Consider the following 103203-nt stretch of genomic DNA (forward strand, 5'->3'; position numbering starts at 1 on the left):
CGCGCCGCGCAGGACGCCCGCCGCCGCGGCGCCCGCTCCGTGGTCGCCTCCCTGGGCGCCGACGGGCTGCTGGCGACGACCCCCGAGGGCCGCTGGCGCGCCGCCCCGCCCACCCCCGTCCGCGGCAACCCGGCCGGCGCCGGCGACTCGGCGGTCGCGGGCCTGCTGTCGGGCCTGGTGGAACGCCTGCCCTGGCCGGACCGGCTGGTCCGCGCGACCGCCCTGTCGGCGGCGACGGTGCTGGCGCCGGCGGCGGGCGAGTTCGACCGGGCGGCCTACGGGGAGCTGCTGGGACGGGTGGCGGTGACGGCGGAGGACAGCGCGCCTAGCTGCGCTTGACCTGGCCTTCCTTCAGCCAGAACTGGTCCAGCAGGACGTCGCACTTGTCGCCGTCCTGGCAGGACAGCGAGATCGTGTTGGTGCCCTTGCTGAGGGTCGGCCAGGCGTAGGTCTCGGTCCAGCCCTTGGCGAAGTCGCCGTCCTGCGCGTGGGCGAAGTTGCCCAGGTTCAGCTTGCTGCCGAACTCCTTGCCGTTGACCGTCAGCGTCATCGACTGGTCCTCGCCGGCCGCGCTGTAGCGGGCGAAGACGGTGTAGGGGCCGTCCTTCGGGATGCCGCTGACGGTCCAGGTGACCGAGGCGCCCGTCTGGTTGAGGTTGGCCACGTAGATGCCGCCCTCGGACTGGGCGCCCGACACGTCCGACGCCAGGGAGGCGCCGCCGCCCAGCCGCAGCGCCTTGGCGTCGATCGTCGGCAGCTCAACCTGCGGTTCGCCGTCGGCGCTGCTCGTCGGGCTCGGCTCGGAGGTCTGCGACTGCGTCGGCGAGGGAGCGGCCTGGTTGCCGCCCTTGTCGTCGCCCGAGTCGCTGGTGGTCATGGCCACGCCTATGCCGACGACGACCGCGGCGACCACCGCGACCGCGCCGATCAGCAGTCCCTTGGTGTTGGGTCCGCGGCCCCGGCCGCCGTTCTGGCCGCCCGTGCCGTGCGGCGCCGGGCGCTGGGCGCCGCCGGGTCCGCCCGGGCCGCCGGGGAGCGTCTCCGGGGCGGCGTAGTGCGGGTTCGGCCGGCCGTGGGCGCCCCGCTGCTGCGGCGCCTGGCCGTACGGAGCGGTCGGAGCGGCCTGGGCCTGGTGCCCGTACTGCCGGGACCCGACGGCCCGCACGCGGTTGACCGAATTGGGGTAGCCGTAGCCACCGGACGGCGGCTGGGCCCCGTTGGCCTGCCCGTCGGCGTACAGATAGCCGAACGGGTCGTCGTCCTCGGGCGTGCTCGCGCCGTTGTTGCCGGGCGTCATCCCTAGGTCTCCTAACCAGGTGCGGTGCGATTGCGGTACGGGTGGTGAGAGAGCGAGCCTACCCGCTTCTTGTCACCCGAAAGGGTGACCGGAATCGCGTCAAGCCGCCGACCTGGGGTTATCCGGCTCGCCGGTGCTGTTTGGGACGAGATCGTTTCTCGACGTACATCCGTTCGTCAGCGGACTTCAGCACTTCGTCGGCCGTCATGCCGCAGTGCGCCCACCCGATGCCGAAGCTGGCGCCGACCCGCACGGCCCGCCCCTCGGCCCGGATCGGCTGGATGATCTCGTTGCGCAGCCGCACGGCGAGGTCCTGGGCGTCGGCCTGGCCGAGCCCGTCGGCGAGGATCACGAACTCGTCGCCGCCGAGCCGGGCGACGGTGTCGCCGTCCCGCACGCCGTTGCTCAGGCGCCGGGCGACCTCGATGAGGACGGCGTCGCCCGCGTTGTGCCCGAACCGGTCGTTGATCGACTTGAAGCCGTCGAGGTCGCAGAAGAGGACCGCGAGCCCCTTGGTGCCGTCGTCCCGGTCGCCCTCGGGGGCGACGGCGTGGACGTGGTGGTCGTAGGCGTCGTACGGCTCGGAGACGGCCGGGAAGTCGAAGCGGTGGCCGCCGGAGTCCAGGACGTCGCCGTAGGCCGCGTCCATGGCGTCGACCGCGGTGGGCTGCGCGGACCGGGGACGCGTGCACAGCCGGGCGGAGAGGCGCGCCCGCAGCTCGGCGGAGTTCGGCAGGCCGGTGAGGGAGTCGTGGGAGGCGCGGTGGGCGAGCTGGAGCTCGCGGCGCTTGCGCTCCTCGATGTCCTCGACGTGGGTGAGCAGGAAGCGGGGCCCGTCGGCGGCGTCGGCGACGACGCTGTTGCGCAGGGAGACCCAGACGTAGGTGCCGTCGCGGCGGCCGAGGCGGAGCTCGGCCCGGCCGCCCTCGGCGGAGGTGCGCAGCAGGGTGCCTATGTCCTCGGGGTGGACGAGGTCGGAGAAGGAGTAGCGGCGCATCGCGGAGGCGGGCCGGCCCAGCAGGCGGCACAGGGCGTCGTTGGTGCGCAGGATGCGGCCGTGCTGCTCGCCGCCCATCTCGGCGATGGCCATGCCGGAGGGGGCGTACTCGAAGGCCTGCCGGAAGCTCTCCTCGCTGGCCCGCAGGGCCTGCTGCTCCCGCTCCAGCCGGACCAGGGCGCGCTGCATGTTGGCGCGCAGCCGGGCGTTGGATATCGCGATGGCGGCCTGGAAGGCGTACATCTGCAGCGCCTCGCGGCCCCAGGCGCCGGGCCGCCGCCCGTTGCGCGGCCGGTCCACGGAGAGCACGCCGATCAGCTCGCCGCTGGAGCGGCCGCCGTGCGGGCCGGGCGCGAACATGGGGGCGAAGAGGCGGTCGGCGGGGTGCCACTCGTCCTCGAAGCGGGGCGCGGGCCCGTCGGTGTACCACTGCGGGACGTCGTCGTCGTCGAGGACCCAGCCCTCGGTGTGGGGGATGAACACCAGGTCGCCCCACCGCTCGCCCATGGCCAGCCGCCGGTCCCAGGCCTCGCGCGAGCCGACGCGGCCGGTGATGAGGGCCTCGGCGGCCGGGTTGCCGGAGAAGGCGGCGACGACCAGGTCGCCGTCGGGGCGCACCAGGTTGACGCAGGCCAGCTCGTAGCCGAGGGCGTGGACCGCGCCGTCGGCGACGCTCTGCAGTGTGTCCGCCAGGCTGCGGGCCGTGTTCATGTCGGCCATGACCTGGTGCAGTTGACGCAGGGACGCAAGGCGGACGTACGGTTCCGACTCGGTCTCCATGCTCGCCCTCCCCCCGAGACCTCGCAGCGAATCAAGGGTTGTGTTCGGCGCCGTTTCGGGTGGTGCCCTTGCAGCTTCCCGCCACTGAATCACAGCGCGCTGCCCACTCGGTACACAGGGTCAACAATTATCGCCCCTTGTGACTCAAGTCACATGCAAACATGAACAATTGAGTGGTGTTTCCGCTTTCCCCGTGCACTTGCCGAACGCAATGTTTGCGGGCATGTGCGTGACTCCGTCACCCCGGGACCGGGTGCCTCCTGCCGAGGACCTAGGTCCCGGCTGGACCCGGGGCCCGATGCGGGCGCCGGAACCCGCCGGTTAACGTGACGGACGTGCCGAACGCCTCCCCTGTCCCCGCCTCCCCCGCCCCCGCCTCCTCGCCGGCCCCCTCCGCCCCCGGGCATGCTGAAGGGGTGAGCCACGACGAGTTCCGCGCCGCCATGTCCCGGCTGGCCTCGGGCGTCATCCTGGTGACCGCGCAGGAGCCGCCGCTCGACCCGGACGACCCCGGGGCACCGCGCGGCGAGGACGTCGGCATGACCGCGACGGCGTTCCTCTCCGTCTCCCTGGACCCGCCGCTGGTCCTGGTCAGCCTGCGCGAGGGCTCCCGCATGGACGACCTGCTCGCCGAGCAGCCCCTGTGGGCGGTCTCCGTCCTCTCCGAGGGACAGCGGCACATAGCCGGCCGCTTCGCCATGAAGGGCCGCATCAGCGACCGCCTCCTGTTCGCGGACCTCCCCCACGTCCGCGGCGAGGTGTCCGGCGCCCCCCTGGTGGGCGGCGCCCTGGCCACCCTCGAATGCCGCACCGAGCAGCGCGTCCCGGCGGGCGACCACACCCTGGTGATCGGCCGCGTCCTCACCGCCCGCGTCCCGGACGCCGGCGGCGGCCCGCTGACGTACTTCCGGGGGCGGTACCGGCACCTGGGCTGAGCCCCGGGAACCCCCGCGGCGGCCCGGTCCCCGCGTCACGGGCGGGACGGGCGGGACCGGGCGGCCGGCGTCCTCGGCCCCGCCCGGTCCGGCCCGGTCAGGACCAGTTCTTCGGCGACCGGCCCCGCTTGGTCTCCGCGCGCTGCTTCTTCTCGCGCAGGCGGCGCTCGTTGATGCCGCGGGGCACCCGGGTGGGCCTGCGCGGCTTGGGCGGGGGCGCGGTCGCCTCGGCGAGCAGGGCGGCCAGGCGTACGGCGGCGGCCTCGCGGTTGCACCACTGGGAGCGGTGCTCGGAGGCGCGCACGGTGACGATCCCGTCGGTCAGCCGCCCGGCGAGCCGCTGGAGCGCCCGCTGCTTCCACACCTCGGGCAGGGCCTCGGTCCTGGCCAGGTCGAAACGGAGCTCCACCTGCGAGTCGGTGGTGTTGACGTGCTGTCCGCCCGGCCCCGAGGACCGCGAGAAACGCCACATCAGCTCCGCCTCGGGGAGGTGGACCGAGCCGCGGATGACATGGGGAGCCGACATGCCGTCCATGTTCCCGGCCGTGCCCGGTCCACGTCACCCGAATATCCGCGTCCCGCGCCCCGCGCCCCGCCCGCCGGGGGCGGCACGGTGGCGCGGCGGTGAAGGGGAGGTGACGGTAAAGAAAGTAAAGCAACCCGGAACTCCGTGTACCTCTCTCGTCGTTCTCAGGGGTAGCTGTAGCTTCTTGCCGTACGTAAACGAGGAAAGGACTCCCGCAATGGCTGTAAGCCTGTCCAAAGGCGGCAACGTCTCGCTCACCAAGGAAGCTCCGGGCCTGACCGCCGTCACCGTGGGCCTCGGCTGGGACGTCCGCACCACCACCGGCACCGACTTCGACCTCGACGCCTCCGCGATCGCGGTCAACCCCCAGGGCAGGGTCTACTCCGACGCCCACTTCGTCTTCTTCAACAACAAGCAGACCCCGGACAACACCATCGTCCACACCGGTGACAACCGCACCGGCGAGGGCGCCGGCGACGACGAGGCGATCAACGTCAACCTCGCCGCGCTCCCGGCCGACATCGACAAGGTCGTCTTCCCGGTCTCGATCTACGACGCCGAGAACCGCGGCCAGAACTTCGGCCAGGTCCGCAACGCCTACATCCGCATCGTCAACCAGGACGGCGGCACCGAGATCGCCCGCTACGACCTGTCGGAGGACGCGGCCACCGAGACCGCGATGGTCTTCGGCGAGCTGTACCGCAACGGCGCCGAGTGGAAGTTCCGCGCGGTCGGCCAGGGCTACGCCTCGGGCCTGGTCGGCATCGCCCAGGACTTCGGCGTGAACGTCTGACGGACCCCGTCCGCGGCGGCGCGGCCCCCGGCCTCCTCCGGCCGGGGGCCGCGCCGTGTCCGCGGCGGGCCGCCCGCGCGCTCCTCACCCCGCCGCCCGCCGGCTCCGGCACGTGTCCCGGGGCCGGGCCCGCCGCCGGACGACCGGGGCACGGGTCAGGGACGCTCCGGTTTCCCGTCGCCGTACAGCCACTCCTCCCAGACCCCGTCGAAGTCGTGGCCGGGCGCCTTCCTCTCCACGTAGGCCGTGAAGTCCCCGGTGTCCGCGTTGCCGTACCGGCGGGCATCCGCCCAGCCCCGGATCAGGCCGAAGAAGGCGTCGTCGCCGACCTTCTGCCGGATCTTGTGCAGCACCATCGCGCCCCGCAGGTAGACCGGGTCGGCGGAGACGTGCTCGGCACCGGGCGGGTTCGCCGGCGCGAACGCCCACACCGTCTCCTCCTCGTCGCCGGGGTACGAGCCGTCGTAGAGCGCCTCGAACGTCTCCTGCGCGCTGTCGCCGCCGTGGTCCTCCTCCCACAGCCACTCCGCGTACGTGGCGAACCCCTCGTTCAGCCACATGTCCCGCCAGCTCCTGGGCGTGACGGAGTCGCCGTACCACTGGTGGGCGAGTTCGTGGACCAGGAGGAGGACGTCGGGGGCGCCGGGGAAGACCGGCCGGCTCTGCGTCTCCAGCGCGTACCCGGCGTCCCGCGCGTCCTCGACGATCGCGCCGGTGGTGGAGAACGGGTAGGGGCCGAACAGGTCCCGCGCCCACTCCACGACCTCGGGGATCCGCCCGAGCACCGCCCGGCTCGCACCGGCCTGGTCCGGGTCGACGGCCGTGTACACGGGCAGGCCGTCCCCGGTGGCAAAGCGGTCGATGTCGTACTCGCCGATGGCGAGGGTGGCGAGGTAGCTCGCCATCGGCTCGGCGGTGCGCCAGGTGAACGACGTACGGCCCCCGCTGGTCCGCTCGCCCGCCGGCTCGCCGTTGGAGACGGCCCGCAGGCCCTCGGGCACGGTCACCGTGAGGTCGTAGGCCGCCTTGTCGGAGGGGTGGTGGTTGCCGGGGAACCACGCCATCGAACCGGTGGGCTGGCCCAGCGCCAGCGCCCCGTCGTCCGTGCGCAGCCAGCCCTCCCGCGAGCCGTCCGGGTCGGTGATCGTCTCGGGGGTGCCGGAGTAGCGGACCGCGACACGGAACCGCGCGCCGTCGCCGATGTCGTCGGGCGGCCGGACGGTCAGCTCCTGGCCGGTGCGGTTCCACCGGGCGGCCTCGCCGTCGACGGTGACGCGCTCGACGTCCAGGCCCTTGAGGTCCAGGGAGAAGGCGGACAGGTCCTGGGTGGCGCGGGCGGTGAGGGTCGCGGTGCCGGCGAGGTGGGCGGCCTCGGGGTCGTAGGCGAGGTCGAGGGCGTAGTGGGTGACGTCGTAGCCGCCGTTGCCCGCCTTCGGGAAGTACGGGTCGCGCACCCCGGAACCGCCGGGGGTGCCGTGGACACCGCCGCCGCCGCACGCGGTGAGCGCGGTCAGGGCGGCGGCGACGGTGACGGCGGTGGCCGGGACGGGCAGTCGAGGTCTGCGCACCCCGTGATCCTATGGGCGCGCGCGGCCCCGGCAACCGCGACGCCGACCGGGCCCCGCCCCCGCCGCCGCCCCGTCCACCGCCGCCGCCCCGTCCACCGCCGCCCACCGCCGCACGACCGCCGCCGCCGTGACACCATCGGCCCGTGCTCGACATCGGTTACGCCCTCTCCCCCCGCTTCCCCGACCCGCCGCAGACCGACTACCGCCGCGCGGACGTCCACGCCCTGCGGCACGACCTGTTCTGCGGCGACGTGTACCTCGCCGACACCGAGGCGGACCGGGAGATCTCCACGGCCTGGGGATGGGTACCGGTGCTGGACTTCGCGTGGGCGCTGTGCGACATCGCGGAGCTGATCGACCGGGACCCGGCCGGTTCCCGCGCCTCCCGCCCCCAGCACGCCGAGCTGGACTTCACCGAGTCCACCGATCGCCTGCTGTTCGAGCGCCGCTTCGGCTGGGTGGACATCGAGGCGGAGTGGCTGCCGCCGTCCGAACCCCCGCTGTCCTTCTCCCACGCCGAACTGCGCCGGGAGGCACGCGACTTCCTGCACGACCTGATCGCCGACCTCACCGACATGCACGAGGACCTCGCGGACAACCCGGCCGTCTGGACCCTGCAGGCCCGCTTCCCCCGCCTGCCCTGAACCGGACACCGGCGCCGTTCACCCCTCCACCCGGACCCCCGGCCCCACCGCCGGCACCGGCGCCGGGTCCATCGGCCGCGCCGGGCTGATCACCGCCCCCGCCAACCGGTCCGCCCCCCTGGGCTACGTCCAGCGCGGCGACCCGGCGCAGGCCGACATCGCGCAGGACCGCCGCGCTCAGGTCCGCCCCCCTCACCGCGCAGTCGACGGACTCCACCCGCTCCGGGCGGGCGCCGGCGAGGTCCGGCTCCCGCCCTCCGCCGCCGTACGGCACCAGCGGCGACAGGCGCGCCTCCGGCCGCCGTGCCGCCCTCACCGCCGCCCCCCGGCCCACCGCCCGCCGCCGCCCTCGCCATGCCCCCCATGCCGCATGCCACCACTGACCGTCCCCCGGACCCGGGCAGGCGAAAGCTTGACCTCAAGCGGACTCGAGGTCGAAGAGTGGGTCCGCAGCCACAGACCGCACCGGAGCGCCGCCGAACCGGCCGCGCCCCGGCGGACCCGACAGGGGGAACTCATGCACGCCGTCCGACTGCACGCCTTCGGCCCGGCCGAGAACCTCGTTCACGAGCGGGTCGAGGACCCCGTACCGGGCCCGGGCCAGGTCCGCATAGCCGTCCGCGCCGCCGGCGTCCACCTGCTGGACACCGCCCTGCGCGAGGGCGTGCGGGGCCCGCTGCCCGAACTGCCCGCCCTGCCCACCGTCCCCGGCCGCGAGGTCGCCGGGGTCGTCGACGCCCTCGGCGCGGACGCCCCGGACGGCTGGCTCGGCAAACGGGTCGTCGCCCACCTCGGCCACGCGCCCGGAGGCTACGCCGAGCTCGCCGTCACCGACGCCGGCCGCCTCCACGAGATCCCCGGCACCCTCGACTTCGCCCAGGCCGTCGCCATGATCGGCACGGGCCGTACGACGATGGGGATCCTGCAGTTCGCCGAGCTCGGACCCGGCTCGGTCGCCGTGATCCCGGCCGCCGCCGGCGGCATCGGCACCCTCCTCGTGCAGTACGCCAAGAACGCCGGCGCCACGGTGATCGGCCTGGCCGGCGGCCCGGAGAAGACCGCCCGCGTCGAGGTGAACGGCGCCGACCTCGCCGTCGACTACAAGGACCCCGCCTGGCCGCGAAAGGTCCGCGCCCACCTCGGCGGCCGGCACGCCACCGTCGTCTTCGACGGCGTCGGCGGCGACGTGGCCCGCGAAGCCGTCGCCCTGCTCGGCCCCGGCGGCAAGCACCTCGTCTTCGGCTGGTCCGGCGAGGGCCTGCGCGACGGCGGGCCTTACCTCGTCGACGGCGTCTCCGAGCAGGTCCTCGGCCCCGTGATGCTGGGCAGGGCCGGCGGCCCCGACCCGATGCGCACCCTCGAGCTGCGCGCCCTCACCGAGGCCGCCGAGGGCCGCCTCACCCCCGCCGTCCAGCGCTTCCCGCTCGCCGAGGCCGCCGCCGCCCACCGCGCGCTGGAGAGCCGGGGCACGACCGGCAAGGTGGTCCTGGAACCGTGACCGGCGGTGGCCGGGACACGCACCGGGGCGCGACGCGTCCGGGCCCGCGGTGTTCCGGCCGGAGCAACGCCGCCCGGACGCCCCGCACGGACAGGGCGTCCGGCGGCGCGTCCCCGCCCGGTGGCTCACGCACCACCGGAGGACCACCCCCCGCGTACCGGAGGGGAAACGCCACCGTCCGCGACACCGCCGGCCGGGCCCGCACCCCGCCCGGGGTGCGGGTCCGCACCCGCGGCCGCCGTCGCCGCGGATTCCGCCGAAGTCCCTCCCCACCGGGCCCGCCCCCGCTACCGTCCCCACCCGTGATCGACATCCCGGAACCCCTCGCCGCGGCCCAGGCCAGGGACAACGGCGAAGCGGGCCGCGCCTTCATCGCCTCCCTCCCCGCCCTCGCCGTCCGCCTCCTCGACCACTGGGGCCTCCGCCTCGACGGCCCCTCCCTGCACGGCCGGACCGCCCTCGTCCTCCCCGTCGTACGCCGCCACGACGACACCCCCGCCGCCCTCAAGCTCCACCTCCCCGACGACGAGAGCGAAGGCGAACCCCTCGCCCTGCGCACCTGGAACGGCGACGGGGCCGTCCGCCTCCTCGACCACGACCCCGCCACCGGCGCCCTCCTCCTCGAACGCCTCGACCCCGCCCGCACCCTCGCCCGCGTCGAGGACGCCCACGAAGCCGTCCCCGTCATCGCCCGCCTCCTCGCCCGCCTCACCAGTACCCCCGCCCCCACCGGCCTGCGCCGCCTCGCCGACCTCGTCCCCGCCCTCCTCGACCGCGCCCACCGCGTCCTCCCCCGCACCCCCGACCCCGCCACCCGCCGCCTCCTCGCCGACTGCGCCGCCGCCACCCGCGAAGTCGCCGGCACCCCCGGCGACCGCCTCCTCCACTGGGACCTCCACTACGACAACGTCCTCGCCTCCCCGCGCGCCCCCTGGCTCGCCATCGACCCCAAACCCCTCGCCGGCGACCCCGCCTTCGACCTCTTCCCCGCCCTCCACAACCGCTACGACCCACCGACACCCCTTGGCGCTTCGACGCCCTGACCGACATCCTCGGCCTCGACCGCCCCCGCGCCCGCGCCTGGACCCTCGCCCGCGTCCTCCAGACCTGCCTGTGGAACCTCGAAGCCGACGAACCCCCGGAGGAGAGGCACCTCGACATCGCCCGCGGCCTGCTCGGCCGCGCCCACTAACCTGCGCCCATGATCCGCACCGCGACCCCCGACGACGTCCCCGTCCTCCACACCCTCATCCGCGAACTCGCCGACTACGAGAAGTCCCTGTCCGAGGCCAGGGCCACCCCCGAACAGCTCCACGAGGCCCTCTTCGGCCCCCACCCCGCCGCCTACGCCCACATCGCCGAGGACGACACCACCGGCGCCCCCGTCGGCTTCGCCCTGTGGTTCCTCAACTTCTCCACCTGGCGCGGCGTCCACGGCATCTACCTCGAAGACCTCTACGTCCGCCCCGAGGCCCGCGGCGCCGGCCACGGCAAGGCCCTCCTCACGGAACTGGCCCGCATCTGCGTCCAGCGCGGCTACGGACGCCTGGAATGGTCCGTCCTGAACTGGAACACCCCGTCCATCGCCTTCTACGAGTCCCTCGGCGCCCGCCCCCAGGACGAGTGGACGGTGTACCGCCTGACGGACGGGGCCCTGGCGGAGCTGGGCGGCGCACAGGCGTGACGAAAGCCCAGGCCACACAGGTGACCTGGGCTTTCCAGAGCCCCTTTCGGGTTCGAACCGACGACCTTCGCTTCACAAATCCGATCAACGCGGTCGTACGGGCTTCGGATACCCGGGAAGCAAGGTCGGCACGGACCACCCGTAGTCGCCGCCGTCTGCCGCCGTTGATGTCGACTGCGGATGTCAGGCCGGCCGAGGCGCGATGTTCACCGCGGGTGATGATCCGCAGGTGTCCGCGCTTGTCCGCCGTTGTTCGTGGGCGTTGTCAGGCAGGTGGACACGCACGACCGTGGGGCCGGAAGGCGGTGAGCAGCTGGACGGCATCTCGACCTTGGTGACGGGCACTCGGAAATTGCTCGTGCTTGAGGAGGACTGATGCCCACAACCGCCCCGATCGCCTACAAGGGGCTTGACTTACTGCCGGCATGGTTTGTCTTCGTGGTCGCGGTGCTGGCTGCTGTCGGGATCATCCTGACCTGTCGGCGGGGACGTTGACGACCGGACCGGAACGGACGGGTTGCCGTCCATCAACTGCTGGACAAGGGCCCGCCCGGTCCTGATGTGCTGACCAACCTCATCCTCATCAGGTGGATCATGAGGAATTTCCGGGCCCGGGCGACCCGCCCCGCAGCGGTGTGGGACGTTCACGCCGATACTGCTTCAACGCTTGCGTTCGCGCTTGTCGGTGCCGGAAGTCGATGTCGGGGAGCCGGACTCGCCTTGCCGAGTTCGGCTCAGCACGCTGGAGGGCTCACATCCGGAGTGTCAGTGGCTGGTGGCAGACTCCACCGCCATGAGTGATCAGGTGCGTTTACGAGACGTCGAACAGCCCGATCTGGAGGAGTTCTTCGCGCAGGAGCACGACCCTGAGGCCGTACAGCGGTCGAAGTTCCCGCCCCGGGAACGGGAAGCCTTCATGACCCACTGGGCGACGAGGGTTCTCGGGGACCCCACCGTCTTCGTGCAGGCGGTCACCGTCGACGGAGAACTGGCGGGCAACGTGGCGGCGTGGTGGGGCGAGGGTCGTCGGCGCTTCATCGGGTACTGGCTCGGCCGACAGTACTGGGGGCGCGGCATCGGCACGCAGGCACTGGCGCTGTTCCTGGAAAGGGAGAGGGCCCGTCCGCTGTACGCCGATCCCTTCAGCGGGAACACCGGCTCGGTGCGGCTGCTGGAGAAACACGGCTTCCGGCGTACAGGGACAGTCCGGTACGGCGAGCATGAGCACATCATGTTGGTGCTCGACGGGAACCCCGACTGAACCCACCACTCACCCAGCTCCCATCCCGTCCGCCGTCGATCCGCACACCGTGGAGCGGGCGTGGTCCATGGCGCCCGGCGGAGCGGAGCGCAGCCGGGGCCCGACCGTGACCGACCGCCCGGGCCGATGCCACCCGTGGATGTCGAACGCCCCGGACCGATCACCGGCCGGGGCGTTCGCGCTGTTCAGTGGGAGAGCCCCCTGTCGGATTCGAACCGACGACCTTCGCTTTACAAGAGCGGCGCTCTAACCAGCTGAGCTAAGGAGGCACCGCGCGATCGGCACACCGCTCGCGCAGGCTGCTCCACTGTACACAGAGCCCGTTTCCCCGATCCACGAAGTTCCGCCCGCCCGCGGTGCCTCACTCCCGCGCGTACGTGAACTCGTACGCCACCTCCTTCTCCCCGGGCCGGACGGTGAACCCCCCGCTCCCGCGCAGCCCGGTCAGCTCCCCCGTCCCCGACCCGGCCACCACCTCGAACACGCAGCGCACCGTGCCGTCGGCGTCGAAGGTGCCCCGTTCCTCGAGCGCGAAGGCGCCCTCCCGCCCGTCGATCCGTCCCGTCAGCAGTTCCATGCCGGCGAAGGTGCCGGTCCCGTCCGGCAGGTAAACGATCGAGTACTCGCAGAGCGTTCCGGCTGCCTCGACGCCGCCCGTGAAGGTGTTGGTGGCGGAGGCGTGGGCGAGCCGGGCGCCCGTGGTGTCCGGGCCGACGGGGTGCTCCTTCCAGTCGGCGAAGGTGAAGTGGCCGGTGGTCCGTGTGCCGGGCATGGGTCCTGGGTCTCCCTCTCGTCCTGCTCGTCGCGCGGCGCGCGCCTCGGGTGACCACGGTGGACGCCGTACCTGACATCTCCTGTCAGGTACGGCGGACGCGCCGGAACAATGGCCGCATGCGTGCCGACCGCCTCCTCTCCCTCCTCCTGCTGCTGCAGAACCGGGGCCGGATGACCGCCCCCGAGCTCGCCGCCGAGCTGGAGGTGTCGGTGCGGACGGTCTACCGGGACGTCGAGGCGCTCGGCGCGGCGGGCGTGCCGGTCTGTGCCGACCGGGGGCCCGCCGGCGGGTACCGGCTGGTGGACGGCTACCGCACGCGGCTGACCGGGCTGACGGACACCGAGGCCGTTTCGCTCTTCCTGGCGGGGGTGCCGGGGCCCGCGCGGGACCTGGGGCTGGGGGCGGTCCTGTCGACGGCTCAGCGGAAGCTGCGGGCGGCGCTGCCCGCCGGATCGGGCGAGCGGGCGGCGCGGGCGCAGGAGCGGTTTCACCTGGACGCCCCGGCCTGGTTCCGGGATGCCGAGCCGGTGCCGTTCCTGGCGGCGGTGGCGCGCGCGGTCTGGGAGGAACGGGTGGTGCGGGCGCGTTACCGGCGCTGGCGCGGTGAAGTGCGGCGGGAACTGGAGCCGTTGGGGCTCGTGCTCAAGGGCGGGATCTGGTACCTGGTGGCGTCCGCGGGCGGGAGCGGGGCGGCCGGGGAGGCGGCCGGGGCGGAAACGGTGCGCACGTACCGGGTGTCGCGGTTCGTGGAGGTGGAGGTGGCGGACGAGGGCTTCGAGCGACCCGCCGGTTTCGACCTCGCCGCGTACTGGACGCAGTCGTCCCGGCGGCTGGAGGCCGCGCTGCGCGGGGGGACGGCGCGGCTGCGCCTCTCGCCCCGGGGGCGGAAGCTGCTGCCGATGCAGTTCGGGGCGGCGGGTGCGCGGGCGCTGGAGGGGGCGGGCCCGCCGGACGGCGAGGGATGGGTGGAGGTGGAGCTGGCGGTGGAGTCGCAGGCCGTCGCGGTGGGTGATCTGCTGCGGCTCGGTACGGAGGCGGAGGTGCTGGGGCCGGAGGCGCTGCGGCGGGCCGTGGCGGAGGCGGTGGCGGTGCTGGCCCGGCGGTACGCCGGGGAGGGGCCGGAGGCGGACGGGAAGCCGTGAAGGGGAGGCCGTGAACGGCCGGTCGCGAAAATTTCGGTGAAGTTCACATGCCCGCAGGTACTGACAGACCAAGTGAACGCCGGGTACCGTCTCGCTCCAGTTCACCCGTGTGGACCACACCACAAACGGACACCACACACGGACTCCGCCACGGGGTCCGTCGTGGCACCGCCTTCCTACAACGGATCGTCCGGCACGTTCCTGCCGGTAGAAGGGGGCCCATCACCATGGCCACTGTCACGTTCGACAAGGCGACCCGGATCTACCCGGGTTCCGACAAGCCCGCCGTCGACGCCCTCGACATCGAGATCGCGGACGGCGAGTTCCTCGTCCTGGTCGGCCCGTCGGGCTGCGGCAAGTCCACCTCCCTGCGCATGCTCGCGGGTCTGGAGGACGTGAACGGCGGTGCCATCCGCATCGGCGAGCGCGACGTCACGCACCTTCCGCCCAAGGACCGGGACATCGCCATGGTGTTCCAGAACTACGCCCTGTACCCGCACATGACGGTCGCGGACAACATGGGCTTCGCCCTGAAGATCGCGGGTGTCAACAAGGCGGAGATCCGGCAGAAGGTCGAGGAGGCGGCGAAGATCCTCGACCTGACGCAGTACCTGGACCGCAAGCCGAAGGCGCTCTCCGGCGGTCAGCGTCAGCGTGTGGCGATGGGCCGTGCGATCGTGCGCGAGCCGCAGGTCTTCCTCATGGACGAGCCGCTGTCGAACCTGGACGCCAAGCTGCGCGTGTCGACGCGTACGCAGATCGCCTCGCTCCAGCGCCGCCTGGGCATCACCACCGTCTACGTCACCCACGACCAGGTGGAGGCGCTGACCATGGGTGACCGCGTGGCGGTCCTCAAGGACGGTCTGCTCCAGCAGGTCGACACCCCGCGGAACATGTACGACCGGCCCGCGAACCTGTTCGTCGCCGGCTTCATCGGCTCCCCGGCGATGAACCTGGTCGAGGTCCCGATCACCGACGGCGGTGTGAGGTTCGGCAACTCGGTGGTGCCGGTGCAGCGTGACGCGCTGTCCTCCACGACCGACAAGACGGTCACCGTCGGCATCCGCCCCGAGCACTTCGACGTGGCCGGTCCCGACTCCGACCTCGGTGTCGAGGTCACCGTCAACGTCGTCGAGGAACTGGGCTCGGACGCGTACGTCTACGGCACCGCGCGGCTCGGTGGCGAGTCCAAGGACCTGGTGGTCCGCGTGGGCGGCCGCGAGGTGCCGGAGAAGGGCAGCCGGCTGCACGTCGTGCCGCGCTCCGGCGAGACCCACGTGTTCTCCACGTCCACCGGTGAGCGTCTCTCCGACTGAGCCCGCGACACCCGCTCGACCAGGGGTGACGCCCCGGACCGACGGAAATCCACGGAAAGGGCCCCGCAGCCTCCTGCGGGGCCCTTTCCGCTGTCGACAAATACCCCGGCACACCGGACGTTTCGAGCGGTGTGCGTCAACGCCCTACCCACTTCCGGGCCCTTCCCCACCCCCCGAAAGGGTGACTAAATGTCGCCAAATCATTACCAGCCGCTACCCTCACACGCGTGAAGCACTCCACCACCCCACAGACGCGTCGCGGCCGGGGCCCCGCCCGCCGGATCGGCCGCTCCCTCGCCCTCGTCCTGCCCGTCGTCCTGGTGCTCTCCGGGACCCTCGCGGTCACCCGGGTCAACTGGTCGGGGGGTTCCTCGAGTCCGGTGCTCACCGCGTCGGACGCCTCCGCGTCGAAGGCCTCCTCGCGCGTCGTCCGCGCACCGCACGAGGTGCTGCACGACCGGCTGCTGACCGAGTTGCGGGAGGAGGACCCGGGCGTCGCCCTCACCCACCTCCAGCAGGCCGTCGACGAGCGTCCCTCGCTGGCGAGGCACTGCGCTTCGATCGCCCGCTCCCTCGGCCGCGCCGCGGTGCGGGTGTACGGCCCGACACGCGCCCAGTCGTACTCCCGCCCCGTCTGCGACACCTCCTTCGCCTCGGGGGTCCTGGCCGCGCACGGCTGACGCGACGGCCGGCACCGGGCCGGCCGGACGGGGCGGGGCGCCACGTACAGTGCGGGTCATGACCGATCCGAGCGCTGCGTCCCGTCCCGTGCAAGCCGTCGTCCTGGCCGGCGGCCAGGGTTCCCGGTTGCGTCCCTACACCGACGACCGGCCCAAGCCGATGGTCGAGATCCCCGGCACGGGAACCCCGATCATCGGCCATCAGCTCTCCTGGCTCGCCGAGGAGGGCGTGACGGACGTGGTGGTCTCCTGCGGCCACCTCGCCGAGGTTCTGCAGAAGTGGCTGGAGAGCGCGGACCTGCCCCTCTCCGTGACCACCGTCGTCGAGTCGGAACCGCTCGGCCGCGGCGGCGGCCTGAAGTACGCCGCCGCGCACCTTCCCCATCCGGACCGGCCCTGGTACGCCACCAACGGCGACATCTGGACCCGGTTCTCACTGCGTGACATGGCGGACTTCCACACCGGTCGGGACGCCGTCGCGACGCTCGCCCTGGCCCGCCCGCGCCTTCCGTGGGGTGCGGTGAAGACGGACGGCTTCGGGCACATCACCGACTTCATCGAGGCGCCGCCGTCGACCTTCGAGATCAACGCGGGCGTGTACGTCTTCTCCCCCGAGTTCGCCGCGATGCTGCCGGAGCGGGGCGACCACGAGCGGTCCACGTTCCCGCGGCTGGCGCGTGAGCGCCGGCTGGCCGGTTTCCCGATCCCGCAGGGTTCCTACTGGCGGGCGATCGACACCGCGAAGGACCTGACGGAAGCGGCGAGGGAACTGACGGCGCTGGGCCGCTGAGAGCGCCCGCCCACCCCGTACGGCAACGCGTCCGCCCGCCCCGCCGCGTACGAGGGGCACGGCCCGCCTGCCGTGTACGGGAACGGGGCCCCGCACACGTGATGTGCGGGGCCCCGTTCCCGTACGCGGCAGGCGTTGCCGGGCGGGTCAGCCGAGCAGACCGCCGACGAGCCCGGACCGCCCGGAGGAGGACGATCCTCCGCCGCCGCTGTCGGTGCCGCTGTCGCTGACGCCGCCACTGCCGCTGCCGCTGCCGCTACCACCGGTCGGGCCGCTGCCGGCGTCGCCCCCGGTGGGGGTACCGCCGCTGGCGGGGCCCGAGCTGGTGCTGGGGGCCCGGCCGGCCGGGGAGGACTGCTGGGGCGGGACCTGCCCGATGCTGCCCTGGGTCTGGCTGGGCGATCCACCGGTGGTGGTGCCGGCGTCGCGCGTGGCGTCGGGCGTGGAACCGGAGCCGTCGGCCGGGGCGGTCGTGCCGGACGTGGCGCCCTGGGTGGGCGAGGTGGAGGCCTCAGGGGTCTCGTCCGTCTTCCGGTCGCCGGGCTCCACGGGGAGCGGGGACCCGGGCTGTTCGTTGCGCGGGGCCTCGCCGGGGCCGGGGACGACGACACGGTCGGCGTCGCGGACGGCGCCGCCGAGCAGCGAGCCGACGAGGAGGGTGAGACCGGTGACGACGAAGGTGACCAGGGCGCCACGACGCAGGACGAAGCGGCGCAGGTCCCACAGGGGGGCGCGGGGGCCGAGGCGGCGCCAGGCGCTGCCGGCGAGGCGGCCGTCGACGGAGTAGACGGGGGCGCCGGCGATGATCAGCGGGGACCAGGCGGCGAGGTAGATGATGTCGGGCGCGTCGTAGGCGGGGACGCTCTTCCAGCTGACGGTGACCAGCAGCGCGGCGGACAGCGCGGCGCCGATGCCGGCGGCGACGCGCTGCCAGCAGCCCAGCACCGTCAGGACGCCGACGATGACCTGGAGGAAGGCGATGACGAGGCCGGACCCGACGGGGTGGGCGAGGGCGAACTGGCGCAGCGGCTCGGCCACTTCCCAGGGGTGCAGGGTGTTGAGCCACTTCACCATGGAGCCCCGTTCGCCGCCGTCGAAGTAGACGGGGTCGCAGAGCTTGCCCATGCCGGCGTAGATGGAGATGAAGCCGAGGAAGACCCGCAGCGGCAGCAGGACGACGCCCAGGTTCATGCGGCGGCCGGGGTAGTAGGCGTGCCGTGCCGGATCGTCGCCGTGGCGCCTGCCGGAGGGACCGGCTCCGGCCGGGCCGCCGAGGGTGTCGAGGGCGTCGGTGTCGTCGAACCCGTCGCGGGGGTGGGCGGGTTCGTCGTAGGCGCTGCCGGCACTGCGCATGGCGGGCAGCAGCCGGGTGCCCTCGGGGCCGGGCGTGCGCGGGGCGCCGACGACGGGGGTGGGGAGGGTCTGGGTGGTGAGCTCGTCGCGGTGGTCGTCGGGGCCGAGGCCGACGCGGGGGATGACCTGGGTGGCCCCGGCGTCCGCGACGGGTTGCACGACGTGGTGGCCGACGCCGGCCCGCACGGCCTGGAGCAGGCGGTGGGCACCGGTGTCGTCCGGTTCGGTGTGGCCGCTCCACACGACGGGCCGCCGGCGGGCGGGGCCGGCCGCGTACTGGGCGGCGGGGATGCGGGCGGTGTCCTGGGTGGCGCTGACGTGCCGAGCGACCCGGGGGGATCGGGTGCGCCGCGCCGAGGCGCCCAGCTCGACGCGGAAGCTCGCGTGATTGACGATGACCTGCGCCGGATCGCTCGGCACCTTCACCATGCTCAGCGCGGGAGCGTCGTCGATTCCCGACGAGCGGTCCCCCGTGGGTGTGCGGGGTGTTCTGGTGTCCACACTCATCTAACCGAGTGACGTGTCGTTAGGACACTGCTTTGACCCGCCAGATCTGTCCGGACCGCGTCAAACCGGTCCGGACGGATCCGGAACACCCCGTACGGGTGACAACACGGCACATCCGTTCGCGGCCCCCCGCGGGCCGTCGCCCGCGGGGCTCACCACGCCCGTCCCCCCGCCCTGGCCTCAGGAGCGCCTGCGCGCCGCCTCGTACAGGACGATGCCCGCCGCGACACCGGCGTTGAGCGACTCGGCGCCGCCCGGCATCGGGATCCGTACGCGCAGGTCGCACGTCTCGCCGACCAGCCGGGACAGGCCCTTGCCCTCGCTGCCGACGACGATGGCGACGGGCCCGGCCAGGGCGTCCAGCTCGCCCAGTTCGACCTCCCCGTCGGCGGCGAGTCCGACCACCGTGATCCCGGCCTTCTTGTACGCCTCCAGGGCGCGCGTCAGGTTGGTGGCGCGGGCGACGGGCGTACGGGCGGCCGTGCCGGCGGACGTCTTCCAGGCACCGGCGGTCATGCCGGCCGCGCGCCGCTCGGGCACGACGACGCCGTGGCCGCCGAAGGCGGAGGCGGACCGGACGACGGCACCGAGGTTGCGCGGGTCGGTCACCCCGTCGAGGGCGACGATCAGCGGGTCCTCGCCCTCGTCGGCGGCGGCGTCGAGGAGATCCTCGGGGTGCGCGTACTCGTAGGGCGGGACCTGGAGGACCAGGCCCTGGTGGTTGAGTCCGTTGGTCATGCGGTCCAGCTCGGGGCGCGGTGCCTCCATCAGGTTGAGGTTGCCGCGCTCGGCGACGAGCTGGAGCGCCTCGCGCACCCGCTCGTCGTTGTCGATGAACTGCTGGACGTAGAGGGTGGAGGCGGGCACGCCCTCGCGCAGCGCCTCGACGACGGGGTTGCGGCCGACGACCAGCTCGGAGGCCGACCGTCCGCCGCCGCGCCTGCCCTGCGCGCGGCCCTGGGCGCGGCGGGCCTTCGCCTGGGCGGCGCGCTGCTTCGCGTGTCCCTTGCGCATCTCGGCGGGGGGCGTCGGTCCCTTGCCCTCCAGGCCCCGGCGCCGCTTGCCGCCGCTGCCGACCTGCGCGCCCTTCTTGCCGGACATGCGGCGGTTGTTCGCGGCCATGAGTTACCCGTCTCCGTGAAGTGGTCGTACGTGCGTCTTGTGCGTTTTATGCGTCTTGTGCAGTGTGCCGCCCGGGGGGCCGGGCGGCACGGTCGGACTCCGGCCGGGTCAGCGTGAACCGAGGCTCCAGCGCGGCCCCTGGGGGCTGTCCTCGATGACGAGGCCGGAGGCGTTGAGCTGGTCGCGCAGGGCGTCCGCGGTGGCCCAGTCCTTGCGGGCGCGGGCGGCCTCGCGCTGGTCGAGCACCATGCGGACCAGGGTGTCGACGACACCGTGGAGGTCCTCGCCGCGGTCGGACCCCCCGGCCCACTGCTCGTCGAGCGGGTCGAGGCCGAGGACGCCGAGCATGGCCCGCACCTCGGCGAGGCGGGCGATGGCGGCCTCCTTGTCGTCGGCGGCCAGCGCGCTGTTGCCCTGCCGGACGGTGGTGTGGACGACGGCGAGCGCCTGCGGCACGCCGAGGTCGTCGTCCATGGCGTCGGCGAAGGCGGTCGGCACGTCGGCGGCGGGCTCGACGGGTTTGCCGGCGAGCTCCACCACGCGCTGCACGAAGCCCTCGATCCGCGCGAACGCCGCGTCGGCCTCGCGCAGCGCCTCCTCGCTGTACTCGATCGTGGAGCGGTAGTGCGGGGTGCCCAGGTAGTAGCGCAGCACGATGGGGCGCCACTGCCTGACCATCTCGGAGACCAGCACCGAGTTGCCGAGCGACTTCGACATCTTCTCGCCGCTCATGGTAACCCAGGCGTTGTGCACCCAGTACCGGGCGAAGTCGTCGCCGAACGCCTTGGCCTGGGCGATCTCGTTCTCGTGGTGCGGGAAGACCAGGTCGAGTCCGCCGCCGTGGATGTCGAAGGCGGAGCCGAGGTACTTGTGGGCCATGGCCGAGCACTCCAGGTGCCAGCCGGGACGGCCGCGGCCCCAGGGCGTCTCCCAGTCGGGCTCGCCGGGCTTGGCCGCCTTCCACATGGCGAAGTCGCGCGGGTCCCGCTTGCCGGTGATGCCCTCCTCGGCGGGCTGCCGCATCTCGTCGAGGTCCTGCTTGGACAGCTCCAGGTACGCGGGCCAGGAGCGGACGTCGAAGTAGACGCTGCCGTCGGCCTCGTAGGCGTGCCCGCGCTCGATGAGCGCGCGCATCATCTCGACCATCTCGGGGACGTGGCCGGTGGCGCGGGGCTCGTAGGTGGGGGGCAGGCAGCCGAGGGCGGTGTAGGCGTCGCCGAACGCGCGCTCGTTGGCGTAGCCGATGGCCCACCAGGGGCGGTCCTGCTCCGCCGCCTTCTTGATGATCTTGTCGTCGATGTCGGTGACGTTGCGGACGAACGTGACGTCGTAGCCGCGGTGGGTGAACCAGCGGCGCATGATGTCGAAGTTCAGCCCCGACCGGATGTGCCCGATGTGCGGGGGTGCCTGCACGGTGGCGCCACACAGGTAGATCGAGACACACCCGGGCTTGAGGGGGGTGAAGTCACGGATCTGCCGGGCGCTGGTGTCGTACAGGCGAATAGTCACGTGTCCAGGGTAGTGGGCGCCGGGCAGTGCCTTGCGTCCTTCCGCACCGGGACGGCGTATTCGTGAGGTCCGGGGGATCACGCGGGCCCCGGCCCCTGCCCTGTGCCGTCGCCGGACGCCGCCCGCTCGCCGCCCGCTCGCCACTCGAGGCCGCCGGTCGGCGGGCGGGCCGGACGGTGCGGCCGGCCCGGGGGCACCTCTTGGACGGGCCCCGGGGCCGGCCCCGGGTCCGAGCCCGGATCCGGGTGCCTCCGCGCGTGCCGGCTCACCGGTCGTCCGGCCACTCGGTCATACGGCCATCCAGTCGTCCGGCCGTCCGGCCGTCCGGTCAACGGGCCGTCCGGACCACGAGGGCCGTCGCCACCGCCATCAGGCCCTCGTCGCGGCCGGGGAAGCCGAGGCCGTCGGTGGTCGCCCCGGAGACGGACACCGGCGCCCCGGCGGCCTCGGAGAGGAGCTTCTGCGCCTCGTCCCGCCGCTTGCCGATCTTCGGACGGGGCCCGACGACCTGGACGGCGATGTTGCCGATCCGGAAACCGGCCTCGCGCACGATCCGCGCGGCCTCCGTCAGCAGGGTCACGCCCGACGCGCCGGACCACTCGGGGCGCCCGGTGCCGAAGTGCTGCCCGAGGTCACCGAGCCCGGCGGCGGAGAACAGCGCGTTGCAGGCGGCGTGCGCGACGACGTCCGCGTCGGAGTGCCCGGCCAGGCCGGGCCCCTCGCCCTCCCACTTCAGGCCCGCGCACCACAGCTCGCGGCCTTCCTCGAAGGCGTGGATGTCGGTGCCGATGCCCACCTGGGGCAGGGGCGGGAGCGGCTCCGCCGGGAACGTCCGCGCCGCGGGCGTCTCAGAAGCCATCATTGAGCCTCCTGCGGGCCAGGACCGCCTCGGCGAGGACGAGGTCCAGGGGGCGGGTGATCTTGAAGGCCTCCTCGTGGCCGGGGACCGCCACGACCGTCACGCCGAGCTGCTCGACCATGCCGGCGTCGTCGGTGACCGCGCCGGTCACCGTCTCGTGGGCGCGCACCAGCGTGGCCCTTTCGAAGCCCTGGGGGGTCTGCACCGCGCGCAGCCGGGAGCGTTCCGGCGTCGCCACCACCGGCTCCGGCTTACCCGGCGCGGCGGCGGGCTCGACCTGCTTGACGGTGTCGGCCAGCGGCAGCGCCGGGACGACGGCGGGGGCGCCGTCGCGGACCGCCTCGATGACGGCGTCGACGGTGTCGACCGGCACCAGCGGGCGGGCCGCGTCGTGCACGAGGACGATCTCGTACGCGGGCGGCAGCGCGTCGAGGCCGAGCTTCACGGACTCCTGACGGGTCGCGCCGCCGGGCACCACGAGGAAGTCGGTCCTCTCCGGCAGCGCGTGCGCGTCCAGCAGGCTCCTGACCTCGGCGGCGCCGTCGGGCGGGGCCACGACGACGACCAGGGAGACGGCGCGGGAGGCGGCCATCGCGCGGACCGCGTGGATGAGCATGGGGGTTCCGCCCAGCGCGCGGAGCGCTTTCGGGGCGCCCGGACCGAGGCGTACGCCCCGGCCGGCGGCCGGGATCACGGCGGCGGTCGGCGCCGTGCCCGGTGAGGGACGCGAATCGTCAGACATCGGTTCCTGTCAGGTTTGTGTGCTCGGCCTACCTGGGTATGGCCTGGGCGTGCGACCCCGCCACCGTGCGGGGAGGTGCCGGGTGCCTCCGCGTCGACCAGCCCCTTCCGTGACACTGGTCGAGCCGACACGCCCGGGGCGCAGGCTTGCCCGGAGAACGAGCGTACGGACGCCTCCGGGGCGCGGACACCGGGGGTACGAACATGCCGCAGCGCCCGGCGACAGCGAAGGCGTCATCGGGCACCGCGGCATTTCGTGTGCTGAACCGGCGGGTTCCGCCTCGGATCAGGAGGCGAGAACCTCGTCGAGCAGGGCTTCGGCCTTGTCCTCGTTCGTGTTCTCCGCGAGGGCGAGCTCGCTCACCAGGATCTGGCGGGCCTTGGCGAGCATGCGCTTCTCTCCGGCGGAGAGTCCGCGCTCGCGCTCACGGCGCCACAGGTCGCGCACGACTTCCGCGACCTTGATGACGTCGCCGGAGGCGAGCTTCTCCAGATTCGCCTTGTAGCGGCGCGACCAGTTCGTGGGCTCCTCGGCGTACGGCGCGCGCAGCACCTCGAAGACCCGGTCCAGTCCGTCCTGACCGACCACATCACGCACGCCGACGAACTCCGCATTGTCCGCTGGCACACGTACCGTCAGGTCACCCTGGGCGACCTTCAGCACCAAGTAGGTCTTGTCCACGCCTTTGATCTGGCGAGTTTCGATGGCCTCGATCAGCGCGGCCCCGTGATGGGGATAGACCACGGTGTCGCCAACCTTGAACGTCATGTGACAGGTACCCCTTCCGTGGCTATCCAGGGTAACACGGATACGGCGTCTTCTGAATGGCGTTTTCGCAGGTCAGGGCATATCTCGGGGCTTGACAACAGCGACAGGAACGTGCTTCGACCGGGTGCCGGAAGGAGGTATTCGCAGGTCGGAGCGGCTCTTCGGGGCGGACGAAACGCGCGTGCCGCACCACCACGACGACCCGCCCGATCGGCCGAAATACCCCATATGTCCGGTCTCAGATGCTCGACTTCCGCTACTCCGTTCGGTACCCGGAGCACGCTTCCGAACGAATCCGGGAATTGATCACCGAGCCCCGGGGGTGTCCGGCTGGTGATCAATTTCTCGGCCGGGGACGCATTCCTTCACGGAAGATTTGCGTACCGACGGGCACGCACGACACTCCTATCGCGACTATCGGGGGTATCGGGGCGCTATCCGGCCGGGTATCCCCGAGCCACTTATGTGAATGGCGGACAACTGCGTGGCGAATGTGACTCCCGCGTCACCCGTAACCTCTTGGGACGCCCGAGCCACCGCCCGGCTACCGCTCGCCGGGCGAAGCCGGGCCCCCGGGGGAGGGTCGGGTGCGGCGGCCCGGGAACGGCTCGGTAACCTAAGGCCGCTGACAGTCACTTAGGGCGGCTTTGTCACGTGGCCGCCGCCTCATTCGAGTCAAGGAGTTGCCGCCGCCGTGAGCAGCAGCCTTCGACGCGGCGCCCTCGCCGCCGCCGCCATCGCGTTCTCGATCCTCCCGCTCGCCGCGTGCGGCGCCGGCAACAACGCCCAGTCCTTGCAGATCAGGCCGGACAACGCGGCGACGACCGTCGGTGACATCAAGGTCCAGAACGCGATCGTCCTCACGCAGCCCGACCAGGAGTCGACGGGTCCGGCCGCGGTCTCCGCCACCGTGTTCAACATCGGCGACACCGACCAGAAGCTGGAGTCCATCACCGTCGAGGGCGCCCCCGAGCCCGTCGAGCTCAAGCCCGCCAAGGGCCAGAAGGACGTGATCGTCCCGGCCGGCGGTTCGCTGATCATCGGCGGCGAGGACCACGTCTCCGCCCTCCTGCCCGACGGCCGCGCGACCGTTCAGGACGGTGACGCCCACAAGGTCACCTTCGCCTTCAGCGAGACCGGCGACGTGTCCCTGCGCGCCTTCGTCGTCCCCGCCGCGGGCTACTTCTCCGTGTGGGGCCCGAGCGGCGCCCCGGCCGCGCCGGGCGCCTCGGCGAGCGCCTCCGCGGGTGCTTCGCAGGAGCCGTCGCACGGCGCCTCGGCCGACCCGAGCGGCAGCGCGCCCGCGCCCGCCGACTCGGCGGCCCCGAGCGACGCGGCCTCCGCGAGCGCGTCGGCCGGTGCGACGGAGTCGCACGAGGCGGCGGCCGGTCACTGACCGCCGTACGCGCAAGGGCGGGGCCTCCGGGGAGGTCCCGCCCTTGCGCGTGTGCGGCTCCCGCCGCTACGGCCTACGGCTCGAACTTGTAGCCGAGGCCGCGGACCGTCACCAGGTACCGCGGCGCGCCCGGGTCCGGCTCGATCTTGGCGCGCAGACGCTTGACGTGGACGTCGAGGGTCTTGGTGTCGCCGACGTAGTCGGCACCCCAGACCCGGTCGATGAGCTGCATGCGGGTCAGGACGCGGCCGGCGTTGCGCAGCAGCATCTCCAGCAGGTCGAACTCCTTGAGCGGCAGGTCGATCTTGGTGCCGCCGACGGTCACCACGTGCCGGTCGACGTCCATGCGGACCGGGCCGGCCTCCAGCGCGGCCGGGGCGGCCTCCTCCGGCTCGCCGCGGCGGCGCAGCACCGCCCGGATGCGGGCGACCAGCTCGCGCGAGGAGAACGGCTTGGTGACGTAGTCGTCCGCCCCTATCTCCAGGCCGACCACCTTGTCGATCTCGCTGTCCTTGGCGGTCACCATGATCACGGGGACGTTGGAGCGGCCGCGCAGCTGGCGGCACACCTCCGTGCCCGGCAGGCCGGGCAGCATCAGGTCGAGGAGGACGAGGTCGGCGCCGTTGCGCTCGAACTCGTCGAGCCCGTCGGGGCCGGTGGCCGCGACGGCGACCTCGAAGCCCTCCTTGCGGAGCATGTACGACAGGGCGTCGGAGAAGGACTCCTCGTCCTCGACGACGAGCACACGGGTCACGGAAGGACCTCCGGAGCGGGAAGCGTTGCGTACGGGGATGGAGAGGTGTGGGGGGGCGATGAGGGGGTGGACCGCCCGGCCGCGCCACCGGCGCGGGCGGAGTGCGGCCGGGCCCGGTCGCGGGACCGGCCCGCCTCCGGCAGCCGCAGGGTGAAGGTGGAGCCCTGGCCTTCGGCGCTCCACACCGTGACCTCCCCGCCGTGCGAGGCGGCCACGTGCTTGACGATCGCGAGTCCGAGGCCGGTGCCTCCGGTGGCCCGGGACCGGGCCGGGTCGACGCGGTAGAAGCGCTCGAAGATGCGCTCCTTGTCCTTGTCGGAGATGCCGATGCCCTGGTCGGTCACCGCGATCTCGATCATGTCGCCGCCGGGGGCCGCCACCCTGCGGGCGGCGATGCCGACGCGGGTGCGGGCGGGCGAGTAGTTGACGGCGTTCTCGACGAGGTTGCCGAGGGCGGCGGCGAGCTGGCCGCGGTTGCCCCAGACGTGCAGGTCGGCCGTGCCGCCCACCCGGCGCCCGCCGTCCTCCTGGTCGAGCCCTTCGGGCACTCCCACGTTCGTGGCCATCGTGATCTGCTTGGTGCCGGCCGCCTGCCGGCAGCGGTCGATGGCCTCGGCGACCAGTTCCTCCACCCGGACCGGCTCGGCGTCCTCCAGCGGGTCGTCGTTCTGCACCCGGGAGAGGTCGATGAGTTCCTGCACCAGGTTGGTCAGCCGGGTCGCCTCCATCTGCATCCGCCCGGCGAAGCGCCGCACGGCCTCGGGGTCGTCGCAGGCGTCCATGACGGCCTCGGAGAGCAGGGAGAGCGCGCCGACCGGAGTCTTCAGCTCATGGCTGACGTTGGCGACGAAGTCGCGCCGCACCGCCTCGATCCGGCGGGCCTCGGTGAGGTCCTCGACGAGCAGCAGCACCAGGCGCGAGCCGAGCGGGGCCACGCGGGCGGACACCGCCAGGGCGTCGCCGCGTCCGGTCCCCCGCCTGGGCAGGTCCAGCTCGACCTGCCGTATCTCCCCGTCCCGCCGGGTGTCGCGGGCCATCTGGAGCATGGGCTCGACGGCCAGCTTGCCGCCGCGGACCAGGCCGAGGGCGTACGCCGCCGAGCTGGCCTTGACCACGGCGTCCTCCTCGTCCAGGACGACGGCGGAGGAGCGGAGCACCGACAGCACGGTGTCCACGCCGGGCGGGAGCACCGGATCGGTGTGCAGGGAGGTGCGGGTGGGCCGCTTCTGGTCGCGCTCGCTCCACCGGAACGCCAGCATGGCGATGACGCCGGTGAGCACTCCGGCGATCGCTGCCGCTGCGGCGACCGCCGCGTTCACGTCCATGCCACCAGGTTAGGCACGGGGGAGGTCCCGCCCACAGCCATCGGAGTGCGAGCTCGGACACTCGTCGCCCAGAGTTCACCTGGGGGCCAGGGATGGTTCATTCCGGATGCCGGAAACGGACGCGTGCGGGCCGGAACGTGGAAACGTGGGGGTGAAGCGAGGGCCGCGAGGCCCTCTTGGGACGACGTACGTGCACGACGTACGGACGCACGGAGTACGTGCACGCACGACGCACTTGCACGACGCATGACGTACGAGAGGAACCCTGATGCGGGACGCGTACCACGAGGAACTGGACTCGATCGGTGACGGTCTGGTGGAGATGGCCCGGCTGGTCGGGTCGGCGATCGGACGCGCCACGACCGCCATCCTCGACTCCGACCTGAAGCTGGCGGAGAACGTGATCGAGGCCGACGCCAAGGTCGACCAGCTCCACCACGACCTGGAGGCGCGGGCGATAGCCCTGCTGGCCCGGCAGCAGCCGGTGGCGACCGACCTGCGGATCGTCGTCACCTCGCTGCGCATGTCGGCCGACCTGGAGCGCTCCGGCGACCTCGCCCAGCACGTGGCGAAGCTGGCCCGGCTGCGCTACCCCGAGCGCGCGGTCCCGCACGACCTGCACGCCACCATCCTGGAGATGGGCCAGCTCGCGCAGCGCCTGATGGCGAAGGCCGCCGAGGTGATCATCACCAAGGACGTCGACCTGGCGCTCCAGCTGGAGCAGGACGACGACGCGATGGACCTGCTGCACCGCACGCTCTTCCAGCACCTGATGGACGACCGCTGGAAGCACGGCATCGAGACGGCCGTGGACGTGACGCTGCTCGGCCGCTACTACGAGCGGTTCGCCGACCACGCGGTCTCGGTCGCCAAGCGGGTGGTGTACCTGGTGACCGGCGAGCACGCGGACGAACTGCAGGCGGACATCCAGCCGGAGATCCAGCCGGTGCCGGGGAGCGAGGGGGCCTGATCGAGGGCCGGGGGGAAGCGCTCGGCATCCGGCCGGAGCGCGCACGAGCCACAGTGCGCCGTTGATGCGACCGTCCTCGCGGGCGTGCAATGGGCGGCAGGCACCAGCCTTGAGGAGGGACCCATGGCCGAATCCCCCAGCACGACGCCCGACCCGACCCGGGAACGCCCGTCCGAGCAGCCCGCCGAGGTCGGGAACCTGCCCCTGATAGCCGCCTGCGGCTGCGGCTCCGGCTGCGGCTGCGGCTGCCAGTCGGGCAGCCCCTGCCAGTGCGGCTGACGGTACGCCGTCCCCGTACGTCCGTCCTCGAAGGGCCCCGGCGCGAGTGCCGGGGCCCTTCGCCGCGTCCCGGGGCCCGTGGGCCGCGTCCGGTGCACTCGCCCGGGGCGGCGTGCGGGCGCAGCATGGAGGGAGAGACCAGGAGGTACGTCATGGCCCACTTCATGGATGTCCACCACGGAATGCAGGGCATCACCGCCGACCAGCTGCGCGAGGCGCACCAGGCCGACCTGGCCATCGAGAAGGACGAGGGCGTCCACTTCGAGCGGGCGTGGGCGGACCCGGAGTCGGGAACGGTCTACTGCCTCTCCGAAGCCCCCTCCGCCACGGCGGTCCAGCGCGTCCACGAACGCGCGGGGCACCGGGCCGACGAGGTCCACGAGGTGCCGTTGACCGTCTGAACCGGCCGTCCGAGCCGATCCCGTCCGCGCCGGCCGTCCGCGTTCGGCCGGGGCGAGGGCCCGCGGCGCGGCGGCCGTGTCCTCGCCCGGCGTCCCGCGCGGGCGCCGGTCGGTTCCCGGACGCGCCGGTCAGCCGGAGGCGGGGCCGGAGCCCTCGGCGGCGGCCCGGCGGTACTCGGCGTTGATGCGCTGGGCCTCCTCCAGCTGGTCCTCGAGGATGACGATGCGGCAGGCCGCATCGATCGGCGTTCCCTTGTCGACGAGTTCGCGGGCCCGGGCGGCGATCCGCAGCTGATAGCGGGAGTACCGGCGGTGTCCGCCCTCGGAGCGGAGCGGTGTGATCAGACGGGCCTCGCCGATGGCGCGCAGGAAGCCCGGGGTGGTGCCGAGCATCTCGGCGGCCCGGCCGATCGTGTAGGCGGGGTAGTCGTCGTCGTCCAGACGATCGCTGAGCGGACTATCAGCTGTCATGTCACCTCGTGTCGTGCAACGCGTCGAGGGGCCCTGGTGCCGTCCGGCACCAGGGCCCCGAAGGGAATTGAACACCATCGGCCGGCTCTGCCACCGCTGTGCCGGCCTTCTCCTGGCGTCTGCTCCTCCATCCTTCGCGAGTTCTTACCCGGCAGTTCATGTCTGCCGGGTCTCACTTGACCTTCTCTACGGCAAAAATCTTAACCACACCAGAAACTGATGTCTACTCTCGCAAGAGTAGATTTTGAGGAGCCGGAGGTGGAGGTTTCCTCCCGTCCGTGGGTGCGCCCTGCCCGCGTCCCCGCGTGGGCCGGGACGCGGGGGCGCGATGAAGGGCGGTGAACGCGACGAGGGCCCTGCCGACATGTGTCGGCAGGGCCCTCGTCACTGGGTTGTGCTGCTGCGGCGGCTTCTTCGCGCCTATCCGTTCCGCTCGTCCCCGGGAACGGTGTCCCCGGCGTCACCCTCGACGACGTTCCCGTCGGCGCTCCCGGCGACGTTCCCGGCGGTGTCGCCGCTCGCGGCACCGCCCGCGGCGGCACCGTCGCCGCCGAGCAGGGCCGACGCGGTCTGCAGCGACGTGGGCGCGCTCGCGGGTGCGGCGTCGGGGTGGGGGTGGCAGGTGAAGCCGAGCCGGGCCATGGCCCGGACGACCTCGCCGCTGGAGAAGTCGCGGCGGTCCTGCCGGGTGACGACCGCGCCCACCTGCTTGGCGGGGTAGCGGCGGCGGCCGATGGTCACGGACTCACCCGTGATGGGCTCGGGCTTGACGCCCTCCATCGAGGCCAGCACCCCGCTCTTGGTCAGTTCGAACGGGTAGCGGGCGATGACACAGCGCATGTTGCCTCACAGGGAAGACAGGAGAGACAGGGGGAGACGGGGACGACGGGGAAGGAGAGGGGGGCGAGGCCCTACGCGGCCGGGTCGAAGGCGGACTGCCGCTGCGCCCTGCCGCGTCCCGACTGCTCGGCGGTCCGGCCGCCCCGGCCGGTGCGGCCGCGGCGGCCCCTGGACGAGGAGGACGCGGTGCGTCGGGGGCGTTCCACGGCCGGCGCGGCGATGACGACCGGTACACCGGAGGGCGCCTGGGCCCCGGTGATCCGGCTCAGTTCCGCCTCGCCCGAACGCACCGGGGTGACCTGCGGGGTGATGCCGGCCGAGGCCATCAGCCGGGTCATGGCACGGCGCTGGTCGGGGGTGACCAGGGTGACGACGCTGCCGGACTCCCCCGCGCGGGCGGTACGGCCGCCGCGGTGGAGGTAGTCCTTGTGGTCGGTGGGCGGGTCGACGTTGACGACCAGGTCGAGGTTGTCGACGTGGATGCCGCGCGCCGCGACGTTGGTCGCCACCAGGACCGTCACCTGTCCGCTCTTGAACTGGGTGAGGGTACGGGTGCGCTGGGGCTGGGACTTGCCGCCGTGCAGGGCCGCGGCGCGAACGCCGCTGTTCAGCAGGTGCTTGGTCAGCCGGTCCACCGCGTGCTTGGTGTCCAGGAACATGATCACCCGGCCGTCCCGGGCCGCGATCTCGGTGGTCGTGCGCTGCTTGTCCGCGTCGTGCACGTGGAGGACGTGGTGCTCCATCGTGGTGACCGCGCCCGCCGAGGGGTCGACGGAGTGGACCACCGGGTCGTGCAGGTAGCGGCGCACGAGCCGGTCGACGTTGCGGTCCAGGGTCGCCGAGAAGAGCATGCGCTGCCCGTTGGGGCGCACCTGGTCGAGCAGGGCGGTGACCTGCGGCATGAAGCCCATGTCGGTCATCTGGTCGGCCTCGTCGAGGACGGTGATGCCGACGGCGTCCAGCCGGCAGTCGCCGCGGTCTATGAGGTCCTTGAGCCGTCCGGGCGTCGCGACGACCACCTCGGCGCCGGCGCGCAGCGCACCGGCCTGCCTGCCGATCGACATGCCGCCGACCACGGTGGCCAGGCGCAGGCCCACGGCACGGGCGTACGGGGTGAGCGCGTCGGTGACCTGCTGGGCGAGCTCGCGGGTGGGGACGAGGACGAGGGCGAGCGGCTGCCGCGGCTCGGCGCGCTGTCCCGCCGTGCGGGCCAGTACGGCGAGGCCGAAGGCGAGCGTCTTGCCGGAACCGGTGCGGCCGCGGCCGAGGACGTCCCGTCCGGCCAGGGAGTTCGGCAGGGTCGCCGCCTGAATCGGGAACGGCTCGGTCACGCCCTGGCGCCCGAGCGCGGCCAGGATCGGAGCCGGCATGTCCAGGTCGGCGAACGCCTCGACGGCGGGCAGCGCGGGCGTGATCGTCTCGGGCAGGGCGAACTCACCCTGCACGGCCGGCCGGCCGCCGGCGCCCTGGGAGCGGCCGTTCCGGGGACGGCCGCCCTGGGAACGGCGGGAGAAGCCGGAGCGCTTGGCGTCGGCACCTCCGAAACGGTCGGATGTGCGCGGCGTACGAGCGCGATTCATGCGGAACCTTCCTTGTCACGGCACGTAGCAAGGAATTCCCGCAGCACATGAGCGGCGCAGAGAATCGCGAGAACGAGCCGAAGATTGATGGGGGCAGGCCGAGCCGGCCCAAGTGACGGGAGAACGTCACCGTTCGACGAGGTGGAGGGCTTCGCCGGGAGCCCTGGAAAATGCAGCGAGCCGGGGCCCGCACCCCAAGGTGCGGACCCCAGCTGCGAAGTATGCGTCAGCGCCGATGATTAGGCGGGGACGATGTTCTCGGCCGTCGGGCCCTTCTGGCCCTGAGCGATCTCGAAGGAGACCTTCTGGCCTTCCAGCAGCTCACGGAAGCCGGAGGTGGCGATGTTCGAGTAGTGGGCGAAGACGTCGGGGCCGCCGCCGTCCTGCTCGATGAAGCCGAAGCCCTTTTCCGCGTTGAACCACTTCACGGTGCCAGTAGCCATGTTTTTCTCCTTAGGGAAAACGGTGCTCGGGGCCCGCCCTGTGCGGACTCCGCGTCGCCGTGTTGATTACCCCGACGGAAAAACCTTCTGGCAACCACACCTGCAACTGAGATCGACAGTAGCACGGTGCCAACGACCCTGCACGGACGGAAACTTCGCCAGGTCAGGGGGCCTGGGAATACTCGCCGCGCGCCATACTTATTTCTCACTTCACGACCACAGATATTGCCCCCCGGGTGGAGGTCGTTTCCTCCGCTCACCCCGCCTCGCACCGCTCCGACCTCCTCCGATGGACCCGGCACGGCTGCCGCCGCCGCGCGGCGCGGAGAGGTGCGCGAGGACGCCGGGACCCCCCGGACGCGAGGAAGGTCACAGCGCCTCACGGCGGCCGGACGGCGGCCGGCTTCCCGGGCGGTGGCGGCGTCCCCGAACCGACCGCGCCTCCGAGCCGACCGCGCCCCCGAGTCGACGGCACCCCCGGGGACCGCCGCCCGGATGCCGGGCGGATGCCCGGCGGCGGAATCGCACGTTGTGTGTCCGCCCGTTCGCCGAAGGGAAACATCCATGCCGAAAGGGGGGCGCGGTGAGCGAGTGCGCGTGCGGACACGACAAGGCCGCCGAGGTGATCGAACTCCGCATGAAGGAGTACGAGTCCCTCCGGTCCGAGGTGGTGCAGAGGATCGGAGCCAGACAGCAATTGGCCGGGTACGCGGGCGCGGCAACCGCCATCGCGGCCACTCTCGGCAGCGATCTGGGGTACTGGCGGATCCTGGTCGTGGGGCTCGTGCTTCTGGTCGCCTATCTGTACCTGCGGGACAGCAACGACGGCATCCAGAGGCTGGGGAGGCATCTGCGCCTCGTCGAGGAGGATGTGAATTCCCTGGCTCGCAGCACGTACGGGCGCGAGATCCTTTCCTGGGAATCCCGCAGACAGGCCGACAGGAACGGGGAAAAGAGGATCTGGAAGGCGGTGGGACGCTTCGGCGGATGGCACCGCGACGACCCGGCGGTGAACGTCCCGGAACTGCGGCCGGGATCCGAAACCCAGCCCGGTGATCGAACTACCGCTTGAAATCCATAGCCGCCCCCCGGAACCCCCATATCGGCTGCATGACGCTGCGTCGAGCGCGCGCCTATCATGCTGGCCCATGAGTCAGTTATTGACCTTGGAGGTCCCGGACAACGCGCGTCCGGTTCGCCTGGACACCGCGCGAGGCGTCTTCGCGGCCTTCGACGTCGCGCCCGCCGGGCACGCTCCCGCCCGGGCGACGGCGTTGCTCGTTCCCGGCTTCATGGGCAGCAAGGAGGACTTCCTTCCGCTGCTGTCCACCTTGAGCGACGGCGGCGTGCGCGTCCTGGCCGTGGACGGCCGGGGCCAGTACGAGACCGGTGCTGCGTCGCCGGACCCCTCGTACTCCCGCGACAACCTCGCGCGTGACCTCGCCGCCCTCGTCGAAGGCGTCGGCGCCGGCCCCGTGCATCTCGTGGGTCACTCCTACGGAGGGCTCCTCGCCCGTGCGGCCGTGCTCGGCACGCAGGGGGACCCGTCCCTCTGGGCTTCCGTCACGCTCGTGAACTTCGGCCCCGCCGGCGTCTCCTCCCGGCAGCAGGAACGCCTGCGGCTGCTGCTCTCCGTCATCGACTCGATGACACTCGCCGAGATGTGGCCCTTCGTCAGGAACGACGAGGTCCCCGCCCCTCGAGAGGTGGATCTCTTCATGGAGCGACGATGGCTGCGCAATGCGCCGGAGCACCTGTCGGCGGCTGCGGAGCAGATGCTGAACGAAGTGGACGAGACGCCCCGGTTGGCACAACTTCCGATTCCCAAGTTCGTCGTTTCGGGGACCCCTGACGAGACCTGGGCGCCTGAGGGCGTCGAGCGCATGGCCCGTGAACTGGGGGCCCGGTGCTGCAAGATCGAGGGCGGTGGACATTCGCCCAATGTCCACCGGCCCGCCGAAACGGCGTCCGCCCTCCTCGGGTTCTGGAACTCCTGCCAGGAGAGAGTGGCCGTCTGAGACGAGGGAGCGGTGACGGACGTTCCCGGAAGACCGCCGGGACGGCCGGTGAGCCGGAGCCGGCCCCGGCCTGCCGAAAAGCCCCCTGCCTGCGCGGGAACCGCAGGCAGGGGGCTTAATCGTGGGCGCTTACTTCTTCTTGCCCTGGTTCTTGACCGCCTCGATCGCCGCCGCGGCCGCCTCCGGGTCGAGGTACGTGCCGCCGGGGTTGACCGGCTTGAAGTCGGCGTCCAGCTCGTAGGAGAGCGGGATGCCGGTGGGGATGTTCAGGCCGGCGATGTCGGCGTCGGAGATGCCGTCCAGGTGCTTGACCAGGGCGCGCAGGCTGTTGCCGTGGGCGGCGATCAGGACCGTGCGGCCGGTGAGGAGGTCGGGGACGATGCTGTCGAACCAGTACGGCAGCATGCGGACGACGACGTCCTTCAGGCACTCCGTCTGCGGGCGCAGCTCCGGCGGGAGGGTCGCGTAGCGCGGGTCGGAGAACTGGGAGTACTCGGCGTCGCGGTCCAGCGGGGGCGGCGGGGTGTCGTAGGAGCGGCGCCACAGCATGAACTGCTCCTCGCCGAACTCGGCGAGCGTCTGGGCCTTGTCCTTGCCCTGGAGGGCGCCGTAGTGGCGCTCGTTCAGGCGCCAGGAGCGCTTGACCGGGATCCAGAGGCGGTCGGCGGCCTCCAGCGCGAGCTGCGCGGTGCGGATCGCGCGCTTCTGGAGGGAGGTGTGGACCACGTCGGGGAGCAGACCGGCGTCCTTGAGCAGCTCGCCGCCGCGCGTCGCCTCCTTCTCGCCCTTCGGGGTGAGGTTGACGTCCACCCAGCCGGTGAACAGGTTCTTCTCGTTCCACTCGCTCTCGCCGTGGCGGAGGAGGATCAGCTTGTACGGTGCGTCGGCCATGCCTCAGAGCGTAATCCACGCATTCCCCCCTCCGCCCGGCCGCCCGGCGACCGGACGGTTGACGGCATCTGTTAATCCGGTGGTCCGTCCCGAGCTCCTCTCCGTAACATGTGCCAGCAGTTTGCGCTGCTTACATTCGTTTCATTCGTGGGGGACTCGATGCCACTGGCCACACTCGGACGCGCCGCCCGGGAGACCGTCTCCGGGCTTCCCCGCGAGTTCTGGTGGCTGTGGACCAGCACGCTCGTCAACCGGCTCGGCGCCTTCGTCGCCACCTTCATGGCGCTGTACCTGACCCTGGACCGCGGCTACTCCGCCTCCTACGCCGGTCTCGTCGCGTCCCTGCACGGGCTCGGCGGAGTGATCTCGTCCCTGGTAGCCGGGGTGATGACCGACCGGCTCGGGCGGCGGCCGACGCTGCTGGCCGCGCAGGCGTCGACGGCCGTGTCCGTCGCGCTGCTCGGCTTCGTGCGGGACCCGGTCGCCATCGCGGCCGTCGCCTTCGTGGTCGGCATGGCCTCCAACGCCTCCCGGCCGGCCGTGCAGGCGATGATGGCGGACATCGTGCGGCCCGAGGACCGCGTCCGCGCCTTCTCCCTGAACTACTGGGCGATCAACCTCGGCTTCGCCGTCTCCTCCACGGCCGCGGGCTTCATCGCCGCCCACAGCTACCTGGCCGGGTTCCTGATCGAGGCGGGCATGACGATGGCCTGCGCGATCCTGGTGTTCGTGAAGCTGCCCGAGTCCCGGCCCGCCGGGGGCCCGGCGGTGGACGAGGACGCGGACGGCGACACGGTGTCGCTCGGCACCGTCGTGCGCGACGGGCGCTTCATGGGCGTCGTCGGGCTGTCCTTCCTCATCGCGCTGATCTTCCAGCAGGCGTACGTGGGGCTGCCGGTGGCCATGGGCGAGGCCGGGTTCACCCCCGCCGACTTCGGCATGGTGATCGCCGTCAACGGAGTCCTGATCGTCGCGCTGCAGATCCCGGTCACCCGGCTCATCGAACACCGTGACCCGCGACGGCTGCTGATCGCGTCCTCGCTGCTGGCGGGGTACGGCTTCGGCCTCACCGCCTTCGCCGGGTCCGTCGGGGTCTTCGCCCTCACGGTCTGCGTGTGGACGCTGGCCGAGATCGTCAACTCGCCGACGCAGACCGGGCTGGTCGTGCACCTCTCCCCCGCGCGGGGCCGCGGGCGCTACCAGGGCGTGTACACGATGTCCTGGGCCGTCGCCGCCCTCGTCGCCCCGATGATGTCCGGCTTCGTCATCGACCGGTTCGGGGCGGCGTGGCTGTGGGGGACGTGCGCGGTGATCGGTACGGCGGCGGGGGCCGGGTACGCGGCCCTCATGCGCGGGCTGCCGGACGGGACCCCGGCGAAGGCGAAGGCACAGGCGCAGGTGGCGGCGGAGGAACCGGCCGGAGCGCCGGCCGGGCGGGCGGCCGGGGAGCCCGCCGGGGACGCGGTGACCGAACCGGTCCCGGAAAAGGCCGTGGGGCCGGCCGGGGAGCCGGTCCGGAAGCCGGCCGGGGAGCCGGTCCGCGAACCGGCCGGCGAAGCGACCGGGGAACCGGCCGGAGCCGGGGCGTCCCCGCCCACGAAGCCCGAGGCCGCCGGGGCTGCGTGAGGCCACCGGGGCGGACCGGTCCGGACGGGCACCGCGCCCGGTCGGGGCGACCCGCACAGCCGGGACACCGCACCCGGCCGGAGCGACCCGCGCAGCCGGGGCGGCCCGCGCGGCCGGGACCCCCTTCCTCACGGGTGCATCCGCGCCCCCTTCAGCACCTTGTCCACCCCGTTTTTCGGCCCGTACACCGCGAGCCCCACCAGGTCCAGCTGCTGCGTCGGCACGGCCCGGACGGCCGCCCGGTTGTCGCGGTCGTTGCCCGTGGCGAACAGGTCGCCCGTGAAGACCGCGCACGGCAGGCGGCGGGACAGCACGCGCGCGTGGGCGGCCGTCAGCGTCTCCTTGCCGCCCTCGAAGACCAGCACCGGCTGGCGGAACATCGGCAGGTACGGCACGCCGTCGGCGTCCTCGTACGGCTCCCCGATCACCTCGGGGAGCCGGGTGCCCAGGCCGCTGACGAGGAACGCGGTGACGTTGAGGCGCTGCCAGGGTTCGAGGTCGTCACGGAGCAGGACGGCGATCTTGGTGTCGAAGCGGACGGGTGCGCCGGGCGCCGCGTCGGTCGTTGCGTCGTTCATGCCGGGAGACTGCCGCCCCGCCCACGGCCGCGTCTTGTACGTTCTTTGCATGGCCGCGCAGCGCACCGCCACCGACGCCACCGTCTCCGCCTGGCGTCCGCGCGTTCCGGGCGTCGTGGAGGTCTTCCACGCGCGCTTCACCGGGTACGCCTATCCGATGCACGTCCACGACGCCTGGACGCTGCTCATCGTGGACGCCGGGGCCGTGCGCTACGACCTGGACCGGCACGAGCGCGGCACCCCGCTCGACACGGTGACCCTGCTGCCGCCGCACGTTCCGCACAACGGCGCCCCGGCCACCCCGGACGGCTTCCGCAAGCGGGTCCTGTACCTGGACGGCACGTTGCTCCCCGACGATCTGATCGGGCCCGCCGTCGACCGTCCCGACCTGCGCGACCCGGTGCTGCGGCGGCGCGTCGGGCAGGTGCACGCCGCGCTGGTCCGGCCCGGCGACGAGCTGGAGGCGGCGAGCCGGCTGGCGCTGATCGGCGAGCGGCTGCGGGCCGCGCTGCGCCCGGGGCGGGCCCGCCCCGCCCCGCGCCGGGACCCCGTCCTCGCCCGCCGGCTGCGCGAACTGCTGGACGCCCGGGTCACCGAGGGGCTCACACTCGACGAGGCGACCGCGCTGCTGGGTGCCCATCCCGCCCATCTGGTACGGGCGTTCAGCACCGCGTACGGCATCGCCCCGCACCGGTACCTGACGTCCCGGCGCGTCGGGCGGGCCCGCCGCCTGCTGCTGGCGGGGCACCCGCCGGCCGAGGTGGCCGCCGCCACCGGTTTCCACGACCAGGCCCACCTGACCCGGCACTTCAAGAAACTGGTGGGCGTGCCGCCGGGGCGGTACCGCGCCGGCGCGTCGCGCTGACGGCCCCGGGCCGTGCGCCGTCTCGCGCCGTGCCTCAGTCGGCGGGGCGCTCGGTCAGGTGGCGGAACGCCTCCAGGTTCCGCGTGGACTCGCCGCGCGACACCCGCCACGCGTACTCCTTGCGGATCGCGGAGGCGAAGCCCAGTTCCAGCAGGGTGTTGAAGGCGCCGTCGGCGGCCTCCAGGACCTGGCCGAGCAGCCGGTCGATCCCGTCGGCGGTGACGGCGGCCAGCGGGAGCCTGGCGGTGACGTAGACGTCGCCGAGCCGGTCGACGGCGTAACTCACGCCGTACAGCTTGAGGTTGCGCTCCAGCAGCCAGCGGTGGACGGCGGCCTCGTTCTCGTCGGGGTGGCGGATGACGAAGGCGTTCAGGGAGAGGGAGTGGCGGCCCAGGAGGAGGGAGACCGTCGTCGACAGCTTGCGGGTGCCCGGGAGCTTCACGACGTAGGTGCCGGGTTCGGGGCTCTCCCACTCCAGTTCGGCGTCCCTCAGGGCACCTTCCAGGGTCTGCCGCGCCGCCTGCTGTGCCTGCCGTGCCTCAGCCATGGTGCGAGGGTACGCGACGGCGGTGGGAGGTGATCGCGGCCGTGTAGACGTCGGCCGTGGCCGCCGCGGCGGTGTCCCAGCCGAAGCCCCGCGCGTGCCGGGCGGCGGCCTCGCCCATGCGGGAGGTGAGCGCCGGGTCGTCGGCGAAGTCGCGCAGCACGCGCGCGTAGGCGGCCGGATCGTGGCCCCGGACGAGGAAGCCGGTCTCCCGGTCGCGGACCGCGACGGGCAGGCCGCCGACGGCGGCGGCGAGCACCGGCGTGCCGGCCGCCTGCGCCTCGATCGCCACCAGCCCGAACGACTCGCTGTAGGACGGCATGACGAGCACGGACGCGGCCCGGAACCAGTCCGCGAGCTGTTCCTGCCCGACGGGCGGGCGGAACCGTACGACGTCCGCGATGCCGAGGCGGGCCGCCAGTTTCTGCAGGCCCTCCGGCTTGGCCAGGCCGCTGCCGCTGGGGCCTCCGACGACGGGGACGACGAGGCGGGAGCGCAGCTCGGGGCGCTCGTCGAGCAGGACGGCGACGGCACGCAGGAGGACGTCGGGGGCCTTCAGGGGCTGTATGCGGCCGGCGAAGAGCGGGATCAGCGCGTCCTGCGGCAGGCCGAGGCGGGCGCGGGCGGCGGCGCGGCCGTCGGCCGGGCGGAACCGCTCGAGGTTGACGCCGGGGTGGACGACGGCGACCTTGGCCGGGTCGGCGGCGTAGTGCCGGACCAGCTCGCCGGCCTCCTCGGCGGTGTTGGCGATGAGCCGGTCGGCGGCGGTGACGATCTGGGTCTCGCCGATGACGCGGGCGGCGGGCTCGGGGGTGTCGCCCTCGGCCAGGTTGGCGTTCTTGACCTTGGCCATGGTGTGCATGGCGTGCACCAGGGGGGCGCCCCAGCGCTGGGCGGCGAGCCAGCCGACGTGGCCGGAGAGCCAGTAGTGGGAGTGGACCAGGTCGTAGTGGCCGGGGCGGTGGCCGGCCCAGGCCTGCATCACGCCGTGCGTGAAGGCGCACAGCTGGGCCGGGAGGTCTTCCTTGGCCAGGCCCTCGTAGGGGCCCGCGTCGACGTGCCGGACGAGCACGCCGGGGGACAGCTCCACGGCCGGCGGGAGCGCGGCGGCGGTCGCGCGCGTGAAGATCTCGACCTCGATGTTGATGGCGGCCAGGCGCTGCGCCAGCTCCACGATGTAGACGTTCATGCCGCCCGCGTCGCCGGTGCCGGGCTGGTGGAGCGGGGACGTGTGCACGGAGAGCATCGCGACGCGGCGGGGGCGCCGGTGCAACCGGAGCCGCGGGGGAGCCGCCGGAGAGCGACGCCCGAGCCTGCTGACGTACTGGCTCACGTGGCGTTCCTCCTTGCTGCGGGCGTACCGGCCGGAGGACACGCGCCGCCCTCCACGGGGTGCGAACGCCGCAGGACGGCACTCCCATTCCCCGCGGGCAGGCTTTGCCGAAGCGTTACCGCTTATCGCTCAACCGTTCGACGTCAGAATGCGTGACGCCCCCGGCCCCACCCGGGAACCCACCGCACCGGCCCCGTCCGGAGGCCCGCTTACCCTCGTACGCATGACACCCCGCGCCGCCGCCCTCCCCCACGCCCGGCTCCGCCCGCGCGGGGGGAGCCCCGCCGTGGGCACGGTCACGCGCGGGACGACGAACCCGAACCGCCTGCGCCGCATGGACCGCTGGATCGCGGCCGCGCACGGCGCCGAGCTGCGCCGCGCCGCCGATCCCGTCGCCGTCGACCTCGGTTACGGGGCGGCCCCCTGGACCGCCGTCGAGCTGCTGCACCGCCTGCGCGCCGTCGCGCCCCGCGCCCGCGTGGTGGGCATCGAGATCGACCCGGCGCGCGTCGCGGCGGCCGGGCCCTACGCGCGCGAGGGGCTCGTCTTCCGGCACGGCGGCTTCGAGGTCCCGGTCGCCCGGCGCCCGCTGCTGATCCGCGCGGCCAACGTGCTGCGCCAGTACGACGAGGCCGAGGTCGCCGCCGTCTGGCAGCGCCTGTGCGCGCGGCTCGCCCCGGCCACGGAGCACTCCCGGGGCGGGCTGCTGGTCGAGGGGACCTGCGACGAGATCGGCCGCCGGCACGTGTGGGTGGCGCTCGGGCCCGAGGGGCCGCGCACGGTGACCTTCGCGACCCGGCTGGGTTCCCTGGACCGCCCCTCGGACCTGGCCGAACGGCTGCCGAAGGCGCTCATCCACCGCAACGTCCCCGGCGAGCCCGTGCACGCCTTCCTGCGCGACTTCGACCGCGCCTGGGCCGCCGCGGCGCCCTACGCCTCCTACGGCGCCCGCCAGCGCTGGATCCGGGCGGTACGGGACCTGACGGCCGACTGGCCGGTGACGGACGGGCCCGCGCGCTGGCGGCAGGGGGAGGTCACCGTGCGGTGGGGGGCGCTGGCGCCGCGGAGCTGAGCCGCGGCGGAGGAGGTCCCGCCGCCCGGCCCGGCCGGCACGCCCCCGATCCGCGGAAGGAACGATCTTTCCGTGCCGTACGTCACACAGCGGAGGGGGACGGCGTGCCGGGTGACGGGAGGGGGAGGCACCGCCTCTGTCGCTTTCCGCGCCGGCGTGGCACCATCCCTCACGCGACCGAAGTTACTGACGGTTAATCACCTGGGGGCGAGGCATGGGTACGGGCAGGCGTGGCCTGATCGCAGCGGCCGTGACCGCGGTCTGCGCGGTGATCGTGCCGGCCGCGCCGGGCACGGCGTTCGCCGATCCGGGGCCCACGCCGCCACCGGCCGCCGCCCCGCCGCCGGCCGCCACCGCGTCCGACGAGGAGCTGGAAGCCGTACGCGACGAGCTGGACAAGCTCTACCGCGCGGCGGCGGTGGCCACGGACGAGTACAACGCGGCCGAGGAGGAGGCGCGGCGGCACTCCGCCGAACTCGCGGAACTGGCCCGGAAGATCACCGAGGGCCGGGAGGAACTGGACCGGCTCGGGAACCGCGCGGGAGCCGCGGCCCGCGCCCAGTACCGCACCGGCGGGCTGCCGGACGAGGCGAAGCTGGTGCTGAGCGACGACCCGCGGCAGTTCCTCGACGGCACGGGCCGGGTGCTCCAGGGCCAGCGGGCCACCAAGGGCCTGATCGCGGAGAGGAACCGCGCCCAGCAGGACCTGAGGACCTACGCCGCGGACGCCTCCGCCCGGCGGAAGGGGCTGGAGGCCGACCGCGAGGCCAAGCAGGCCGCCCGGAAGGAGGTCGAGAGGCGGATCGCGGCGGCCGAGGAGCTCGAGTCCCGGCTGGAGCGGGAGGAGCGGGAGCGCCTGGAGCGGCTGGAGCGGGAGGCCGCGCGGCGGGCGCAGGCCGCCTGGCTCGGCTCCGGCGTCCTGGAGGGGGCCTCCGGTGAGGCCTCCGAGCGGGGCGGGAAGGCCGTGCGGTTCGCCATGGACCAGGTCGGCAAGCCCTACCGGTGGGGGGCCGAGGGCCCCGCGGCGTACGACTGCTCCGGCCTGACCTCACGGGCCTGGGCGTCGGCCGGGCTGGCCATCCCGCGCACCTCGCAGCAGCAGTGGGAGCAGCTGCGGCACGTCGACGTCGGGGAGATGCGCCCCGGGGACCTGATCATCTACTTCCCGGACGCCAGCCACGTCGGGATGTACGTCGGCGACGGCATGGTCGTGCACGCCCCGCGACCGGGGCGGACGATCACGGTCGCGGGGGCGGGGTCGATGCCCGTCCTGGGAGTGGTGCGGCCGGACGCGACCTGAGCGGCGGGGCGGCGAGCCGAACCGGAGCGCCAACTCGCCCCTCCTTGGCGGGTGGTGACCTGGGCCACGTGACCCAGTCCACGCGCACCGCCCCGCCGCGCCCCGTCCGGGCGTGACGTTCGTCATCCCGCGGGCTCCGTCGCCGTACCCAACTACGGCACGTCAGGCGGCATATGGCGGTGGCCGGCGGCCCGGTGGCGTGCTCCGCGCCATTCCGCCGCGGCGCCGGCACCCGCTATGGTCCCCGTCGGTGGGTCGAGGTCCCTCGCCCCACCGTGCCCTCGGGGGGAGGGAAGGAACCCAAGACGATGCCCGTACCCGTACCGCGGCCCCGGGCGGTCCCGGCCGTGGAGAGTGGTCAGGCGCAGGCGGCGTCCGCGGGCGTCCGCACGTCCACGGAGCACTCCGGGGAACGCGCGCCGCACCGGCAGGACGCCGCCGGGAACACCACGAACGCCGCCGGCACCACCGGCGCCGGGAGCACCAGGAATCCCGGGAACACGGTGGAGCACAGTGCTCCCACCAACCTGACGCTGCTGCTGATCGAGGACGACCCGGCCGGTTCGCCGATCGTGCCCGACCTGCTCGACCAGGCCGGCAAGCCGATCCGCGTCCGCACGGCCCGCAACCTCACCGAGGCCGAGCGGCTGCTGACCGACGACGTCCACTGCATCCTGCTGGACCTCGCCCTGCCCGCCCCCGGCCGGGCGGGCGACGGCGACGACGAGCTGGCGGTGCTGCGGCACGTGCTGGAGCTCGCGCCCCGGCACGCCGTCCTCGCCCTGACCGCGTCGAACGACGCCGAGCGCGGCGCGGAGGCGGTGCGCGTGGGCGCCCAGGACTACCTGTTCCGCGACGAGCTGGACGGCCGGCTGCTGAGCCGGGCGATCCGGTACGCCGTCGAGCGCAAGCGCTCGGAGTCCGCCGAGCGGCGGCTCGCCGAGGGCCGGCTGCGCGCCCAGGAGAACCGCCGCCTGGAGCGGGGCCTGCTGCCCACCCCCCTGCTGGAGGGCTCGCCGCTGCGCTTCGCCGCCCGCTACCGCCCCGGCCGCTCGCGCGCCCTGCTCGGCGGCGACTTCTACGACGTCGTACGGACCCCGGACGGCACCGTGCACGCCATGATCGGCGACGTCTGCGGCCACGGCCCGGACGAGGCGGCGCTCGGCGTGGAGCTGCGCATCGCCTGGCGCGCGCTGACCCTGGCGGGCCTGTGCGGCGACCGGCTGCTCGGCACGCTCCAGCAGGTGCTGGAGCACGAGCGGTCGGACGACGAGATCTTCGCCACGCTGTGCGCGGTGGACATCGCCCCGGACGGCCGCCGCGCCGGGCTGTGCCTGGCCGGTCACCCGGCGCCGCTGATCGCCGCGCCCGGCCGGTCCGCGCGGCTGCTGCCGTACGACAACAACGGCCCGGCGCTCGGGCTGCTGCCCGGCGCCCGCTGGCCGCGGACGCAGGTGGAGCTGGGCGCCGAGTGGAGCCTGATGCTCTACACCGACGGCCTCATCGAGGGCCATGTCGGCGAGGGCCGGGAGCGGCTCGGCCAGGAGGGCATGGTGGAGATGGTCCGCCGCCAGATCGCCGGGGGCCTGCGCGGCGAGAAGCTCCTGCGGGCCACGGTGAACGAGGTCCGCGACCTCAACGGCGGCGAGCTGGCCGACGACGTGGCGGTCCTGCTGCTGGACCGCGTCCCGTAGCCGGCGGCCACCGGTACCGCAGCCGGGGGCCCGGGGACCGCGGCCGGGCGGGAACCCGGAGGCCGCGGCCGGGCGGGAATCCGGAGGCCGCGGCCGGGCGGGAACCCGGGCGCGGCCCGCCGGCTCACCGTCCGCCGTTGTACGGCCCGTACGGTCCGTCGCTGCTGGAGCCGCGGCGGCTGCTGCGGCCTCCGCCCGGCAGGCCGCGCAGCGCGGGCCGTACGTCGACCATGTACACGATCGTCGCGATGAGGCCGATGATCGGCAGGAACGACAGGATGTTGAAGATCAGGTTCACCACGAAGGCGAGCCCGAGGATGATCAGCCAGAAGGGCTTGGTCTGCTTGTCCGCCGCCCGGTAGGCGTCCTCGCGGCGCGTGGCGGCGTCGATCAGCGCGAAGCCGCTGAAAAGGATCAGGGCCGTGCTCAGCAACCACATGAACCCCGCGAAACCCTGCATCAGCACAACGTCCACCACCAGACTCGGCTCGTCGATTACGCGGTCACCGTACCCGCAGGCGCGGGTCCGCTACCCGGGGAACGGGCCGGGCACCCCGCACGTGCCCGGCCCGTCCCCGTGCGCCCGCGTTCGCCGCCGTCCGCCTACGCGCGGCTCACTCGGCCGACGGGGCCGGCTTCTTCGCGGCGGGGGCCGGCTTGCGCGCCGGGGCCTTCTTCACGGGCGCCTTCTTCGCCTCGGCGGGCTCGGCCTTGGCGCCGGCCGGCTTGTCCTCCTCGACCGTGACCGGCTGGGGCTTCGGCTCGACGGCCACGGCGATCTCCTCCACCCCCTCGGCGACGTCCTCGATGCTCTCGGCGGCCTGGCCGCGCCAGGTCCGCACGGCCTGCTCGCCGTGCTCGGCGACCTTCTCGTAGGTCTCCCGGGCCTTGACGGCGTACTCGGCGGCGACGCCCACGCCGCGCAGCGCGAGGTCCTGGGCGGTCTCGCCGATCTTCTTCAGGTCGGTGTCGAGGGAGCCCAGGAGCTCGTTGACCTTGGCCTGCAGGGTCGACTGCGTCTCCTTGACGCGGGCGGTCGCCTTCTCCTGGACGGCCTTCGGGTCGGTGTTGCGGACGGCCTCGATCCGGGCCGGGGCCTCGGTCCGCAGCTGCTCCACCAGGACGGGCACCTTCTTGGCCTGCCGCCACGCCAGGTCGGCGGTGCCCGCGGCGAAGTAGAGCGGGGTGGGGTCGCTGAGGGTCTTGCGCAGGTCTTCGGTGATGGCCATGGTGCTGGACCTCCCGGTCACGTTCGCTTGAGGGTTGTGTGGGGTTCCCGCGCTCGTCCGGCCGGACACCTCGTCCGTCTCACCCGGTCGTCCGCCGCGGGCCGGCGGCGTCGCCGCCACCGCTCCTGCCGGGGCGGGCGTCCCCCTCGACGCCGTCCTCGGCCTCGCCCCGGGCGTCCGTCCCGCCCTGCCCGTCCTCCGTCGCGCCGGCCGGGGCGTCCGCCGGAGCGGAAGGGGTCCCGGATCCGTTCTCCTTGCGGAAGGACTCGTAGATCTGGAGCAGCACCTGCTTCTGCCGCTCGGTGAGCGTGGGATCGGCGAGGATCACGGCGGTGGTCTCCACCCCGTCGCGGTCCCGCTCGGCGTCGAGGATCCCCGCGCGCACGTACAGCGTCTCGGCGGAGATCCGCAGCGCCTTGGCGACCTGCTGCAGCACCTCCGCGCTCGGCTTGCGCAGCCCGCGCTCGATCTGGCTCAGGTACGGATTGGACACCCCGGCGGCGTCGGCGAGCTGGCGCAGCGACAGCTGCGCGTTGCGCCGCTGCTCGCGCAGGTACTCACCGAGATTGCCGACGTTGAGCGATGCCATGGCTTCACGATGCCACCACCTTGCTAACTCTTGCAAGCACCTGCTTGCAAGAGTGTGTCGCGTGTCGGATCGCCCAGGACCATCCGCACCTCCGTGTCCCGCCTTCGCGAGGTCCGGGCCGTCCCGGACCTCCGGGCGTCCGTGTCGACGCCTCGGTCGCCCTCGGGCCTGCGCGGGATGTCCCGGTCGCTTCCGGGTGCGCCGCCCCGGGCGTGTCCGCGGTCGTCGCGGCCGGCCGGCGTCGTACCGCAGCCCGGATGGACAGGTGCGAGGTGTCGGCGCAGGACATCGAGCCGGAGTGCGTCAGCGCGTCGGGGACGCCGCCTGCCCGCTCCGGAACGGTCCCGCCCACCGCCCTCGCACCCGATCCGGCACCTGCGCGGGTCCGGGACGGCGCTCCCCGCGGGTCACCAGTCGGTGAGGTCGATCAGGCGGGAGCAGTGCGGGTCGCCGATGTCGCCCGGCACGGTCCGCTCCACCTCCTCGATCAGGGAGGGAAGGGCCGCGAGCAAGGCGGTCGGAGCACCGGACGGCCGTACGTCCGCGGCGACCACGTCGGTGTCCTCCTCGCGGTCGACGTACAGGCGCATCCGGTCGGGGCCCTGGAGGAGGAAGCCCCGCAGCCGCGGGTCGGGCTGCTCCTCGGTCCAGGGGTGGGCAAGGGTGCGCAGGATGGTGAAGGCGTCGTCGCGCTCCCCCGGGCCGGCCGGGGCGGCCTGCGCCGGATCCACGCGGACGAGGGTCATGCCCATCACCGTGCCGACGCGGCTGCTGGAGAAGATCCGGGTGCCGGAGTTCAATGCGCGCACGATGCCGAGGACATCGTTCGGACCCGCCAGTTCCTCGGGGTCGTCGATGGTGCGCAGGGGGATCTCCCAGGCCGTCAGGTCGTCCGGAGCGCCCGTGCGTTCTGGGCCCGTGACGATCCTGACGTCCGCGGCGGGGGGCGGTGAGGGCAGGACACCGCGGATGAACCGGCCGTCGGGCAGGGGGGCGTGGATGTGGTGGAGCAGCAGGCGTGCGATGTCCGCCTGCCGCTCCGCGATGTCGTCGTACGTGGGAGTCACACGTCAAACGATGTCACTGATTGAGCCAGTTGGGGCACTTGTCCATGCCCTTGCAGTAGGCGGTGATGACACCGATCTTCTGACCGCGGCCGGCGTCGTAATCCCCGTCGGCGGTTTTGCGGGCGTACTGGGCGATCACGATGATCTGCACGCGGCGGTTGCCGTTCCAGGCGTAGGCCCAGTATTCGAGGCGGGCGCCGTTCTTCTTGTCGGGCTTGCCGTTGATGGCGGCGTTGACGATCTTGCATTTCCTGATGTTGTGCCGACCGGAGAAGTGTTTCCAGCCGAGCTTGCCGTTGCCGACACGGGTGGGGATCACCCGGTCGTCCCAGTCCTTCTGCTTGCACTTGACGGTCTTGTCCCAGGCCGGTGCGGCGTGGGAGGGCGTGGTGAGGCTGCCGGCGAGGAGGGCCGTTGCGGCGAGTGTCGTCGCCGCTCCCGTCGCGATCCTTTTCATGATTCGACCGTGCCACACCACGTCACCATGCGCACACGAATATTCACCCTGGGTGATGACCGCCGGGCGCCGGGCCACGACGGGCGATGCGAACGCGATCGCGTCCCCCCGCGAGGCCGCCGACGCGCCGCTCCCCGGCTCACCCGGGCCGAGGGAGTGGCCCGGGTCACTCCACGTGTCCGGTTGCGGGACGGGGAGCACAGCTTCGCGGCCCGTGCCGCAGGGCAAGGGCCCAGGACCTCCCCCGGGACGAGGCGCTCCAGCCCGGCCCCTGTCTCCGGACACCGCAGCTCGACATCCTGATAACCGCCCGGACCCATCCGGGACAGGACATCCGAACCCCAGGCCGGAGCCATGGACACCTCACACGACTGGATCACCACCCCCCTCACCACCGACCTCGCCGCCGGCCTCCTGCGCGGCGCCCTCGAACTGGAGCGGACCGAGCACGGCCTGCTGCCCCACCGGCTGCCCGCCCGCGCCCGCGCGCAGTGCGCCGACCCGCAGCTGGCCCTGGCCGAGTCCCAGCCCTCCGGCGTACGCCTGGTCTTCCGCACCCGGGCCACCGCCGTGGAGCTGGACACCCTCCCCACCAAGCGGGTCTACACCGGCGCCCCGCCCCGCCCGGACGGCGTGTACGACCTGCTCGTCGACGGCCGCCCGCACGGGCGGGCCCGCGCCGCCGGGGGCCACACCCTCACCATCGACCTGGCCACCGGGGCCGCCGAGCACCGGACCGGCCGGCCCGCCACCCTCCGCTTCACCGGCCTGCCCGACCGCGTCAAGGACGTCGAGATCTGGCTGCCGCACAACGAGACCACCGAGCTCGTCGCCCTGCGCGCGAACGCCCCCGTCGAACCGGTGCCGGACCGGGGCCGCCCGGTCTGGCTGCACCACGGCAGCTCCATCAGCCACGGCTCCGACGCGGCGAGCCCCACGACCACCTGGCCCGCGCTGGCCGCCTCCCGCGGCGGCGCGGAACTGATCAACCTGGGCCTGGGCGGCAGCGCCCTGCTCGACCCGTTCACCGCCCGCGCCATGCGGGACACCCCCGCCGACCTGATCAGCGTCAAGATCGGCATCAACCTGGTCAACACCGACCTGATGCGGCTGCGCGCCTTCACCCCGGCCGTCCACGGCTTCCTCGACACCCTCCGCGAGGGCCACCCCACCGCGCCCCTGCTGGTCGTCTCGCCCCTGTACTGCCCCCTCCACGAGGACACCCCCGGCCCCGGCGCCTTCGACCTCGACGCGCTCAGCGAGGGGAAGCTGCGGTTCCGGGCCACCGGCGACCCCGCCGAACGCGCCGCCGGGAAGCTGACGCTCACCGTCATCCGCGACGAGCTGTCCCGCATCGTGCGGCAGCGCTCGGCCGACGACCCGAACCTGCACTACCTGGACGGCCTCGCCCTGTACGGGGAGGCCGACTACGCCGAGCTGCCGCTGCCCGACGAGCTCCACCCGGACGCCGCCGCCCACCGCCGCATCGGCGAACGCTTCGCCGAACTGGCCTTCGCCCCGGGCGGCCCCTTCGCCCTCGGGGCCGCCTGACGGCCTCCGCCCCCGTTCTCCCTTCGGCCCGTCCCCTCCGGCCCGCTCCCCCACCCCGACACCCACTTTTTTGTGCGTACTTGGCAGCGGGCGGCCGTCCGCCGAACCTGGTGAGGGCGAGCGGCACGGGGCCGCCGGGACCGGAGGAGACGGGACGGAGGTGCCGATGCGTCAGGACGCCGAGCGCGTCCCGGTCAGTCGCTCCAGGCGGCGATGTCCCCAGTCCGCAAGGGGGCCGAGCGCGTCGGCGAGGTCGCGGCCGAAGGGCGTCAGGGAGTATTCCGTCTTCGGCGGCAGCACGTCGTACACCTCGCGGTGTACCAGTCCGTCCGCCTCCATCTCGCGCAGCGCCTGAGTCAGCACCTTCTCGGTGAGGCCGGGCAGGCTCCGGCGCAGTTCGGCCGGGCGGCGCGGGCCGGATTCCAGCAGCCACAGCAGCGAGGTCTTCCACTTGCCCTCGATCACGGCGATCGCGGCGGTCACGCCGCAGACCTCCGGGTCGTGACGTCGGTGCACCATGCCCCGCCCCATTCTTCGCTGATCATCAAGTCCTTTGCTCATTATGGGAGTTCATCCATGTCCGTGCACGACATCCAGTCGGCCTCCACCGGCACCGTCACCGTCCTCGGGCTCGGTCCGATGGGCCGGGCGCTGGCGGGTGCGTTCCTGGACGCCGGCCTGCGCACCGTCGTCTGGAACCGCACCCCCGGCCGGGACACCGAGCTGATCGCCCGGGGAGCCGTCCCGGCCGCCTCCGCCGCGGAGGCGGTGGCCGCCGGCGACCTGACCGTCGTCTGCGTCGTGAACTACGACGCCTCCGACGCCGTCCTGCGCCAGGACGCCGTCACCGCCGCCCTGAAAGGCCGTACGGTGGTGAACCTGAGCGCCGACACGCCCGAGCGGTCCCGGTCCACCGCGGCCTGGGCGGCGGAGCACGGCGTCCGCTACCTGGACGGCGCGATCATGACGCCGACGCCGACCATCGGCACGCCCGACGCGGTGTTCCTGTTCAGCGGCCCGCAGGAGCTGTACCGGGAGCACGAGCCGGTGCTGGCGGCGCTCGGCGGCTCCCGTACCCACCTCGGCGAGGACATCGGCCGGGCCGCGGCGTACGACGTCGCGCTGCTGGACATCTTCTGGACCTCGATGGCGGGTTACACGCACGCCCTCGCCGTGGCCCGGGCGGAGGGCGTCACCGCACGGGAGCTGGCCCCCTTCGCCGGGGGCATCGCCGCCATCCTGCCGCCGTTGTTCACGGAGTTCGCCGGTGACGTCGACGCCGGGACCTACTCCGGCGAGCTGAACCCGATCACGTCGGCGGCGTCGACGATGGCGCACGTCGTCCACGCCTCCGAGGCCCACGGCATCGACGCGAGCGTGATGCGGGTGATCGAGGGCCAGGCCCGGCGGGTCATCGCGCGCGGGCACGGCGGGGACGGCTTCAGCCGGGTCGTGGAGGTGCTGGGCCGGTCCTGACCCCGCACGGGCGGCCGGGCCGTTCAGAACGGCAGCGGCCGCCCGTGCACCACCTCCAGCCGGGACACCGCCCGGGTCAGCACCACGTACAGCCGGTGCAGCCCCCGCTCCTCCGCCTCGGCGATCGCCGCCGGTTCGACGGCCACGACGTGGTCGTACTCCAGGCCCTTGACGAGGCCCGCCGGGACCACCGCCACCCGGGCGCCCGGTTCCTCCGGTCCCGCCGCCGCGATGCCCGCCGCGTCCAGCGCCGCCCGCACCCGGGGCACCTCCGCGTCGGCGGCGACGACCCCGACGGAGCCCTCCCGGGCGAGCGCGTCCCGTACGGCGGCGGCGACCGCGTCCGGCACGCCGCCGGGCGTGACCTCGCGGAAGGAAAGCTCACCGTCGCCGCGCAGGGAGCGGGCGGGCGGGACGTCGACGTCCAGCCGGTCCAGCAGCCGGTTGGTCAGTTCGACGACCGCCCGCGGCACCCGGAAGCCGGTGGTCAGCGGCACCACGGCCGCCTCCGGCACGCCCAGGTGGCCCAGGACCGCCTCCCAGGAGCGGGCCGCCCACGGGGTGGTGCCCTGGGCCAGGTCGCCGAGGACGGTGAGGGAGCCGTAGGACGCCCGCCGGGCGATGGCCCGGCACTCCATCGGCGACAGGTCCTGCGCCTCGTCGACGACGATGTGGCCGTACCCCTCGGGGTGGCCGAGGAGTCCGGCCGCCTCGTCGAGGAGGACCAGGTCGGCGGCGGACCAGCGGGCCGACTTCCACGACCGCGGCGGCCTCGCCCACAGCACGGCCTTCTGCTCGTCGGCGTCCAGCAGCCCGTCGGCGGCCCGCGCCAGCGCGTCGGGGTCGCCGAGCAGTCCGGTGACGACCTCCTCCGGCCGCACCCGGGGCCACACGGCGTCGAGGCAGGCGGTGAGCGGCCGGGCCCGTTCGATCCGGCGCGCCCAGGCGGTGGTGCGCGGCCCGCCGCGCCGCTCGGCCTGGTCCCGTAGGTACCGCACGATCCGGCCGCGCACCCGCTCCCGCCCGATGTCGTACGGCGGTTCCTCCGCCCGCACCCCGGCGACGATCCGCGCGAGCTCGTCGTCGGGCACCCGCCGGCGGGCGGAGCCGTCCGGTACGACGAGGGCGCCGGCGGCGTCGGCCCGCACGCGCGCGTACAGCGCCCGCCGCAGCACCTCGGCCATCCGCGCGTCGTGCTTGACGGCGGCGGCCCGCTCGTCGTCGGTTCCGGTGACGGGGTGCCGGGCGATCTCCTCGTGGAGGGTGGACTGCCGCACGCCGGTCTCGCCGAGGGCGGGGAGCACGGCGGAGATGTAGGAGAGGAAGGTGCGGTTCGGGCCGAGGATCAGCAGGCCGCCGCGCTTGACGCGCTGCGGGTGGGTGTAGAGCAGGTAGGCGGCCCGGTGCAGGCCGACGGCGGTCTTGCCGGTGCCGGGGGCGCCCTGCACGCAGACGGAGGCGGCCAGGTCGCCGCGGATGAGGTCGTCCTGTTCGGGCTGGATGGTGGCGGCGATGTCCCGCATGGGCCCCACGCGCGGCCGTTCGATCTCCCGGGCGACGATGTCGCCGGCCCCGGACTCGCCGCGGCCGAGGTGCTCGTCCTCCAGGCCGGTCAGGTCGGTGCTGTCGCCCCGGCTGCCGGGGGCCCAGCCGAAGCGGCGGCGGACGGCGACGCCCTGCGGGTCGCGGGCGGTGGCCTGGTAGAAGGCGCGGGAGACGGGGGCCCGCCAGTCGACGACCAGGGGCGGTTCGGCCGGGTGCTCGGTGATCCGCAGCCGCCCGATGTGGTAGCGCTGCCCGGTGTGCTCCCCCGCGCCGCCCGCCCGCGCGTCCGCGAAGTCGAGCCGCCCGAAGAACAAGGGCCCCTCGGGCAGTTCGCGCAGCGCCTTGGCGTGGCTGCGCAGGTGGTAGCCGAGTACTTCGGCGTCGGCGCCGGAGGCGGAGACGTCCTCGCCGGTGACGACCTGGTCGCGGGCCCCCTCGGCCATGGCGGCGAGGGCGGCGCGGCAGCGGTCGTGGTGGGCGCGTTCCCGGGCGAGGGCGTGGTGGAGGGCGGGGTCGGGTGACGTCATTCCCCCGAGCGTACCGGAATAACGTAACCGAGTTAGATTCTTTACTCAGTCACGATCGGGCGAGGTGCGGCAGTCCCGCCGCCAGCAGCTCGAACGCCCGCTCCGCCGCGGCCACCGCGTCCTCCCGTATGTCCGCCGCACGCTCCCCGGCCGCGATCCGCCGCCAGTTCTCCTGGGCGAGGATCCGCTGCACGGCGATGATCTGCCCCGCGGCCAGCCGCGCGTCCAGATCGCCGCCCAGCGCCGTCGCGAGCGCGGCCTCGGAGCGCTCCAGGAACGTGTGCAGCCGGGCGACCAGCGCGGGCGTCCCGTACAGCAGCGCGTGGTAGGCCAGCACCTCCGGGTCGTCGTTCAGCCCGGTGATCGGATCGTGCCGCCGGAGCCCGTCGAGGAAGTGCCGCCGCAGCGCCTCCACGGGCGTCGGCCCCTGTCCCACCACCCGTGCCGCCTCCCCCACGTGATCGGCGATCCGGTGCAGGACGAGGTCCTCCTTGGCCGGGAAGTACCGGAAGAGCGTCGGCTTGGACACCTCCGCCGCGGCGGCCACCTCGGCGACGGACACCGCGTCGAACCCCTTCTCCAGGAAGAGCCGGACGGCGATGTCCGACAGCACCTGGTACATCCGCTGCCTCTTGCGCTCCCGCAGACCGATCTCGCTCATGGCGGTGAGCCTACGCAGCGCCCCGCCCCGCGCGCCGCCCGGCGACGGCCACCGCACCACGGCGACCACCGCGGCCCGGGAGCACGCCGCGGACGCGCACACCCGTCACCGGCGGAGGGGGAACCTCAGAACACGTCCGGGCACCGGGGCCGCACGGACGCGCGCAGCAGGGCGTCGGCCTTCCGTGCGGCGCCCGCCCGCTCCTCCCGCGCCCGCCCCTCGCCCATCCCGTGGCCGCGCGCCCGCCACGGGGACGCGCCGCCCGGGTCCCGCGTCTCAGACGAGCAGGTCCTCCACCTGCGCCTCCCCGTCCCGGTAGCGGCGGGCGATCTCCGCGCCGCACCCGTCGGCCGTGCGCTGCAGCCGCTGCCGCCGCCGGGAGACCTGCTGCTCGTACCGGACGAGCCGTCCCATCGCGCTGTCCAGTTCCTGGTCGGTGCGCGCGCCGAGGTCCGACAGGGACACCTCCGCCAGCATCTCCTCGGCCAGCAGCCGGCACTCCTCGCTGTGCGGGGTGCCCAGCGTCACGTGCCGGGCCGAGGAGCGGTGCCGGGCCGGGGCGTCCGTCAGGATCTCCGGGAGCCGTTCCACCACGGACGTCTCGTCCCGGTCCCGCGCGGACGCCGGGCCGCGCCGCGCCAGCTCGGCCCGCAGGATGTCGATCCTCCCCTGCAGCAGCCGCCGCACGTAGCTCAGGTCGGCCTCCTCGCGCTGGGCGTCCCGGCGCAGCGCGCGCAGCTCGGGCAGGCTCAGCTCGGCCAGGCCGGGCTTGGACGGATGCGCGGGCAGCTCCGGGCTGTCCGTGCGCTGGACGGGCGGCCGGGGCGTCTCCCGGCCGACCGCGTGGGTGGCCGAGAAAGCCCCCGGGTGCTGCCCGGTGCTCGATGTGCTCATGTGCCTCTACCGTCCCCTCGACCGGCGTGTGGACAGCATCGTGCCACCCCAAGTGGCGCCTATGTGAACGAGTGCGCCCGATCAGCCCCAGATGGGGGGTTACAGAGGCAAAACCAGCCCCCCTGTGCCCCCCTGCCGGATCACTCCGTCCCCACCGGCATCATGGGCTCCATGCGTGCGGTGGTGCAGAGGGTGGACGGTGCGAGCGTCGTCGTGGACGGCGAGACGGTGGGCGCGATCGAGGGCGAGGGGCTGTGCGTCCTGGTCGGCGTCACCCACGACGACACGAAGGAGAAGGCGGACCGGCTGGCCCGCAAACTGTGGTCGCTGCGCATGTTGAACGACGAGAAGTCGTGCAGCGACACGGGTGCCCCGCTTTTGGTGGTCAGTCAGTTCACCCTGTACGGCGACGCCCGCAAGGGCCGGCGCCCCACCTGGAACGCCGCCGCCCCCGGCGAGGTCGCCGAACCGCTCGTCGACGAGGTCGTCGCCCGGCTGCGCGCGCTGGGCGCGACGGTGGTGACGGGCAGGTTCGGCGCGCGGATGCGGGTGGGGCTGACGAACGACGGCCCCTTCACCGTCCTGCTGGAGATCTGAGGCCCGAGGGGACCCGCGAGGGGCCTCAGGGCTCGACGACGGTCTCCTGGGCGGCGGCCGTGTCCCCGGCCACCAGCCGCGCCTCCACCGGCACGTTCCGCTTCACCAGGGCGAGGGCGACCGGGCCCAGCTCGTGGTGGCGTACGGAGGTGGTGACGAACCCGACCTTCCGGCCGTCCGCGCCGTCGTCGGCGAGCCGGATCTCCGTCCCGGGCACCGGCAGGTGCACCTCGCTGCCGTCCAGGTGCAGGAAGACCAGCCGGCGCGGCGGCTTGCCCAGGTTCTGCACCCGGGCGACCGTCTCCTGGCCCCGGTAGCAGCCCTTCTGGAGGTGGACGGCGGATCCGATCCAGCCCAGCTCGTGCGGGATGGTGCGGTGGTCGGTCTCGAAGCCCAGGCGCGGGCGGTGCTGCTCCACGCGCAGCGCCTCGTACGCGAGGATCCCGGCCGGCGGCCCGGCCTGGGCGGCGTACGCCTCCAGGTCCGCGCGCGGCAGGAACAGGTCGCGCCCGTACGGGGTCTCCCGCACCACGGTGCCCTCGGGCGCCTCGGTGATGGAACCGGCCGGCAGGTGGACGACCGCGATGTCGGCGGTGCGGTCGGCGACCTCCACCCGGTAGAAGAACTTCATCGACTCCAGGTACGCGACCAACGCCTCCTGGGTGCCCGGCTCGACGTGCGCCCAGACCGTCGCGCCGTCGTCCACGAGGTACAGGGCGTGCTCGATGTGACCGTGGGCGGAGAGGATCAGCGCCTCCGTGGCCTGGCCGGCGGGGAGCTCGCTGACGTGCTGGGTGAGCAGCAGGTGCAGCCAGCCGAGCCGGTCCTCGCCGGAGACGGTGACGACGCCCCGGTGGGAGAGGTCGACGAAACCGGTGCCGTCGGCGAGGGCACGCTGCTCACGGAACAGATCGCCGTAGTGGGCGGCGACGCCTTCGTCCACACCCTCTGCGGGCACGGCGCCGGGCAGGGACAGCAGGGGGCTTTTCATATGCCTAGCCTACGACTCGCCGGGTGAGCCCTTGCCGGACCCGTCGGCGCACTTCCGGCACCGCCCGAAGATCGCGAAGTGCTTCATGTCCGTGTCGAAGCCGAACTCCTCCCGCAGCTTGGCGGTGAAGTCGGCGGCGACGCTCAGGTCCGCCTCGATGACGTCGGAGCAGTCCCGGCAGACCAGGTGGAGATGGCGGTGCCGGTCGGCGAGGTGGTACGTCGGCGCCCCGTGCCCGAGGTGCGCGTGGCTGACCAGCCCCAGCTCCTCCAGCAGCTCCAGCGTCCGGTACACCGTGGAAATGTTGACCCCCGACGCCGTCTTCCTCACTTCGCTGAGGATGTCGTCGGGGGTCGCGTGCTCCAGGGTGTCCACGGCTTCGAGCACGAGTTGCCGCTGCGGCGTCAGCCGGTAGCCGCGCTGCCTGAGGTCGCTCTTCCAGTCGGTGCTCACCACACCACGAGTCTAGGGCTACTTGAAGAAGGCGATCCCGTCGTCGGGCAGGTCGTCCGGGAGGGCCTTGGCCCAGCGCTCGACCTCCTCGGGGGTGACGACCTTCTTCAGCTGCGCCGACATGTAGGGGCGCAGCGGGACCTCGGGGGTCTGCTTCTCGCCGACCCACATCAGGTCGCCCTTGACGTAGCCGTACAGGCGCTTGCCGCCGCTGTAGGCGGGGGAGGCGGGCGTGCGGGCCACGGCGTCGGTCACCAGGTCGATCTGCGGCTTCTTGTCGGCCATCTCGCCGTACCAGATCTCGATGACGCCGTCGTCCCGGGTCATCGTCACCTCGACCTTGCGGTCGGCGTCGATGCGCCAGTAGCCGTGCTCGGACTCCAGGGGACGGACCTTGTTGCCGTCCTTGTCCAGCACCCAGGTGCGGGAGTGGTACTCGAGGAAGTCCCGGCCGTCGTGGGTGAAGGTGACCTCCTGCCCGAAGTTGCACTTCTCGGAACCGGGGAAGTCGTGCACGCCCGCACCCGCCCAGTTGCCGAGCAGGAAGGCGAGCGGGACGAGGTCCTTGTGGAGGTCGGACGGGATCTCGATCATGAGCAGCTCAGATGTCTCGTACGGAAGTGGGGGCGTCAGCGCTGGCCCTGGAACAGCTTCTTCACGGTCAGTCCGGCGAAGGCGAGGACGCCGACGCAGACCAGGACCAGCAGGATTTCGAAGAAGATCTCCACGGGGTGCTCCTCGCTTGAGCGGAGTGCGGTGCGTGCGCTACGTGCACAGGGCCGGGGCCCAGCTTACGCGGCCGGGGCCCGCCCCTCCCCGCGAGGTGCGCCCCGCCGCCGCAACCGGGTCCGCCCGCCCGGCGGCCGTACGATGCGGTCATGGCGAAGAAGCTCGTGATCAAGGTGACCGCGGGGGCCGATGCCCCCGAGCGCTGCTCGCAGGCCTTCACGGTGGCGGCGGTCGCCGTGGCCAGCGGGGTGGACGTCTCCCTGTGGCTGACCGGTGAGTCGTCCTGGTTCGCCCTGCCGGGCCGGGCCGCCGAGTTCGAGCTGCCGCACGCGGCCCCGCTGCCCGACCTCGTCGACTCGATCCTGGCCGGCGGGCGGCTGACGCTGTGCACGCAGTGCGCGGCCCGCCGCGGGATCACGGAGGAGGACGTGATCGAGGGCGTGCGGATCGCGGGCGCGCAGGTGTTCGTCCAGGAGGCGCTGGCGGACGGCGCGCAGGCGCTCGTGTACTGAACGGCCCCTGCCCCCTCGGCCGCCTCAGCCTCCGCGGCGCCTGCCGTCCAGTTCGTCCCACCACTCGTCGGACTGCGGGTCGCCGCAGGGGTCCTCCCCGCTCGAGCGGGGCCGGGAGCTCGGGGGAGGTTCGTCCCACCAGCGGTCGTCGGGGCCCCGGCGGTTGGCGACCACGGCGGCCAGCGGCGGGATGACCATGGCGACCAGGCACAGGGCGACGGCCGCCGGGACGGACCACAGGCGGACGACGGCGCAGGCCAGGACGAACAGTGCGACGCACGTCCCCATCATCGCGAAGTACCGACGACGCCGCTGTGCGTACATGTGTCCAGCGTAGGCCCGCCGGGCACGGCGAGGGGGCCGCACCCCGGGCGTCCAACCCGCGGGGTGCGGCCCCCTCGCCGTGCGCGTGCCGTCAGACGGCGATGGCGACCTCCGCCAGGCCGCCCTTCTGGGCGACGACCGTGCGGTCGGCGGTGGCGCCCGGCACCAGGGCGCGGACGGTCCAGGTGCCCTCGGCCGCGTAGAAGCGGAACTGGCCCGTCGCGGAGGTGGGGACCTCCGCCGTGAACTCGCCGGTCGAGTCCAGCAGACGGACGTAGCCCGTCACCGGCTCGCCGTCGCGGGTCACCTGACCCTGGATCGTGGTCTCACCCGGCTTGATCGTCGAGGCGTCCGGGCCGCCGGCCTTCGCTCCGCACATGTCGTACTCCTGAGGGGTTGGGAAAGGTCGGTCGGGATGCTTACTTGCCGGCGCCGAGCTCGATCGGCACGCCGACGAGGGAGCCGTACTCGGTCCAGGAGCCGTCGTAGTTCTTGACGTTCTCCACGCCCAGCAGCTCGTGCAGGACGAACCAGGTCAGGGCCGAGCGCTCGCCGATGCGGCAGTAGGCGATGGTGTCCTTGGAGAGGTCGACGTTCTCCTGCTCGTAGAGCTTCTTCAGCTCCTCGTCCGACTTGAACGTGCCGTCGTCGTTGGCGTTCTTCGACCACGGGATGTTCTTGGCGGTCGGGACGTGGCCCGGGCGCTGGGACTGCTCCTGCGGCAGGTGGGCCGGGGCGAGCAGCTTGCCGGAGAACTCGTCGGGGGAGCGGACGTCGACCAGGTTCTGGTTGCCGATCGCCTTGACGACGTCGTCGCGGAAGGCGCGGATCGCGGTGTTCTGCGGCTTGGCCTTGTACTGGGTGGCCGGGCGCTCGGGCACCTCCTCGACCAGCTCGCGGGCGTCCAGCTCCCACTTCTTGCGGCCGCCGTCGAGGAGCTTGACGTTCTCGTGGCCGTAGAGCTTGAAGTACCAGTACGCGTAGGAGGCGAACCAGTTGTTGTTGCCGCCGTAGAGGATCACCAGCGTGTCGTTGGCGATGCCCTTGGCCGACAGGAGCTTCTCGAAGCCCTCCTGGTCGATGAAGTCGCGGCGGACCGGGTCCTGGAGGTCCTGCGTCCAGTCGATCTTGATGGCGTTGCGGATGTGGTTCTTGTCGTACGCGGACGTGTCCTCGTCCACCTCGACGATCGCGATGTTCGGGTCGTCCAGGTGGTCCTGCAGCCAGTCGGCGTCGACCAGGACGTCGCTGCGGCTCATGCTTTCTCCTCCGGGGCAGTTGCGGCGGGACAGGCGTGTGCGAGGGGTGCGCGTGCCCGGACTCGTGCCGGGGCGGCGCGCGAAGGCCCTGGTGCGGGCGGCGGGGGACGCGGAAGGCGGTGCTTCCGCTCAGAACGGGCGACAGAGCATGGCGGCAACGCGGCACAGGTCCACTGCCCGCCGCTTCGTGAGATCCGCCTGTCGCTTCATGACTGCGATCGTAGGGACGGACCGGTGGACATGTCACCGGTGTGTCGGATTCTGAGACGCAATCGCCCGTCCTTTGAGATGCCGAACGCCTGCGGGCGCCGCCCGAGGGCCTCCGGGCAGGGGCGTCCGGTGTCACATCTGCGGTACGGACAGGGCCGTCTCACCTCTCGGACGGCGGTCCTCGCCGCCGCGCACGCGTGTCCCGTCCTACCCGGCCAGCCGGACGTTCGAACCCTTCACCGTGATCTCGATGCCGTCCCGCGTCGCCCGCACCCCGTCGAGCTCGATGCCGCCGGGCAGCCGGTCGATCGCCTGCCGGAAGTCGGTCACCTCCCGCAGCCGGGACTCGGCGAGGTCGACGCCGCCGATCCGGGGGAGGGAGTCGGCCGCCACCTCGACCCGGCCGTCCCGGACCGCGACCGAGCTGAGCAGGGTGACCGGGCGGGGCAGCTCGACGCCGAAGACCGTCGCCTCGACCTCGACCGCGATCTTCCCGTCGCCGCCGTCGGAGAGGCCGGTGATCCGGGCGGTGACGCCGGGGCCGACCTGGGCGGGCTCGGGCCCGACGGTCCTCAGCAGCTCGGCATAGGGGATCGTCGCCGTGCCCGTGGCGGCGGCGGCGGTGGCGGAGCTGAAGTCGCCGGAGAACGCGACGCCCTCCATGTCCGCCTTCAGGTCGTCGATGCGGATCGTCCCGCCGTCGCCGGCGGCCGCCTCGTAGGTGCCGATGCCGACCTCCACGTCGTCCAGCTTCCCGCCGGCGAGCTGGGTGAGGAACGGGAAGCCCGCGATGGACACGTCCGGGGTGGCGGCGAGGTTCTCGGTCCTGCGCAGCCGGTCGGCCGCCTCGTCCTCCGCGAAGTTCACCGCGAGGCGGTCCGCGGCCACGAACAGCCCGCCCAGGATCACGACGACGATCAGCAGTATTCGCAGTGCGCGCATGCGGTGTGTCCCCCACCTAGGCGGTCGTCGACGGCGGTACCGTCCCGGACGGCCCTCGGTGACCGCCCAGCGCGAGGGTAACCCCGACGCGGGCGGCCGCCCGGGATTCGTGGATCACCTGTGACACGCGGAACAGCGCGTTCCCCGTCCGCGGCGGCCCACCGCCCACGGCGGGCCGCCCCCCTGGACCTCCCCCGGGCCGCCTTCCGGCCGTCCGTCAGCCCAGCGCCCGCCCCAGCAGGTACACCGCCGGAGCCGCCGCCGCCAGCGGCAGGGCCACCCCGGCGGTGAAGTGCACGAAACGGGAGGGGTAGTCGTAGCTCGCCGCCCGGTGGCCGATCAGCGCGCACGCCGCCGCGCCCGCCCCGAGCAGCGCCCCCGGCGCCCCGATGCCCGTCATCCCGCCGGCCGCGATCCCGGCGCCGGCCGCGGCCAGCAGCGAGACGACCACCGAGACGGGCGTGGGCAGCGGCAGCGCCCGCGCCACGGCGGCCACCGCCACCGCGGCCGCGCCGACCGCGACCGCGTCCCCGTCGGCCGCGAGGTACCCGCCCGCGACGATGGCCAGCGCCGACGCGGCGACGGTCGCCATCAGGCCGTACATCCGCTCGTCCGGGTCGGCGTGCGAGCGCAGTTGCAGGACGAGGGCGAGCAGCACCCACACCCCGAGCGTGCCGAGGATCGCCGCCGGGGAGCGGTCCGCCGCCAGCAGCGCCGCGTCCGCGACGAGCGCGCCCAGGAAGCCGAGCGCGATGCCCTGCCGGGCGGGCCACATGCCGTTCAGCCGGAACCAGCCCGCCGCGGTGACGGCCTGGAGCACGACGAGCGGGACGAGCAGGGCGTACGTGCCGATCGCCGCCGCCCCGGCCAGCAGCAGGCCGAGCAGCGCGGTGAGCGCCGCCGGCTGCATCCCCGGTTCGATGATCGGCGACCGGCCCTCGGCCCGGGCCCGCTGCGCGTCGGTGATGCGCGCGTTGCCGCCGAGGGTCGCCGGGCCGTAGTCGGTGGCGGGTGCAGGTGCGGGGGCGGGCGCGGGCGCTGGCGCTGGCGCGGGGGAGACCGGCGGGGCGTGGGTGCCGTGGTGCCGGTCCTGCGCCGGGTACGGCTGGTGCGTTTGGGGCCGCGGTTCGTACGGCTGGTGCGTTTGGGGCTGCTGCCGGTAGGGCTCGGCCTGGGGCTGGGGGTGGCCGTGGTACGCCTGGGCGCCGTATGCCGGCCCCGCCGGTTCCCGGTGAGCCGGCGGCGGCGTATACGCCGTCTCCTCCGCGGGGACCGGCGGCTGCGTCTGCGTCTCCCACGTCTGCCCCTGCCACTGCTGCGTGTGCTCGGCGGCGTACGGGTCGTCGTACGCCTGCCGGCCCGGCCAGGCGGCCGGCGGCGGGGCGGACTGCTGCTGCCGGTACGGGTCCTGCGCCCCGTACCCCTCGTGCGGATGGTCGTACGGTCGGTTCGTCATCGGTCGGTCACCCTCCTGCGAACGGCGGGAGCACCTCGACCGTGCCGCCGTCGGCCAGCCGTACCGTCTCGTGCGCGCGGGTGCCCACAGGGTCGCCGTCGACCAGGAACGAGCAGCGCGCCAGCACGCGCCGGAGTTCGCCGGGGTGCCGTTCGCGCACCGCGTCGAGCGCCTCGGCGAGCGTGGCCGCCTCGTACGACTCCTCGGCCGCCCCGGCCGCGGCCTTCGCGGCGGCCCAGTAGCGCACCGTGACCTTTGCCATCTGGATCCTTAGTCGATCGGCAGTGAACACGGCCAGGCTAGCCCGCCCGGGCCGCGGCCCAGTCCCCGATCCGGCGCAGCAGCTCCTCCCCGCAGGCGCGCTCGGCGTGGCCCATGCCGGGTTCCAGCCAGAGTTCGCCGTGGTCACCGGCGGCCTCGGCCAGCATCCGCGGGTGGTCGACGGGGAAATAGGGGTCCCGGTCGCCGTGGACGACGAGCAGGGGCACCGGGGCGATCCGGGCGGCCGCCTCCGCCGGCGACAGCGGCACCGGGTCCCAGTCCCGGTGGTGGATGCGGGTGCGGAAGCCGTAGCGGCCCACGACCCGGCCCTCGGGGCGGGTCACCAGCCAGTGCAGCCGGCGCATGGGGGCGGTGCCCCGGTAGTACCAGCGGGCGGGCGCGCTCACCGACACCACCGCGTCCGCGCGGGCCGGGTCGTCGCCGCCGCCGTGCAGCGCCGCGTGCCGCAGGACCACCGAGCCGCCCATGGAGAAGCCGACGGTGACCACGCGCGCGTGCCCGAAGCCGCGCGCCCAGGCGACCGCCGCCGCCAGGTCGTACACCTCCCGGTCGCCGACCGTGGAGCGCCCGCCGGAGGCGCCGTGCCCCCGGAAGGAGAAGGTGACGACGGCGCCGTGGCGGGCGAACGCGGCCGCGACGCGGCGGACGTGCGGGCGGTCCGCGTCACCGGTGAAGCCGTGCGCCACCACGAACACCGGCACGCGCCCTCCCGCCGCGCCGCGCGCCGCCGCGCCCGGCGCGTACGCGGCGTCGATCCGCACGCCGTCGGCCGTGCGCAGGAACGTCCGCGCCGGCGCCCGGCGGGGCGTCTCGCCATGCGGACGAGGCGTGGAACGCGCCACATGACCTGACCGACCGGAACCCATGTCGGCTATTCTGCTGCGCAGAGGATCCGGGCAACGTAGCCCCCGGATCCTTTTGTGCTTTCGGAAGCGTTGTATACGACGCGGGAAACCGCAGGTGTACGGGCCGTCGGACGCATAACGGCCCCCGGGGGAGCGGGGCCGCGCAGTACGAAGCAGTGCCACAGACGTCCTCGCAGGGACCGAGGAGGAACCAAGACGTTATGGGCGAGCGAACCGTGCACGAACAGGTGACGACCCTGGCAGGTGGGGCGCGATGAGTTCCCTGCTGCTGCTGACCAACGCCCTCCAGCCGTCGACGGAGGTGCTTCCCGCCCTCGGCCTGCTGCTGCACACCGTGCGGGTGGCCCCGGCGGAGGGCCCCGCTCTCATCGACACCCCCGGCGCCGACGTGATCCTCGTCGACGGCCGCCGGGACCTTCCGCAGGTGCGCAGCCTGTGCCAGCTGCTGCGCTCGACCGGCCCCGGCTGCCCGCTGCTCCTCGTCGTCACCGAGGGCGGCCTCGCCGCCGTCACCGCCGACTGGGGAATCGACGACGTGCTGCTGGACACCGCCGGCCCGGCGGAGGTCGAGGCCCGGCTGCGGCTGGCCATGGGCCGCCAGCAGATCGTCGCCGACGACTCCCCCATGGAGATCCGCAACGGCGACCTGTCGGTGGACGAGGCGACGTACTCCGCCAAGCTCAAGGGCCGGGTCCTGGACCTGACCTTCAAGGAGTTCGAGCTGCTGAAGTACCTCGCCCAGCACCCGGGCCGCGTCTTCACCCGCGCCCAGCTCCTGCAGGAGGTCTGGGGCTACGACTACTTCGGCGGCACCCGCACGGTCGACGTCCACGTACGGCGGCTGCGCGCCAAGCTCGGCCCCGAGCACGAGTCGCTGATCGGCACCGTCCGCAACGTCGGCTACCGGTTCGTCACCCCCGAGAAGCCGGAGAAGCCCGCCCGGACCGCGGAGGAGACCGCGGCCGAGGACAAGGAGGGGGCAAAGCGGAGCAAGACGGACGCCTCGCCCGTCCCGGCCGCCGCCGAGGTGCGGGCGGAGGCGTGACGGCGGGGCGCAGCGCACGTCACGCGCGTCGATACGCCCTGCCCAGAAGGGGTCCATCCGCGTAGACTCCGCGCGTGGCCAAGGTGACTCGGGACGATGTGGCGCGGCTGGCAGGGACCTCCACTGCCGTCGTCAGCTACGTCATCAACAACGGACCCCGGCCGGTCGCCCCGGCCACGCGGGAGCGCGTGCTCGCCGCGATCAAGGAGTTGGGGTACCGGCCCGACCGGGTCGCCCAGGCCATGGCGTCGCGGCGCACGGACCTCATAGGCCTGATCGTGCCGGACGCGCGCCAGCCGTTCTTCGGGGAGATGGCGCACGCGGTGGAGTGGGCCGCCGCCGAGCGCGGGAAGATGGTGCTCGTCGGCAACTCCGACTACGTCGGCGAGCGCGAGGTCCACTACCTGCGGGCCTTCCTCGGCATGCGGGTCTCCGGCCTCATCCTCGTCAGCCACGCCCTGAACGACCTGGCCGCCGCCGAGATCGACGCCTGGGACGCCCGCGTGGTGCTGCTGCACGAACGCCCCGAGGCCATGGACGACGTCGCCGTCGTCACCGACGACCTGGGCGGCGCCCAGCTCGCCGTGCGCCACCTGCTGGAGCACGGCCACCCGTACGTCGCCTGCATGGGCGGCACGGCCGAGACCCCCGCCGTCGGCGACCCCGTCTCCGACCACGTCGAGGGGTGGCGGCGCGCGATGCAGGAGGCCGGCCTGCCCACCGAGGGACGGCTCTTCGAGGCGCCGTACAACCGGTACGACGCCTACCAGGTCGCGCTGGGCATCCTCTCCGGGCCCGACCGCCCGCCCGCGATCTTCTGCTCCACCGACGACCAGGCGATCGGCCTGCTGCGCGCGGCGCGCGAGTTGCGCATCGACGTGCCGGGCGAGCTGGCGGTCGCCGGGTTCGACGACATCAAGGAGGCGGCGCTGGCCGACCCGCCCCTGACGACGGTCGCCTCCGACCGCTCGGCGATGGCGCGGGCCGCCGTGGACCTGGTCCTCGACGACGGGCTGCGGGTGGCGGGCTCCCGGCGGGAGCGGCTGAAGGTGTTCCCCTCGCGGCTGGTGGTGCGCCACTCCTGCGGCTGCCGGTAGGCGGGTCCCCGGCCGCCCGCGACCGGGCGCGGCACCGGTTTTACATCGGGCATACGAGGTTCTGCCGGGCTTCTCAGGCGGCACTCAGGCAGCTCTCATGGTCGGCCGTGATGCTCGTGGACATGACCGAGAGCTTCCGCCGCAGCGGCGAGTACGAGACCCCCCGCCAGGGTGAGAACCCGTACCGGGGCGATGCGCAGTACGTTGCCTCTCCCGTGGACCCCGAGTGGCCGCCCCCGCCCGCGCGGCCGCCGGCCGGCACGCCGGTCGGCGGTGCCGCCGCCGGGGAGTCCGCGCGCAGGCGGGTCCGGCGCGGTCCGGTCGCGCTGTTCGCGGCCGTGGCGATCGTCGCGGCCGCCGTCGGCGGCGGCACCGCGTACGGCATCCAGGAACTGACCGGCAGCGGCACGGTCGCCGCGGACTCCGCCGGCACCACCGCCGTCCCGGTCGCGCAGAAGGGCACGGTCGCCGGGGTCGCCCAGGCGGTCGGCCCCAGTGTCGTCGAGGTCGGCGCCACCACGAGCGCGGGCTCCTCCACCGGCTCCGGTGTGATCATCACGAGCGACGGCGAGATCGTCACCAACAACCACGTCGTCTCCGGCGCCTCGTCGGTCACGGTGACGACCAGCGACGGCAAGGAGTACGCCGCGGATGTCGTCGGCACCGACAGCACCAAGGACCTGGCGCTGATCAAGCTGAGGAACGCCTCCGGCCTGCCGACGGCCACCCTCGGCGACTCCGACGACCTGCGGGTCGGCGACCAGGTCGTGGCGATCGGCTCCCCCGAGGGGCTGACCGGCACCGTCACCAGCGGCATCGTCTCCGCCCTGGACCGGGACGTGACCGTGCCGACCGACGAGGGGCAGCAGCGGCCGGACGGCGGCTGGCCGTTCGAGTTCGGCGGCCGGCAGTTCAACGGCGACACCGGGTCGTCCACGACGACGTACAAGGCGATCCAGACCGACGCCTCCCTCAACCCGGGCAACTCCGGCGGCGCGCTGATCGACATGAACGGCCGCATCGTCGGCATCAACTCCGCGATGTACTCGGCGGCCGACTCGTCCGCCGAGGCGGGCAGCGTCGGCCTCGGCTTCGCCATCCCGGTCAACACCGTCAAGGCCGACCTGGCCGAGCTGCGGGCGGGCGCGAACGGCTAGGGGCGGCCACCCGCACGGCACCGGCGCGGACGTGGGACGCTGAAGGCGTCGACAGCCCGTACGCCCCCGTACCCGACCCCACCCGAGGATCCGTACACCCATGAGTCCCGCAGACGGCGACCGCGACCCCCAGCGCATCCTGATCGTCGACGACGAGCCGGCGGTGCGCGAAGCACTCCAGCGCAGCCTCGCCTTCGAGGGGTACGACACCGAGGTCGCCGCCGACGGCGCCGACGCCCTGGAGAAGGCGGCGGCCTACCGGCCCGACCTGGTCGTCCTCGACATCCAGATGCCCCGCATGGACGGCCTGACCGCCGCCCGCCGCATCCGCGCCGCCGGCGACACCACCCCGATCCTGATGCTGACCGCCCGCGACACGGTCGGCGACCGGGTGACCGGGCTGGACGCGGGCGCCGACGACTACCTGGTCAAGCCGTTCGAGCTGGACGAGCTGTTCGCCCGGATCCGGGCCCTGCTGCGCCGCAGCTCCTACGCGGCGGCCGTGGCGGCGGCCTCCGCCGAGGAGGAGGACGTCCTCGCCTTCGCCGACCTGCGCATGAACCTGGCGACCCGCGAGGTGTCCCGGGGCGGGCGGCCGGTGGAGCTGACCCGCACCGAGTTCACGCTGCTGGAGATGTTCCTGGCGCACCCGCGCCAGGTCCTCACCCGGGAGCAGATCCTGAAGGCGGTCTGGGGCTTCGACTTCGAGCCGTCGTCCAACTCGCTGGACGTGTACGTGATGTACCTGCGCCGCAAGACCGAGGCGGGCGGCGAGCCGCGCCTGGTCCACACGGTCCGGGGCGTCGGCTACGTGCTGCGGCAGGGCACCGAATGATCAAGCGGTACCGTGCCCTGCCCCTGCGCTCGCGACTGGCCCTGCTGGTGGCGGCGGCCGTGGCGCTCGCGGTCGCCGCGGCGGCCGTGGCGTGCTGGTTCGTGGTGAAGAACGTCCTGATGAACTCGCTGGACGACGCGTTGCGGGCCAACCGCATGAGCCTCCAGCAGGTGACGCGCTACGTCGATCTGCGCACCGGCCTGTGCGCCCACGAGGCCACCGCGCAGGAGCCGAACCTGTTCGGCTCCACGGTGCAGCTGGTGGACCGGCAGGGGCGCAGCTGCCTCATCATCGGCACGGACAAGGTCACGCTCACCGACGCCGACCACGACGTGGCCGAGGGCACCTCCCCCGACGTCCTGCACGACGCCACCGCGCCCGACGGCACCAGGTACCGCTCCTTCACCTACACCGTGCCGGGCCTGTCCGGCGTCGCCGTGTCCGCCGCCCGCCCCCTGGACGAGGTGAACGGCTCCCTCCGCAGCCTCGCGCTGGTGCTCGTCTTCGTCGCGGGCGCCGGGGTCGTCGGCGCGGGCGCCGCCGGCCTGTGGGTGGCCCGCGCCGGGCTGCGCCCCGTGGACGAACTGACCCGCGCCGTGGAGCACGTGGCCCGCACCGAGGACCTCACCGTCCGCATCCCCGTCGAGGACGGCGGCGAGGACGAGATCGCCCGGCTCTCCCGCTCCTTCAACTCGATGACGTCCGCCCTGGCCAGCTCCCGCGAGCTCCAGCAGCAGCTCATCGCCGACGCCGGCCACGAACTGCGCACCCCGCTCACCTCCCTGCGCACCAACATCGAACTCCTCACCCGCAGCGAGGAGACCGGCCGCCCGATCCCGGACGCCGACCGCAAGGCGCTCCTGGCCTCGGTGAAGGCGCAGGTGACGGAGTTGGCCGCGCTCATCGGCGACCTCCAGGAACTCTCCCGCCCCGAGCAGGACCAGCACACCGGCGCCAAGACCCGGATCGTCGCCTGGCACGACGTCGTCGAGTCCGCCCTGCGCCGCGCCCGGCTGCGCGGCCCGGAGCTGACCCTCACCGCCGACGTGCGGCCGTGGTACGTCCGCGCGGAACCGGCCGCGCTGGAGCGCGCGGTGGTCAACGTCCTGGACAACGCGGTGAAGTTCAGTCCCCAGGGCGGCACGATCGAGGTGCGGCTCGCCGACGGCGTCCTCACCGTCCGCGACCACGGACCCGGCATCGCCGCCGACGAACTCCCCCGCGTCTTCGACCGGTTCTGGCGTTCGCCCTCCGCCCGCGCCCTGCCCGGCTCCGGCCTCGGCCTGTCGATCGTCGCCCGTACGGTGCAGCAGGCGGGCGGCGAGGTGCGGCTGGACCCGGCTCGGGGCGGCGGCACGATCGCCACGATCCGGCTGCCGGGGGCGCCGACGCCGCCGCCGGAGGAACCGCCGTCGGCCTGAGGGGTGTCCTCAGGCCTTGACGCCCGCCAGGAACGACGCCCAGGAGCCGGCGCCGAACACGATCACCGGGCCCGCCGCACTCCCCGCCCCTCGCCCCGGCGCCGGTCCGGCCCGGCCCGGTCGGCCGCCGCGGGCAACCCTGGCGCCGCCCGCGGCGACTACCCCCCGTCCATCCCCTCGCACGGAACGGAACCCGCATGGATGAGATGGCTCCTGGCAAGCGCCGGCCCCGCGGGCGCGGGAGGACGGCGGCACTCGCGGTCGGCGTCCCCCTGGCCCTGATCGCCGCAGGCGCGTCCGTCTCCGGTGAGGACGCGCGGCCCCGGGCGGCAGCGGCCGAAGCGCCCGCGCGGGCGACGGCGACCGCCGGCGGCTTCGCGTCCGTGCGCTCCCCCGGGCGGGACGGCGGACGGGGCGGGTGGGCCGTCACCGTCCGCGCGCTCGCGGAGCCGGGGAAGTACGCGCCCGCTCCCGGGCCGTACGCCGCAGCCGCCGCGGCCACCACCCTCACCGTCGCCAAGGACGGCTCCGGCCAGTACTCCACCGTCCAGGCCGCGGTGAACGCCGTCCCCGTGAACAACCCGGGCCGGGTCGTCATCGCGGTGAAACCGGGCACGTACCGCGAGACGGTGAAGGTCCCCTCCGGCAAGCCGCACGTCACCATCCGGGGCACGGGTGCGAGCCGCAAGGACACCGTCATCGTCCACAACAACGCCTCCGGCACCCCCAAGCCGGGCGGTGGCACCTACGGCACCGGCGGCAGCGCCACCGTCGCCGTCGAGGCCGACGACTTCCAGGCCCGCAACCTGACCATCGCCAACGACTTCGACGAGAAGGCCAACCAGCACATCTCCGGCCACCAGGCCGTCGCCCTGCGCACGGCGTCGGACAAGGTGTTCCTGGACTCGGTGGCCGTCGAGGGCGACCAGGACACGCTCCTGCTCGACACGGCGGCGAAGGACCGGCTGGGCCGCGTCTACATGACCGACTCCTCCGTCGTCGGCAACGTCGACTTCGTCTTCGGCCGCGCCACGGCGGTCATCGACCGCTCGGTCATCACCTTGAAGAAGCGCTGGGACGGCACCTCCGCCGGCTACGTCACGGCCCCGAGCACGGCCGCCGGCCGCAAGGGCATCCTCATCACCGGCTCCACGGTGAACGGCTCCGTCTCGGACCGCACCTTCCACCTCGGCCGCCCCTGGCACGCGGGCGGCGACGCCACGCTGGACCCGCAGACCACGGTCCGCAACACCACGCTCAGTGCCGCGATCAGGACCGCGCCGTGGACCGACATGAGCGGCTTCTCCTGGAAGGACGACCGCTTCGCCGAGTACAGGAACACCGGCCCCGGAGCGGGCGCGGCGAGCGCCGACCGCCCGCAGCTGACCGACGCCCAGGCGGCGGACCAGGAGGTCCGGGACTGGCTGGGGGACTGGACACCGACGGCTTCATGAGCCACCGCCGGCTCGCCGGACACGGCCGGAGCGGGGTTTCCGGGGGCGGGTTCCGCGCCCCGCGGGCCCCGCTCCGTCATCCGGCCGGTTCGGCGATGCCGCCCGCGGGTTCCCCGCGTTCGGCGTGGAGGATGCCGCGGGTCTGCTCCGCGGCGCGGGCGGTGCTCTCGGAGACGAAGCCGGGGAAGCGGGAGATGCTCTCCAGGCGGGCGCCGGCCGGGGCGCCGGGCGAGGTCGGCGCGGCAGGCGGTGGGGCCGCCGCTGCGCATGACCTCGCGGGTGACGGTCGAGTCGGGCGGTCGAGCCGTCTGGCGGTCTCCGCGTAGGCGAGGCCGTCGGCCGGTCCCAGCACGATCCGCTGGCGTCCCCGCTGGGTGAGTCCGCCTCCCGGCATCGCGGCCTCCTCCGTGGTCCGCGCCGGCCCCACTATAGCGTTCACTCACGATTCATTGCAATGAACCACGGCGAGATCGTTGCATTGCAACGCATTCGATTGCAACGATTTATACGCCCCCACCTGCTCATATCTCACTTCTCCGCAACGAATATGTTGTGAACTTTGGAAATGCAACGTAGCGTTTCCAGTATCGGAAACAGCGGGCCGCAAGGGCTCGCACCGCAGGAGAAGGAGCCCACGATGCAGAAGTTCGCCACCCCCGCCCCGGTCTCGGCCCGCTTCGACGTCCCCGCGGGACGCATCCGGTTCATCGCCGCCGACCGGGCCGACACCATCGTCGAGGTCCTGCCCGCGGACGCCTCCAAGGGCCGCGACGTGAAGGCGGCCGAGCAGACCGAGGTCGGCTACGACGACGGCGTCCTGCGGATCCGCACCCCCGAGCCCGGAAACCGGCTCCTCGGCCCGTCCGGAACCGTCGAGGTGACCGTCCGGCTGCCCGCCGGCTCCCACGTCGAGGGGAAGGCGGACGCCGCCGAGTTCCGGGGCCTCGGACGACTCGGCGACGTCGCCTTCGAGGGCGCGCAGGCCACGGTCCGGCTCGACGAGACCGCGAGCGCCCACCTCACCGTCCTCGCCGGCGACGTCTCGGTCGGCCGCCTGGGCGGCCCCGCCCGGATCAGCACCCAGAAGGGCGACCTCCACATCACCGAGGCCGTACGCGGCACGGTCACCCTGCGCACCGAGTACGGCGACGTCTCGGTCGGCGCCGCCCACGGCGTCTCCGCCTCCCTGGACGCCGGCACCGCCCACGGCCGCGTCCACAACGCGCTGGCGAACACCGACGGCGCCGGCGCCGTCCTGGCCGTCCACGCGACCACCACCCACGGCGACATCACCGCCCGCAGCCTGTGAACCCGCGGACCCGCACGGACCCAGGAGCACCCCTCATGACCGACTTGGCCATCGCGGCGAACGGGCTGCGCAAGTCCTACGGCGACAAGACCGTCCTGGACGGTGTCGACCTGGCCGTCCCGGAGGGAACGGTCTTCTCCCTGCTCGGCCCGAACGGCGCCGGCAAGACCACCGCCGTGAAGATCCTGTCCACCCTCGTCGCCGCCGACGGCGGGCAGGCCCGGGTCGCGGGCCACGACGTCGCCGCCTCACCGGACGCGGTACGCGCCGCGATCGGGGTCACCGGGCAGTTCTCCGCCGTCGACGGCCTGCTCACCGGCGAGGAGAACATGCTCCTCGTGGCGGACCTGCACCACCTGCCCAAGCGCGAGGGACGGCGGGTCGCCGCCGAACTGCTGGAGCGCTTCGAGCTGACCGAGGCCGCGAGGAAGCCCGCCGCCACCTACTCCGGCGGCATGAAACGCCGCCTGGACATCGCCATGACCCTGGTCGGCGACCCGCGGATCATCTTCCTCGACGAGCCCACCACCGGCCTGGACCCCCGCTCCCGCCACACCATGTGGAACGTCGTCCGCGAACTCGTCACCGGCGGTGTCACCGTCTTCCTCACCACCCAGTACCTGGAGGAGGCCGACCAGCTCGCCGACCGCATCGCCGTCCTGCACCACGGGAGGATCGCCGCCGAGGGGACCGCCGGTGAGCTCAAGCGCCTCGTCCCCGGCGGACACGTCCGGCTGCGCTTCACCGACCCGGCCGCCTACCGGACCGCCGCCGACACCCTGCGCGAGGCCGCCCGCGACGACGAATCCCAGGCCCTGCGCATCCCCTCCGACGGCAGCCAGCGCGAACTGCGCTCCCTGCTGGACTGGCTGGACACCGTCGGCGTCGAGGCCGACGAGCTGACCGTGCACATCCCCGACCTCGACGACGTCTTCTTCGCCCTGACCGGCGCCTCCCACCTCCCCCACCAGTCCGGCGAGCCCGAGGAGACCCTGCGATGAGCTCCCTGTCCCTCGCCGTCCGCGACTCGGCCACGATGCTGCGCCGCAGCCTCCTGCACGCCCGGCGCTACCCGTCCCTCACCCTGAACCTGCTGCTCACACCGATCATGCTGCTGCTGCTCTTCGTCTACGTCTTCGGCGACACCATGAGCGCGGGCATCGGCGGCGGCACGGCGGACCGCTCCGCCTACCTCGCCTACCTCGTCCCCGGCCTGCTGCTGATGACCATCGGCTCCACCGTCGTCGGCACCGCCGTCTCCATGGCCAACGACATGAACGAGGGCATCGTCGCCCGCTTCCGCACCATGGCCATCCACCGCGGTTCGATCCTCGTCGGGCACGTCGTCGGCAGCGTCCTGCGGTCCATCGCCAGCGTGGTCCTCGTCGGCGCCGTCGCCGTGGCCGTCGGCTTCCGCTCCACCGACGCCACCGCCGCGGAATGGCTCGCGGCCTTCGGGCTCCTGGTCCTCTTCACCCTGGCCCTGACCTGGATCGCCGTCGGCATGGGCCTGATCAGCCCCAACGCCGAGGCCGCCGGCAACAACGCCACGCCGCTGATCCTGCTGCCCCTGCTGTCCAGCGCCTTCGTCCCGGTCGACGCGATGCCGGGCTGGTTCCAGCCGATCGCCGAGTACCAGCCCTTCACGCCCGCCATCGAGACCCTGCGCGGCCTCCTCCTCGGCACCGGGATCGGCCACGACGGCTGGCTCGCCCCCGCCTGGTGCCTCGCCCTCACCGCACTCGGCTACCTCTGGTCGGCCTCCACGTTCAACCGCGACCCGGAGTAACCCCCCGGCCCTTCCCGCCCCAGGGCGGCGTACCCCGGCACCACGCCGGCGTACGCCGTCCGCCCGTGCGCGGGGTCCGTCCGCGGCGGGCCGGGCGCGCGCGGCACGCGAGGGCGGGGTGGCGCCCCGGTCCGCCCGGACCCGCGCACCACCCCGCCCACTGCCTCCGCCGGGGGCGTGCGCCCCGGCGCACGGCGCTGCCGCCGCGATCGCCGGCCGTTACCGCACGACCGTGATCCGGTCCGCCTTCGGCGGCTCGATCGGGTCGCCGGCCGAGGAGTTGGCCGTCAGGTACCGCTCCAGCGCCGTCAGGTCGTCGGCGCCGACGAGGTCGTTCGTGCCCTGGCCCAGCGTCGGGAAGCCGTCACCGCCACCGGCGAGGAAGCTGTTCGACGCGACGCGGTAGGTGGCCGCCGGGTCGATGGCCTGCCCGTTCAGCCGGATCGAGTCCGTCACCACCCGGTCGGCACCGGTCCGGGTCAGGTCCAGCGTGTACGTCAGCCCGGACGAGACCTGGAGGATCCGCGGGGACGCCGCGTTGGCGCCGCTCACCTGCTCCTTGAGGACCTGGATCAGCTGCGCGCCCGTGAGGTCCTGGAGGTTGACCGTGTTGGCGAACGGCTGCACGGCGAAGGCCTCCGCGTACGTCACCACGCCGTCACCCTCGCTCCCCTTGGCCGCGTAGGCCAGGGGCGCGCGGATGCCGCCGGAGTTCATCAGCGCCAGGTCGGTCTCCGGGTCCAGCTCCCTGCCGTGGGCGAGCTGCGCGTCGGCGATGAGGTCGCCGAGCGGGGACTCGGTGCCGCTGTTGCCGATGTCGCCGGAGATGTAGCCGACGGGGCGGTTGCCGATCGGGGCGGCCAGGGTGTTCCACCGGTCGATCAGCTCGGTGAGGTCGGGCGCCTTGGGGACGTCCCGGGTGACCACGTGGTTGGCCGACGCCACCGCCGTACGGGCGATGTCACCGGTGCGCCGGTCGTAGGTCAGGGTCGTGTCCGTGTAGAGGCGGCCGTAGGAGGACGCCGAGGTGACCGTGCGCGGCTTGCCCGCCGGGTCGGGGACGGTGCACACGTACGCGTTGTGGGTGTGGCCGGTGACCAGCGCGTCCACCTGCGGGGTGACGTTCCTCGCGATCTCCACGATCGGCCCGGAGAGGCCGTCGCCCGCGCCCGGCGAGTCGCAGTCGTAGTTGTACGAGCCCGAGGCCGGGAAGCCGCCCTCGTGGACGAGGGCCACGATCGACTTCACGCCCTGCCTGCGGAGCACCTCGGCGTACTTGTCGATCGTCTCGACCTCGTCCTGGAAGACGAGGCCCTTGACGCCCTCGGCGGAGACGACGTCCGGGGTGGCCTCCAGCGTCACGCCGATGAAGCCGACCTTGACGCCCTTCTTCCGCCACACCCAGTACGGCTCGAGGATCGGCTTGCCGGTCTTCTCGTCGAGGACGTTCGCGGCGAGGTAGGGGAAGTCGGCGCCCTCGAACTCCTCGTCGCCGTAGCAGCCGTCGGTGGGGTGGCAGCCGCCGTTCCGGAGGCGGGCCAGCTCCCGCGCGCCCTCGTCGAACTCGTGGTTGCCGACGGAGGTGACGTCCAGGTCGAGCCGGTTGAGCGCCTCGATGGTCGGCTCGTCGTGGAAGAGGCCGGACAGCAGCGGGGAGGCGCCGACCATGTCGCCGCCGGCGGCGGTGATGGAGTACGGGTGGCCCTCGCGGGCCTGGCGCAGGTGGGTGGCGAGGTACTCCACGCCGCCCGCGTCGACCGTCTTCGTCGTGCCGTCGGGCTGGAGTTCGGTGACCCGGCCGGAGGAGCCGGCGGGCGGCTCCAGGTTGCCGTGCAGGTCGTTGAAGGACAGCAGCTGGATGTCCTGGTAGCGGCCCGGCTGGTGCCCGCCGGGCCGGTGGCGGTGGTCCTCGCCGGCGTTCGCGGACGTCGGCAGTGCCGCCGCCAGCGCGCCGGCGGTCGCGAGCGCGGCGGCGGCCGCGAGCAGCCGGTACGTACGGCGTCTGCGGCGCGGGTGGGATGTGGCTGGCATGCGCCCCCCTGTGGGTCGGTCGGTTCGGTGGCCTGGCGGACGGGACAGGTCCGGGCGCAGCCTAGGGTCAACGCGCGTAGCGCGACAGGGGCTTCCGGGTCACACCTTGGTCTCCCTTCCGCCGCCGCGTACCGCCACTTCGCCGGGCCCGCCCTTACCCTCGTACGCATGACCAGCGACGACACCGCACGGACCGGCAGCCGTACCCGCTCGATCGACACCCACGCCGCGCTCACCGAGGAGCAGACCGAGGCCGTCCTCGCGCTGCTCGCCGACGCCGCCCGCGCCGACGGACAGCAGGCGGTGTCCGAGCAGGGGCGCCTGCAACTGCGCGGCGGGGAACGCGAGGGCGTCGCGCACCTGCTGCTGACCGTCGGCGGCGAACTCGTCGGCTACGCCCAGCTGGAGGACACCGATCCGGTGGAGCCGCCCGCCGCCGAACTGGTCGTGCACCCCGCGCACCGGGGACGGGGACACGGGCGGGCGCTCGGCGCGGCGCTGCTGGCCGCCTCCGGCAAGCGGTTGCGGGTGTGGGCGCACGGCGGCCACTCCGCCGCCCGGCACCTCGCGCAGGTCCTCGGCCTGTCCCTCTTCCGCGAACTGCGCCAGATGCGGCGCCCGCTGACCGGGTTCGAACTGCCCGAGCCGGTGCTGCCCGAGGGTGTGACCGTGCGCGCCTTCGTCCCCGGGCGGGACGACGCGGCGTGGCTCGCCGTGAACGCCGCCGCGTTCGCCCACCACCCCGAGCAGGGCTCCCTCACCCAGCGGGACCTCGACGACCGCAAGGCCGAGCCGTGGTTCGACCCGGCCGGCTTCTTCCTGGCCTTCCGCGGCGACGACCTGATCGGCTTCCACTGGACGAAGGTCCACGCGGCCGAGCGGCTCGGCGAGGTGTACGTCGTCGGCATCCGCCCCGACGCCCAGGGCGGCGGCCTCGGCAGGGCCCTCACCACGATCGGCCTGCGGCACCTGGCGCAGCGGGGCCTGCCGACGGCGATGCTGTACGTCGACGCCGACAACGAGGCGGCGGTGTCCGTCTACGAGCGGCTGGGCTTCACCACCCACGAGACGGACCTGATGTACCGCACCGAGTCGTGACGCGGACGTGACCGGGGGCGGGGCGTCCGCCCGGGGCACGGTCCCGGGCGGACGCCCCGCCCCCGCGTGCCCGCCGAACGCCCGCGCCGGCCCCGTCCCCGCCCCCGCTCCCGGCGCCGCACCAGCTCCCGCCCGCACACCGCCCGCACCGCCACCGGACCCGCCCGGGCCGCCGCGGGCACCCCGCCCCACCACCGCGGGCACCCGCACCCCGTCACCACAGGAACCCCGCCCCACCGCCACAGACCCTCCGCCGTCCCACCACCGGAGGCCCTCCGCTATCCCACACGTCATGTCCTCGTAACCATCGATTCAGACGGCCTTGCGACCCTCGCCGAATGAAGCCCGCCCTGCCAGAGCCTTCACCGCCCCCGGAGGGGGGCGCGGAGAACGGGACCGCTCGCGCCGCCGCGGCGCTCCCGCCCGCGTCCTCCGACGCGCCTGTCCTCCTGGCGGCGCGGAAGAATGGGTTCATGAGCCAGCCCAACTCACCGGCAGAGGTCCAGCACACGCAGCCCTCCGTGGGCTCCATCGCCGCGCACCGCCCGCACACCGTGGCGGCCACGGTCTCCGACCTGGAACCCGACATCGACGCGGACCTGGACGGGTACGAGGAGTCGGCGGAGTCCCAGGGCTCCGGCGCCCCGCTCCCCCAGGGCCGCTTCCTCGACCGCGAACGCAGCTGGCTCGCGTTCAACGAACGCGTCCTCGAGCTGGCCGAGGACCCCGGCACCCCCCTGCTCGAACGCGCGAACTTCCTCGCGATCTTCGCCAGCAACCTGGACGAGTTCTTCATGGTCCGCGTCGCCGGACTGAAGCGCCGCATCGCCACCGGTGTCGCCACCCGCTCCGCCTCCGGCCTCCAGCCCCGCGAGGTGCTGGAGATGATCTGGGCCCGCTCGCGGGAGCTCATGGCCCGGCACGCCGCCTGCTTCCACGAGGACGTCGCCCCGGCCCTCGCCGAGGAGGGCATCCACCTGGTCCGCTGGCCGGAATTGACGGAGAAGGAGCAGGCCCGCCTGTTCACCCTCTTCCGCCACCAGATCTTCCCCGTGCTCACCCCCCTCGCCGTCGACCCGGCGCACCCCTTCCCCTACATCTCGGGCCTCTCCCTCAACCTCGCGGTCGTCGTCCGCAACCCGGTCACGGGCCACCGCCACTTCGCCCGCGTCAAGGTCCCCCCGCTGCTCTCCCGCTTCCTGGAGGCGTCCCCGGGCCGTTACGTCCCCATCGAGGACGTGATCGCCGCCCACCTGGAGGAGCTGTTCCCGGGCATGGAGGTGCTGGAGCACCACGCCTTCCGCCTCACCCGCAACGAGGACCTGGAGGTCGAGGAGGACGACGCCGAGAACCTCCTCCAGGCCCTGGAGAAGGAACTGATGCGGCGCCGCTTCGGCCCGCCCGTCCGCCTGGAGGTCGAGGAGTCCATCGACCGCGAGGTGCTCGACCTCCTGGTGCGCGAGCTGAAGGTCGGCGAGGCGGAGGTCTACCCCCTGCCCGGCCCCCTGGACCTCACCGGCCTCTTCCGCATCCACCGCCTGGACCGGCCCGAGCTGAAGTACGCCAAGTTCGTCGCCGGCACCCACCGCGACCTCGCCGAGGTGGAGTCGGCGTCCCCGCCGGACATCTTCGCCGCGCTGCGCAGCCGGGACGTCCTCCTCCACCACCCGTACGACTCGTTCTCCACGTCCGTGCAGGCGTTCCTGGAGCAGGCCGCGGCCGACCCCGACGTGCTGGCGATCAAGCAGACGCTGTACCGGACCTCGGGCGACTCCCCGATAGTCGACGCGCTCATCGAGGCGGCCGAGTCCGGCAAGCAGGTGCTGGTCCTGGTCGAGATCAAGGCCCGCTTCGACGAGCACGCGAACATCAAGTGGGCCCGCAAGCTGGAGGAGGCCGGCTGCCACGTCGTCTACGGCCTGGTCGGCCTCAAGACGCACTGCAAGCTGTCCCTCGTCGTCCGCCAGGAGGGCGAGACCCTCCGCCGCTACAGCCACGTGGGCACCGGCAACTACCACCCGAAGACGGCCCGCCTCTACGAGGACATCGGCCTGCTCACGGCCGACCCGCAGGTCGGCGCGGACCTCTCCGACCTGTTCAACCGCCTCTCCGGCTACTCCCGCCGCGAGACCTACCGGCGCCTGCTCGTCGCCCCCAAGTCGCTGCGCGACGGCCTGATCTCGCGGATCCACAAGGAGATCCGGCACCACCGCGCCGGGCGTCCTGCCTACGTCCGCATCAAGGTCAACTCCATCGTCGACGAGGCCGTCATCGACGCGCTGTACCGCGCGTCCCAGGCGGGCGTGCCGGTCGACGTGTGGGTGCGCGGGATCTGCGCGCTGCGCCCGGGAGTCGCGGGCCTGTCGGAGAACATCCGGGTCCGCTCCGTCCTCGGCCGCTTCCTCGAACACTCACGTGTCTTCGCCTTCTGCAACGGCGGCGAACCGGAGGTGTGGATCGGCAGCGCCGACATGATGCACCGCAACCTCGACCGCCGTATAGAGGCACTCGTCCGGGTCGCCGACCCGGCCCACCGGGCGGCCCTCAACCGGCTCCTGGAGACCGGTATGTCCGACACCACCGCCTCCTGGCACCTCGGCCCGGACGGCGAGTGGACCCGGCACGCGGCCGACGCGGACGGAGGGCCCCTGCGCAACATCCAGGAGATGCTCATAGACGCCCGGAGGCGCCGGCGTGGTAAAGCGACACCTTGAACCGACGAACCCCACGACCGGAGCCGCCCCCGGCCACCCGCCCGCCCCGGACCGCCCGCAGGCTCCCCGCGGCCACCGCCCGGACCGGGCCCCGGCCGCCCGGGAGCCCACCGCGTCCCCCGTCGCGGAGGCCCTCGCCCCCGCCGCGGGAGCCGCCTTCACCACGGAGGCCGTCGCCGGCTACCTGCGGGCGCAGGCCACGCAGTTCCTGCGGGCCCTGCGTCTGCACCGGGAGACCGGACCCGGCGCGGGCACCGGACCGGAGGGCTCCGTCGACGCGGCCCGCGCGCTGCGCCGCTCGGCCCGCCGCATCAGCGGCACCCTGCACACGTTCCAGTCCCTCCTGGACCCGGACTGGGCGGAGGCCATGCGCCCGGAGCTGGCCTGGCTGTCGGGCACCCTGGCCCTGGAGCACGCCTACGCGGCCCGCCTGGACCGCCTGCTCCAGGCCCTGCACCGGCTGTCGGGCACGGCCGCCGCGGGCCAGGCGTACCCGGCCCGGGCCGCGCTCCCGGAGCGGGGCGACCTCACGGTGGGCGCGGTGAAGGCGGGCGCCCTGCTCGACCGGCAGCTGACGCTGGCCCGGTCCCGGGCCCACTCCACCGCCCTGCAGGCCCTGGGTTCCGCCCGCTTCCACGCGGTCGCCGACAAGGTGGCCGTCCTGGCCAGCGAGGTCCCCCTGGCGCCGGGCGCGGCGGGCGCCGACCCGCGCCCGCTCGCCGCGGCGGCCCACGACCGCCTGACGGACGCGGTCGCGGCGCTGCCCCTGGTCACCGCCGGGAGCCCGTACAACGCTCAGGCGCTGGTCCACGGCCTGTCCCCGGACCCGTCCCCGCACCCGCAGGACGCGCCCTGGCACCAGGTGCGGCTGCTGCTGCGCCTGCACCGCTACGCCCGTGAGGTCCTGGCCGGCGACGACGCCCCCGTGGACGTCCGGCTGCTGGCCGCCGGCGAGGCCCTGGACCGGCACCGCGACGCCTCGGAGGCCGCCGCCGCGGCGGCGCAGGCGGCCCGCACGCCGCGCATCGCCCCGGCGACGGCGTACGCGCTCGGCGTGCTCCACGCCGACCAGCGGCACGAGGTGGAGGCGGCGCGGTACGCCTTCCAGCGCTGCTGGCAGAAGGAGCCCGTCGGTACGACGCCGTAGCCTCCGCCCCGCGGACGCGGCGCCGGCCGCCTCCGGGGCGGCGGGCCGCGTCCCGGGGCCACCGCCCGCCGGCGGCCCGGGGAGGCGTCTCGTCCCCTGGCCGGAAGCACGGCGGCCGGCCCCGCCCGGGCCCGTGGGCCCGCGGCCGTCCTCCCCCTGACGGCCTGCGGCCGCCCCGGCGCCGACCGCACCGGGCGCGGCGCGGTGAACGGCACGCCAGGCCCTCTCCGGCCCGGGGAGTGTGACCGTCCGAACGAAAGTCGGCCGTCACCCCCCGGGCCGTTCTGCCGTATGCGTGCCTGGCCGAATGCTTAGAGTGACAGCAGGCAGAACCCCTCGGGATGGAGCCGTGTCCCCACCGTAAGCATTCCGTGACCTCACCACACCGCCCGCAGGGGTTCACCTCTCGTTCATTTATGCCCATGGGTGCCTTCACCTGATCTGCCTAATTTCGGCCGTGCAGATGGCGGGCGCATCGCGAACTGGTGTCCGCATCACCCCAGTCTTCGCACGCCGCCGGATTCAGGACGGCGGCTCCCGGAAGGAACTCCCGACAGTGAAGCTTCAGCGCATGAACCGGCGGGCCCTCGCCCTCGGCGCACTCGCCGTCACCGGCGCCCTGGCCCTCTCGGCGTGCGGCTCGGACGACACGGGCGGCAGCGGCAGCGGCGGGAACACGACCGCCGCCGCCAACAGCGACATCAAGTGCGACGACGCCAAGGGCCAGCTCCAGGCGTCCGGTTCCTCCGCCCAGAAGAACGCGATCGACGCCTGGGTGAGGCAGTACACCGCCACCTGCAAGGACGTCCAGATCAACTACCGTCCCGACGGCTCCGGCGCGGGCATCACCGCGTTCACCCAGGGCCAGACCGCCTTCGCCGGGTCGGACTCCGCGCTGAAGCCCGACGAGGTCGAGGCGTCCAAGAAGATCTGCAAGACCGGCCAGGGCATCGACCTGCCGATGGTCGGCGGCCCGATCGCCGTCGGCTACAACGTCCCCGGCGTCGACACCCTCGTCCTGGACGCGCCGACGCTCGCCAAGATCTTCGACAGCAAGATCACCAACTGGAACGACGCCGCGATCAAGAAGCTCAACCCGGACGCGAAGCTGCCCGACCTGAGGATCCAGGCGTTCCACCGCTCCGAGGACTCCGGCACCACGGAGAACTTCACCAAGTACCTCAAGGCCGCCGCGCCCGACGACTGGAAGTACGAGCCCTCCAAGGCCTGGGCGGCCAAGGGCGGCCAGTCGGCCCCGCAGTCCTCCGGCGTCGCCCAGCAGGTCAAGCAGACCAGCGGCGCGATCTCCTACTTCGAGCTGTCCTACGCCAAGGAAGGCATCAAGACGGTCGACATCAAGACCGAGGCCGCCGAGCCGGTCAAGGCCACCGTCGAGAACGCCACCGCCGCCATCGGCGCCGCCAAGGTCGTCGGCACCGGCAAGGACCTCGCGCTGGAGCTGGACTACACGCCGTCCGCCGCGGGCGCCTACCCGATCGTCCTGGTGACGTACGAGATCGTCTGCGACAAGGGCAACAAGGCGGACACCCTCCCCGCCACCAAGTCCTTCCTGAACTACATGGCCTCCGAGTCCGGCCAGAAGCTGCTCGCCGAGGCCGGGTACGCCCCGATGCCCGACGAGATCATCACCAAGGTCCGCGAGACCATCTCCAGCCTCAGCTGACCCGAGTGCGGCCCGGCCCCGGCCCGGGGCCGGGCCGCACCGTCCGGTGCACCGCCGCCAGGGGCCCCGCCACAGGACCGCCCCGCAGACCGGAGACCCCGATGGACATAACGACGCAGAAGACCGCCCCTCCCCCAATCCCCCAGCCGTCCGAGGCCGAGCAGAAGCGTGCCGCGCGCGGCGCCACCCGGCCCGGCGACCGGATCTTCCTCGGGTTCTCCCGGGGCTCCGGCATCCTCGTCCTGGTGATCATGGCCGCCATCGCGGCCTTCCTCACCTACCGCGCGGCCCTGGCCATCAGCAAGGACGAGGCCAACTTCTTCACCACCTTCGAGTGGGAACCCAGCGGAACCCCGCCGCAGTTCGGCATCGCCGTCCTGGCCTTCGGCACCGTCGTGTCGTCGATCATCGCGATGGTCATCGCCGTCCCGGTCGCCGTCGGCATCGCCCTGTTCCTCACGCACTACGCCCCGCGCCGCCTCAGCGGCCCGATCGCGTACGTGATCGACCTGCTCGCCGCCGTGCCGTCCATCGTCTACGGCCTGTGGGGCGCCCTCGTCCTGGTGCCGCACCTCAACGGCCTCTACGGCTGGCTGGACGACTACCTCGGCTGGACCGGCGTCTTCTCGTGGCACGGCGACGCCCCGCGCTCGCTGTTCACCGTCGGCATCCTGCTCGCCCTCATGATCCTGCCGATCATCACCAACGTCAGCCGCGAGGTGTTCCGGCAGACCCCGCGCATGCACGAGGAGGCCGCCCTGGCCCTCGGCGCCACGCGCTGGGAGGTCATCCGCATGTCGGTGCTGCCCTTCGGCCGCTCCGGCGTGATCTCCGCGTCGATGCTCGGCCTGGGCCGCGCGCTCGGCGAGACCATGGCCGTCGCGATGGTCCTCTCCCCGATCCTCGACATCAAGGCCAGCCTGCTCGACCCGGGCGGCGGCACCTTCGCCCAGAACATCGCCGGCAAATTCAACGAGGCCACCCCCATGGGCCGGGACGCGCTGATCGCCTCCGGTCTGGTGCTCTTCGTCATCACCCTGCTGGTCAACGGCGCGGCCCGTCTGATCATCGCCCGCCGCAAGGAGTACTCGGGGGCCAACGCATGAGCCACGCACACCTCACCGACGCCCCGGCCGAGCGCCCCGGCAGCTCCCTGCGCGGCGCGACCCTGCCCAAGTGGTTCCCCTGGGCGGTCGCCGCGGGCTCCGTCGCCCTGGGCCTCGGCATCAGCGCCGCGGCCGGCCTGAACAGCTCCATCCAGTGGGCCCTGATCGCCGCGGTCCTCTTCGTCCTCGGCTCCTACGCCGTCTCGGCCAAGGTCGAGGGCAGCCGGCAGGCCAAGGACCGGACCGCGACCAGCATGGTCTGGGTCGCCTTCCTCCTGGCCGTCATCCCCCTGGCCTCCCTCATCTGGGAGACCGTCAAGCAGGGCGTGAAGGTCCTCGACGGCTACTTCCTCAGCCACTCCATGGGCGTCGTCGCCGACTCCGAGACGGGCGGCGGCATCTACCACGCCCTCCTCGGAACCCTGCAGCAGGTCGGCATCGCCACCGCGATCTCCGTGCCGCTCGGCGTACTGACCGCGATCTACCTGGTCGAGTACGGACGCGGCCGGCTCGCCAAGGCCGTCACCTTCTTCGTGGACGTCATGACGGGCATCCCGTCGATCGTCGCGGGCCTGTTCATCCTCAGCCTGTGGATCATCATCCTGGACATGGGCTACTCCGGCTTCGCCGGCTCGCTCGCCCTGTCCATCCTGATGATCCCGGTCGTCGTCCGCTCCACCGAGGAGATGCTCAAGCTCGTCCCGAACGAGCTGCGCGAGGCCTCCCTGGCGCTGGGCGTGCCGAAGTGGCGCACCATCCTGAAGGTGGTCCTCCCGACGTCCATCGGCGGCATCACCACCGGTGTGATGCTCGCGGTCGCCCGCATCACCGGCGAGACGGCCCCCGTGCTGCTGCTGGTCTGGGGTACGAACTTCATCAACTCGAACCCCTTCTCGGACCCCCAGGCGTCCCTGCCGATGTACATCTACCTGCAGTACGGCGCCGGCTACGAGGCGTCGCACGACCGCGCCTGGGCGGCGGCCCTGACGCTCATCGCCTTCATCATGATCCTCAACTTGGCGGCCCGCGGCATCGCCCGCTGGAAGGCCCCCAAGACCGGTCGCTAAGGCCTCGGACCCGACGAAAGAAGCAGTGATTCACATGGCCAAGCGCATCGACGTCAGCGGCCTCAACGCCTACTACGGCTCCTTCCTGGCCATCGAGGACATCTCGATGACCATCGAACCCCGCTCCGTGACGGCCTTCATCGGCCCGTCCGGCTGCGGCAAGTCCACGTTCCTGCGCACGCTCAACCGGATGCACGAGGTCACGCCCGGCGGACGCGTCGAGGGCAAGGTCATGCTCGACTCCGAGAACCTCTACGGCGCCGGGATCGACCCGGTGGCCGTGCGGCGCGAGGTCGGCATGGTCTTCCAGCGGCCCAACCCGTTCCCGACGATGTCGGTGTACGACAACGTGGCGGCGGGCCTCAGGCTGAACGGCAAGTACCGCAAGTCCGAGCTGGACGACATCGTCGAGAAGTCGCTGCGGGGCGCCAACCTCTGGAACGAGGTCAAGGACCGCCTGAACAAGCCGGGCTCGGGCCTGTCCGGCGGTCAGCAGCAGCGCCTGTGCATCGCCCGGGCGATCGCCGTCGAGCCGAACGTGCTGCTGATGGACGAGCCCTGCTCCGCCCTGGACCCGATCTCGACCCTCGCCATCGAGGACCTGATCGGCGAGCTGAAGGAACGGTTCACGATCGTCATCGTGACGCACAACATGCAGCAGGCGGCGCGCGTCTCGGACCGCACGGCCTTCTTCAACCTGGCGGCGGTCGGGCAGCCCGGCAAGCTGATCGAGATCGACGAGACGGAGCGGATCTTCTCCAACCCGTCGGTCCAGGCCACGGAGGACTACATCTCCGGCCGCTTCGGCTGATCCCGCCTCCCCCGTGCTCCTCGCGGTGCTGCATGGCGGTGCCACCGCGAGGAAGAGGAAGGGCCCGCCCCCGGCTCCCGGGGCGGGCCCTTCGCCGTACCGGCGCCGGTTACAGGAACGCCAGGTTGACGATCCAGAACGACACCGCGGCCACCGCCGCGGCCGCCGGCATCGTGATGAACCAGCCCAGGATGATGTTCTTGGCGACGCCCCACCGCACCGCGTTCACCCGCTTCGTCGCCCCGACGCCCATGATCGCCGAGGTGATGACGTGCGTCGTGGAGATCGGCGCGTGGAAGAGGAACGCCGTCGTGAACATGATCGACGCGCCCGTGGTCTCGGCCGCGAACCCCTGCGGCGGATCGAGCTCGATGATCTTCCGGCCCAGCGTCCGCATGATGCGCCAGCCACCGGCGTACGTCCCCAGCGACAGCATCAGCGCACAGGCGATCTTCACCCACACCGGGATGGGGTCGCCGTAGTCCTCGACGTCGGCGATGACGAGGGCCATCACCACGATGCCCATCGTCTTCTGGGCGTCCTGCAGACCGTGCCCGAGTGCCATGCCGGCCGCCGACACCGTCTGCGCGATGCGGAAGCCGCGCTTGGCCTTGTGCGGATTGGCCCGCCGGAAGATCCACATGATCGCCGTCATGACCAGGTAGCCGACGAGCAGGCCGACCACCGGTGACACGAACATGGGAATGACGATCTTGTCCACGACTCCGTGCCAGTACACGGTCGTCCCGCCGGCCAGCGCCGCGCCCACCATGCCGCCGAACAGCGCGTGGGAGGAGGACGAGGGCAGGCCGAAGTACCAGGTGATCAGGTTCCAGACGATCGCGCCGACGAGCGCGGCGAAGAGGATCCCCATGCCCGTCGAGCCCTCGGGCGTCTCGATGAGGCCCTCACTGACGGTCTTGGCGACCCCGGATCCGAGGAACGCGCCGGCGAGGTTCATCACGGCCGCCATCGCGAGCGCCGCCCGCGGCGTGAGCGCCCGGGTCGACACGGAGGTGGCGATGGCGTTGGCGGAGTCGTGGAAGCCGTTGGTGTAGGTGAAGAACAACGCGACCGCGATGGTCACGACCAGAGCGAAGGTGTCCATGGACGGGTCAGGACTCCTTGACCGCGATGGTCTCCACCGTGTTGGCCACGTGCTCGAACGCGTCGGCGGCCTCTTCCAGCACGTCCACGATCTGCTTGAGCTTGAGGACCTCGATGGCGTCGTACTTGCCGTTGAAGAGGTGGGCGAGCAGCTTGCGGTGGATCTGGTCGGCCTGGTTCTCCAGCCGGTTGACCTCGATCCAGTACTCGGTGAGGTTGTCCATCGTGCGCAGGTGCGGCATCGCCTCGGCCGTCAGCTCGGCGGCACGGGCCAGGACCTCGATCTGCTGCTCGACGCCCTTGGGCAGTTCCTCGACGTTGTAGAGGACGACCAGGTCGACGGCCTCCTCCATGAAGTCCATGATGTCGTCGAGGGACGAGGCGAGGGAGTAGATGTCCTCGCGGTCGAACGGCGTGATGAACGAGGAGTTCAGCTGGTGGAAGATCGCATGCGTCGCGTCGTCACCTGCGTGTTCGGCGGCCCGCATACGCTCTGCGATCTCGGCTCGGGCGGAAGCGTCCGCCCCGAGCAGTTCCATCAGGAGTTTCGAGCCGGTGACGATGTTGTCCGCGGATGCGGCGAACATGTCGTAGAAGCTCGTCTCCCTGGGGGTCAGACGAAAGCGCACGTGGGGTCCTCGGGGTGCATCGGTTTCGGTCAGGCTGATGCTAGGTGCATCATCCGGCCACGGCTAACGGGCCGTCCTCCAGTGTCGCCCATCGGGCACGGTGATGAGCAGGGGGGCGGACCGGGGCCTCGTCCCGCACGCGGCGCCCGGTCCCGGCCACCAGGCGTATACCCCACGAAGTTCGCTACCATATACCCGTCGGGGGTATATGTCGGCTATCTGCCCACCAGGAGGACGCGATGACGACCACCGAGGCCGGCGCCGGGGCGCCCTCCGCCGCCGTGGAGGAAGTGGACGGGGCCGCGGCGCCGGACGCCGTGACCGATCACGACCGGGGCGTGCACGGGTACCACGACCGCAAGGACGAGCACCTCAAGCGGCTGCGCCGCATCGAGGGCCAGATTCGCGGGCTGCAGCGGATGGTCGACGAGGACGTCTACTGCATCGACATACTCACCCAGGTCTCCGCCTCCACCAAGGCCCTGCAGTCCTTCGCCCTGCAACTGCTGGAGGAGCACCTGCGCCACTGCGTCGCCGACGCCGCCCTCAAGGGCGGTGCCGAGATCGACGCCAAGGTGGAGGAGGCCACGAAGGCGATCGGCCGGCTGCTGCGCACCTGAAGCCGCACCGGGCCGCCCGCCCGCCCTCCCACCGGCTCACCGGCCGGTGTCGCGTCCGCGTTCCTCGGCGACCCGCAGCACCTCGTCGATGCTCTCCATGCTGAGCCGTTCCCGGGCCGCCGAGGCCGCGATGATCAGCTCTCCGCACAGCTCTATCTCGGCGAGGGCCACGTGGTCCTGAACCGCCGTACCGCCGACCGGAGCCACGCGCATCACCTCGTCCCTGCCGTCACCGACTTCCTAGGGTAGGGAGCGGCCCACGCACCGTGCATGGCACGGACGGGCTAGTGCGGGCCTAGTTCTCGCCGCCCGGATCCTCGGCGATCCTGCCGGCGTAGATGTCCTCGCCGTCCGGCAGCCGTACGGCGACGGGGGTGCCGAAGTCGTGGAGCAGGGTGGTCGAGGCGACGGCGACGGTGTCCCGCCGGGGGCCGTTGACGAAGCTGAACCGGTGCCGGATCTTGCGGATGCGGCCGGCGTCGTCGAGGTACACGTCGAACGGGACCGCGGCCGTGGCGAACCCTTCCGCCGCCGCGGCCAGGCAGTCGCGGTTGCCGGCCGAGGCGTCCCGCGCCGCGTCCGCCAGGTCGGCGGTCCCGCGGTAGTGCCGGACCCGGGTCCCGGCGACCTCCGTCCGGCCGACGTACGCCGCCGTCCGCGCCCCGCGCAGCACCTCGGCGGCGGCGAGGGGGTCGGTGGCGCCGCCGGTCACCAGGTTCCCGTCGGAGAGGCCGGCGGTGTCGACCCGCACCCACTTGTCGGCGGGCACGCCGGCGCCCCGGTTCTTCATGTAGAGGGCGCCGGGTGCGAGGAGCTCGGTGATCGGGCGGCGCTCGCTGTGTCCGGCGGGGTCCGGGGGCAGCAGCACCCTCAGCCGGCCGAGGCGCTGCCGGAAGTCGTACACGCCCTCGCCGCGGATGGTCACGCGGGTGCCGCCGCTGGCCATCTCCATCGACGTACGCGCCTGGGAACTGCCGGCCTCCACCAGGCGGTCGGCGGCCTGCCGCAGCAACGCGACCGGGTCGCCGCCGGGCGTGCCGTGGGCGGCGGCCCCGCCGCCGGAGCATCCGCAGGCGCCGAGTCCGGCACAGAGGGCGGCACCCGCCGCGACCACCACCCGGTCCACCCGCCTGTACCGCCGCTGCCGCCTCTCCATCGCCTGCCGACCCCCTCTGCCGCCGCGTCCGTGCCGGGCCCGTGTCGTTCCGGTTAACGACGAGTAGGGGGCCCCGTCACGCGGGCGGGTGTCGGTCCGTCACCTGCCGCCGGTACGGTGGCGCCGTGGCGTACCAGGACGGCCGGGCCCCTTCCGAGGGGTGTCCCGAACACCGCACGACGACAGTGGAGCAGGGCCCCTTCTGTGTGGCCCGCTGCTCCTGCGGCTGGCGCGGCCCGGCCCGCAGGGCGAGAAGCCTGGCCCGCGCGGACGCCGAGGAGCACACCGGGAACTGACACGGGCCCCGCGCGTCTCCCGCGCGGGGCCCGTCGGTCCGTCCCGAGGACCGCTCCGGCGGATCCGCGGGGTTCGCGGGGTCCGCCGGACCGGCGCTATGCCGCCAGGTCCCGCGCCTCCGTCCCCGCGGGCTCCCTGCGCGCCCCCGGGACCACGGCGTCCCGCCCGGCGCGGCCCCGGCCGCGCGCCGTGATGAGCCACCCGGTCCGCGGCGACCGTTCGACCGCCCTGGCCAGCGGCGTGAGCAGCATCATGGCGAGCGGCGACAGCAGCAGGGCGACCGCCGTGCCGAGCGCGAAGCCGCCGACGACGTCCGTCGGGTAGTGCACTCCCATGTAGACGCGGCAGAAGCCCTCCAGCAGGGCCAGGGCGATGCCGGCGAGGCCGAACCTGCGGTTGGCGACGAACAGGGCGACGCCCATCGCCATGGTGAGCGTGGCGTGGTCGCTGACGAACGAGAAGTCGTTCTTGCCGTCCACGAGGACGTCCAGGCCCTCGTGGGTCTTGAAGGGTCGAGGCCGCTCCACGAAGCCCCGTATCGGTACGTTGACCAGTACCGCGATGCCCGCCGCGAGCGGTGCCCACACCAGCGCGGCCACGGACGGGGCGGCGTCGGGGCCGCCGCGTCTGCGCACCGACCACCAGCACCACAGCACCAGCAGCACGAGGGCGAGCAGCAGTCCGTACTCGCCGACGTACTCCATGACCCGGTCGAACCAGTGCGGTGCGTCCTTGGCCAGGCCGTTGATGTCGTAGAGCAGCTCGACGTCGGGGTTCGACCCGGATTCGGCGAGTCCAGCCATGTGCTGCGGCCCCTTCGTCTTCCTCATCTCCGACGCACTCCTGTGTGCGCCGCTTACGTCACCCCCGTGGTGCGTAGATCCGCTTCCGTTGCACACGCGCACGCGCGCACGGGCGCGTGTCACGTGCCGGCTGACGTCCGCTCGGCTACGTCAACAGGAACGCACGGCATCCGTTGATACGTTCCACCCTCCACCGAATGATCACGCAGACGTTATCGAAGAGAGACTCATCATCGCAGCTCAGGGGAGGGTTTCACGTTCGGTTCACACCGTGGTCGGGAGTGCTTTCGCGCCATCCTCGGTGACCCGGGTGGCCCCGAAGTAGTCCGGGGTGTCGATCGGATCGAACCGGATGACGGCCCCCGGCCGGGGCGCGTTGATCATGTACCCTCCGCCGACGTAAATACCCACGTGCCGGATGGCCCGCGAGTCGGTGAGGTCGTCCGAGAAGAACACCAGGTCTCCCGGGAGCAGTTCGTCCCGCCTGGGGTGCGGCCCCGCGTTGTACTGGTCGTTGGCCACCCGCGGCAGCGTGATCCCGACGCTCTCGTACGCGGCCTTGGTCAGCCCCGAGCAGTCGAACCGCCCGCCCTGGTCGGCGGTCCCGTTGCCGCCCCACAGATAGAGCGTGCCGAGCTTCTTCTGCGCGTAGGCGATGGCCCCGGCGGCCCGCTCGGAGGGGTCGACGCGGGTGGCGGGGGCGGCGAAGCTCTCCTCCAGCGTCGTGATCGTCTTGACGTAGTTCCGCGTCTCCTCGTACGGCGGCACGCCCTGGTAGTTGATCACTGCGTAGGCGCCCGCGTTGTAGGCGGCCAGCATGTTCTCGGTCGGGTCCCCGGGGACGTCCTTCACGTACTTCGCGAGCGTGCAGTCGTACGACGCGGCCGACGGGATCGCGTCCGCGGGGTCCCACACGTCCCGGTCGCCGTCCCCGTCCCCGTCGACCCCGTGCGTGGCCCAGGTCCCGGGGATGAACTGCGCGATCCCCTGTGCCGCCGCCGGGCTCTGGGCGGTCGGGTTGAACCCGCTCTCCTGGTAGAGCTGGGCGGCGAGCAGGGCCGGGTTGATGGCCGGGCAGAGGTTGCCCCACTTCCGCACGAGGTCCTGGTACGCGGCGGGCACCGACCCCTCGGCCAGCGACTTGGCGCCGCCGCGCAACCCGCCCGCCAGGTTCCCGGCGACGACGTAGACGCCCACGACGAGCAGCATCACGAAGCCCAGCCCCAGCGCGACCGCGGCACCGGCGGCGACCCACATCTTGCGCATGAACCAACCCTCCCCCACGCCGGGGACGTTCAATGACGTTTTCCGGCCATGTCGTCCCGGACGTCTCACATCGCGGGAGCACCGCCGCCCCGGACATCATCACACCGCCCGGCTCGGACCCCACGGCTCCTCGGCATCGGGCGGACCCGAATCGGCGTCACGGCGTCCGGGGCATCCGGGTGTCCGGGGTGTCCGGGGCATCCGCCAAGAGGGTGGCACCGACGCCTTCGCCCGTGCCCACGGGGCCGGCGCCCCGGACACCGCGGCCCCGACGGGCCGTCAGCGAGGGGGCACCGCACGCGGCGTACGGGCGGGTGAGTCCGACCACTTCGCGGATTCGCAGAAGGGCCTAACGACGAAACCACACGACAGGTTCCGCTCGGATCTCATTGCCCGCAGTAACTTACCGTGATACACAGAGTGACCATGCACCCCTTTGCCCGCCGGATCGCGCCGACCTGAGTGACGGATGTGGGCCGACGGCAAGGTGTTCGCACGAAACCCGCCAAACAATGACGCCAAGTCGACATACGACAGCGACATTGTCAGCGAGAATGAGGCCTGACCTCTGCACGACCGCAGAGGATGCGGAACTACCCAACAGGGGCGGTGACTTACATGCTCTTTGCGGCCGATAAGGGAGATATCAACACCATCATCGGCGGGATCGCTCCGGACTGGGGGCCCTTCGGCAGCCTGGGCAACGAGGCCAAGGTGATGATCGAGGTGGTCATGGCGGTCGCCATCCTCCTCTGCCTGGGCATCGCCATCTGGGGCGCCGCCAAGCAGCGCATCGGCGCCACCGCGCTGCGCGACACCTTCAGCGCCGAGCAGGGCAAGGGCCTCATCATCGCGGGCCTGACCGGCGTCTTCATCATCGGCTCGCTCGGCACGCTCTTCACCATCGTCTACGGCATGGCCGTGTAGGCGGGCCCGCGGCCCATCGGTCCCTCCGGGCACGCCCGGTTCCCTCCCACCCACCCGCCCGTCGTGCCCACCGGCTGAGGTTGCGTCTCCCTGATGTCGAGTCACCACACCGCGCCCGCGCGCGAACCAGTACGGCTACCGTCGTACTGCTACGGCATTCGGCACGAGGTGTGTCCGCACGACATCGAGGGGGCGTACACGGCATGAGTCTCGGGGACGAGCACCAGGCCTCCGGCGGTTACGGCGGCACGGGCCAGACACGCACGCGCCTGCCCGAGGGAGGCGGCGACGCGTACGGCGGCGCACGCCGCGGCGGCCGCACGTCGTCGCGGAGCCTGGTCACGGTGGTCGGCGTGGTGGTCCTCCTGATCGCCGCGATCGCCTTCGCGAACCGCGGAGGAGGCGACGCGCCGGAGGCGGCCGGAACCGCCGACAAGCCGGAGACGTCGGCGACGGCACCGTCGGGGAAGCGGCCGGTGAAGGCTGCGGCGGGCGGGATCCCGTCGGGGTTCGCACACGACCGGCAGGGGGCGGAGAGCGCGGCGGCGAACTACGCGGTCGCGCTGGGTTCCGACGGGATGTTCAACAAATCCCGACGACACGAAATCGTCCAGGCCATCGCTGCCCCCAACTCAGTTGACCGGCTCCTGGCCGGTTTCGATGCCGACTACTCAGCGGACCTTCTGAAGAAGATCGGCCTTGATGGGAACGGCCATGCCCTGCCGGGTAGCACGTTCGTCAACCGCACACTGCCTGCTGGCACGAGAGTGACGTCTTTCAGTGACAGCACGGCCACCGTCGAAGTCTGGTGCAACGGGCTCTTCGGGCTGGCCGGTGAAAACTCAACCAACCCGGTGACCAGCAGCTGGTTCACCGTGACCATGAAACTGAACTGGAGCAGTGGCGACTGGAAGGTCCTTGAGACCAGCCAGAAGACCGGCCCGACCCCCGTTCCGGGCGACAACCCCGTTTCCGGGGCTGAGGACATCAGCAAGGCGGTCCAGGAGTTCGGAGGGTTCACGTATGCCCGGTAGCCAGCACCGCGCCCTCAAGCTCACCAGCTCGGTGGCCTTCGTACAGGCCGCAGCATTCTTCCTAGCCTCGCGCGCCTACGCAGAACCCACCCCGACGCCTACGAAGAGCGACGACCCCTGCTCCCTCATCGCTGGCCCTGCCAGGAGGTACTGCGAAGGCGACGAAGGATCCGCCGAAAATGGAGGCGGCGGATCCGACGGCAATTCCCTCCTCAACGACCCCACCTCCACCCTCGACCCCCTCTCCTCCCTCGCCAAGGGGTGCGCCGACGCCGCCTCCTGGACCGTCGACAAGCTCAGCGAGGCCGTGCGGGAGACCGCCAACGTCGACTTCACCAACCCGAAGTTCCTCCAGCAGTACGCCGTCGTCTTCGCCGCGTCGACGGTCCTCACCCTCCTCCTCTGGCTGCTGGCCGTCGCCAAGCGGGCCGTCCGCGGCGTCCCGCTGTCCACGGCCGTGTCGGAGGCCATCGGCTTCCTCTGGCTCACCGTCCTGGCCTCCGCCTTCACTCCGCTGATCCTCTACACGGTCGTCTCGGCGACCGACGGGATCACGGACGTCCTGGCGAAGGCGACCGGTGATCAGACGGACGCCTTCTTCGGCACGTTCTCGGAAGCCCTCGACAAGGGCGACGACATCGGCGGCGGCCCGATCATGCTGATCGTCGTCTCGCTCGTCTCCATCCTCGCCGCCGGCGTGCTCTGGCTGGAGCTGGTCATCCGCGCCGCCCTGCTCTACGTCGGCGCCCTGCTGGGCACCGTCGTCTACGCGGGGCTCGTCGACAAGAACCTGTGGGGCCACGTCCGCCGCTGGGCGGGCATCATGATCGCCGTGATCCTGGTCAAGCCCGTCATCGTCATCGTCCTGGGCCTGGCCGGCGCGCTCTCCGCCGACGACGGGCCGGGCGCGTTCTCCGCCGTCGTCTCCGGCCTCGCCATCATCCTGCTCGCCATCTTCGCCTCTGCGATGATCTACCGCTTCGTCCCGGGCTTCGGCGACGAGATCGCCGGCTCCCGCAACAACCGCCTCATGCGCGGTGCCGAGGGCAAGGCCGCCGCGGTGATCAGCTCCCCGGCGACCCTGGTCGCCCAGGGCATCAAGACCCACAGCTCCCGTGCCGACCACAACGGCCAGGGCGGCGCCCAGCCGTCCTCGCCCCGCCCCGCCAACCCCGCCGCCGGCGGGGTCGCCGCACACAGCGCACGCACCGCGAACGGCGGCGGCCCCGTCCCCTCCGCCGCACCCGCGCCCCGTTCGAGCAGCCCGGTGAACACCCCTCACGCCAGCAACACCCGCAACAGCAGTACCAACAGCACGGGAGGTGAAGGGCGTTGACGACCGAGTCCCACGTGTCCCATCCGGTCACGCCCCGCCGGACATATCTGATCGGCCGCGCCCGGCCGAACGCGATCGTCGGCCGCAACCGCGAGACCGGCGAGATCGCGCTGATCGTCGTGGGCGCGTTCCTCGGCATGATGTGCGGCCTGCTCGTCCCCGTGCTGTCCCTGCGCATCGTGCTGCTCATGGGCTTCCCGCTGCTCGCGCTCGCCGCGGTCTACGTGCCGTACAAGCACCGCACGTTCTACAAGTGGTTCGAGATCAACCGCAGCTACAAGCGGATCCTGCGCCAGGGCGCCACCTACCGCTCCGGCGCCATGGAGGCCGGCACCCGCCTCGACGGGCGGGAGATCGAGGTCGGCCCGCCACCCGGCATCGGCCGCATCACGTGGCTGTCCGCCCCCTTCGGACCCGACGAGATCGCCGTCCTGCTGCACGCCGACCGCAAGACGGTCACGGCCGCCATCGAGATCGAGGGCCCCGGCGTCGGCCTGCGCGACTCCGAGGACCAGGAGGCCCTGGTCGACCGCTTCGGCACCCTGCTCAAGCACGTGGCCAACGGCGACGGCTTCGTCACCCGCATCCAGATGCTGGCCCGCACCCTGCCCGCCGACCCGGACGCGCACGCCAAGGACGTCGCCGTCCGCGGCGACGAGAGGGCACCGGACTGGCTCCAGCAGTCGTACGACCAGCTGCTGTCGATGGTGTCCACCAGCAGCGAGCAGCACCGCGCCTACCTCGTCGCCTGCATGCACTACACGCGCGAGCTGGCCGCCGAGGCGCACGCCATGGCCCGCGCCGCCCGCCCGCAGAACGGCCGCAAGCTCGACCGCGACGCCGGTCTCGCGGTCGTGATGGCGCGCGAGCTGACCGACATCTGCTCCCGCCTGCAGGAGGCCGACATCCGCGTCCGGCAGCCCCTCGGCCAGGGCCGGCTCGCCTCGCTCATCCACTCCATGTACGACCCGGACCACCCCATCGACCACATCCAGGCGATGACCAAGCGCAACGCCTGGCCGGCCGAGCTGGACGCCACCGAGCCCACCTTCCTCCAGGCCAAGACCCGCGAGTCCTCCACCCGCGCCCCCTGGTGCCACGCCACCGCCTGGGTGAAGGAGTGGCCGATGACCCCGGTCGGCGTGAACTTCCTCGCGCCGCTCCTCGTCCACACCCCGGACGTCATCCGCACGGTCGCCGTCACGATGGACCTCGAACCCACCGAGGTGGCCATCGAGCGGATGCTGACCGAGAAGACGAACGACGAGGCCGAGGCGTCCCGCGCCGCCAAGATGAACCGGACCGTCGACCCCCGCGACGTCGCCGCCCACAGCCGGCTCGACCAGCGCGGCGAGGACCTCGCCAGCGGCGCGGCCGGCGTCAACCTGGTCGGCTACATCACCGTCTCCTCCCGCTCCCCCGAGGCTCTGGCCCGCGACAAGCGGACGATAAGGGCCTCGGCCGGCAAGTCGTACCTGAAGCTGGAGTGGTGCGACCGCGAGCACCACCGCGCCTTCGTGAACACCCTCCCGTTCGCCACCGGAATCCGAAGGTAGGGGTTGATGCCCTGATGCGGGACCCGCTGTCCGTCATCACCGACGCCTTCACGTCCTTCCTCTTCGGCAAGGTCGAGACCACCCGGCTCCCGGTGCGCACGTCCACGGGCCAGGCGCAGGCGGTCTACCTGCCGACCGCCGCGCCCGGCCTCGGCGACTCCGGCGTCATCATCGGCCGCGAGGTGTACTCCGGGAAGGGCTACATCTACGACCCGTTCCAGCTCTACGGCCAGCAGCTCCCGGCGCCGCACTGGCTGGTCCTCGGCGAATCCGGCAACGGCAAGTCGGCGCTGGAGAAGACGTACGTCCTGCGCCAGCTCCGCTTCCGCGACCGCCAGGTCGTCGTCCTCGACGCCCAGGGCGAGGACGGCGTCGGCGAGTGGAACCTCATCGCGCAGGAGCTGGGGATAACGCCGATCCGGCTGGACCCGATGGCCGCCCTGGACCACGGCATCCGCCTCAACCCCCTCGACCCGGCTATCACGACCACGGGCCAGCTCGCCCTGCTGCGCACCATCATCGAGGTCGCGATGGGCCACGGCCTCGACGAGCGGTCCGGCTTCGCCCTCAAGGTCGCCCACGCCTACGTCAACGAGACCATCGTCGAACGCCAGCCCGTCCTCTCCGACATCGTCGAGCAGCTGCGGCACCCCGAGCCGGAGTCCGCCGAGTCGATGAACGTCGCCATAGACGACGTGCGGGCCTGGGGCCTGGACGTGGCGCTGGTCCTGGACCGCCTCGTCGACGGCGACCTGCGCGGCATGTTCGACGGCCCCACCACGGTCGGCATCGACCTGGACGCGCCGCTCATCGTGTTCGACCTGTCCCACATCGACCGCAACTCCATCGCCATGCCGATCCTCATGGCGATCGTCGGCGTGTGGCTGGAGCACACCTGGATCCGCCCCGACCGCAAGAAGCGCATCTTCCTGGTCGAAGAGGCCTGGCACATCATCAACAGCCCGTTCGTCGCGCAGCTGTTCCAGCGGCTGCTGAAGTTCGGGCGCCGGCTCGGCCTGTCGTTCGTCGCCGTCGTCCACCACCTGTCGGACGTCGTCGACGGCGCGGCGGCGAAGGAGGCGGCGGCGATCCTGAAGATGGCGTCGACCAGGACGATCTACGCGCAGAAGGCGGACGAGGCACGGGCCACCGGCCGCGTGCTGGGCCTGCCGAGGTGGGCGGTGGAGATCATCCCCACCCTCACCCCCGGCATCGCCGTGTGGGACGTCAACGGCAACGTCCAGGTCGTCAAACACCTGGTCACCGAGACCGAGCGCCCCCTGGTCTTCACCGACCGCGCGATGACCGAGTCCTCCGCCGACCTCGCCGACGACGCCCTGCGCGCCGCCGAGCTGGAGGCGGAGGAGCGGGCGGCGGCCTTCGTGGAACAGCACGTCGGCGACTCGTCCGAATCGACGGTGGCGTAGGGGCGGGGGAGGCGGCGCAGCGTGAGACGGGACGACCGGCGCGGTGAGCAGGGCGGCATCCCCGACGGGCTGCTCGTCGGCATACTCGCCTTCCTCCTCGGCATGACCCTGCTGGTGTGGACGTCGACGGGCCTGGCCGGCTGGTTCGCGCACGGCTCCTGGCCCAGCGGCGTCACCTTCGCCCGCACCCCCCTGGCCATGCGCCACCTCGTCGCACAGCCCCACGACATCCCCGGCGCCTGGCCCGGCACCCCCGCCTCCCAGCTCTCCGGGTACGGCCTGTTCTGGGGCCTGCTCATCGGCCAGCTGATGGTGCTGCTCGTGCTGGCGGTGTTCGTGATGGGGACGCTGGCCCGCTGGCGCGCGGTACGGCTGCGGCGGCGTACGGAGGAGGCGGCCGCAGCCCCCGGAACGCCCCCGGCGCAGACGGCTCCGGCACAGGCGCCCCCGGCGCAGACGGCCCCCGCGCAGCCGGTTCCGGTACAGCCCCCGGCCCCGGCCCACCCCGAGGCCGGGGCCGGAGTCCCGCCGGAACCGTCCCCGGCGCACCACGAGGTCCCCACCCCGAGGACGGCCCTGGAGCCGACCCCCTTCCCCTCGGCCGGCGAGCGGCCGGACCGGTGGGAGAAGGTCCTCCTGGGCACGGGGGAGAGCCGCCGGGCCGCCGCCGCGCAGGCCGTCCTGGACGCGGCGGGCCCCGCCCTCGTCGTCACCTCCGACCCCGCCCTGTGGCAGGCCACGAAGGACGCCCGCGCCAAACTCGGCCCGGTCCTCCTCTACGACCCCACCCACCTGTGCGACACCCCGGCCCGCCTCCACTGGTCCCCCACGGCGGGCTGCGAGGACCGGCCGACGGCCACGGCACGCGCTGCGGCACTCCTCACCCCGGTCCGTCCCACCGCCCGCATCGACCAGGCGATCGGCGACACCGCGGAGATCCTCCTGCGCAGCTACCTCCACGCCGCCGCCGTCGACGGCCGCACCGTCCGCCACGTCCACCGCTGGTCCCAGGGCACCCAGGTCCAGGACGCCGTACGCGTCCTGCGCACGCATCCGAAGGCCGCGCCCGGCGCCGCGGGCGAGCTCGAGGCGGCCCTCACCGCCCACCCCGAACGCCGGGACGTGGCCCAGCAGCTGACGACCCGCGCCCTGTCCGCCCTCTTCACCGTCAACGTCCGCGAGTCCTGCACCCCGCACCGAACCGATGCCGCCGTCCTGGATTCCTTCGTCCACGAAGGGGGAACCCTCTACGTGGTAGGCGAATCCATCGAGGACCCCAGGACGAACCCGGGCGCGATGCCCCTGCTGACCGCCCTGGTCTCACACGTGGTCGAGCACGGCCGGCGCATGGCCGCACGGTCATCCTCCGGTCGGCTCGACCCACCACTGACGCTCGTCCTGGACGACGTGGCCGCCGTCGCTCCCCTCGCCCAGCTCCCCGAGCTGCTGGCCACCGGCCACGACCAGGGCCTGCCGGCCATGGTCCTGCTCCGGTCCCGCGAACAGGCCCGCGCCCGCTGGCCGCACGCCGAACTCCCGGTCTGACGCCCCGGGGACCGTCCGCCCCGGGGCACCGCCCCGCCGGCTCACCCCGCGGCCGGAGCAGCTCCTGGCCGGAGCGCACCCCGTATCAGTCCCGCACCAGCACGAACTCCAGCTCGTTCTCCCCCGGCACGGTCACCCCGCTCGGCACGAACCCCAGCTTCCGGTAGCAGCCCTGCGCCCGGCCGTTGTCCTCGTGCACGAGCAGCCGCACCCGCTCCGCACCGCGCCCCCACGCCCACGCGACCCCGGCGTCGAACAGCTCCCCGATCACCCCCGTCCCCCGCCACTGCGGTCGCACGTACACACCGACGACGTGCCCCTGACGGCGCTCGACGGGGTGCCCCGCCCAGTCCGTCGCCCCGGCCTCCTCCATCAGCACCGTCAGCGTCCCCGCCCACGCCCCGCCCGGCACCTCGGCGACGACCTGCCGAGCCCCGGCCGCCCCCTCCGCGGCCCCCGCCGTCCGCTCCCGCCAGTAGGACTCCGGCCGGACCACGGCCCTTTCGTAGGTGTCCAGGAAGGCGAGGTGCGCGAGGGGGTCCCGCAGCGCCGTCAGCCGCATCGCCTTCACGGCGGCCCATTCGTCGGCGCGTATCGCGCGGACCGCCCAGTCACGGGGATCGGAGGCACTCATGCGGGCCACCGTAGTACTGCGGTACGACGCCCTCACCTCATATTCCGACCCGAGGCCCGACGCCGCCCGGCGCCCGTCCGCGCGAGCATCGGAGGCATGCGCACCGCGTTCCGCACGACCGACGAGGACGCCACCATGGAGCCCGTGGCGGAAGAACGGGCGGCCGAGCCCCTCACCGATTACCTCCACCGCGTCACGCGGCGGCTGCGCGCCTTCGACCGGCGCCACCCGCTGGTGTGGGACGTCCACTTCACCGGTTTCTGGGTGACGGCCGCCCTCATCGACTACTACGGCGGCGGCTGGCGCACCCTCGCCCACGACCAGGGCGTGCCGGACGCGCTCCTCCTCGCCCTGAGCCTCGGCCTCTCCGTTCCCCTCCTCTGGCGGCGCGGCCACCCCCGGGCCGCCCTCCTCGCCACGGCGCCCGCGGCCTTCGTCAACGCCTGGACGGGCGCCGTCCTCCAGGCCGCGTTCCTCCAGCTCGTCCTCGTCCACCACATCACTCTGCGCCTGCCCCTGCGCACCCTGGGGTGGGTGGTCCCCCTGCTGACCGCCCCCGTCCTCGTGACAGTGGCCCGCTACGGTGAGGAAACCTGGCACCAGCAGGTCGGCTTCCAGCTGACGTCCATCGCGGTGGCGGCCCTCATCGGCATCACCGTCCGCACCCGCCGCACCTCCACGGAGGCCCTGGAGGACCGTGCCCGCCGCCTGGAGATCGAACGGGACCAGCAGGCCCGGCTCGCCGCCGCCGCCGAACGCGCCCGCATCGCCCGCGAGATGCACGACATCATCGGCCACAACCTCTCCGTCATCACGGGCCTCGCGGACGGCGGCCGCTACGCCGCCGCCAAGTCCCCCGAACGCGCCGCGCAGGCCCTCGACGCCATCGGCACCACCAGTCGCCAGGCCCTCGGAGAGCTCCGCCGCCTGCTGGACGTGTTGCGTGAGGAGGAGGGGGAGGAAGCCGAATGGGCCCCGCAACCCACCCTCGCGGATCTCGACCACCTCGTCAGCGGTGTCCGCAAGGCCGGTCTGCCGGTCCGCACGACCGTCCGCGGCCGTGCGTCCCTCCCCCCGGGCCGCCAGCTCACCGTGTACCGCGTCGTCCAGGAAGCCCTCACCAACACCCTCAAGCACGCGGGCCCCGAAGCCACGTCCGAGATCGTCCTGGCGTACGGGGGGAACGGCGCCGTCACCGTCACCGTCACCGACACCGGCCGCGGCGGCCCGGCGCCCACCGCCTCCGGCGGCCGCGGCCTGCCCGGCATGCGTGAGCGGACCGCCCTGTACGGCGGCACACTCGAGGCCGGCCCTCGTCCGCACCCCGACCGGGGCTGGCGCGTCCACCTTCATCTCCCGGAGGAAATCCCGCAGTGACGACGGTCCTGATCGCCGACGACCACGCCCTTCAGCGTCTCGGCTTCCGCATGCTCCTGGAGAGCCAGGACGACCTGACCGTGCTCGCCGAGGCGTCCAACGGCAGTGAGGCCGTCCGCCTGGCGGCGGAACACCACCCCGATGTGGTCCTCATGGACGTCCGCATGCCCGGACTCGACGGCATCGGAGCGACCCGCCGCATCGTCGCGACCGGCGACCGCACCCGCATCCTGATCCTGACCACCTTCGACCTGGACGAGTACGCCTACGCCGGTCTGCGGGCGGGCGCCTCGGGCTTCCTGGTGAAGGACGCCCAGCCGGAGGAACTCCTCTCCGGCATCCGGGCGGTGGCCTCGGGAGACGCGGTGGTGGCCCCCAGCCTGACCCGCCGGCTCCTGGACGCCTACGTGCACCACTTGCCGACAGGGGCCGCCGGCGCCGCCTTTGCCCCGGACCCGGATCCCCGCCTGGCCTCCCTCACGGACCGTGAACGCGAGATCCTCACGGTCATCGGCCGGGGCTGGACCAATACCGAGATAGCCGAGCGTCTCCACCTCGCCGAATCGACGGTGAAGACCCACGTGGGCCGCGTCCTCGCCAAGACCGGTTCCCGGGACCGCGTCCAAGCGGTCATCCTGGCCTACGACACCGGACTGGTGAAGCCCTCCTGAAACTCCCCTGAGGCCCCGAAAGCAACCCGGGGCAGAAATGAGGAAAACCCCGCATCATGTGATGCGGGGTTTTCCTCAACAATTGTTCGGCGGCGTCCTACTCTCCCACAGGGTCCCCCCTGCAGTACCATCGGCGCTGTAGAGCTTAGCTTCCGGGTTCGGAATGTAACCGGGCGTTTCCCCTACGCTATAACCACCGAAACACTATGAAACAAACAACAACCAGCAAAATGGCCGTTCGTGGTTTCAGAACCAACACAGTGGACGCGAGCAACTGAGGACAAGCCCTCGGCCTATTAGTACCGGTCACCTCCACACCTCACGGTGCTTCCAGATCCGGCCTATCAACCCAGTCGTCTACTGGGAGCCTTACCCCATCAAGTGGGTGGGAGTCCTCATCTCGAAGCAGGCTTCCCGCTTAGATGCTTTCAGCGGTTATCCCTCCCGAACGTAGCCAACCAGCCATGCCCTTGGCAGAACAACTGGCACACCAGAGGTTCGTCCGTCCCGGTCCTCTCGTACTAGGGACAGCCCTTCTCAAGACTCCTACGCGCACAGCGGATAGGGACCGAACTGTCTCACGACGTTCTAAACCCAGCTCGCGTACCGCTTTAATGGGCGAACAGCCCAACCCTTGGGACCGACTCCAGCCCCAGGATGCGACGAGCCGACATCGAGGTGCCAAACCATCCCGTCGATATGGACTCTTGGGGAAGATCAGCCTGTTATCCCCGGGGTACCTTTTATCCGTTGAGCGACGGCGCTTCCACAAGCCACCGCCGGATCACTAGTCCCGACTTTCGTCCCTGCTCGACCCGTCGGTCTCACAGTCAAGCTCCCTTGTGCACTTACACTCAACACCTGATTACCAACCAGGCTGAGGGAACCTTTGGGCGCCTCCGTTACCCTTTAGGAGGCAACCGCCCCAGTTAAACTACCCATCAGACACTGTCCCTGATCCGGATCACGGACCCAGGTTAGACATCCAGCACGACCAGACTGGTATTTCAACGACGACTCCACCCCAACTGGCGTTGGAACTTCACAGTCTCCCAGCTATCCTACACAAGCCGAACCGAACACCAATATCAAACTGTAGTAAAGGTCCCGGGGTCTTTCCGTCCTGCTGCGCGAAACGAGCATCTTTACTCGTAGTGCAATTTCACCGGGCCTATGGTTGAGACAGTCGAGAAGTCGTTACGCCATTCGTGCAGGTCGGAACTTACCCGACAAGGAATTTCGCTACCTTAGGATGGTTATAGTTACCACCGCCGTTTACTGGCGCTTAAGTTCTCAGCTTCGCCTGGACGAATCCAAGCTAACCGGTCCCCTTAACGTTCCAGCACCGGGCAGGCGTCAGTCCGTATACATCGCCTTACGGCTTCGCACGGACCTGTGTTTTTAGTAAACAGTCGCTTCTCGCTGGTCTCTGCGGCCACACCCAGCTCCAGCAGCACGTGCCTTCACCAGACGTGGCCCCCCTTCTCCCGAAGTTACGGGGGCATTTTGCCGAGTTCCTTAACCATAGTTCACCCGAACGCCTCGGTATTCTCTACCTGACCACCTGAGTCGGTTTAGGGTACGGGCCGCCATGAAACTCGCTAGAGGCTTTTCTCGACAGCATAGGATCATCCACTTCACCACAATCGGCTCGGCATCAGGTCTCAGACTGTATGCCAGGCGGATTTACCTACCTGACGTCCTACACCCTTACCCCGGGACAACCACCGCCCGGGATGGACTACCTTCCTGCGTCACCCCATCACTCACCTACTAACCGCTTGGTCCGGCGGCTCCACCACTTTCCTTTCCCCGAAGGGTCCGGAACGGCTTCACGGCCTTAGCATCACGATGCTCGATGTTTGACGCTTCACAGCGGGTACCGGAATATCAACCGGTTATCCATCGACTACGCCTGTCGGCCTCGCCTTAGGTCCCGACTTACCCTGGGCAGATCAGCTTGACCCAGGAACCCTTAGTCAATCGGCGCACACGTTTCTCACGTGTGAATCGCTACTCATGCCTGCATTCTCACTCGTCAACCGTCCACAACTACCTTCCGGTGCTGCTTCACCCGGCAGACGACGCTCCCCTACCCATCACAGCAGGCGTTGGCCCGTATGCTGCAATGACACGACTTCGGCGGTACGCTTGAGCCCCGCTACATTGTCGGCGCGGAATCACTAGACCAGTGAGCTATTACGCACTCTTTCAAGGGTGGCTGCTTCTAAGCCAACCTCCTGGTTGTCTCTGCGACTCCACATCCTTTCCCACTTAGCGTACGCTTAGGGGCCTTAGTCGATGCTCTGGGCTGTTTCCCTCTCGACCATGGAGCTTATCCCCCACAGTCTCACTGCCGCGCTCTCACTTACCGGCATTCGGAGTTTGGCTAAGGTCAGTAACCCGGTAGGGCCCATCGCCTATCCAGTGCTCTACCTCCGGCAAGAAACACACGACGCTGCACCTAAATGCATTTCGGGGAGAACCAGCTATCACGGAGTTTGATTGGC

General features: G+C 72.6%; 99 protein-coding genes, 1 tRNA gene, 2 rRNA genes and 4 pseudogenes (2 of these 106 running past the window's edge). 53 read left to right on the plus strand and 53 right to left on the minus strand.

Annotation, left to right across the window (positions count from 1 at the left end; all coding sequences use genetic code 11):
* On the plus strand, nucleotides 1–339 hold the 3' portion of the coding sequence (locus tag ACSU6Z_RS13230; RefSeq protein ID WP_437045526.1) for a 1-phosphofructokinase family hexose kinase. The gene continues 600 nt to the left of window position 1, outside the view; 339 of the gene's 939 nt are visible here — the last part of the coding sequence; the start codon falls outside the window, past its left edge; it ends in the stop codon at nucleotides 337–339.
* Here the strand turns inward: ACSU6Z_RS13230 and ACSU6Z_RS13235 are convergent.
* Both ACSU6Z_RS13235 and cdgB read right to left on the minus strand, forming a co-directional pair.
* A complete protein-coding gene (locus tag ACSU6Z_RS13235) occupies nucleotides 326–1297 on the minus strand; it encodes a carbohydrate-binding protein (protein WP_437045528.1) in 972 nt (323 codons plus the stop codon). The two genes, ACSU6Z_RS13230 and ACSU6Z_RS13235, sit on opposite strands and share 14 nt — an antisense overlap.
* Nucleotides 1298–1415: 118 nt before the next feature.
* On the minus strand, nucleotides 1416–3074 hold the full coding sequence (gene cdgB / locus ACSU6Z_RS13240; protein WP_437045529.1) for a diguanylate cyclase CdgB: 1659 nt from the start codon (nucleotides 3072–3074) through the stop codon (nucleotides 1416–1418).
* Between the two features lie 416 nt (nucleotides 3075–3490).
* Between cdgB and ACSU6Z_RS13245 the strand changes: the two genes are divergently transcribed.
* The gene (locus ACSU6Z_RS13245) at nucleotides 3491–4009 is read left to right on the plus strand and encodes a flavin reductase family protein (protein ID WP_437045531.1); all 519 of its coding nucleotides are present in this window, start codon (nucleotides 3491–3493) and stop codon (nucleotides 4007–4009) included.
* A gap of 97 nt (nucleotides 4010–4106) precedes the next feature.
* Here the strand turns inward: ACSU6Z_RS13245 and arfB are convergent, their stop codons facing one another.
* Nucleotides 4107–4544 carry an alternative ribosome rescue aminoacyl-tRNA hydrolase ArfB gene (gene arfB / locus ACSU6Z_RS13250; RefSeq protein ID WP_437045533.1) on the minus strand — a complete coding sequence of 146 codons (438 nt, stop codon included), beginning with the start codon at nucleotides 4542–4544 and terminating at the stop codon, nucleotides 4107–4109.
* Between the two features lie 208 nt (nucleotides 4545–4752).
* Between arfB and ACSU6Z_RS13255 the strand changes: the two genes are divergently transcribed.
* The gene (locus ACSU6Z_RS13255) at nucleotides 4753–5328 is read left to right on the plus strand and encodes a TerD family protein (RefSeq protein ID WP_437045535.1); all 576 of its coding nucleotides are present in this window, start codon (nucleotides 4753–4755) and stop codon (nucleotides 5326–5328) included.
* A 155-nt stretch (nucleotides 5329–5483) separates the two neighbouring features.
* Here the strand turns inward: ACSU6Z_RS13255 and ACSU6Z_RS13260 are convergent, their stop codons facing one another.
* Complete coding sequence (locus ACSU6Z_RS13260; protein WP_437045537.1) at nucleotides 5484–6896, minus strand: M1 family metallopeptidase; 1413 nt, start codon at nucleotides 6894–6896, stop codon at nucleotides 5484–5486.
* A 143-nt stretch (nucleotides 6897–7039) separates the two neighbouring features.
* Between ACSU6Z_RS13260 and ACSU6Z_RS13265 the strand changes: the two genes are divergently transcribed.
* From ACSU6Z_RS13265 to ACSU6Z_RS13285, 5 genes and pseudogenes are all read left to right on the plus strand, one after another.
* The gene (locus ACSU6Z_RS13265) at nucleotides 7040–7540 is read left to right on the plus strand and encodes a hypothetical protein (RefSeq protein ID WP_437045539.1); all 501 of its coding nucleotides are present in this window, start codon (nucleotides 7040–7042) and stop codon (nucleotides 7538–7540) included.
* Nucleotides 7541–8057: 517 nt separating this feature from the next.
* Complete coding sequence (locus tag ACSU6Z_RS13270; RefSeq protein ID WP_437045541.1) at nucleotides 8058–9038, plus strand: zinc-binding dehydrogenase; 981 nt, start codon at nucleotides 8058–8060, stop codon at nucleotides 9036–9038.
* A 302-nt stretch (nucleotides 9039–9340) separates the two neighbouring features.
* Nucleotides 9341–10230 (plus strand): annotated as a pseudogene (locus tag ACSU6Z_RS13275) (aminoglycoside phosphotransferase family protein).
* 9 nt (nucleotides 10231–10239) lie between these two features.
* Nucleotides 10240–10722 (plus strand): N-acetyltransferase family protein, encoded by a 483-nt coding sequence (locus ACSU6Z_RS13280; RefSeq protein WP_437045543.1) that lies wholly within the window; start codon nucleotides 10240–10242, stop codon nucleotides 10720–10722.
* A gap of 793 nt (nucleotides 10723–11515) precedes the next feature.
* Entirely contained in the window at nucleotides 11516–11983 is a 468-nt protein-coding gene (locus ACSU6Z_RS13285) for a GNAT family N-acetyltransferase (RefSeq protein ID WP_437045545.1), read from the plus strand.
* A gap of 195 nt (nucleotides 11984–12178) precedes the next feature.
* Here the strand turns inward: ACSU6Z_RS13285 and ACSU6Z_RS13290 are convergent.
* Nucleotides 12179–12252: transfer RNA gene (locus ACSU6Z_RS13290), tRNA-Thr, on the minus strand.
* 92 nt (nucleotides 12253–12344) lie between these two features.
* Nucleotides 12345–12755 carry a DUF3224 domain-containing protein gene (locus tag ACSU6Z_RS13295; RefSeq protein ID WP_437045546.1) on the minus strand — a complete coding sequence of 137 codons (411 nt, stop codon included), beginning with the start codon at nucleotides 12753–12755 and terminating at the stop codon, nucleotides 12345–12347.
* A gap of 119 nt (nucleotides 12756–12874) precedes the next feature.
* Here ACSU6Z_RS13295 and ACSU6Z_RS13300 point away from each other — a divergent pair, with 119 nt between their 5' ends.
* From ACSU6Z_RS13300 to ACSU6Z_RS13315, 4 genes are all read left to right on the plus strand, one after another.
* Nucleotides 12875–13900 (plus strand): helix-turn-helix transcriptional regulator, encoded by a 1026-nt coding sequence (locus ACSU6Z_RS13300; protein WP_437045548.1) that lies wholly within the window; start codon nucleotides 12875–12877, stop codon nucleotides 13898–13900.
* Nucleotides 13901–14127: 227 nt separating this feature from the next.
* Entirely contained in the window at nucleotides 14128–15216 is a 1089-nt protein-coding gene (locus tag ACSU6Z_RS13305) for an ABC transporter ATP-binding protein (RefSeq protein ID WP_437045550.1), read from the plus strand.
* Nucleotides 15217–15443: 227 nt separating this feature from the next.
* Nucleotides 15444–15896, plus strand: coding sequence for a hypothetical protein (locus tag ACSU6Z_RS13310; RefSeq protein WP_437045552.1), 453 nt, complete (start codon nucleotides 15444–15446; stop codon nucleotides 15894–15896).
* Nucleotides 15897–15954: 58 nt separating this feature from the next.
* Nucleotides 15955–16686 (plus strand): nucleotidyltransferase family protein, encoded by a 732-nt coding sequence (locus ACSU6Z_RS13315; RefSeq protein ID WP_437045554.1) that lies wholly within the window; start codon nucleotides 15955–15957, stop codon nucleotides 16684–16686.
* 147 nt (nucleotides 16687–16833) lie between these two features.
* Here the strand turns inward: ACSU6Z_RS13315 and ACSU6Z_RS13320 are convergent, their stop codons facing one another.
* The 6 genes from ACSU6Z_RS13320 to ACSU6Z_RS13345 form a co-directional block, all read right to left on the minus strand.
* Nucleotides 16834–18546 (minus strand): DoxX family membrane protein, encoded by a 1713-nt coding sequence (locus ACSU6Z_RS13320; protein ID WP_437045556.1) that lies wholly within the window; start codon nucleotides 18544–18546, stop codon nucleotides 16834–16836.
* Nucleotides 18547–18726: 180 nt separating this feature from the next.
* Nucleotides 18727–19668, minus strand: coding sequence for a 23S rRNA (guanosine(2251)-2'-O)-methyltransferase RlmB (gene rlmB / locus ACSU6Z_RS13325; protein ID WP_437045557.1), 942 nt, complete (start codon nucleotides 19666–19668; stop codon nucleotides 18727–18729).
* Nucleotides 19669–19776: 108 nt separating this feature from the next.
* Nucleotides 19777–21177, minus strand: a complete 1401-nt coding sequence (gene cysS / locus ACSU6Z_RS13330; protein ID WP_437045559.1) for a cysteine--tRNA ligase — start codon at nucleotides 21175–21177, stop codon at nucleotides 19777–19779.
* A 328-nt stretch (nucleotides 21178–21505) separates the two neighbouring features.
* Nucleotides 21506–22036, minus strand: coding sequence for a 2-C-methyl-D-erythritol 2,4-cyclodiphosphate synthase (ispF, locus tag ACSU6Z_RS13335; RefSeq protein ID WP_437045561.1), 531 nt, complete (start codon nucleotides 22034–22036; stop codon nucleotides 21506–21508).
* On the minus strand, nucleotides 22026–22778 hold the full coding sequence (gene ispD, locus ACSU6Z_RS13340; protein WP_437045563.1) for a 2-C-methyl-D-erythritol 4-phosphate cytidylyltransferase: 753 nt from the start codon (nucleotides 22776–22778) through the stop codon (nucleotides 22026–22028). Before ispD ends, ispF begins: the two co-directional genes overlap by 11 nt.
* Nucleotides 22779–23063: 285 nt before the next feature.
* A complete protein-coding gene (locus ACSU6Z_RS13345; protein WP_003953493.1) occupies nucleotides 23064–23546 on the minus strand; it encodes a CarD family transcriptional regulator in 483 nt (160 codons plus the stop codon).
* A gap of 694 nt (nucleotides 23547–24240) precedes the next feature.
* Here ACSU6Z_RS13345 and ACSU6Z_RS13350 point away from each other — a divergent pair.
* A complete protein-coding gene (locus ACSU6Z_RS13350) occupies nucleotides 24241–24942 on the plus strand; it encodes a DUF461 domain-containing protein (protein ID WP_437045565.1) in 702 nt (233 codons plus the stop codon).
* Nucleotides 24943–25015: 73 nt separating this feature from the next.
* On the opposite strand, the gene ACSU6Z_RS13355 is transcribed toward ACSU6Z_RS13350, so the two are convergent.
* Complete coding sequence (locus tag ACSU6Z_RS13355; RefSeq protein ID WP_437018423.1) at nucleotides 25016–25696, minus strand: response regulator; 681 nt, start codon at nucleotides 25694–25696, stop codon at nucleotides 25016–25018.
* Entirely contained in the window at nucleotides 25693–27021 is a 1329-nt protein-coding gene (locus ACSU6Z_RS13360; protein WP_437045567.1) for a sensor histidine kinase, read from the minus strand. Before ACSU6Z_RS13360 ends, ACSU6Z_RS13355 begins: the two co-directional genes overlap by 4 nt.
* 268 nt (nucleotides 27022–27289) lie before the next feature.
* Here ACSU6Z_RS13360 and phoU point away from each other — a divergent pair, with 268 nt between their 5' ends.
* The 3 genes from phoU (at nucleotide 27290) to ACSU6Z_RS13375 (ending at nucleotide 28671) form a co-directional block, all read left to right on the plus strand.
* Complete coding sequence (phoU, locus tag ACSU6Z_RS13365) at nucleotides 27290–27991, plus strand: phosphate signaling complex protein PhoU (RefSeq protein WP_437045568.1); 702 nt, start codon at nucleotides 27290–27292, stop codon at nucleotides 27989–27991.
* Nucleotides 27992–28114: 123 nt separating this feature from the next.
* Nucleotides 28115–28270: a hypothetical protein gene (locus ACSU6Z_RS13370; RefSeq protein WP_437045570.1), complete on the plus strand. Its 156-nt coding sequence runs from the start codon at nucleotides 28115–28117 to the stop codon at nucleotides 28268–28270.
* Nucleotides 28271–28422: 152 nt separating this feature from the next.
* Entirely contained in the window at nucleotides 28423–28671 is a 249-nt protein-coding gene (locus ACSU6Z_RS13375; protein ID WP_437045572.1) for an SCO4226 family nickel-binding protein, read from the plus strand.
* Between the two features lie 129 nt (nucleotides 28672–28800).
* Here the strand turns inward: ACSU6Z_RS13375 and ACSU6Z_RS13380 are convergent, their stop codons facing one another.
* The 4 genes and pseudogenes from ACSU6Z_RS13380 to ACSU6Z_RS13395 all read right to left on the minus strand — a co-directional run bounded on the left by ACSU6Z_RS13380 (nucleotide 28801) and on the right by ACSU6Z_RS13395 (nucleotide 32005).
* Entirely contained in the window at nucleotides 28801–29142 is a 342-nt protein-coding gene (locus ACSU6Z_RS13380) for a MerR family transcriptional regulator (protein ID WP_437045573.1), read from the minus strand.
* Nucleotides 29143–29688: 546 nt separating this feature from the next.
* Nucleotides 29689–29982: pseudogene (locus ACSU6Z_RS13385) on the minus strand (SCO5918 family protein); the annotation flags it as partial.
* Between the two features lie 71 nt (nucleotides 29983–30053).
* Nucleotides 30054–31562, minus strand: a complete 1509-nt coding sequence (locus ACSU6Z_RS13390) for a DEAD/DEAH box helicase (protein ID WP_437045575.1) — start codon at nucleotides 31560–31562, stop codon at nucleotides 30054–30056.
* Between the two features lie 239 nt (nucleotides 31563–31801).
* Nucleotides 31802–32005, minus strand: a complete 204-nt coding sequence (locus tag ACSU6Z_RS13395) for a cold-shock protein (protein ID WP_437018410.1) — start codon at nucleotides 32003–32005, stop codon at nucleotides 31802–31804.
* A gap of 583 nt (nucleotides 32006–32588) precedes the next feature.
* Between ACSU6Z_RS13395 and ACSU6Z_RS13400 the strand changes: the two genes are divergently transcribed.
* Both ACSU6Z_RS13400 and ACSU6Z_RS13405 read left to right on the plus strand, forming a co-directional pair.
* Nucleotides 32589–33077, plus strand: coding sequence for a hypothetical protein (locus ACSU6Z_RS13400; RefSeq protein ID WP_437045577.1), 489 nt, complete (start codon nucleotides 32589–32591; stop codon nucleotides 33075–33077).
* Nucleotides 33078–33153: 76 nt separating this feature from the next.
* Nucleotides 33154–34023: an alpha/beta fold hydrolase gene (locus ACSU6Z_RS13405; RefSeq protein ID WP_437045578.1), complete on the plus strand. Its 870-nt coding sequence runs from the start codon at nucleotides 33154–33156 to the stop codon at nucleotides 34021–34023.
* 129 nt (nucleotides 34024–34152) lie between these two features.
* On the opposite strand, the gene ACSU6Z_RS13410 is transcribed toward ACSU6Z_RS13405, so the two are convergent.
* Nucleotides 34153–34914: a phosphoglyceromutase gene (locus tag ACSU6Z_RS13410; protein WP_358779700.1), complete on the minus strand. Its 762-nt coding sequence runs from the start codon at nucleotides 34912–34914 to the stop codon at nucleotides 34153–34155.
* Nucleotides 34915–35073: 159 nt separating this feature from the next.
* On the opposite strand from ACSU6Z_RS13410, the gene ACSU6Z_RS13415 reads away from it, so the two are divergent.
* Entirely contained in the window at nucleotides 35074–36540 is a 1467-nt protein-coding gene (locus ACSU6Z_RS13415; RefSeq protein ID WP_437045580.1) for an MDR family MFS transporter, read from the plus strand.
* Nucleotides 36541–36668: 128 nt separating this feature from the next.
* Here ACSU6Z_RS13415 and ACSU6Z_RS13420 read toward each other — a convergent pair whose 3' ends face one another.
* Complete coding sequence (locus ACSU6Z_RS13420; protein ID WP_437045581.1) at nucleotides 36669–37169, minus strand: DUF2000 family protein; 501 nt, start codon at nucleotides 37167–37169, stop codon at nucleotides 36669–36671.
* On the opposite strand from ACSU6Z_RS13420, the gene ACSU6Z_RS13425 reads away from it, so the two are divergent.
* A complete protein-coding gene (locus ACSU6Z_RS13425) occupies nucleotides 37168–37983 on the plus strand; it encodes an AraC family transcriptional regulator (protein ID WP_437045583.1) in 816 nt (271 codons plus the stop codon). The two genes, ACSU6Z_RS13420 and ACSU6Z_RS13425, sit on opposite strands and share 2 nt — an antisense overlap.
* Before the next feature lie 34 nt (nucleotides 37984–38017).
* On the opposite strand, the gene ACSU6Z_RS13430 is transcribed toward ACSU6Z_RS13425, so the two are convergent.
* Both ACSU6Z_RS13430 and mshA read right to left on the minus strand, forming a co-directional pair.
* Nucleotides 38018–38530, minus strand: coding sequence for a YbjN domain-containing protein (locus ACSU6Z_RS13430; protein ID WP_437045585.1), 513 nt, complete (start codon nucleotides 38528–38530; stop codon nucleotides 38018–38020).
* Complete coding sequence (gene mshA / locus ACSU6Z_RS13435; RefSeq protein WP_437045587.1) at nucleotides 38523–39860, minus strand: D-inositol-3-phosphate glycosyltransferase; 1338 nt, start codon at nucleotides 39858–39860, stop codon at nucleotides 38523–38525. Before mshA ends, ACSU6Z_RS13430 begins: the two co-directional genes overlap by 8 nt.
* Nucleotides 39861–40146: 286 nt before the next feature.
* On the opposite strand from mshA, the gene ACSU6Z_RS13440 reads away from it, so the two are divergent.
* The 3 genes from ACSU6Z_RS13440 to ACSU6Z_RS13450 all read left to right on the plus strand — a co-directional run bounded on the left by ACSU6Z_RS13440 (nucleotide 40147) and on the right by ACSU6Z_RS13450 (nucleotide 43926).
* Nucleotides 40147–40932: a class I SAM-dependent methyltransferase gene (locus tag ACSU6Z_RS13440; RefSeq protein ID WP_437050294.1), complete on the plus strand. Its 786-nt coding sequence runs from the start codon at nucleotides 40147–40149 to the stop codon at nucleotides 40930–40932.
* A gap of 214 nt (nucleotides 40933–41146) precedes the next feature.
* A complete protein-coding gene (locus ACSU6Z_RS13445) occupies nucleotides 41147–42232 on the plus strand; it encodes an NlpC/P60 family protein (RefSeq protein ID WP_437045589.1) in 1086 nt (361 codons plus the stop codon).
* A gap of 308 nt (nucleotides 42233–42540) precedes the next feature.
* Nucleotides 42541–43926, plus strand: coding sequence for a PP2C family protein-serine/threonine phosphatase (locus ACSU6Z_RS13450; RefSeq protein WP_437045591.1), 1386 nt, complete (start codon nucleotides 42541–42543; stop codon nucleotides 43924–43926).
* Nucleotides 43927–44050: 124 nt separating this feature from the next.
* On the opposite strand, the gene ACSU6Z_RS13455 is transcribed toward ACSU6Z_RS13450, so the two are convergent.
* The 5 genes from ACSU6Z_RS13455 to ACSU6Z_RS13475 all read right to left on the minus strand — a co-directional run bounded on the left by ACSU6Z_RS13455 (nucleotide 44051) and on the right by ACSU6Z_RS13475 (nucleotide 47268).
* Complete coding sequence (locus ACSU6Z_RS13455; RefSeq protein ID WP_437045593.1) at nucleotides 44051–44386, minus strand: DUF2516 family protein; 336 nt, start codon at nucleotides 44384–44386, stop codon at nucleotides 44051–44053.
* Between the two features lie 154 nt (nucleotides 44387–44540).
* Nucleotides 44541–45155, minus strand: coding sequence for a hypothetical protein (locus ACSU6Z_RS13460; protein ID WP_437045595.1), 615 nt, complete (start codon nucleotides 45153–45155; stop codon nucleotides 44541–44543).
* A 79-nt stretch (nucleotides 45156–45234) separates the two neighbouring features.
* Nucleotides 45235–45744, minus strand: a complete 510-nt coding sequence (locus tag ACSU6Z_RS13465) for a helix-turn-helix domain-containing protein (protein ID WP_437045597.1) — start codon at nucleotides 45742–45744, stop codon at nucleotides 45235–45237.
* Between the two features lie 407 nt (nucleotides 45745–46151).
* Nucleotides 46152–46811 carry a hypothetical protein gene (locus tag ACSU6Z_RS13470; protein WP_437045599.1) on the minus strand — a complete coding sequence of 220 codons (660 nt, stop codon included), beginning with the start codon at nucleotides 46809–46811 and terminating at the stop codon, nucleotides 46152–46154.
* 13 nt (nucleotides 46812–46824) lie between these two features.
* Nucleotides 46825–47268, minus strand: coding sequence for a hypothetical protein (locus ACSU6Z_RS13475; protein WP_437045600.1), 444 nt, complete (start codon nucleotides 47266–47268; stop codon nucleotides 46825–46827).
* Nucleotides 47269–47622: 354 nt separating this feature from the next.
* On the opposite strand from ACSU6Z_RS13475, the gene ACSU6Z_RS13480 reads away from it, so the two are divergent.
* Nucleotides 47623–48819, plus strand: coding sequence for a GDSL-type esterase/lipase family protein (locus ACSU6Z_RS13480; protein WP_437045602.1), 1197 nt, complete (start codon nucleotides 47623–47625; stop codon nucleotides 48817–48819).
* Nucleotides 48820–48990: 171 nt separating this feature from the next.
* Here ACSU6Z_RS13480 and ACSU6Z_RS13485 read toward each other — a convergent pair whose 3' ends face one another.
* On the minus strand, nucleotides 48991–49338 hold the full coding sequence (locus tag ACSU6Z_RS13485; RefSeq protein WP_437045604.1) for a winged helix-turn-helix transcriptional regulator: 348 nt from the start codon (nucleotides 49336–49338) through the stop codon (nucleotides 48991–48993).
* Nucleotides 49339–49395: 57 nt separating this feature from the next.
* Between ACSU6Z_RS13485 and ACSU6Z_RS13490 the strand changes: the two genes are divergently transcribed.
* Nucleotides 49396–50295 carry an NAD(P)-dependent oxidoreductase gene (locus ACSU6Z_RS13490; protein WP_437045605.1) on the plus strand — a complete coding sequence of 300 codons (900 nt, stop codon included), beginning with the start codon at nucleotides 49396–49398 and terminating at the stop codon, nucleotides 50293–50295.
* Nucleotides 50296–50318: 23 nt separating this feature from the next.
* On the opposite strand, the gene ACSU6Z_RS13495 is transcribed toward ACSU6Z_RS13490, so the two are convergent.
* The 3 genes from ACSU6Z_RS13495 to ACSU6Z_RS13505 form a co-directional block, all read right to left on the minus strand.
* A complete protein-coding gene (locus tag ACSU6Z_RS13495) occupies nucleotides 50319–52367 on the minus strand; it encodes a HelD family protein (RefSeq protein ID WP_437045607.1) in 2049 nt (682 codons plus the stop codon).
* Between the two features lie 49 nt (nucleotides 52368–52416).
* Nucleotides 52417–53028, minus strand: a complete 612-nt coding sequence (locus tag ACSU6Z_RS13500; protein WP_437045609.1) for a TetR family transcriptional regulator — start codon at nucleotides 53026–53028, stop codon at nucleotides 52417–52419.
* 276 nt (nucleotides 53029–53304) lie between these two features.
* Nucleotides 53305–53922 (minus strand): RsiG family protein, encoded by a 618-nt coding sequence (locus ACSU6Z_RS13505; protein WP_437045611.1) that lies wholly within the window; start codon nucleotides 53920–53922, stop codon nucleotides 53305–53307.
* Between the two features lie 171 nt (nucleotides 53923–54093).
* Here ACSU6Z_RS13505 and dtd point away from each other — a divergent pair, with 171 nt between their 5' ends.
* Nucleotides 54094–54519, plus strand: coding sequence for a D-aminoacyl-tRNA deacylase (gene dtd / locus ACSU6Z_RS13510; protein ID WP_437045612.1), 426 nt, complete (start codon nucleotides 54094–54096; stop codon nucleotides 54517–54519).
* Nucleotides 54520–54544: 25 nt separating this feature from the next.
* Here dtd and ygfZ read toward each other — a convergent pair whose 3' ends face one another.
* From ygfZ to ACSU6Z_RS13525, 3 genes are read right to left on the minus strand one after another with little or no spacing between them, the layout of a single operon-like run.
* Nucleotides 54545–55510: a CAF17-like 4Fe-4S cluster assembly/insertion protein YgfZ gene (ygfZ, locus tag ACSU6Z_RS13515; protein WP_437045614.1), complete on the minus strand. Its 966-nt coding sequence runs from the start codon at nucleotides 55508–55510 to the stop codon at nucleotides 54545–54547.
* Between the two features lie 9 nt (nucleotides 55511–55519).
* Entirely contained in the window at nucleotides 55520–55966 is a 447-nt protein-coding gene (locus tag ACSU6Z_RS13520) for a Fur family transcriptional regulator (RefSeq protein WP_437045616.1), read from the minus strand.
* Nucleotides 55967–55981: 15 nt separating this feature from the next.
* On the minus strand, nucleotides 55982–56557 hold the full coding sequence (locus ACSU6Z_RS13525; RefSeq protein ID WP_437045618.1) for an FABP family protein: 576 nt from the start codon (nucleotides 56555–56557) through the stop codon (nucleotides 55982–55984).
* 284 nt (nucleotides 56558–56841) lie between these two features.
* Between ACSU6Z_RS13525 and ACSU6Z_RS13530 the strand changes: the two genes are divergently transcribed.
* Complete coding sequence (locus ACSU6Z_RS13530) at nucleotides 56842–57204, plus strand: DsrE family protein (protein WP_437045619.1); 363 nt, start codon at nucleotides 56842–56844, stop codon at nucleotides 57202–57204.
* A gap of 24 nt (nucleotides 57205–57228) precedes the next feature.
* On the opposite strand, the gene ACSU6Z_RS13535 is transcribed toward ACSU6Z_RS13530, so the two are convergent.
* From ACSU6Z_RS13535 to ACSU6Z_RS13570, 8 genes are all read right to left on the minus strand, one after another.
* Nucleotides 57229–57528 carry a DUF3099 domain-containing protein gene (locus tag ACSU6Z_RS13535; RefSeq protein WP_437045621.1) on the minus strand — a complete coding sequence of 100 codons (300 nt, stop codon included), beginning with the start codon at nucleotides 57526–57528 and terminating at the stop codon, nucleotides 57229–57231.
* Between the two features lie 91 nt (nucleotides 57529–57619).
* Nucleotides 57620–57907 (minus strand): DUF1416 domain-containing protein, encoded by a 288-nt coding sequence (locus ACSU6Z_RS13540; protein ID WP_028421436.1) that lies wholly within the window; start codon nucleotides 57905–57907, stop codon nucleotides 57620–57622.
* Nucleotides 57908–57947: 40 nt separating this feature from the next.
* The gene (locus ACSU6Z_RS13545; protein ID WP_437045622.1) at nucleotides 57948–58787 is read right to left on the minus strand and encodes a sulfurtransferase; all 840 of its coding nucleotides are present in this window, start codon (nucleotides 58785–58787) and stop codon (nucleotides 57948–57950) included.
* Between the two features lie 129 nt (nucleotides 58788–58916).
* Nucleotides 58917–58997: an Ms5788A family Cys-rich leader peptide gene (locus ACSU6Z_RS13550; RefSeq protein WP_350751515.1), complete on the minus strand. Its 81-nt coding sequence runs from the start codon at nucleotides 58995–58997 to the stop codon at nucleotides 58917–58919.
* A 207-nt stretch (nucleotides 58998–59204) separates the two neighbouring features.
* The gene (locus ACSU6Z_RS13555) at nucleotides 59205–59939 is read right to left on the minus strand and encodes an LmeA family phospholipid-binding protein (RefSeq protein WP_437045624.1); all 735 of its coding nucleotides are present in this window, start codon (nucleotides 59937–59939) and stop codon (nucleotides 59205–59207) included.
* 217 nt (nucleotides 59940–60156) lie between these two features.
* Nucleotides 60157–61395: a hypothetical protein gene (locus ACSU6Z_RS13560; protein ID WP_437045626.1), complete on the minus strand. Its 1239-nt coding sequence runs from the start codon at nucleotides 61393–61395 to the stop codon at nucleotides 60157–60159.
* A gap of 7 nt (nucleotides 61396–61402) precedes the next feature.
* Complete coding sequence (locus tag ACSU6Z_RS13565; RefSeq protein WP_437045627.1) at nucleotides 61403–61657, minus strand: MoaD/ThiS family protein; 255 nt, start codon at nucleotides 61655–61657, stop codon at nucleotides 61403–61405.
* Between the two features lie 37 nt (nucleotides 61658–61694).
* On the minus strand, nucleotides 61695–62543 hold the full coding sequence (locus tag ACSU6Z_RS13570; RefSeq protein WP_437045629.1) for an alpha/beta hydrolase: 849 nt from the start codon (nucleotides 62541–62543) through the stop codon (nucleotides 61695–61697).
* Between the two features lie 253 nt (nucleotides 62544–62796).
* Between ACSU6Z_RS13570 and ACSU6Z_RS13575 the strand changes: the two genes are divergently transcribed.
* The 6 genes and pseudogenes from ACSU6Z_RS13575 to ACSU6Z_RS13600 all read left to right on the plus strand — a co-directional run.
* Nucleotides 62797–63588: a response regulator transcription factor gene (locus ACSU6Z_RS13575; RefSeq protein WP_437045631.1), complete on the plus strand. Its 792-nt coding sequence runs from the start codon at nucleotides 62797–62799 to the stop codon at nucleotides 63586–63588.
* Between the two features lie 74 nt (nucleotides 63589–63662).
* Nucleotides 63663–64685, plus strand: a complete 1023-nt coding sequence (locus ACSU6Z_RS13580) for a LacI family DNA-binding transcriptional regulator (protein WP_437045633.1) — start codon at nucleotides 63663–63665, stop codon at nucleotides 64683–64685.
* A gap of 122 nt (nucleotides 64686–64807) precedes the next feature.
* Nucleotides 64808–65842, plus strand: a complete 1035-nt coding sequence (locus ACSU6Z_RS13585; protein ID WP_437045635.1) for a S1C family serine protease — start codon at nucleotides 64808–64810, stop codon at nucleotides 65840–65842.
* A 100-nt stretch (nucleotides 65843–65942) separates the two neighbouring features.
* Complete coding sequence (locus ACSU6Z_RS13590) at nucleotides 65943–66677, plus strand: response regulator transcription factor (protein WP_437045636.1); 735 nt, start codon at nucleotides 65943–65945, stop codon at nucleotides 66675–66677.
* Nucleotides 66674–68098, plus strand: coding sequence for a sensor histidine kinase (locus tag ACSU6Z_RS13595; protein ID WP_437045638.1), 1425 nt, complete (start codon nucleotides 66674–66676; stop codon nucleotides 68096–68098). The genes ACSU6Z_RS13590 and ACSU6Z_RS13595 overlap by 4 nt, the downstream gene beginning before the upstream one ends.
* Nucleotides 68099–68586: 488 nt before the next feature.
* A pseudogene (locus tag ACSU6Z_RS13600) lies at nucleotides 68587–69552 on the plus strand (pectinesterase family protein); the annotation flags it as partial.
* Between the two features lie 128 nt (nucleotides 69553–69680).
* Here the strand turns inward: ACSU6Z_RS13600 and ACSU6Z_RS13605 are convergent.
* Nucleotides 69681–69946: pseudogene (locus tag ACSU6Z_RS13605) on the minus strand (MarR family transcriptional regulator); the annotation flags it as partial.
* Nucleotides 69947–70189: 243 nt separating this feature from the next.
* On the opposite strand from ACSU6Z_RS13605, the gene ACSU6Z_RS13610 reads away from it, so the two are divergent.
* The 3 genes from ACSU6Z_RS13610 to ACSU6Z_RS13620 are packed head-to-tail and all read left to right on the plus strand — an operon-like array spanning nucleotide 70190 to nucleotide 72650.
* The gene (locus tag ACSU6Z_RS13610) at nucleotides 70190–70861 is read left to right on the plus strand and encodes a hypothetical protein (protein WP_437045640.1); all 672 of its coding nucleotides are present in this window, start codon (nucleotides 70190–70192) and stop codon (nucleotides 70859–70861) included.
* 35 nt (nucleotides 70862–70896) lie between these two features.
* The gene (locus ACSU6Z_RS13615) at nucleotides 70897–71862 is read left to right on the plus strand and encodes an ATP-binding cassette domain-containing protein (protein ID WP_437045641.1); all 966 of its coding nucleotides are present in this window, start codon (nucleotides 70897–70899) and stop codon (nucleotides 71860–71862) included.
* Nucleotides 71859–72650, plus strand: a complete 792-nt coding sequence (locus tag ACSU6Z_RS13620; RefSeq protein WP_437045643.1) for an ABC transporter permease — start codon at nucleotides 71859–71861, stop codon at nucleotides 72648–72650. Before ACSU6Z_RS13615 ends, ACSU6Z_RS13620 begins: the two co-directional genes overlap by 4 nt.
* Nucleotides 72651–72869: 219 nt before the next feature.
* Here ACSU6Z_RS13620 and ACSU6Z_RS13625 read toward each other — a convergent pair whose 3' ends face one another.
* A complete protein-coding gene (locus tag ACSU6Z_RS13625) occupies nucleotides 72870–74681 on the minus strand; it encodes a bifunctional metallophosphatase/5'-nucleotidase (RefSeq protein WP_437045645.1) in 1812 nt (603 codons plus the stop codon).
* Nucleotides 74682–74849: 168 nt separating this feature from the next.
* Here ACSU6Z_RS13625 and mshD point away from each other — a divergent pair, with 168 nt between their 5' ends.
* The 7 genes from mshD (at nucleotide 74850) to pstB (ending at nucleotide 84308) form a co-directional block, all read left to right on the plus strand.
* Nucleotides 74850–75779 carry a mycothiol synthase gene (gene mshD, locus ACSU6Z_RS13630; RefSeq protein ID WP_437045647.1) on the plus strand — a complete coding sequence of 310 codons (930 nt, stop codon included), beginning with the start codon at nucleotides 74850–74852 and terminating at the stop codon, nucleotides 75777–75779.
* A gap of 338 nt (nucleotides 75780–76117) precedes the next feature.
* On the plus strand, nucleotides 76118–78493 hold the full coding sequence (locus tag ACSU6Z_RS13635) for an RNA degradosome polyphosphate kinase (RefSeq protein ID WP_437045648.1): 2376 nt from the start codon (nucleotides 76118–76120) through the stop codon (nucleotides 78491–78493).
* Nucleotides 78474–79640: a CHAD domain-containing protein gene (locus tag ACSU6Z_RS13640; protein WP_437045650.1), complete on the plus strand. Its 1167-nt coding sequence runs from the start codon at nucleotides 78474–78476 to the stop codon at nucleotides 79638–79640. Before ACSU6Z_RS13635 ends, ACSU6Z_RS13640 begins: the two co-directional genes overlap by 20 nt.
* Nucleotides 79641–80196: 556 nt before the next feature.
* On the plus strand, nucleotides 80197–81324 hold the full coding sequence (gene pstS, locus ACSU6Z_RS13645) for a phosphate ABC transporter substrate-binding protein PstS (protein WP_437045652.1): 1128 nt from the start codon (nucleotides 80197–80199) through the stop codon (nucleotides 81322–81324).
* Nucleotides 81325–81425: 101 nt separating this feature from the next.
* A complete protein-coding gene (gene pstC / locus ACSU6Z_RS13650; RefSeq protein WP_437045654.1) occupies nucleotides 81426–82430 on the plus strand; it encodes a phosphate ABC transporter permease subunit PstC in 1005 nt (334 codons plus the stop codon).
* Nucleotides 82427–83497 carry a phosphate ABC transporter permease PstA gene (pstA, locus tag ACSU6Z_RS13655; RefSeq protein WP_437045656.1) on the plus strand — a complete coding sequence of 357 codons (1071 nt, stop codon included), beginning with the start codon at nucleotides 82427–82429 and terminating at the stop codon, nucleotides 83495–83497. Before pstC ends, pstA begins: the two co-directional genes overlap by 4 nt.
* Nucleotides 83498–83531: 34 nt before the next feature.
* On the plus strand, nucleotides 83532–84308 hold the full coding sequence (gene pstB, locus ACSU6Z_RS13660; protein WP_437018300.1) for a phosphate ABC transporter ATP-binding protein PstB: 777 nt from the start codon (nucleotides 83532–83534) through the stop codon (nucleotides 84306–84308).
* Between the two features lie 109 nt (nucleotides 84309–84417).
* Here pstB and pitH read toward each other — a convergent pair whose 3' ends face one another.
* Nucleotides 84418–85416: a low-affinity phosphate transporter PitH gene (pitH, locus tag ACSU6Z_RS13665; protein ID WP_437018299.1), complete on the minus strand. Its 999-nt coding sequence runs from the start codon at nucleotides 85414–85416 to the stop codon at nucleotides 84418–84420.
* A gap of 7 nt (nucleotides 85417–85423) precedes the next feature.
* Nucleotides 85424–86044 carry a DUF47 domain-containing protein gene (locus ACSU6Z_RS13670; RefSeq protein WP_026252685.1) on the minus strand — a complete coding sequence of 207 codons (621 nt, stop codon included), beginning with the start codon at nucleotides 86042–86044 and terminating at the stop codon, nucleotides 85424–85426.
* A 239-nt stretch (nucleotides 86045–86283) separates the two neighbouring features.
* Here ACSU6Z_RS13670 and ACSU6Z_RS13675 point away from each other — a divergent pair, with 239 nt between their 5' ends.
* Nucleotides 86284–86664, plus strand: coding sequence for a metal-sensitive transcriptional regulator (locus tag ACSU6Z_RS13675; RefSeq protein WP_437045658.1), 381 nt, complete (start codon nucleotides 86284–86286; stop codon nucleotides 86662–86664).
* Between the two features lie 36 nt (nucleotides 86665–86700).
* Here ACSU6Z_RS13675 and ACSU6Z_RS13680 read toward each other — a convergent pair whose 3' ends face one another.
* Together ACSU6Z_RS13680 and ACSU6Z_RS13685 are read right to left on the minus strand one after the other, a co-directional pair.
* The gene (locus ACSU6Z_RS13680; RefSeq protein WP_437045659.1) at nucleotides 86701–86877 is read right to left on the minus strand and encodes a hypothetical protein; all 177 of its coding nucleotides are present in this window, start codon (nucleotides 86875–86877) and stop codon (nucleotides 86701–86703) included.
* An 82-nt stretch (nucleotides 86878–86959) separates the two neighbouring features.
* Nucleotides 86960–87820, minus strand: a complete 861-nt coding sequence (locus ACSU6Z_RS13685) for a hypothetical protein (RefSeq protein ID WP_437045661.1) — start codon at nucleotides 87818–87820, stop codon at nucleotides 86960–86962.
* Between the two features lie 125 nt (nucleotides 87821–87945).
* Here ACSU6Z_RS13685 and ACSU6Z_RS13690 point away from each other — a divergent pair, with 125 nt between their 5' ends.
* Nucleotides 87946–88116, plus strand: a complete 171-nt coding sequence (locus tag ACSU6Z_RS13690; RefSeq protein ID WP_437045663.1) for a hypothetical protein — start codon at nucleotides 87946–87948, stop codon at nucleotides 88114–88116.
* Between the two features lie 96 nt (nucleotides 88117–88212).
* Here ACSU6Z_RS13690 and ACSU6Z_RS13695 read toward each other — a convergent pair whose 3' ends face one another.
* On the minus strand, nucleotides 88213–88920 hold the full coding sequence (locus ACSU6Z_RS13695) for a phosphatase PAP2 family protein (protein WP_437050296.1): 708 nt from the start codon (nucleotides 88918–88920) through the stop codon (nucleotides 88213–88215).
* A gap of 264 nt (nucleotides 88921–89184) precedes the next feature.
* Nucleotides 89185–90204 carry an NlpC/P60 family protein gene (locus ACSU6Z_RS13700; protein ID WP_437045664.1) on the minus strand — a complete coding sequence of 340 codons (1020 nt, stop codon included), beginning with the start codon at nucleotides 90202–90204 and terminating at the stop codon, nucleotides 89185–89187.
* Nucleotides 90205–90804: 600 nt separating this feature from the next.
* Here ACSU6Z_RS13700 and ACSU6Z_RS13705 point away from each other — a divergent pair.
* From ACSU6Z_RS13705 to ACSU6Z_RS13730, 6 genes are all read left to right on the plus strand, one after another.
* The gene (locus ACSU6Z_RS13705) at nucleotides 90805–91113 is read left to right on the plus strand and encodes a hypothetical protein (RefSeq protein ID WP_003991275.1); all 309 of its coding nucleotides are present in this window, start codon (nucleotides 90805–90807) and stop codon (nucleotides 91111–91113) included.
* Nucleotides 91114–91316: 203 nt separating this feature from the next.
* Entirely contained in the window at nucleotides 91317–92147 is an 831-nt protein-coding gene (locus tag ACSU6Z_RS13710; protein ID WP_437045665.1) for a hypothetical protein, read from the plus strand.
* Complete coding sequence (locus ACSU6Z_RS13715; RefSeq protein ID WP_437045667.1) at nucleotides 92137–93483, plus strand: hypothetical protein; 1347 nt, start codon at nucleotides 92137–92139, stop codon at nucleotides 93481–93483. Before ACSU6Z_RS13710 ends, ACSU6Z_RS13715 begins: the two co-directional genes overlap by 11 nt.
* Complete coding sequence (locus ACSU6Z_RS13720; protein ID WP_437045669.1) at nucleotides 93480–95039, plus strand: SCO6880 family protein; 1560 nt, start codon at nucleotides 93480–93482, stop codon at nucleotides 95037–95039. The genes ACSU6Z_RS13715 and ACSU6Z_RS13720 overlap by 4 nt, the downstream gene beginning before the upstream one ends.
* 14 nt (nucleotides 95040–95053) lie before the next feature.
* The gene (locus ACSU6Z_RS13725; protein ID WP_437045671.1) at nucleotides 95054–96466 is read left to right on the plus strand and encodes an ATP-binding protein; all 1413 of its coding nucleotides are present in this window, start codon (nucleotides 95054–95056) and stop codon (nucleotides 96464–96466) included.
* Nucleotides 96467–96487: 21 nt separating this feature from the next.
* Nucleotides 96488–98011, plus strand: a complete 1524-nt coding sequence (locus ACSU6Z_RS13730) for a type VI secretion protein (RefSeq protein WP_437045673.1) — start codon at nucleotides 96488–96490, stop codon at nucleotides 98009–98011.
* Nucleotides 98012–98096: 85 nt separating this feature from the next.
* Here ACSU6Z_RS13730 and ACSU6Z_RS13735 read toward each other — a convergent pair whose 3' ends face one another.
* Nucleotides 98097–98645 (minus strand): GNAT family N-acetyltransferase, encoded by a 549-nt coding sequence (locus tag ACSU6Z_RS13735; RefSeq protein WP_437045674.1) that lies wholly within the window; start codon nucleotides 98643–98645, stop codon nucleotides 98097–98099.
* A 96-nt stretch (nucleotides 98646–98741) separates the two neighbouring features.
* Between ACSU6Z_RS13735 and ACSU6Z_RS13740 the strand changes: the two genes are divergently transcribed.
* Nucleotides 98742–100022: a sensor histidine kinase gene (locus ACSU6Z_RS13740; RefSeq protein ID WP_437045675.1), complete on the plus strand. Its 1281-nt coding sequence runs from the start codon at nucleotides 98742–98744 to the stop codon at nucleotides 100020–100022.
* A complete protein-coding gene (locus tag ACSU6Z_RS13745; RefSeq protein WP_437045677.1) occupies nucleotides 100019–100693 on the plus strand; it encodes a response regulator in 675 nt (224 codons plus the stop codon). Before ACSU6Z_RS13740 ends, ACSU6Z_RS13745 begins: the two co-directional genes overlap by 4 nt.
* Nucleotides 100694–100777: 84 nt before the next feature.
* Here the strand turns inward: ACSU6Z_RS13745 and rrf are convergent.
* Both rrf and ACSU6Z_RS13755 read right to left on the minus strand, forming a co-directional pair.
* Nucleotides 100778–100894 (minus strand): 5S ribosomal RNA (rrf, locus tag ACSU6Z_RS13750).
* Nucleotides 100895–100969: 75 nt separating this feature from the next.
* A 23S ribosomal RNA gene (locus tag ACSU6Z_RS13755) occupies nucleotides 100970–103203 on the minus strand; it runs 887 nt beyond the window's last position.

Origin of the sequence: Streptomyces sp. enrichment culture (assembly GCF_964273145.1) — a bacterium.
Lineage (GTDB): Bacteria > Actinomycetota > Actinomycetes > Streptomycetales > Streptomycetaceae > Streptomyces.

Coding starts and splice junctions, on each gene's coding strand:
- ACSU6Z_RS13505 (WP_437045611.1), bottom strand. CDS start 53,922: ATGAGCACATCGAGCACCGGGCAGCACCCGGGGGCTTTCTCGGCCACC.
- ispF (WP_437045561.1), bottom strand. CDS start 22,036: ATGGCTTCTGAGACGCCCGCGGCGCGGACGTTCCCGGCGGAGCCGCTC.
- ACSU6Z_RS13295 (WP_437045546.1), bottom strand. CDS start 12,755: ATGCCCGGCACACGGACCACCGGCCACTTCACCTTCGCCGACTGGAAG.
- ACSU6Z_RS13420 (WP_437045581.1), bottom strand. CDS start 37,169: ATGCAAAGAACGTACAAGACGCGGCCGTGGGCGGGGCGGCAGTCTCCC.
- ispD (WP_437045563.1), bottom strand. CDS start 22,778: ATGTCTGACGATTCGCGTCCCTCACCGGGCACGGCGCCGACCGCCGCC.
- pstA (WP_437045656.1), top strand. CDS start 82,427: ATGAGCCACGCACACCTCACCGACGCCCCGGCCGAGCGCCCCGGCAGC.
- ygfZ (WP_437045614.1), bottom strand. CDS start 55,510: ATGAAAAGCCCCCTGCTGTCCCTGCCCGGCGCCGTGCCCGCAGAGGGT.
- ACSU6Z_RS13555 (WP_437045624.1), bottom strand. CDS start 59,939: ATGCGCGCACTGCGAATACTGCTGATCGTCGTCGTGATCCTGGGCGGG.
- ACSU6Z_RS13490 (WP_437045605.1), top strand. CDS start 49,396: ATGTCCGTGCACGACATCCAGTCGGCCTCCACCGGCACCGTCACCGTC.
- ACSU6Z_RS13390 (WP_437045575.1), bottom strand. CDS start 31,562: ATGAATCGCGCTCGTACGCCGCGCACATCCGACCGTTTCGGAGGTGCC.
- ACSU6Z_RS13545 (WP_437045622.1), bottom strand. CDS start 58,787: ATGAGCCGCAGCGACGTCCTGGTCGACGCCGACTGGCTGCAGGACCAC.
- ACSU6Z_RS13485 (WP_437045604.1), bottom strand. CDS start 49,338: ATGGTGCACCGACGTCACGACCCGGAGGTCTGCGGCGTGACCGCCGCG.
- ACSU6Z_RS13280 (WP_437045543.1), top strand. CDS start 10,240: ATGATCCGCACCGCGACCCCCGACGACGTCCCCGTCCTCCACACCCTC.
- ACSU6Z_RS13345 (WP_003953493.1), bottom strand. CDS start 23,546: ATGACGTTCAAGGTTGGCGACACCGTGGTCTATCCCCATCACGGGGCC.
- dtd (WP_437045612.1), top strand. CDS start 54,094: ATGCGTGCGGTGGTGCAGAGGGTGGACGGTGCGAGCGTCGTCGTGGAC.
- ACSU6Z_RS13315 (WP_437045554.1), top strand. CDS start 15,955: ATGACCGATCCGAGCGCTGCGTCCCGTCCCGTGCAAGCCGTCGTCCTG.
- ACSU6Z_RS13425 (WP_437045583.1), top strand. CDS start 37,168: ATGGCCGCGCAGCGCACCGCCACCGACGCCACCGTCTCCGCCTGGCGT.
- ACSU6Z_RS13595 (WP_437045638.1), top strand. CDS start 66,674: ATGATCAAGCGGTACCGTGCCCTGCCCCTGCGCTCGCGACTGGCCCTG.
- ACSU6Z_RS13410 (WP_358779700.1), bottom strand. CDS start 34,914: ATGGCCGACGCACCGTACAAGCTGATCCTCCTCCGCCACGGCGAGAGC.
- ACSU6Z_RS13285 (WP_437045545.1), top strand. CDS start 11,516: ATGAGTGATCAGGTGCGTTTACGAGACGTCGAACAGCCCGATCTGGAG.
- ACSU6Z_RS13445 (WP_437045589.1), top strand. CDS start 41,147: ATGGGTACGGGCAGGCGTGGCCTGATCGCAGCGGCCGTGACCGCGGTC.
- ACSU6Z_RS13685 (WP_437045661.1), bottom strand. CDS start 87,820: ATGGAGAGGCGGCAGCGGCGGTACAGGCGGGTGGACCGGGTGGTGGTC.
- ACSU6Z_RS13560 (WP_437045626.1), bottom strand. CDS start 61,395: ATGACGAACCGACCGTACGACCATCCGCACGAGGGGTACGGGGCGCAG.
- ACSU6Z_RS13405 (WP_437045578.1), top strand. CDS start 33,154: ATGAGTCAGTTATTGACCTTGGAGGTCCCGGACAACGCGCGTCCGGTT.
- ACSU6Z_RS13495 (WP_437045607.1), bottom strand. CDS start 52,367: ATGACGTCACCCGACCCCGCCCTCCACCACGCCCTCGCCCGGGAACGC.
- pstB (WP_437018300.1), top strand. CDS start 83,532: ATGGCCAAGCGCATCGACGTCAGCGGCCTCAACGCCTACTACGGCTCC.
- arfB (WP_437045533.1), bottom strand. CDS start 4,544: ATGGACGGCATGTCGGCTCCCCATGTCATCCGCGGCTCGGTCCACCTC.
- ACSU6Z_RS13740 (WP_437045675.1), top strand. CDS start 98,742: ATGCGCACCGCGTTCCGCACGACCGACGAGGACGCCACCATGGAGCCC.
- ACSU6Z_RS13395 (WP_437018410.1), bottom strand. CDS start 32,005: ATGGCTACTGGCACCGTGAAGTGGTTCAACGCGGAAAAGGGCTTCGGC.
- ACSU6Z_RS13620 (WP_437045643.1), top strand. CDS start 71,859: ATGAGCTCCCTGTCCCTCGCCGTCCGCGACTCGGCCACGATGCTGCGC.
- ACSU6Z_RS13575 (WP_437045631.1), top strand. CDS start 62,797: ATGAGTTCCCTGCTGCTGCTGACCAACGCCCTCCAGCCGTCGACGGAG.
- ACSU6Z_RS13430 (WP_437045585.1), bottom strand. CDS start 38,530: ATGGCTGAGGCACGGCAGGCACAGCAGGCGGCGCGGCAGACCCTGGAA.
- ACSU6Z_RS13525 (WP_437045618.1), bottom strand. CDS start 56,557: ATGATCGAGATCCCGTCCGACCTCCACAAGGACCTCGTCCCGCTCGCC.
- ACSU6Z_RS13360 (WP_437045567.1), bottom strand. CDS start 27,021: ATGGACGTGAACGCGGCGGTCGCCGCAGCGGCAGCGATCGCCGGAGTG.
- ACSU6Z_RS13695 (WP_437050296.1), bottom strand. CDS start 88,920: ATGGCTGGACTCGCCGAATCCGGGTCGAACCCCGACGTCGAGCTGCTC.
- ACSU6Z_RS13610 (WP_437045640.1), top strand. CDS start 70,190: ATGCAGAAGTTCGCCACCCCCGCCCCGGTCTCGGCCCGCTTCGACGTC.
- pstC (WP_437045654.1), top strand. CDS start 81,426: ATGGACATAACGACGCAGAAGACCGCCCCTCCCCCAATCCCCCAGCCG.
- ACSU6Z_RS13530 (WP_437045619.1), top strand. CDS start 56,842: ATGGCGAAGAAGCTCGTGATCAAGGTGACCGCGGGGGCCGATGCCCCC.
- ACSU6Z_RS13305 (WP_437045550.1), top strand. CDS start 14,128: ATGGCCACTGTCACGTTCGACAAGGCGACCCGGATCTACCCGGGTTCC.
- ACSU6Z_RS13255 (WP_437045535.1), top strand. CDS start 4,753: ATGGCTGTAAGCCTGTCCAAAGGCGGCAACGTCTCGCTCACCAAGGAA.
- mshD (WP_437045647.1), top strand. CDS start 74,850: ATGACCAGCGACGACACCGCACGGACCGGCAGCCGTACCCGCTCGATC.
- ACSU6Z_RS13465 (WP_437045597.1), bottom strand. CDS start 45,744: ATGGCATCGCTCAACGTCGGCAATCTCGGTGAGTACCTGCGCGAGCAG.
- ACSU6Z_RS13615 (WP_437045641.1), top strand. CDS start 70,897: ATGACCGACTTGGCCATCGCGGCGAACGGGCTGCGCAAGTCCTACGGC.
- ACSU6Z_RS13475 (WP_437045600.1), bottom strand. CDS start 47,268: ATGAAAAGGATCGCGACGGGAGCGGCGACGACACTCGCCGCAACGGCC.
- ACSU6Z_RS13455 (WP_437045593.1), bottom strand. CDS start 44,386: ATGCAGGGTTTCGCGGGGTTCATGTGGTTGCTGAGCACGGCCCTGATC.
- ACSU6Z_RS13550 (WP_350751515.1), bottom strand. CDS start 58,997: ATGAAGCGACAGGCGGATCTCACGAAGCGGCGGGCAGTGGACCTGTGC.
- ACSU6Z_RS13565 (WP_437045627.1), bottom strand. CDS start 61,657: ATGGCAAAGGTCACGGTGCGCTACTGGGCCGCCGCGAAGGCCGCGGCC.
- ACSU6Z_RS13735 (WP_437045674.1), bottom strand. CDS start 98,645: ATGAGTGCCTCCGATCCCCGTGACTGGGCGGTCCGCGCGATACGCGCC.
- ACSU6Z_RS13570 (WP_437045629.1), bottom strand. CDS start 62,543: ATGGGTTCCGGTCGGTCAGGTCATGTGGCGCGTTCCACGCCTCGTCCG.
- ACSU6Z_RS13715 (WP_437045667.1), top strand. CDS start 92,137: ATGCCCGGTAGCCAGCACCGCGCCCTCAAGCTCACCAGCTCGGTGGCC.
- ACSU6Z_RS13380 (WP_437045573.1), bottom strand. CDS start 29,142: ATGACAGCTGATAGTCCGCTCAGCGATCGTCTGGACGACGACGACTAC.
- ACSU6Z_RS13725 (WP_437045671.1), top strand. CDS start 95,054: ATGCGGGACCCGCTGTCCGTCATCACCGACGCCTTCACGTCCTTCCTC.
- ACSU6Z_RS13450 (WP_437045591.1), top strand. CDS start 42,541: ATGCCCGTACCCGTACCGCGGCCCCGGGCGGTCCCGGCCGTGGAGAGT.
- ACSU6Z_RS13375 (WP_437045572.1), top strand. CDS start 28,423: ATGGCCCACTTCATGGATGTCCACCACGGAATGCAGGGCATCACCGCC.
- ACSU6Z_RS13625 (WP_437045645.1), bottom strand. CDS start 74,681: ATGCCAGCCACATCCCACCCGCGCCGCAGACGCCGTACGTACCGGCTG.
- ACSU6Z_RS13320 (WP_437045556.1), bottom strand. CDS start 18,546: ATGAGTGTGGACACCAGAACACCCCGCACACCCACGGGGGACCGCTCG.
- ACSU6Z_RS13460 (WP_437045595.1), bottom strand. CDS start 45,155: ATGGCCATCACCGAAGACCTGCGCAAGACCCTCAGCGACCCCACCCCG.
- ACSU6Z_RS13635 (WP_437045648.1), top strand. CDS start 76,118: ATGAAGCCCGCCCTGCCAGAGCCTTCACCGCCCCCGGAGGGGGGCGCG.
- ACSU6Z_RS13675 (WP_437045658.1), top strand. CDS start 86,284: ATGACGACCACCGAGGCCGGCGCCGGGGCGCCCTCCGCCGCCGTGGAG.
- phoU (WP_437045568.1), top strand. CDS start 27,290: ATGCGGGACGCGTACCACGAGGAACTGGACTCGATCGGTGACGGTCTG.
- ACSU6Z_RS13370 (WP_437045570.1), top strand. CDS start 28,115: ATGGCCGAATCCCCCAGCACGACGCCCGACCCGACCCGGGAACGCCCG.
- cdgB (WP_437045529.1), bottom strand. CDS start 3,074: ATGGAGACCGAGTCGGAACCGTACGTCCGCCTTGCGTCCCTGCGTCAA.
- rlmB (WP_437045557.1), bottom strand. CDS start 19,668: ATGGCCGCGAACAACCGCCGCATGTCCGGCAAGAAGGGCGCGCAGGTC.
- ACSU6Z_RS13415 (WP_437045580.1), top strand. CDS start 35,074: ATGCCACTGGCCACACTCGGACGCGCCGCCCGGGAGACCGTCTCCGGG.
- ACSU6Z_RS13705 (WP_003991275.1), top strand. CDS start 90,805: ATGCTCTTTGCGGCCGATAAGGGAGATATCAACACCATCATCGGCGGG.
- ACSU6Z_RS13480 (WP_437045602.1), top strand. CDS start 47,623: ATGGACACCTCACACGACTGGATCACCACCCCCCTCACCACCGACCTC.
- ACSU6Z_RS13710 (WP_437045665.1), top strand. CDS start 91,317: ATGAGTCTCGGGGACGAGCACCAGGCCTCCGGCGGTTACGGCGGCACG.
- ACSU6Z_RS13300 (WP_437045548.1), top strand. CDS start 12,875: ATGCGTGCCGACCGCCTCCTCTCCCTCCTCCTGCTGCTGCAGAACCGG.
- ACSU6Z_RS13590 (WP_437045636.1), top strand. CDS start 65,943: ATGAGTCCCGCAGACGGCGACCGCGACCCCCAGCGCATCCTGATCGTC.
- ACSU6Z_RS13540 (WP_028421436.1), bottom strand. CDS start 57,907: ATGTGCGGAGCGAAGGCCGGCGGCCCGGACGCCTCGACGATCAAGCCG.
- ACSU6Z_RS13500 (WP_437045609.1), bottom strand. CDS start 53,028: ATGAGCGAGATCGGTCTGCGGGAGCGCAAGAGGCAGCGGATGTACCAG.
- pitH (WP_437018299.1), bottom strand. CDS start 85,416: ATGGACACCTTCGCTCTGGTCGTGACCATCGCGGTCGCGTTGTTCTTC.
- ACSU6Z_RS13535 (WP_437045621.1), bottom strand. CDS start 57,528: ATGTACGCACAGCGGCGTCGTCGGTACTTCGCGATGATGGGGACGTGC.
- ACSU6Z_RS13585 (WP_437045635.1), top strand. CDS start 64,808: ATGACCGAGAGCTTCCGCCGCAGCGGCGAGTACGAGACCCCCCGCCAG.
- ACSU6Z_RS13270 (WP_437045541.1), top strand. CDS start 8,058: ATGCACGCCGTCCGACTGCACGCCTTCGGCCCGGCCGAGAACCTCGTT.
- ACSU6Z_RS13235 (WP_437045528.1), bottom strand. CDS start 1,297: ATGACGCCCGGCAACAACGGCGCGAGCACGCCCGAGGACGACGACCCG.
- ACSU6Z_RS13680 (WP_437045659.1), bottom strand. CDS start 86,877: ATGCGCGTGGCTCCGGTCGGCGGTACGGCGGTTCAGGACCACGTGGCC.